The 114,566-nt window shown below is 69.5% G+C and carries 97 protein-coding genes, 1 tRNA gene and 3 pseudogenes (2 of these 101 only partly in view); 54 read left to right on the top strand and 47 right to left on the bottom strand.

Annotation, left to right across the window (positions count from 1 at the left end):
- The 8 genes from tmk to ACYQ78_RS16000 form a co-directional block, all read left to right on the top strand.
- On the top strand, positions 1-705 hold the final stretch of the coding sequence (tmk, locus tag ACYQ78_RS15965) for a dTMP kinase (RefSeq protein ID WP_459801600.1). Its footprint begins 1,320 nt before the window's first position; 705 of the gene's 2,025 nt are visible here — the last part of the coding sequence; its start codon lies beyond the left edge, outside the window; it ends in the stop codon at positions 703-705.
- Positions 706-714: 9 nt separating this feature from the next.
- Entirely contained in the window at positions 715-1,905 is a 1,191-nt protein-coding gene (locus ACYQ78_RS15970; RefSeq protein ID WP_459801601.1) for a DNA polymerase III subunit delta', read from the top strand.
- 53 nt (positions 1,906-1,958) lie between these two features.
- The gene (locus tag ACYQ78_RS15975; protein ID WP_459801602.1) at positions 1,959-2,486 is read left to right on the top strand and encodes a SigE family RNA polymerase sigma factor; all 528 of its coding nucleotides are present in this window, start codon (positions 1,959-1,961) and stop codon (positions 2,484-2,486) included.
- A complete protein-coding gene (locus ACYQ78_RS15980; protein ID WP_459801603.1) occupies positions 2,483-3,790 on the top strand; it encodes a hypothetical protein in 1,308 nt (435 codons plus the stop codon). The genes ACYQ78_RS15975 and ACYQ78_RS15980 overlap by 4 nt, the downstream gene beginning before the upstream one ends.
- A gap of 63 nt (positions 3,791-3,853) precedes the next feature.
- Positions 3,854-4,669 carry a PSP1 domain-containing protein gene (locus ACYQ78_RS15985; protein ID WP_459801783.1) on the top strand — a complete coding sequence of 272 codons (816 nt, stop codon included), beginning with the start codon at positions 3,854-3,856 and terminating at the stop codon, positions 4,667-4,669.
- On the top strand, positions 4,666-6,117 hold the full coding sequence (locus ACYQ78_RS15990; protein ID WP_459801604.1) for an alpha/beta hydrolase: 1,452 nt from the start codon (positions 4,666-4,668) through the stop codon (positions 6,115-6,117). The genes ACYQ78_RS15985 and ACYQ78_RS15990 overlap by 4 nt, the downstream gene beginning before the upstream one ends.
- Positions 6,118-6,175: 58 nt before the next feature.
- Positions 6,176-6,249, top strand: a tRNA-Thr gene (locus ACYQ78_RS15995).
- Between the two features lie 329 nt (positions 6,250-6,578).
- Positions 6,579-7,646 (top strand): hypothetical protein, encoded by a 1,068-nt coding sequence (locus ACYQ78_RS16000; protein ID WP_459801790.1) that lies wholly within the window; start codon positions 6,579-6,581, stop codon positions 7,644-7,646.
- Between the two features lie 136 nt (positions 7,647-7,782).
- Here ACYQ78_RS16000 and ACYQ78_RS16005 read toward each other — a convergent pair.
- The 4 genes and pseudogenes from ACYQ78_RS16005 to ACYQ78_RS16020 all read right to left on the bottom strand — a co-directional run.
- Positions 7,783-8,595 (bottom strand): annotated as a pseudogene (locus tag ACYQ78_RS16005) (tyrosine-type recombinase/integrase); the annotation flags it as partial.
- Positions 8,596-8,618: 23 nt separating this feature from the next.
- Positions 8,619-8,876: an Arm DNA-binding domain-containing protein gene (locus tag ACYQ78_RS16010; RefSeq protein ID WP_459801605.1), complete on the bottom strand. Its 258-nt coding sequence runs from the start codon at positions 8,874-8,876 to the stop codon at positions 8,619-8,621.
- Positions 8,873-9,058, bottom strand: a complete 186-nt coding sequence (locus ACYQ78_RS16015; RefSeq protein WP_459801606.1) for a helix-turn-helix domain-containing protein — start codon at positions 9,056-9,058, stop codon at positions 8,873-8,875. Before ACYQ78_RS16015 ends, ACYQ78_RS16010 begins: the two co-directional genes overlap by 4 nt.
- A gap of 177 nt (positions 9,059-9,235) precedes the next feature.
- Positions 9,236-9,876: pseudogene (locus tag ACYQ78_RS16020) on the bottom strand (replication initiator).
- 1,550 nt (positions 9,877-11,426) lie between these two features.
- On the opposite strand from ACYQ78_RS16020, the gene ACYQ78_RS16025 reads away from it, so the two are divergent.
- Positions 11,427-11,993 (top strand): RNA polymerase sigma factor, encoded by a 567-nt coding sequence (locus ACYQ78_RS16025; protein WP_459801607.1) that lies wholly within the window; start codon positions 11,427-11,429, stop codon positions 11,991-11,993.
- 680 nt (positions 11,994-12,673) lie between these two features.
- Here the strand turns inward: ACYQ78_RS16025 and ACYQ78_RS16030 are convergent.
- Together ACYQ78_RS16030 and ACYQ78_RS16035 are read right to left on the bottom strand one after the other, a co-directional pair.
- Positions 12,674-17,260, bottom strand: a complete 4,587-nt coding sequence (locus tag ACYQ78_RS16030) for a ThuA domain-containing protein (protein WP_459801608.1) — start codon at positions 17,258-17,260, stop codon at positions 12,674-12,676.
- A 302-nt stretch (positions 17,261-17,562) separates the two neighbouring features.
- Positions 17,563-18,207, bottom strand: coding sequence for a TetR/AcrR family transcriptional regulator (locus tag ACYQ78_RS16035; protein ID WP_459801609.1), 645 nt, complete (start codon positions 18,205-18,207; stop codon positions 17,563-17,565).
- Between the two features lie 67 nt (positions 18,208-18,274).
- On the opposite strand from ACYQ78_RS16035, the gene ACYQ78_RS16040 reads away from it, so the two are divergent.
- The 5 genes from ACYQ78_RS16040 to ACYQ78_RS16060 all read left to right on the top strand — a co-directional run bounded on the left by ACYQ78_RS16040 (position 18,275) and on the right by ACYQ78_RS16060 (position 21,513).
- Positions 18,275-18,685: a VOC family protein gene (locus ACYQ78_RS16040; protein ID WP_459801610.1), complete on the top strand. Its 411-nt coding sequence runs from the start codon at positions 18,275-18,277 to the stop codon at positions 18,683-18,685.
- Positions 18,682-19,158, top strand: a complete 477-nt coding sequence (locus ACYQ78_RS16045) for a quercetin 2,3-dioxygenase (RefSeq protein WP_459801611.1) — start codon at positions 18,682-18,684, stop codon at positions 19,156-19,158. Before ACYQ78_RS16040 ends, ACYQ78_RS16045 begins: the two co-directional genes overlap by 4 nt.
- Before the next feature lie 103 nt (positions 19,159-19,261).
- Complete coding sequence (locus ACYQ78_RS16050; protein ID WP_459801612.1) at positions 19,262-19,816, top strand: EF-hand domain-containing protein; 555 nt, start codon at positions 19,262-19,264, stop codon at positions 19,814-19,816.
- 48 nt (positions 19,817-19,864) lie between these two features.
- Positions 19,865-20,239: a cupin domain-containing protein gene (locus ACYQ78_RS16055; protein WP_459801613.1), complete on the top strand. Its 375-nt coding sequence runs from the start codon at positions 19,865-19,867 to the stop codon at positions 20,237-20,239.
- A 140-nt stretch (positions 20,240-20,379) separates the two neighbouring features.
- Positions 20,380-21,513 (top strand): DUF418 domain-containing protein, encoded by a 1,134-nt coding sequence (locus ACYQ78_RS16060; RefSeq protein ID WP_459801614.1) that lies wholly within the window; start codon positions 20,380-20,382, stop codon positions 21,511-21,513.
- On the opposite strand, the gene ACYQ78_RS16065 is transcribed toward ACYQ78_RS16060, so the two are convergent.
- A complete protein-coding gene (locus ACYQ78_RS16065; protein WP_459801615.1) occupies positions 21,504-22,391 on the bottom strand; it encodes an SDR family oxidoreductase in 888 nt (295 codons plus the stop codon). The two genes, ACYQ78_RS16060 and ACYQ78_RS16065, sit on opposite strands and share 10 nt — an antisense overlap.
- A gap of 84 nt (positions 22,392-22,475) precedes the next feature.
- Here ACYQ78_RS16065 and ACYQ78_RS16070 point away from each other — a divergent pair, with 84 nt between their 5' ends.
- The 4 genes from ACYQ78_RS16070 to ACYQ78_RS16085 are packed head-to-tail and all read left to right on the top strand — an operon-like array spanning position 22,476 to position 26,345.
- The gene (locus ACYQ78_RS16070) at positions 22,476-23,318 is read left to right on the top strand and encodes a helix-turn-helix domain-containing protein (RefSeq protein ID WP_459801616.1); all 843 of its coding nucleotides are present in this window, start codon (positions 22,476-22,478) and stop codon (positions 23,316-23,318) included.
- A 35-nt stretch (positions 23,319-23,353) separates the two neighbouring features.
- Positions 23,354-23,869: a PadR family transcriptional regulator gene (locus tag ACYQ78_RS16075; RefSeq protein WP_459801617.1), complete on the top strand. Its 516-nt coding sequence runs from the start codon at positions 23,354-23,356 to the stop codon at positions 23,867-23,869.
- Entirely contained in the window at positions 23,866-24,552 is a 687-nt protein-coding gene (locus ACYQ78_RS16080) for an ABC transporter ATP-binding protein (RefSeq protein ID WP_459801618.1), read from the top strand. Before ACYQ78_RS16075 ends, ACYQ78_RS16080 begins: the two co-directional genes overlap by 4 nt.
- The gene (locus ACYQ78_RS16085) at positions 24,549-26,345 is read left to right on the top strand and encodes an ABC transporter permease (RefSeq protein WP_459801619.1); all 1,797 of its coding nucleotides are present in this window, start codon (positions 24,549-24,551) and stop codon (positions 26,343-26,345) included. Before ACYQ78_RS16080 ends, ACYQ78_RS16085 begins: the two co-directional genes overlap by 4 nt.
- Here the strand turns inward: ACYQ78_RS16085 and ACYQ78_RS16090 are convergent.
- Positions 26,326-27,138: a CPBP family intramembrane glutamic endopeptidase gene (locus ACYQ78_RS16090; protein ID WP_459801620.1), complete on the bottom strand. Its 813-nt coding sequence runs from the start codon at positions 27,136-27,138 to the stop codon at positions 26,326-26,328. The two genes, ACYQ78_RS16085 and ACYQ78_RS16090, sit on opposite strands and share 20 nt — an antisense overlap.
- Positions 27,135-27,983: an alpha/beta hydrolase family protein gene (locus tag ACYQ78_RS16095; RefSeq protein ID WP_459801621.1), complete on the bottom strand. Its 849-nt coding sequence runs from the start codon at positions 27,981-27,983 to the stop codon at positions 27,135-27,137. Before ACYQ78_RS16095 ends, ACYQ78_RS16090 begins: the two co-directional genes overlap by 4 nt.
- 78 nt (positions 27,984-28,061) lie before the next feature.
- Here ACYQ78_RS16095 and ACYQ78_RS16100 point away from each other — a divergent pair, with 78 nt between their 5' ends.
- Positions 28,062-28,586, top strand: a complete 525-nt coding sequence (locus tag ACYQ78_RS16100; RefSeq protein WP_459801622.1) for a helix-turn-helix domain-containing protein — start codon at positions 28,062-28,064, stop codon at positions 28,584-28,586.
- Here the strand turns inward: ACYQ78_RS16100 and ACYQ78_RS16105 are convergent, their stop codons facing one another.
- Positions 28,587-29,450 carry an NmrA family NAD(P)-binding protein gene (locus ACYQ78_RS16105; RefSeq protein ID WP_459801623.1) on the bottom strand — a complete coding sequence of 288 codons (864 nt, stop codon included), beginning with the start codon at positions 29,448-29,450 and terminating at the stop codon, positions 28,587-28,589.
- 103 nt (positions 29,451-29,553) lie between these two features.
- Here ACYQ78_RS16105 and ACYQ78_RS16110 point away from each other — a divergent pair, with 103 nt between their 5' ends.
- The 3 genes from ACYQ78_RS16110 to ACYQ78_RS16120 all read left to right on the top strand — a co-directional run bounded on the left by ACYQ78_RS16110 (position 29,554) and on the right by ACYQ78_RS16120 (position 32,159).
- A complete protein-coding gene (locus tag ACYQ78_RS16110) occupies positions 29,554-31,239 on the top strand; it encodes an acyl-CoA dehydrogenase family protein (RefSeq protein ID WP_459801624.1) in 1,686 nt (561 codons plus the stop codon).
- Positions 31,236-31,859 carry a 2'-5' RNA ligase family protein gene (locus tag ACYQ78_RS16115; RefSeq protein WP_459801625.1) on the top strand — a complete coding sequence of 208 codons (624 nt, stop codon included), beginning with the start codon at positions 31,236-31,238 and terminating at the stop codon, positions 31,857-31,859. Before ACYQ78_RS16110 ends, ACYQ78_RS16115 begins: the two co-directional genes overlap by 4 nt.
- A gap of 66 nt (positions 31,860-31,925) precedes the next feature.
- Entirely contained in the window at positions 31,926-32,159 is a 234-nt protein-coding gene (locus ACYQ78_RS16120; protein ID WP_459801626.1) for a DUF3040 domain-containing protein, read from the top strand.
- On the opposite strand, the gene ACYQ78_RS16125 is transcribed toward ACYQ78_RS16120, so the two are convergent.
- Genes ACYQ78_RS16125 through ACYQ78_RS16160 form a run of 8 tightly spaced genes read right to left on the bottom strand, consistent with a single transcriptional unit; the run spans position 32,156 to position 38,264 of the window.
- On the bottom strand, positions 32,156-32,842 hold the full coding sequence (locus ACYQ78_RS16125; RefSeq protein ID WP_459801627.1) for a siderophore-interacting protein: 687 nt from the start codon (positions 32,840-32,842) through the stop codon (positions 32,156-32,158). The two genes, ACYQ78_RS16120 and ACYQ78_RS16125, sit on opposite strands and share 4 nt — an antisense overlap.
- A 5-nt stretch (positions 32,843-32,847) precedes the next feature.
- Positions 32,848-33,906, bottom strand: coding sequence for a VWA domain-containing protein (locus ACYQ78_RS16130; protein WP_459801628.1), 1,059 nt, complete (start codon positions 33,904-33,906; stop codon positions 32,848-32,850).
- Positions 33,906-34,868, bottom strand: coding sequence for a VWA domain-containing protein (locus tag ACYQ78_RS16135; protein WP_459801629.1), 963 nt, complete (start codon positions 34,866-34,868; stop codon positions 33,906-33,908). The genes ACYQ78_RS16130 and ACYQ78_RS16135 overlap by 1 nt, the downstream gene beginning before the upstream one ends.
- Positions 34,865-35,725: a DUF58 domain-containing protein gene (locus ACYQ78_RS16140; RefSeq protein ID WP_459801630.1), complete on the bottom strand. Its 861-nt coding sequence runs from the start codon at positions 35,723-35,725 to the stop codon at positions 34,865-34,867. Before ACYQ78_RS16140 ends, ACYQ78_RS16135 begins: the two co-directional genes overlap by 4 nt.
- A 3-nt stretch (positions 35,726-35,728) precedes the next feature.
- On the bottom strand, positions 35,729-36,721 hold the full coding sequence (locus ACYQ78_RS16145) for an AAA family ATPase (protein ID WP_459801631.1): 993 nt from the start codon (positions 36,719-36,721) through the stop codon (positions 35,729-35,731).
- A 12-nt stretch (positions 36,722-36,733) separates the two neighbouring features.
- Positions 36,734-37,492 carry a S1C family serine protease gene (locus ACYQ78_RS16150; protein ID WP_459801632.1) on the bottom strand — a complete coding sequence of 253 codons (759 nt, stop codon included), beginning with the start codon at positions 37,490-37,492 and terminating at the stop codon, positions 36,734-36,736.
- 35 nt (positions 37,493-37,527) lie between these two features.
- Positions 37,528-37,854: a winged helix-turn-helix domain-containing protein gene (locus ACYQ78_RS16155; RefSeq protein ID WP_459801633.1), complete on the bottom strand. Its 327-nt coding sequence runs from the start codon at positions 37,852-37,854 to the stop codon at positions 37,528-37,530.
- Complete coding sequence (locus ACYQ78_RS16160) at positions 37,851-38,264, bottom strand: hypothetical protein (RefSeq protein WP_459801634.1); 414 nt, start codon at positions 38,262-38,264, stop codon at positions 37,851-37,853. The genes ACYQ78_RS16155 and ACYQ78_RS16160 overlap by 4 nt, the downstream gene beginning before the upstream one ends.
- 53 nt (positions 38,265-38,317) lie before the next feature.
- Here ACYQ78_RS16160 and ACYQ78_RS16165 point away from each other — a divergent pair, with 53 nt between their 5' ends.
- From ACYQ78_RS16165 to ACYQ78_RS16175, 3 genes are read left to right on the top strand one after another with little or no spacing between them, the layout of a single operon-like run.
- Positions 38,318-38,761, top strand: coding sequence for a helix-turn-helix transcriptional regulator (locus ACYQ78_RS16165; RefSeq protein ID WP_459801635.1), 444 nt, complete (start codon positions 38,318-38,320; stop codon positions 38,759-38,761).
- A 9-nt stretch (positions 38,762-38,770) separates the two neighbouring features.
- The gene (locus ACYQ78_RS16170) at positions 38,771-39,208 is read left to right on the top strand and encodes a VOC family protein (protein ID WP_459801636.1); all 438 of its coding nucleotides are present in this window, start codon (positions 38,771-38,773) and stop codon (positions 39,206-39,208) included.
- A gap of 47 nt (positions 39,209-39,255) precedes the next feature.
- Complete coding sequence (locus ACYQ78_RS16175) at positions 39,256-39,966, top strand: HNH endonuclease family protein (RefSeq protein ID WP_459801637.1); 711 nt, start codon at positions 39,256-39,258, stop codon at positions 39,964-39,966.
- A gap of 263 nt (positions 39,967-40,229) precedes the next feature.
- Here the strand turns inward: ACYQ78_RS16175 and ACYQ78_RS16180 are convergent.
- From ACYQ78_RS16180 to ACYQ78_RS16190, 3 genes and pseudogenes are all read right to left on the bottom strand, one after another.
- Positions 40,230-40,796: pseudogene (locus ACYQ78_RS16180) on the bottom strand (M48 family metalloprotease); the annotation flags it as partial.
- Positions 40,793-41,146 (bottom strand): BlaI/MecI/CopY family transcriptional regulator, encoded by a 354-nt coding sequence (locus ACYQ78_RS16185; protein ID WP_459801638.1) that lies wholly within the window; start codon positions 41,144-41,146, stop codon positions 40,793-40,795. The pseudogene ACYQ78_RS16180 and the gene ACYQ78_RS16185, both read right to left, overlap by 4 nt.
- Before the next feature lie 10 nt (positions 41,147-41,156).
- Positions 41,157-41,744, bottom strand: coding sequence for a dihydrofolate reductase family protein (locus ACYQ78_RS16190; RefSeq protein ID WP_459801639.1), 588 nt, complete (start codon positions 41,742-41,744; stop codon positions 41,157-41,159).
- Positions 41,745-41,873: 129 nt separating this feature from the next.
- On the opposite strand from ACYQ78_RS16190, the gene asnB reads away from it, so the two are divergent.
- Positions 41,874-43,718, top strand: a complete 1,845-nt coding sequence (gene asnB / locus ACYQ78_RS16195; protein ID WP_459801640.1) for an asparagine synthase (glutamine-hydrolyzing) — start codon at positions 41,874-41,876, stop codon at positions 43,716-43,718.
- Here asnB and ACYQ78_RS16200 read toward each other — a convergent pair.
- Positions 43,702-44,145 carry a hypothetical protein gene (locus ACYQ78_RS16200; protein WP_459801641.1) on the bottom strand — a complete coding sequence of 148 codons (444 nt, stop codon included), beginning with the start codon at positions 44,143-44,145 and terminating at the stop codon, positions 43,702-43,704. The two genes, asnB and ACYQ78_RS16200, sit on opposite strands and share 17 nt — an antisense overlap.
- Positions 44,146-44,375: 230 nt before the next feature.
- On the opposite strand from ACYQ78_RS16200, the gene ACYQ78_RS16205 reads away from it, so the two are divergent.
- From ACYQ78_RS16205 to ACYQ78_RS16220, 4 genes are read left to right on the top strand one after another with little or no spacing between them, the layout of a single operon-like run.
- Positions 44,376-45,233 carry a COG1361 family protein gene (locus ACYQ78_RS16205; protein WP_459801642.1) on the top strand — a complete coding sequence of 286 codons (858 nt, stop codon included), beginning with the start codon at positions 44,376-44,378 and terminating at the stop codon, positions 45,231-45,233.
- Positions 45,226-54,000 (top strand): DUF7927 domain-containing protein, encoded by an 8,775-nt coding sequence (locus tag ACYQ78_RS16210; RefSeq protein WP_459801643.1) that lies wholly within the window; start codon positions 45,226-45,228, stop codon positions 53,998-54,000. The genes ACYQ78_RS16205 and ACYQ78_RS16210 overlap by 8 nt, the downstream gene beginning before the upstream one ends.
- Before the next feature lie 39 nt (positions 54,001-54,039).
- Positions 54,040-54,522, top strand: coding sequence for a hypothetical protein (locus tag ACYQ78_RS16215; protein ID WP_459801644.1), 483 nt, complete (start codon positions 54,040-54,042; stop codon positions 54,520-54,522).
- A 51-nt stretch (positions 54,523-54,573) separates the two neighbouring features.
- Positions 54,574-55,128 carry a hypothetical protein gene (locus tag ACYQ78_RS16220; protein WP_459801645.1) on the top strand — a complete coding sequence of 185 codons (555 nt, stop codon included), beginning with the start codon at positions 54,574-54,576 and terminating at the stop codon, positions 55,126-55,128.
- Here the strand turns inward: ACYQ78_RS16220 and ACYQ78_RS16225 are convergent.
- Positions 55,115-56,710, bottom strand: a complete 1,596-nt coding sequence (locus ACYQ78_RS16225) for an AfsR/SARP family transcriptional regulator (RefSeq protein WP_459801646.1) — start codon at positions 56,708-56,710, stop codon at positions 55,115-55,117. The genes ACYQ78_RS16220 and ACYQ78_RS16225 overlap by 14 nt on opposite strands.
- A 349-nt stretch (positions 56,711-57,059) precedes the next feature.
- Between ACYQ78_RS16225 and ACYQ78_RS16230 the strand changes: the two genes are divergently transcribed.
- The gene (locus ACYQ78_RS16230) at positions 57,060-57,827 is read left to right on the top strand and encodes an AfsR/SARP family transcriptional regulator (RefSeq protein ID WP_459801647.1); all 768 of its coding nucleotides are present in this window, start codon (positions 57,060-57,062) and stop codon (positions 57,825-57,827) included.
- On the opposite strand, the gene ACYQ78_RS16235 is transcribed toward ACYQ78_RS16230, so the two are convergent.
- The 11 genes from ACYQ78_RS16235 to ACYQ78_RS16285 all read right to left on the bottom strand — a co-directional run bounded on the left by ACYQ78_RS16235 (position 57,817) and on the right by ACYQ78_RS16285 (position 70,833).
- On the bottom strand, positions 57,817-59,019 hold the full coding sequence (locus ACYQ78_RS16235; RefSeq protein WP_459801648.1) for a hypothetical protein: 1,203 nt from the start codon (positions 59,017-59,019) through the stop codon (positions 57,817-57,819). The genes ACYQ78_RS16230 and ACYQ78_RS16235 overlap by 11 nt on opposite strands.
- The gene (locus ACYQ78_RS16240) at positions 59,016-59,984 is read right to left on the bottom strand and encodes a thiopeptide-type bacteriocin biosynthesis protein (protein WP_459801649.1); all 969 of its coding nucleotides are present in this window, start codon (positions 59,982-59,984) and stop codon (positions 59,016-59,018) included. The genes ACYQ78_RS16235 and ACYQ78_RS16240 overlap by 4 nt, the downstream gene beginning before the upstream one ends.
- Positions 59,981-62,668: a lantibiotic dehydratase gene (locus ACYQ78_RS16245; RefSeq protein WP_459801650.1), complete on the bottom strand. Its 2,688-nt coding sequence runs from the start codon at positions 62,666-62,668 to the stop codon at positions 59,981-59,983. Before ACYQ78_RS16245 ends, ACYQ78_RS16240 begins: the two co-directional genes overlap by 4 nt.
- Positions 62,665-64,248, bottom strand: a complete 1,584-nt coding sequence (locus tag ACYQ78_RS16250) for a SagB/ThcOx family dehydrogenase (RefSeq protein WP_459801651.1) — start codon at positions 64,246-64,248, stop codon at positions 62,665-62,667. The genes ACYQ78_RS16245 and ACYQ78_RS16250 overlap by 4 nt, the downstream gene beginning before the upstream one ends.
- Before the next feature lie 9 nt (positions 64,249-64,257).
- Entirely contained in the window at positions 64,258-66,069 is a 1,812-nt protein-coding gene (locus ACYQ78_RS16255; RefSeq protein ID WP_459801652.1) for a TOMM precursor leader peptide-binding protein, read from the bottom strand.
- An 86-nt stretch (positions 66,070-66,155) separates the two neighbouring features.
- Positions 66,156-66,338 (bottom strand): hypothetical protein, encoded by a 183-nt coding sequence (locus tag ACYQ78_RS16260; RefSeq protein WP_459801653.1) that lies wholly within the window; start codon positions 66,336-66,338, stop codon positions 66,156-66,158.
- Between the two features lie 31 nt (positions 66,339-66,369).
- The gene (locus ACYQ78_RS16265) at positions 66,370-66,549 is read right to left on the bottom strand and encodes a hypothetical protein (RefSeq protein ID WP_459801654.1); all 180 of its coding nucleotides are present in this window, start codon (positions 66,547-66,549) and stop codon (positions 66,370-66,372) included.
- A gap of 43 nt (positions 66,550-66,592) precedes the next feature.
- Positions 66,593-68,428 (bottom strand): hypothetical protein, encoded by a 1,836-nt coding sequence (locus ACYQ78_RS16270; protein ID WP_459801655.1) that lies wholly within the window; start codon positions 68,426-68,428, stop codon positions 66,593-66,595.
- A 13-nt stretch (positions 68,429-68,441) separates the two neighbouring features.
- Positions 68,442-69,281: an ABC transporter permease subunit gene (locus tag ACYQ78_RS16275; protein WP_459801656.1), complete on the bottom strand. Its 840-nt coding sequence runs from the start codon at positions 69,279-69,281 to the stop codon at positions 68,442-68,444.
- Complete coding sequence (locus ACYQ78_RS16280; RefSeq protein WP_459801657.1) at positions 69,278-70,159, bottom strand: ABC transporter ATP-binding protein; 882 nt, start codon at positions 70,157-70,159, stop codon at positions 69,278-69,280. The genes ACYQ78_RS16275 and ACYQ78_RS16280 overlap by 4 nt, the downstream gene beginning before the upstream one ends.
- Before the next feature lie 77 nt (positions 70,160-70,236).
- Positions 70,237-70,833: a TetR family transcriptional regulator gene (locus ACYQ78_RS16285; protein ID WP_459801658.1), complete on the bottom strand. Its 597-nt coding sequence runs from the start codon at positions 70,831-70,833 to the stop codon at positions 70,237-70,239.
- 92 nt (positions 70,834-70,925) lie between these two features.
- Here ACYQ78_RS16285 and ACYQ78_RS16290 point away from each other — a divergent pair, with 92 nt between their 5' ends.
- Together ACYQ78_RS16290 and ACYQ78_RS16295 are read left to right on the top strand one after the other, a co-directional pair.
- On the top strand, positions 70,926-72,953 hold the full coding sequence (locus ACYQ78_RS16290) for an MMPL family transporter (RefSeq protein WP_459801659.1): 2,028 nt from the start codon (positions 70,926-70,928) through the stop codon (positions 72,951-72,953).
- Positions 72,920-73,939 (top strand): LLM class flavin-dependent oxidoreductase, encoded by a 1,020-nt coding sequence (locus ACYQ78_RS16295; protein WP_459801660.1) that lies wholly within the window; start codon positions 72,920-72,922, stop codon positions 73,937-73,939. The genes ACYQ78_RS16290 and ACYQ78_RS16295 overlap by 34 nt, the downstream gene beginning before the upstream one ends.
- Here ACYQ78_RS16295 and ACYQ78_RS16300 read toward each other — a convergent pair.
- Positions 73,936-77,310 (bottom strand): OmpL47-type beta-barrel domain-containing protein, encoded by a 3,375-nt coding sequence (locus ACYQ78_RS16300; protein ID WP_459801661.1) that lies wholly within the window; start codon positions 77,308-77,310, stop codon positions 73,936-73,938. The two genes, ACYQ78_RS16295 and ACYQ78_RS16300, sit on opposite strands and share 4 nt — an antisense overlap.
- Before the next feature lie 271 nt (positions 77,311-77,581).
- Between ACYQ78_RS16300 and ACYQ78_RS16305 the strand changes: the two genes are divergently transcribed.
- The 3 genes from ACYQ78_RS16305 (at position 77,582) to ACYQ78_RS16315 (ending at position 82,812) form a co-directional block, all read left to right on the top strand.
- The gene (locus ACYQ78_RS16305) at positions 77,582-79,798 is read left to right on the top strand and encodes a tetratricopeptide repeat protein (protein WP_459801662.1); all 2,217 of its coding nucleotides are present in this window, start codon (positions 77,582-77,584) and stop codon (positions 79,796-79,798) included.
- Between the two features lie 348 nt (positions 79,799-80,146).
- The gene (locus ACYQ78_RS16310) at positions 80,147-81,436 is read left to right on the top strand and encodes an FAD/NAD(P)-binding protein (RefSeq protein WP_459801663.1); all 1,290 of its coding nucleotides are present in this window, start codon (positions 80,147-80,149) and stop codon (positions 81,434-81,436) included.
- A 284-nt stretch (positions 81,437-81,720) separates the two neighbouring features.
- Positions 81,721-82,812, top strand: a complete 1,092-nt coding sequence (locus ACYQ78_RS16315) for a glycosyltransferase family 4 protein (protein ID WP_459801664.1) — start codon at positions 81,721-81,723, stop codon at positions 82,810-82,812.
- Here the strand turns inward: ACYQ78_RS16315 and ACYQ78_RS16320 are convergent.
- On the bottom strand, positions 82,736-83,620 hold the full coding sequence (locus ACYQ78_RS16320) for an RNA polymerase sigma-70 factor (protein ID WP_459801665.1): 885 nt from the start codon (positions 83,618-83,620) through the stop codon (positions 82,736-82,738). The two genes, ACYQ78_RS16315 and ACYQ78_RS16320, sit on opposite strands and share 77 nt — an antisense overlap.
- An 89-nt stretch (positions 83,621-83,709) precedes the next feature.
- Here ACYQ78_RS16320 and ACYQ78_RS16325 point away from each other — a divergent pair, with 89 nt between their 5' ends.
- Together ACYQ78_RS16325 and ACYQ78_RS16330 are read left to right on the top strand one after the other, a co-directional pair.
- A complete protein-coding gene (locus ACYQ78_RS16325; protein ID WP_459801666.1) occupies positions 83,710-84,765 on the top strand; it encodes an NAD(P)/FAD-dependent oxidoreductase in 1,056 nt (351 codons plus the stop codon).
- Positions 84,766-84,978: 213 nt separating this feature from the next.
- On the top strand, positions 84,979-88,116 hold the full coding sequence (locus tag ACYQ78_RS16330; RefSeq protein WP_459801667.1) for a glycosyl hydrolase family 95 catalytic domain-containing protein: 3,138 nt from the start codon (positions 84,979-84,981) through the stop codon (positions 88,114-88,116).
- A gap of 222 nt (positions 88,117-88,338) precedes the next feature.
- On the opposite strand, the gene ACYQ78_RS16335 is transcribed toward ACYQ78_RS16330, so the two are convergent.
- A complete protein-coding gene (locus ACYQ78_RS16335; RefSeq protein ID WP_459801668.1) occupies positions 88,339-88,944 on the bottom strand; it encodes a hypothetical protein in 606 nt (201 codons plus the stop codon).
- A gap of 208 nt (positions 88,945-89,152) precedes the next feature.
- On the opposite strand from ACYQ78_RS16335, the gene ACYQ78_RS16340 reads away from it, so the two are divergent.
- Together ACYQ78_RS16340 and ACYQ78_RS16345 are read left to right on the top strand one after the other, a co-directional pair.
- Entirely contained in the window at positions 89,153-91,165 is a 2,013-nt protein-coding gene (locus ACYQ78_RS16340; RefSeq protein ID WP_459801669.1) for a sensor histidine kinase, read from the top strand.
- Positions 91,162-91,806 carry a response regulator gene (locus ACYQ78_RS16345; protein ID WP_459801670.1) on the top strand — a complete coding sequence of 215 codons (645 nt, stop codon included), beginning with the start codon at positions 91,162-91,164 and terminating at the stop codon, positions 91,804-91,806. Before ACYQ78_RS16340 ends, ACYQ78_RS16345 begins: the two co-directional genes overlap by 4 nt.
- Here the strand turns inward: ACYQ78_RS16345 and ACYQ78_RS16350 are convergent.
- From ACYQ78_RS16350 to ACYQ78_RS16370, 5 genes are read right to left on the bottom strand one after another with little or no spacing between them, the layout of a single operon-like run.
- Complete coding sequence (locus ACYQ78_RS16350) at positions 91,803-92,231, bottom strand: PIN domain-containing protein (protein WP_459801671.1); 429 nt, start codon at positions 92,229-92,231, stop codon at positions 91,803-91,805. The two genes, ACYQ78_RS16345 and ACYQ78_RS16350, sit on opposite strands and share 4 nt — an antisense overlap.
- Complete coding sequence (locus ACYQ78_RS16355) at positions 92,228-92,500, bottom strand: hypothetical protein (protein WP_459801672.1); 273 nt, start codon at positions 92,498-92,500, stop codon at positions 92,228-92,230. The genes ACYQ78_RS16350 and ACYQ78_RS16355 overlap by 4 nt, the downstream gene beginning before the upstream one ends.
- 22 nt (positions 92,501-92,522) lie before the next feature.
- Complete coding sequence (locus ACYQ78_RS16360) at positions 92,523-92,837, bottom strand: hypothetical protein (RefSeq protein ID WP_459801673.1); 315 nt, start codon at positions 92,835-92,837, stop codon at positions 92,523-92,525.
- Positions 92,838-92,843: 6 nt separating this feature from the next.
- Positions 92,844-93,821, bottom strand: coding sequence for an aldo/keto reductase (locus tag ACYQ78_RS16365; RefSeq protein ID WP_459801674.1), 978 nt, complete (start codon positions 93,819-93,821; stop codon positions 92,844-92,846).
- 36 nt (positions 93,822-93,857) lie between these two features.
- Positions 93,858-94,487 carry an HAD family hydrolase gene (locus tag ACYQ78_RS16370; protein WP_459801675.1) on the bottom strand — a complete coding sequence of 210 codons (630 nt, stop codon included), beginning with the start codon at positions 94,485-94,487 and terminating at the stop codon, positions 93,858-93,860.
- Positions 94,488-94,584: 97 nt separating this feature from the next.
- On the opposite strand from ACYQ78_RS16370, the gene ACYQ78_RS16375 reads away from it, so the two are divergent.
- Positions 94,585-95,166 carry an HNH endonuclease family protein gene (locus ACYQ78_RS16375; protein WP_459801676.1) on the top strand — a complete coding sequence of 194 codons (582 nt, stop codon included), beginning with the start codon at positions 94,585-94,587 and terminating at the stop codon, positions 95,164-95,166.
- A gap of 73 nt (positions 95,167-95,239) precedes the next feature.
- A complete protein-coding gene (locus ACYQ78_RS16380; RefSeq protein WP_459801677.1) occupies positions 95,240-95,668 on the top strand; it encodes an ester cyclase in 429 nt (142 codons plus the stop codon).
- On the opposite strand, the gene ACYQ78_RS16385 is transcribed toward ACYQ78_RS16380, so the two are convergent.
- Complete coding sequence (locus ACYQ78_RS16385) at positions 95,665-96,384, bottom strand: GDSL-type esterase/lipase family protein (RefSeq protein ID WP_459801678.1); 720 nt, start codon at positions 96,382-96,384, stop codon at positions 95,665-95,667. The genes ACYQ78_RS16380 and ACYQ78_RS16385 overlap by 4 nt on opposite strands.
- Positions 96,385-96,448: 64 nt before the next feature.
- Between ACYQ78_RS16385 and ACYQ78_RS16390 the strand changes: the two genes are divergently transcribed.
- Positions 96,449-97,615, top strand: a complete 1,167-nt coding sequence (locus tag ACYQ78_RS16390; protein ID WP_459801679.1) for a cytochrome P450 — start codon at positions 96,449-96,451, stop codon at positions 97,613-97,615.
- A gap of 23 nt (positions 97,616-97,638) precedes the next feature.
- Here the strand turns inward: ACYQ78_RS16390 and ACYQ78_RS16395 are convergent, their stop codons facing one another.
- Positions 97,639-98,616: a polysaccharide deacetylase family protein gene (locus ACYQ78_RS16395; protein WP_459801680.1), complete on the bottom strand. Its 978-nt coding sequence runs from the start codon at positions 98,614-98,616 to the stop codon at positions 97,639-97,641.
- Between the two features lie 178 nt (positions 98,617-98,794).
- Here ACYQ78_RS16395 and ACYQ78_RS16400 point away from each other — a divergent pair, with 178 nt between their 5' ends.
- A complete protein-coding gene (locus ACYQ78_RS16400; RefSeq protein WP_459801681.1) occupies positions 98,795-100,795 on the top strand; it encodes a cellulose binding domain-containing protein in 2,001 nt (666 codons plus the stop codon).
- A gap of 53 nt (positions 100,796-100,848) precedes the next feature.
- On the opposite strand, the gene ACYQ78_RS16405 is transcribed toward ACYQ78_RS16400, so the two are convergent.
- On the bottom strand, positions 100,849-102,447 hold the full coding sequence (locus ACYQ78_RS16405) for an FAD-dependent oxidoreductase (RefSeq protein WP_459801682.1): 1,599 nt from the start codon (positions 102,445-102,447) through the stop codon (positions 100,849-100,851).
- Complete coding sequence (locus ACYQ78_RS16410) at positions 102,444-103,190, bottom strand: SDR family NAD(P)-dependent oxidoreductase (protein WP_459801683.1); 747 nt, start codon at positions 103,188-103,190, stop codon at positions 102,444-102,446. Before ACYQ78_RS16410 ends, ACYQ78_RS16405 begins: the two co-directional genes overlap by 4 nt.
- Positions 103,191-103,246: 56 nt before the next feature.
- Between ACYQ78_RS16410 and ACYQ78_RS16415 the strand changes: the two genes are divergently transcribed.
- Both ACYQ78_RS16415 and ACYQ78_RS16420 read left to right on the top strand, forming a co-directional pair.
- Positions 103,247-103,807 carry a TetR family transcriptional regulator gene (locus tag ACYQ78_RS16415; RefSeq protein ID WP_459801684.1) on the top strand — a complete coding sequence of 187 codons (561 nt, stop codon included), beginning with the start codon at positions 103,247-103,249 and terminating at the stop codon, positions 103,805-103,807.
- Entirely contained in the window at positions 103,804-104,634 is an 831-nt protein-coding gene (locus tag ACYQ78_RS16420; protein ID WP_459801685.1) for a hypothetical protein, read from the top strand. Before ACYQ78_RS16415 ends, ACYQ78_RS16420 begins: the two co-directional genes overlap by 4 nt.
- A gap of 172 nt (positions 104,635-104,806) precedes the next feature.
- Here the strand turns inward: ACYQ78_RS16420 and ACYQ78_RS16425 are convergent, their stop codons facing one another.
- Entirely contained in the window at positions 104,807-105,841 is a 1,035-nt protein-coding gene (locus tag ACYQ78_RS16425) for a LacI family DNA-binding transcriptional regulator (protein WP_459801686.1), read from the bottom strand.
- A gap of 126 nt (positions 105,842-105,967) precedes the next feature.
- Between ACYQ78_RS16425 and ACYQ78_RS16430 the strand changes: the two genes are divergently transcribed.
- The 8 genes from ACYQ78_RS16430 to ACYQ78_RS16465 form a co-directional block, all read left to right on the top strand.
- The gene (locus tag ACYQ78_RS16430) at positions 105,968-107,038 is read left to right on the top strand and encodes a Gfo/Idh/MocA family protein (protein WP_459801687.1); all 1,071 of its coding nucleotides are present in this window, start codon (positions 105,968-105,970) and stop codon (positions 107,036-107,038) included.
- On the top strand, positions 107,038-108,018 hold the full coding sequence (locus tag ACYQ78_RS16435) for a Gfo/Idh/MocA family protein (RefSeq protein ID WP_459801784.1): 981 nt from the start codon (positions 107,038-107,040) through the stop codon (positions 108,016-108,018). Before ACYQ78_RS16430 ends, ACYQ78_RS16435 begins: the two co-directional genes overlap by 1 nt.
- A complete protein-coding gene (locus ACYQ78_RS16440; protein WP_459801688.1) occupies positions 108,018-109,031 on the top strand; it encodes a Gfo/Idh/MocA family protein in 1,014 nt (337 codons plus the stop codon). The genes ACYQ78_RS16435 and ACYQ78_RS16440 overlap by 1 nt, the downstream gene beginning before the upstream one ends.
- Positions 109,028-110,110, top strand: coding sequence for a Gfo/Idh/MocA family protein (locus ACYQ78_RS16445; RefSeq protein WP_459801689.1), 1,083 nt, complete (start codon positions 109,028-109,030; stop codon positions 110,108-110,110). The genes ACYQ78_RS16440 and ACYQ78_RS16445 overlap by 4 nt, the downstream gene beginning before the upstream one ends.
- 11 nt (positions 110,111-110,121) lie before the next feature.
- A complete protein-coding gene (locus tag ACYQ78_RS16450) occupies positions 110,122-111,444 on the top strand; it encodes an ABC transporter substrate-binding protein (protein WP_459801690.1) in 1,323 nt (440 codons plus the stop codon).
- A gap of 62 nt (positions 111,445-111,506) precedes the next feature.
- Positions 111,507-112,367 carry a carbohydrate ABC transporter permease gene (locus ACYQ78_RS16455; RefSeq protein ID WP_459801691.1) on the top strand — a complete coding sequence of 287 codons (861 nt, stop codon included), beginning with the start codon at positions 111,507-111,509 and terminating at the stop codon, positions 112,365-112,367.
- Positions 112,364-113,188 (top strand): carbohydrate ABC transporter permease, encoded by an 825-nt coding sequence (locus tag ACYQ78_RS16460; RefSeq protein ID WP_459801692.1) that lies wholly within the window; start codon positions 112,364-112,366, stop codon positions 113,186-113,188. Before ACYQ78_RS16455 ends, ACYQ78_RS16460 begins: the two co-directional genes overlap by 4 nt.
- A 2-nt stretch (positions 113,189-113,190) precedes the next feature.
- Positions 113,191-114,566, top strand: the 5' portion of a protein-coding gene (locus ACYQ78_RS16465) for a beta-galactosidase (protein WP_459801785.1). Its footprint extends 556 nt past the window's final position; 1,376 of the gene's 1,932 nt are visible here — the first part of the coding sequence; its start codon is at positions 113,191-113,193; its stop codon lies beyond the right edge, outside the window.

Here is a 114,566-nt window from a genome sequence, read left to right on the forward strand (position 1 = left end):
GGCGAGCCGTTCGGGGCCGAGCCCCCGGCCGAGGCGCCGGGCATGTTCATCGCGTTCGAGGGCGGCGAGGGGTCGGGCAAGACCACCCAGTCGCGGCTGCTCGCGATCTGGCTGCGCGACCAGGGGTTCGACGTCGTCCAGACCCGGGAGCCCGGGTCGACCAAGGTCGGCATGCGGCTGCGGGCCATCCTGCTCGACTCGGCCCACCAGGGATTGTCGGCCCACGCCGAGACGCTGCTCTACGCGGCCGACCGGGCCGAACACGTCGAGAAGATCATCCGCCCCGCGCTCGACCGCGGGTCGATGGTCGTGTGCGACCGTTATGTCGACTCGTCGCTGGCCTACCAGGGCGCCGGGCGGGTGCTCGGGACCGACGAGGTCGCCCGGGTCAACACGTGGGCCACGGGCGGGCTGGTGCCCCATCTGACCGTGCTGGTCGACGTGCCGCCGTCGGTGGGCCTGCGGCGCCACGCCCATCCGGCCGACCGGATCGAGTCGGAGCCGCTCGACTTCCACGAGCGGGTGCGCAAGGAGTTCCGCGCGCTGGCCGCCCGCGCCCCCGAGCGCTACTTCGTCGTCGACGGCACCCTCACCCAGTCCGAGGTGTCCCGGTTGATCCAGGATCGGGTCCGCGACGTGCTGCCCGACCCGGTGCCACAGGAGACCGAGGCGAGCACCGGAACGATGCCCGCCATCAGGGACTAGCCTTTCCGGGTGGACGTGTTCGATGACCTCGTCGGCCAGGAGCAGGCCTCGACGGTCCTGCGCCGGGCCGCCGCCGCAGCCGCCGACGTGCTCGCCGGGGGCCGCGGCGCGGGCATGACCCACGCGTGGCTCTTCACCGGGCCGCCCGGTTCCGGCCGGTTCGACGCCGCCAAGGCCTTCGCGGCCGCCCTGCTCTGCCCGGACCGGGGCTGCGGGCACTGCGACTCGTGCCACCAGGTGATGGTCGGGTCGCATCCCGACCTGGAGTCGGTCCGTCCGCAGGGGCTCTCGTACGGCGTCAAGCAGACCCGCGAGCTCATTCTCCGGGCCGCCGGGCGGTCGACGATGGGCACCTGGCGGGTGGTCCTGTTCGACGACGCCGACCGGGCGACCGAGCAGGCGGCCAACGCTCTGCTGAAGGCCATCGAGGAGCCGCCGCCCCGCACGGTCTGGCTGCTCTGCGCGCCGGCCCCCGACGACATGATCATCACCATCCGGTCGCGGTGCCGGGTGGTGACCCTGGTGACGCCGTCGAGCCAGGCGGTCGCCCACTCCCTCATGACCAGGGACAACGTGCCTCCCGGGGTGGCCGAGTCGATGGCGCGGGCGGCTCAGGGCGATCTCGCGCGGGCCCGGAAGCTGGCGCTCGACGCGTCGGCTCGGGGGCGGCGTGAGGCCGTACTGTCGATTCCCAAAAGCCTGACCAACGTCGGCGAGTGCATTTCCGCGGCCGAGAAGCTGGTGAAGACCGCCGACGAAGACGCCGAGGCGGCCACCACCGAGCTCAACGAGAGCGAGATCTCCCAGCTGCGGGCCATCTACGGCGAGGGTTCGACCGGCAAGGGCCTCAACCGGGGGCTGGTCCGAGGCGGCGCGGGCGCGCTGAAGGAGCTGGAGACGGCGCAGAAGTCCCGGGCGACCCGGATCAAGCGCGAGTCGCTCGACACGGCGCTGCTCGATCTGATGGCGTTCTACCGGGATGTCCTGGCGGTGCAGTTCGGGGCGCCGGTCGAACTGGCCAACGACGACCGCCGGGCCGAGCTCGAAGCCGCCGCGCGGGCGTCCCGGCCCGAAGACACGCTGAAGCGCACCGACGCGATCATGCGCTGCCGCGAGCGCCTGGCCGCCAACGTGAACCCGCAGATCGCGGTCGAGGCGCTGACGCTGACCCTGTGGAAGCCGGGCAGCGCTTCGAGGTAGACATTCGTGGGCCGAGGCGAGCAACCTCAAGGGGTTCTGTACGTCTCTGAACCATGCAGGCCGAAACGGTGGACATCGCACTCTCCTCCGGTGATCGTGACGAGGCGATCAGCCGTCTCTACGAGGAGCATGCGCTCGGGCTGACCAGGCTCGCCCTGATCATGGTCGGCGATCGGGAGAGCGCCGAGGACGCCGTCCAGGACGCGTTCCTCGGGCTGCACCGACGGTGGCGTCTGCTGCGTGATCCGGCGGCGGCGGTGCCGTATCTGCGGAGTTCGGTGCTGAACAACGCGCGCAGCGCGCTGCGGCGAAGACGGTTGCCGTCGTGGTTCGCGGGGGCCTACGACCCACCCGTCTGGTCGGCCGAGTCGGCCGCGTTACTCGGCGCGGAACGCCGGGAGGTCCTGGACGCTCTGCACCGGCTGCCCCGGCGGCAGCGGGAGGCGCTCGTGCTGCGCTACTACGCCGAGCTGTCGGAGGAGGAGACCGCCCAGGCGATGGGGGTCACCAGGGGGACCGTCAAATCCACGACCTCCCGGGCGCTGGACGCGCTGGGGCGCATCCTTGGAGAGAACGCATGAACGATCTCATTTCCCGCCTGAAGGACGCGACGACCGCCGCCGGCGAGACGATCTCCGAGGTGCCCGAGCTTCGCCTGGAAAGGGCCAGGAGGGGGTTTCTGGTGCCCGTGGCGGCGGCGGTGGCGGTCGGGCTGGCCATTGTGGGGACGGTGGTCATGACACGGGGTGCGCTCGACCAGACGGTGGCGACCACGGTGCCGCCCCGGTTCATGGTCGAGGCCCGGGAGACCGCCGCGCTGATCGTCCGGGGGGTGACCGACGGGGCCCAGCTCGACCGGGTCGAGGCGGGTGACGGGTGGACGTACAACCAGGTCCAGGCCGCTCCGGACAACCGGACCTTCTACGCCACGATGAACGGGGACCGGTCCTGCTCCGGGAAGATCGTCCAATTCTCCTTGGACGATGACGGCCGGGCCGGGCCACAGACCGAACTGCCAGTTCGGCCGCCGGACGGCAACAGGTTCAGCGCCTTCACCGTGAGCGGCGACGGGACGAAGGTGATCTTCGGATCGGTGCCCTGCGCGGCCAACGCCTACAGCGCGGGCGTGGTCATGGTGGCCGACGCGGAGTCCGGAGCCGGCCAGACGATGTCGGTCGGGCCGTCGGCCGGGTTCGCGTCCATCACCGCCAGCGATGACGGTACGAAGATCGCCTACCTGCCGCTGTCGGAGGGCAACCTCACGGTGCGCGTCTCGGAACCGGCGGTGGTGGTTCCGTCGCCCACCATCGCGCCTGGTGATCTTCCGACCGACGCTGTGATCGCGGAGCCGGCGCCCGGGGAGGTGAGCACGGTCGCGCCCGTCCCGGACGACGTCGTGCCCGGCACGTTGCGGACCATCAGTTCGTGCCGTTTCTACGCCTCGGCGGACATCGTCCAGGTTCCGCAGGGCCAGACGTGGACGCTCGACTGTCCCGACGCCTCCGAGGCCTACCTGATCGACACCACCCGGCCCGGCGCCGCGCCCCGGCGGGTCGACCTGACGACCGAGCTGGACGGGAAGAGGACCGAGGTCTTCGGGGTGCGGATGTCCGCCGACGGCACCCGGCTGATCGCCGGAGTCGGCACCGGGACGGCCGATCTGGGCAATCCGCGGGCCGCGATCATGTCGTTCGACGCGAACGGCGGCGCGCCCGCTCAGATCCTCTATCGGGGCCGCTCCTGGCTGCGGCTGCTCGACGTGGCCGCCGGGGGTACCCAGATGCTCGTCCAGAGCGAACTGGAGATTGGCGTTGTCACCGGAAATGCGTACAGAAAGGTCTTGGACATTCCCGGACGGGTCAGGGACGGAGTGGTTGCCTGGTAAAGAGCGCGTAGGGTGGCGGGAGGCGTAACCGAACGAGGAGGCCGGGCTCCCTTGGGCATGATGATGGCCGTGAGCTTCACCCGATACGGGCGGCTGTACTACCTGGATCCGGGTGGCCACTCCCCGAAGGTGGGCGACCGGGTCCTCGTGCCCACCGACGCCGGCTTCGAGGTCGCCGAGACGATCTGGGCGCCGCAGTGGGTGTCCGAAGACGTCGACGGGCTGCCGGTCTGCGGTGGTCTGGCCGAGGAAGACCACCTGACCCGCGACGAGTCGAACAAGCGTCGCCGCGCCGAGGCCAGGAGCGTGTCCAAGCGCCTGATCAAGCGCCACGAGCTGCCGATGAAGGTGGTCGGCGTCGACTACATCGACGCCGACAACGTCTACACGGTCTACTTCTCGGCCCCCCACCGGGTCGACTTCCGTGCGCTGGTCCGCGACCTCGCCCGCAACCTGCGCGCCCGGGTGGAGCTCCGCCAGATCGGCCCGCGCGACGAGGCCCGGCTCCAGGGCGGGATCGGGCCGTGCGGCCGCGACCTGTGCTGCGCGACGTTCCTGAAAGACTTCGAACCCGTTTCCGTACGTATGGCGAAAGACCAGGACCTCCCGGTCAACCCGTTGCGGATCGCCGGGGCGTGCGGCCGGTTGATGTGCTGCCTGAAGTTCGAGCACCCGCTCTACCAGGAGTTCCGCGCCGGAGCGCCCCGGGTGGGCCTGACGGTCGACACGCCCGAGGGCGCCGGTGTGGTCGTCGGGCACAACGTGCCGTCCGATTCGGTGATCGTGCGGCTCAACGACGGCGGGCGGCGCTGCGCGTGCTCCAAGGCGAGCGTGTGCGGGCCGCGCAAGGCGTACGAAGAAACGCACGAATCGTCGTGAGGCGCCTGCTGCTGGCGTTAGCTCTGGTGGCGACCGCGTGCTCGGCGCCGGAGGCCGCTCCCGCGCCCTCGCCGCCTGCCCAGGATCGGGCGCTGGCGTGGACGCCGTGCCATGAGGGTCTGGAGTGCGCGACGCTGGCCGTGCCGCTCGACTATGACAAGCCCGACGGCGAGAAGATCAAGATCTCGGTCGCGAAGCGGCCCGCTACCGGGGAACGCATCGGGTCACTTCTGGTCAATCCTGGTGGGCCTGGGGGGTCGGGCATTGAATACGTACAGGAAAGTCCTGTTTCCGAGACGCTGCTCGAACGGTTCGATCTGATCGGGTTCGACCCTCGGGGCGTGGGGGAGTCCACGCCGGTGCGGTGCCTGTCCGAGCCTGACCTGGATACCTACCTGTCTTTGGACATGACGCCTGACACGCCCGAGGAGAAGGCGGCGATCGTCACCGGGGCTAAGGAGTTCGCGGCCGGGTGTGAGAAGAACGCGGGCTCGCTGCTGGCCCATGTGGGGACGGCCGACGCGGCCCGCGACATGGACGCCCTGCGTGCGGCTCTGGGGGACGCTCAGCTGACCTATCTCGGGAAGTCCTATGGGACCTACCTTGGGGCGGTTTATGCGCAGCTGTTCCCTGATCGGGTGCGGGCTCTCGTTCTCGACGGGGCGGTCGATCCCCGGGTTTCTGCGCTGGAGTTGAACGAGGTGCAGGCCAAGGGGTTCGAGGTGGCCATGCGGGCCTTTGTGGAGGACTGCTTCAAGGTTGCCGATTGCCCGTTCTCGTCGCGGAGCGTCGATGGGGCGTTGGACGAGATTTCCCGGCTGTTGCAGCGGGCCGACCTGTTGCCGCTGCGGAACCAGGCCGATTCGCGGGTGATCAACGACACGTGGGCTGCGTTTGGGGTGATCACTCCGCTTTATGACCGGGGGGCTTGGGAGATTCTGCGCGGGGCCCTGAAGGAGGCTTTCGCCGGTGACGGGAGCCAGCTGCTGCGGATGGCGGATGTGCTGCTGGGGCGGCGGATGGACGGGTCCTGGACGAACCAGACGGAGGCCAACAAGGCGGTCAACTGCGTTGACCACACCTTTCCTGCTGATGTGGCCGCTTATGAGGCGGCTGCTCAGGGGGCGGCCAAGGTGGCGCCTCGGTTCGGGGAGTTCGTGATGTGGGACAGCTTGGCCTGTGCTTATTGGCCTGCTCGATCTTCTGAGGCCGATTTGAAGATCACTGCGGCTGGGGCGGCGCCGATTCTGGTGGTGGGGACTACGCGGGATCCGGCTACGCCTTATGAGTGGGCTGAGGGGTTGGCGTCTGAGCTGGAGTCGGGGGTTCTGTTGTCGTATGACGGGGATGGGCATACGGCGTACGGGACCGGGTCTACGTGTGTTGATCGGGCTGTGGATGCCTACTTCGTGGATCTGGTGGTGCCGGCCGACGGGACTCGGTGTTGATCGTGGGCGCGGAGTGGGGGGCGGAGGCTGTACAGTAGTGCGTGCTGCTTGTCGGCATGCCGCCTTAGCTCAGTCGGCCAGAGCGACGCACTCGTAATGCGTAGGTCTGGGGTTCGATTCCCCAAGGCGGCTCTTACGAATGAGGCCCTTGACCTGGGATTTCCCGGTCGAGGGCCTTTGTCGTTTCTGGATCTTGCTAACACTGGTGCTAACAGGGCTCGCTGAGGGCTTCGGGCCTGGCGAACCACGTGGGCGTAGACGTGCAAGGTGATCGCGTGGTCGGCATGGCCGAGACGGGCGGCGACCACATGGACGGGAACGTCGGCCAGGAGCAAGGTCGTGGCGTGGATATGGCGAAGACCCTTTAGTTCGGCATGGGGCAGCGAGTTCGGACGTCGCCGGACGCCTTGATCGGCTTGGGCATCAGCGCCGTGATGGTGTGGGGTAGTACGGTTCCCCGCATGCAACCGAGGCGCCTGGACATCATTGACGCCGTTGAGGCGCTTGGTCTCGCGGGTGTGGGGGCCGAGGTATTCAATGCCGGCGGCGCCAAGTTCGCTGTCGGACCAAGCGGCGCAGTGATCATCGCGGAGGTGGTGGACGATCTGGCCGCCAGCGGGGTGTGGAGCAGCGAGACGTTCAGGCTGCTCGGCCCCGCTCCCGAGGCTATCGCTAACCGGTGGTTGGGCCCTGAGGCCCAGCTGATTCATCTGTTCGTCCGGGTGGAGCGGGGCGTGCTCTACCTCGGCGAGGGACACCACGCGCGCAGCAGCTGGACCGACGACGGGCTCAAGGACTGTGACCTATGGATCGATCAGCCGCTGAGTGTTGAGATGCTCGACCGGGTACGTCCGCCGAGCACGCCCACTGCCCTGCCCGGGTTGGAGTGGCTTGAGCACGTCAACGGTGACCGCGCTACAGCGTTGCGGCTGTTCGTTGAGGGCTGGCACCCCGCACCCGCCCCGTCTGCGAAACCGGTCGCGTCAGCGGGCAATGTCCCTGCGGCGCTGGCCGAGTTCTACCGGCTTGCCGAAGACCGTCCGCAGGTCCTCGGTGTCCAGAATTTCATCTGCTCTGCGGCTGAGCTGCGCACCGATGGTGAGGGCCTGCTGCTGTTCGGCCATGAAAATCAAGGTGGCTTTGAATGGTCCCTCGACCCGTCTGAGGACGACCCGATCGTGTGGACGGTTGAAGATCCCAGCGAGCGGCATGCTGAGCGTGAACGTTTGAGCGGCTTCTTGATTCAGTTCTCGTTGTTCGAAGCCGTGATGAGCGCGCCCTACAAGGCTTGGAGCCGCCGCGTACCGGAGCCGATCGCCGACGAACTGACCCGAGGGCTGCGCCGGGTGCCGCTGAAGACCTGGATGTGGCCTCTCTGGCAAACGTCTTTCTACGTCGCGCCGGGTCTGGTCGTCGCCGAGGACAGGAACGAGGACGAGGAGTGTTACGTCTGGGTCGGCGCTGTTCACCGCAGCCTGCTGCGTCCGCTGACCGACTTAGGCATCCAGTGGCAATACTTCGAAGGCTGATGAACCGCCTGGGCCGGAGCCAGCAGGCGTCTGCGAGGGCTATGGCGAAGATGTCGGCGGCGGATGCTTCGGCCTGGCGGACTACGTAGACGCGCAGGGTGATCGCGGGGTCGGCGTGGCCAAGGCGAGCGGCGACGACGTGGACGGGGACGCCGGCCAGGAGCAAGGTCGTGGCATGGATGTGGCGGAGGTCGTGCAAACGGGCGTGGGGTAGCGGGGTTGCCACTTCCTTGGATGCCTTGTTCAGTTTGGACATCAGGGCGGTGACGGTGTCGGGGTAGATCGGTTCGCCCCAGCCGGTCGTGAAGACGTAGTCACCAGTGCCACGCCAGTTCTCTCCGACCTGGAGTTGATCGGTGGCCTGACGCTTGCGGTGCTCGCGCAGGGCCGTAACCGTCGCTGGGTCGATGCTGACTGCTCGGGATCGGCCGCTCTTGGTGGTGCCTTCCACTCGCTCGCCTTTGATCAGCGTCGCGGAGCCGGTGATGGTGATGGTGATCTGCTTTCCTTCAAGGTCGATGTCGACCCCGCGCAGGTTGAGCAACTCACCGCGACGGGTGCCTATGTAGGCGGCGACGTGGAAGAAGGCGGAGAGTCTGTGGCTGGCGGCCACGGCAAGGAAGGCCCGGAGTTGCTGTCTGTTCCAGATCGTTCCTGGTTCGGCGTACTCCGCTCTCGGACGCTTGGCGCGGTCGACGGGACTGCTGTCGAGAAGCTGGTCGACCTCTACGGCGTCCCGGAATGCCTTACGGAGAACGGAGTGGAGATGGGTGACCGTGGCGACAGCCAGGCCGCGACCGGTGCGGCCACCAGTCGTGGACAGGTCCCGGTAGAGCTTCGTCAGGGTGGTCGGGCGAACGGCCTGGAGACGCATGCTTCCGATGCGGGGGGTGACGTACAGCCGGATGCAGTTGCGGTAGGCCTTCAGGGTGCGCGGCTTGATCTCCATGGCGTGCGCGTCCAACCAGTCGGTCAGGAACTCGGTGACGGTGATGGTGTTGCGGTCGACGTATCGCCGCTTCGGGCCTTGACCCGCGCCTCGTCCCGGGCTGCTTTGGCGGCGTCCTCGGTCGCGAAGCCGCCGACCCACTTCGGCTTGCTCTCGCCGGTTTCGTTGTCCCTGACGCGGATGACGTAGGACCAGGTCTTTCCGCGCTTGACCACACCGTCGCGCACCTTCGGGGTGATCCTCTTGCGGGGCTGCTTGTCGCCTGCCGGGGTCCTGGTCATGCTGTGGTCTCCTTGTCGGTCAGGCTGAGGATGTAGAGGTGGAGGGCTGCCAGGGGGATGCGACGGCAGCCGTCGATGCGGATCGAGTCGATCGCTCCGGACGCCATGAGCTGGTAGAGCTTGCTGCGTGAGATGGCCAGGGCTTCGGCTGCCGCAGGCACGGTGAGCAGGAGCGGCGTCATCGGGCATCACACCGAGCACGGGAGCCGACGAGGGACGCGGGCACCAGGGCGTCAGCGGCGGTGAATCCACGGCCGACGTAATGTCAGTCGGCGACTTTGACCACGTCGTCCTCCGGGATGCCCGCCAGGTGCTCACGGGCGAACACCTCGGTGTGAACGAAGCGCTCTCTCGCTGCTCTAATGTCGCCGAGCGTCATGGGAGAAGAGTCGGGATCGAGTTGAGAAGTGACCCCGGTAGCCGAGCATATGGGCCCAGGGACCGAGCCGCAGGTCAGCCAGTCCATCGAGGTTCGCCAGCCGGAGGCACTTGGCGATCAGGCGTCTGGCGTACGCGCTGACGGGGAGGGTGTCGAGGTCGTCTGTGATCTGTATGGGCCGGTCGAGGGTGCCCACGTATTCGGCCGCCCTGGTGGCGTACTTGGCGAGGTAACCGGAGACAGCCTGTTCGGTCAGTTCGCTGGCCAACGTGACGGGTCGGATGTCGAGCTGATCGCCCCAGCCAAGCAGGCGGCTCGTCTGATCGGGCGCCGATGGGGAGGCTACGTGGACGGCTCGCGCCGCAGCTCTGACAGCTTCGGCCAAGGTGTCTGCGGTGGCCCACATCGGGGGAGGGGTCGAAGGACCTTCCGGTCCGTCGAGGCGGATCGCGCGTGGAGATCAATAACACCACGTTGTTGGTACTCGGCGACCTTGACGAAGGAGACGACGAGTTCGTCTCTCATGGTTTTGATCGTTAGGCCATGGCGGTGGGCGAGATGCCAGCGCAGGGAGTCAGTGAAGTGCTTCCACAGCGCTGAGGTGAGCGCGCTGAAGAGCACGGAGCCGGTCTAGTTGTAGCGGCTTGGACAGAGCAGTTCGCCGAGTCGACGTCATCCGACGCTACTTGATCATGCAGGACGTGGCGGTGTCGTGCAGGCAGGCCTCGGCATAACGCCGGGTCTTGCACGGCAGGCGCAGCACGCCGTCAGGTTCGGTACGGGTGGTGTAGCGGTGGAGGAGAGCACCGGTTGTGGAGGGCCCATCCTCTTTGACGAATAGGTCGCGCCCGTACTGAAGCGCCCTGCAGAACCTACTTGGCCCTGTTCAACCGTCTTTACGGAACCTGGCAGGTCGAGCTTGGCTTGGGCAACCGTCTACGGCTCTTCCGCCAAGACCCGGCTGGCGAGGCCATCATCGCGCGAGGACACGCTTGGGCCGCAACGTAGAGGTGACTCAGGATCTGAACTTTGTCCAGTAAATATCGAATTTGCGTTCGAGAAGGTTTAGAGATGCCATGCGGGAGACCTGCGGAGAAGCAAGGGGCCCGCAACCTCAGTCTCTTTGCCCAGAACAAGGTTGCGGACCCCCCCTCAACCTGGAGTCGCCTCCACGTTGAAGAACAATGACCAGTATCCACCATTTCGTGTCGTCGTGGTACGGAATACGCCTTAATGACAGAAGGTCGATAGCTGGTTGCACGAGGTAAGACGAAGCGCCTCGCCTGACCGTGCAAAACATGCAATGTGATTTACGTCACACTAGTCGAATGAAGTGTGATGGCGCGGAGGGGGTCACCGTTGCTGTTTGAGCCGCCGCGAGCTTGAGGGTTTGTTGGGGGATTCCTCCTACCTTGATGTTCCTCGCCACCTTTGGCCTGTATGCAATTAGTGATGAGTTCATGCCGGTGAGTATCGATGAAGGAAGGGGCTTACCGAAATATGGGGTGCGCAGGCAAGTGGGTGAGGGCAGAGTAATGAAAGCGTTATAGGAAACTTCGACGCGCGGTGAGTGCCCGCGATTTTCTCCGTTTCACCTCTACCTCGAGCTATGATCATCTATAATTTCCCGGTCAGGACTTCAGTTAGTGCCGTCTCTTGCCCAGAACACACTGCTGCGGTCTCCTCAACCAGGGGTCGCTGATACGACTCGCTCTGTCGGCGACCCCTCGAATCGATCGAGGGGTCGATGAAAAACGAGAAGAACTCTGATCGTCGTGCTCAAAGGCGTCGCTCGTCAGGCAAAAGCCTTGACGCTAACCGTCGCCTAACTTGGTTCACCACTGCTCTCGAATGGGTCGAAGACCACGCCACTGCTCTGATCGCGAGTCTGGTCACAGTCTGGTTTGGCGCGATCCTTACGTTGCTGCTCTGGAAGACAGCCCAAGTGATCAGTCTGGCCAAGGAATACGGGCCGATTCTCGCCGTAGTGGCAGCAACTACCACTATTGCACTAGGTGTCCTCGGCTTGCTCAAGGACCGGCGCAGGCGTCGCCTGCGGGCCGCGCGGCGATCGAACAGGCTGATGGCGTCCCGGCGTCATCGAGTTAAGCGAGCCCGACTGCTGAGGAAGCAGTCGCAGATTACGGCCAAGATGGAACCTCCAGATAGGCATGCGTAGCCAGTTCCCGCCACAAAACCCTGCCAGGACCAGCCAGTCCTGGCAGGGTTTAGGCATGTCCTCAAGAACAGCTTTCGAGGAGCTCTATCGGGAAACACTGCATCGGGTGTACGCGCTAGCCCATCGCTACGCACGTGCCCTTGACTACCCCGACATGGTCGAGGACAAGGTTCAGGAGGCGTACCTGCGGCTATTACGCCAATGGGAGCGAAATGGACCGCCAACTTACCCGGTCTCATGGCTCTACAAAACTATATGCCATCTAATGATCGACGAGATGCGTCGTGTCAGCGCCCAATCGAGGGTTCTTCATTCTCTTCATTCGGAAGATCTGGATTACGAGCCTTCCCCGGAAGCCCTTCGTCTCTTTGAAGACACCGTCCGCAGTGTCCTCTCAGAATTGCCTCTGAAGCAACGTGAAGCACTGGCTTTGACCTATGACGGCTATGGCATAAAAGAAATTGCTCGGCTTCTTGATACTTCAGAAGTCACTGTTCGGTCTAACTTGCGTCATGGACGAAGGCGCTTGGCGGAAGCGCTTCCAGACTTTGAAAACTAGGATATTTGCATATCGGTGCTGTGTGGGGCGGTCTTGAAGCCGTAAGCAGTTGGCGACGCTCAGCCGCATCTGTGTCCCTGGCTTCGAAGTTGCCCGCCAACATCGGCGCACGGTCCAGCGAGCTTGAAGCGGGACTCCCAGCCCCCGTGAGCTGTAGCACCCGCCCACGTGATTCCCTTCTGTGCAACGTTTCGCCGTTTGCGTGGTCGAGCACTCTGGAACGTCGGGACCAGCCAAGGATCTTGCTAACGCTGTTGCTAACGACGGCCGTGTACACACAGATGTACTGAGGCGCTCCGGCCCTGGCCATGAGACATGCATGGACCTGTCTGGATAGGGTTCGTCTGACTCATATGCGTAGGTACGGGGTTCGATTCCCGAGGCCGCTCCACTCTTGACCAGGGCGTTCTCTATTCGGCGGACGCCCTGTGATCGTCTCTAATGGCAGTTCTCCTGTGCCCGTTCAGAAAGAGTCCGTCAACAAGGTGGCCCCGGGCCTCTACAAAGCCAAGGCCCTTTTGTGCGTACACCCGCTGTCTGGGCAAGCTCGTGCTTGCCGCGGCAGAGATGATCGGTTCCGCGTCACTGCGTCGTCCTCGTGCCTGGCTCAACGTAGTCGTCGCAGGTGTCTCTTTGATCCGGAGGGGACAGACATCGTCCCCTCCGGACGTCCGAGCGACTTACGAGGCGTAGACCTCGAATTCCGAGATCTGGCCCGCAGGCCAGCCGGTGTTCGCGGTGATGGTCAGGCGCAGGTAGCGCCTGCTGGTGGCCGGGAACGTGATGGTGGCCGTATTCCCCGTGGCCGGGTTGAAGGTGTACGCCGCCGAACCCACGACGTTGGTGAAGGTGGATCCGTCGGTGCTGCCGAGGACGGTGAGGGTCTGGGTGCGGGTGGCCCAAGCGGTCGCCGGGGGCAGCTTCAGGACGATGCGGCCGACGCTGACCGCAGAGCCGAGGTCGACGGTGAGCGACTGCGGGAAGGCGTTGTTGACCGACTCCCAGTAGGTGCTGGAGTTGCCGTCCACGGCGTTGCCTGACGCGTAGCTCTGCACGTGGCTGGTTTCGGTCGTCGGGCGGCCCTGCGCCAGGTTGCTGACGGGGACGGCGGTGCCGGTGCCGGTGAGGGCGACGGTCAGGGGGCCGTTCGGGTCGTTGCTGGCGACGCTCAGGGTGCCCGTGCGGGTGCCCGTCGCGGTCGGGGTGAAGGTGACGTTGACCGTGCAGGACGCCCCGGCGGCCAAGGTCGTGCCGCAGGTTCTGGTCTGCGTGAAGTCACCGGTGGTGGCGACAGTGCCGAGCGTCGCCGACCCTGTGCCGGTGTTGGTGATCGTGACGGCCTGTGCTGCGCTGGTGCTGCCGACGGTGCTTGAGCCGAACGACAGGCTGTTCGGGGAGGCCGTCAGGGTCACGGTCGGGGGCTGGTCGCCGCCGCCCGGGAAGATCTGGAACTCCGCGATCTGGGCCGCGGACCAGCCGGTGTTGGCGGTGACGTTCAGCCGGACGTACCGCGTGGCGGTGGTGGTCAGCGGGATCGTGACGGAGTTGCCCGTCGCGGGGTTGAAGACGTAACCGGCGGACGGCTTGAGGGTGGTCCACGTCGTGCCGTCGGTGCTGCCCTGGACGGACAGGGTCTGGGTTCGGGTCGCCCAGGCCGTGGGCGGGGGCAGTTTCAGGGTGATCGAGCCGATGCTCTGGGTGGAGCGCAGGTCGGCCTGCAGCCACTGCGGGAAGGCGTTGTTCGCCGACTCCCAGTAGGTGGCGGTGTTGTCGTCGTTGGCGTTGGTCTGCGGGTAGCCGCCGTTGGAACTGCTTGAAGTCATCACCGCGCCGAGGGCGAGGTTGGTGGTCGAGGTGACGCCGGTGCCGGACAGTGCCACCGACAGCGGGCCGTTCTCGTCGTTGCTCGCCACGGTGAGCGTGCCCGTGCGGGTGCCCGTCGCGGTCGGGGTGAAGGTGACGTTGACCGTGCAGGACGCGCCGGCGGCCAGGGTGGTGCCGCAGGTGGTGGTGCGCGCGTAGTCGCCGGTGACGGTGACGCCGCTCAGGGTCGCCGCGCCGGTGCCGCCATTGGTGATGGTGATCGCCTGGGACGGGCTGGTCGTGCCGGTGGTGCGCGAGCCGAAGGACAGGCTCGTGGGGTTGGCGCTCAGGGTGACGCCGTTGAGGCTCCTGCTGGTGAAGTCGGTCCAGTTGACGTTGATCAGCGCGCCGTTGCCGCCGCCCGTCGGCTTACGGACGACGAAGTACAGCGGGCCGCTCGTCGTGGGCGGGTTCGTCAGCGTGATCGGGAAGTTCTGGTAGGTCTGCCAGCCGCCGGTGCCGGGCACCGTGACCCTGCCGACCAGCGGGCCGCCCACGGCGCCCGACCGGATCTCGATCGTGCCTCCGGCCCCGCCCGAGGCCGCGCGGAAGGTCAGGCGTTCGATCGCCGACAGGTTGACCGGGTCGTGGGTCCAGTAGTCGCCGTCCTCGATGGCGGTGATGTTGCTGAAGCCGCCCTGGGGGTCGGAGGTCGTCTCGACCCGTACGCCGGGGTCGCCGGTGCCGGTGCCGTCGGGGGCGCGTCCGGTCGCCGTGTAGAACTCGGCCTGCTTGTGCTTGGGCTGCAGCAGCACCTGGGTTCTGGTGGTCAGCGGACCGGAGGAACCGGCGCCGCCCCGGTCGGTGTAGCTGGCCTCCAGCACGTAGAAGACGTTGTCGCCCTCGCTGTGCCCGGAGGAAAGGGTGGTCTGGACGGTGCCCGAGCAGCCGGTGTACTGGTCGAGCGGGTGGCCGTGCGAGTCGTGCCCCAGGTAGGCCTGGAGCTTGACGTTCGCGCAGTTGACCGTGCCGTCTTCCGGGTCGGTGACCGTGACGGTGAAGTTCACCCGGTCGCCGAAATTGAAGAAACCGCCGTTGGACGGCACGTTGATCGTCACCGTGGGCGCGGTGTTGCCGGCCACGATCGGCACGTTGGCGGTGGCGGTCGCGCCGCCCTGGTCCCTCACGGTCAGCACGGCGGTGAAGTTGCCCGCCGTGGTGTAGGTGCGCGTGGGGTTCGCCGCGGTGGAGTCGACGCTGCCGTTGCCGTCGAAGTCCCAGGCGTAGGTGAGCGGCCCTCCGTCGGGGTCGGTGGATCCGGCGCTGGAGAACTGCACGGTCAGCGGCACGGGGCCTGCGGTCTTGTCGGCCCTGGCCTGGGCGGTCGGTGCCCGGTCGCCCTTCGTGTAGTCGATGCGGTAGATGCCGGAGTCGGCGTTGTTGCCGCCGAAGCCCGATCCCCACTCGATGACGTACAGCGCGCCGTCGGGGCCGAACTTCATGTCCATCGGCTTCTTGAAGCTCATCGTCCCCAGAAGGGGGTTGATGTCGACCAGCTGCGAGCCGTCGGCGCTGAGCTGGAAGGAGTACAGGCGGTTCTGGTTCCACTCACCGAAGACGGCCTTGCCGTCCCAGTAGGCGGGCCACTTGCGGGCCGAGACCAGCGCCGGGTCGTAGCGGTAGGCGGGACCCGCATGGGGTGCGCCGCCGCCACCGAGTTCGGGGAAGGCGGGGTCGGCGGAGTAGTGGTAGTAGACCGTGGCGGCCTTGGCCGCGGGCAGGTCGGTGATGCCGGTGTTGTTGGGCGAGTCGTTCTTCGGCGCCGCGCAGTTGAACGCCCCCTTGGACGTGTTCGTCGCGAAGTCGAAGTCGACATAGGGCTTGTTGTTGCCGACGCAGTACGGCCAGCCGTAGAACCCCGGGGCGTTGAGGATGTCCCACTCGACGGTGTTCTCCGGGCCACGGGTGGCGCTGGCCTGGCCGGCGTCCGGGCCGTAGTTGCCGACCAGCAGTTTGTGCGTCTTGGGGTCGATGCCGATCCGGAAGGGGTTGCGCAGACCCATCGCGTAGATCTCCGGGCGGGTCTTCGGTGTGCCCGGCGGGAACAGGTTGCCCGAGGGGATCGTGTACGTGCCGTCCGGCTCGGGGTGGATGCGCAGCACCTTGCCGCGCAGGTCGTTGGAGTTGGCCGAGGTGCCCTGGGCGTCCCAGCTGGACCGTCCGGAGCGCTCGTCGATGGGGGCGTAGCCGTCGGAGGCGAAGGGGTTGACGTTGTCGCCGTTGGCGAGCCACAGGTCGCCGGTGGCCTTGTCGAACACCATGCCGCCGCCGTGGTGGCAGCACTCCGCCCGCTGGACCGGCACCTCCAGTACGACCTTCTCGGTGGCCAGGTCGAGCGTCAGGTCGGGCCTGACGGTGAAGCGCGACAGCCGGTCCACGGCAGGGGACTGGGGCGAGTAGTACAGGTACATCCAGCGGTTGGTGGCGAACGCCGGGTCGAGGGCCATGCCCAGCAGGCCGCTCTCGTTGGCGTTGAAGACGTTCAGGTGACCGGAGGTGATCACACCGCCGGCCGGCCTGACCGCCTTCACGTCACCGCTGAGGTCGATGTAGAAGACGGTGCCGTCCGCGGCGACGTCCAGCATCATCGGGTTGGACGTGTTGTCGTCGACGGTGACCTTGGCGAACGACGAGTTCAGGCTCGCCGAGCAGTCGGCCGGCACCACGCCCGCGGCCGTCTGCAGGCCGCCGAGCAGCATCTTCAGGAAGTTGGGCTCGGTGAAGGACTCGTCGCCGTGGCCCAGCCCGGTGTACCACGAGCGGCCGCCGTCGTAGTTCTGGCACCAGCTGGTGGGGTGGTCGGCGCCCATCGTGCCGCCGGTGTAGCTGGTCTCGTCCAGGGAGGTCAGGACGTGGACCGTGCCGCGCGGGTTGGTGCGGAAGTCGTACCACTCGTCGCTGCGCGTCCAGCGGGCGGGCAGTCCGGCGGTGGAGGGGTGCGCGGGGTCCTCGACCTTGACCGTGGCCTGCTGGGGCGCGGGGTGCTGCTTGAAGTAGGCGCCGACCAGACTGCCGTACCAGGCCCAGTCGTATTCGGTGTCGGAGGCGGCGTGCACGCCGGCGTACCCGCCGCCGCCCTTGATGTACTGCTCGAAGGCGGTCTGCTGGGTGGCGTTCAGCACATCGCCCGTGGTGGAGAGGAAGACCACGACCTGGTATCTGGCCAGGTTCGCCGCGGTGAAGGCGGCGGCGTCCTCGGTGGCGTCGACCGTGAAGCCCTGTTCCTGGCCGAGCTGCCTGATGGCGGCGACGCCCGCCGGGATGGAGGTGTGCCGGAAGCCGGCGGTCTTGGAGAAGACCAATGCGGCGAACGGCGGTCCGGCGGCGGCCTGCGCCGGACTCATCTGTGCGGGGATGACGAGAGTGGAGACGAGCAGCACCAGGGCGGTGAGAATTCTTCTCACGCCGCTGCGTGGGCGAACGTCCGTGTGCATGTCGACCTGACCTCACGACTAAGGCAGGCAAGGCGCGCGCCGCCACGCTGATTGCCCGGGGGGTGTACGAGGGTCGGAGTGTGCCGACTCCGTCGTGCCGTCGAACGGTTGTAGGGCGTGCCAGAAACAGCACATTTACGCGGCGGACGCTAGCCAATGAGGTTTTAACACGGTCGTGCCGGGCGTGTACAGACACTTGCCATTCGCCGCAGCGGACGCAGAATGAGGCCTGAGGCTCATCCATTGGAAGTTCGTGTTCGCGAAAAAGGCGTTCAGCGGAGGATCGCGGTGGTGAGGGTGTCTTTGATCCAGCGTTCCCACTGGGCGGGTGTCCAGCCTCGTTCGACGGTGAACAGCTGATAGACCTCGACGCTGACGAGACAGAAGACGATGTCCGCCGCGCGGTCGACGGTCAGCCCCGGCCGCAGCGCGTTCTTGTCGGCCAGCTGCTGTACGACCGTGCGCTGCGCGAGGTAACGCTGCCCGAGGTTGGTCTGCCACTGCGCGGCCATCTCCGGGTCGGCGCCGACGGCGTCACGCACGATCTTCATGATCGGGGCCACCCGGCCGAAGACCGCGCGGGCGTTGCGCACCCAGATCGCCAGCGCGCGCGGGCCGTCGGGCTCGTCGCGGACACGCTGGGCCCACGTTCGATCCAGCAGGGGGACCGGCTTGTCGTCGCCGACGGCGAGCACGTCGACGACCTCCTTGAGCACGGTCGCCTTGTTCCCAAAGTGGAAGTAGAGCGTCTGGACCGCCACGCCGGCGCCCTTGGCGATCTGGGTGAGCGTCGTGGTGGCGTAGCCGTGCTCGATGAACAGGCGGGCGGCCTCGTCGATGATCCGGCGGCGGGTGGCGCGCGCCTGCTCGTCGCGGCGGGTGCCAGGTTGGCCCTCCGTCTTGACACGTTCGCTCATTCGCTAGATCGTACTCTAGTGACTGGCTAGAGCTCACTCTAGCCAAATCTGCCGGAGGGGGTACCTCTTGGATACCGCGGTCAACGGCTTCCACCACGTCAAGCTGCCCGTCGCCGATCTGCCGCGCAGCCGCGACTGGTATGCGCGCGTGCTGGGTCTGCACACCCACATCGAGTTCGTGGAGGAGGGCGTGTTGATGGGGGTGGCGATGCGCGATCCCGGCGGCGGCGTCGAGCTCGCCCTTCGTCACGACCCGGCGCGCGCGGCCGCGCTGGCCGGGTTCGATCCGATCGCCCTGCACGTCCCCACGCCGGCCGCGCTCGACGCGTGGCAGCAGCGTCTTGACGACCTCGGCCAGCCCTACGGCGAGATCGTCTCCGGCCACATGGGTCGGGTGCTCATCGGCCTGCGTGACCCCGACGGCATCGAGGTGCGCCTCTATCTCCCGGCCGAGACGCAGGCCGGAGGCGAATTATGAGCTTCGACCCCGGCGGATACCGGCTGACCCCGGACGACGGGCCACAGGTGTGGTTCCTGAACACCCGGATGAACGTCAAGGCCGGCGGCGCCCAGACCGGCGGGGCGTTCACGCTCATCGAATGGTCCGCGCCGCTCGGCTTCGGCCCGCCTCTGCACGTCCACGACGTCGAGGACGAGGGCTTCTACATCCTGGACGGCGAGATCAGCGTCGAGTGCGGCGACCGGCACTTCACCGCCGGGCCCGGCGACTTCACGTTCCTGCCGCGCGGCATTCCGCACAGCTTCCTCGTCACGAACGGTCCGGTACGCGGCCTGCAGATCACCGCGCCGTCGGGGTTCGAGGACTTCATCACCGAGATCGGCCACCCGGCGACCGGTCCGGGCCTGCCCGAACCCACCGCACCCGACATCCCCCGCCTGATCGAGGCCGCCCAACGCCACCACCAGCGGATCCTCGGCCCGCCACCATGATCGAACCGCCTCCGCGGGAGGTGCCGGAGCGTAATTGACCGTTTGCTTTACGTGATGTTACGGTGCGGATGCCGCTGAGACACCCCCCACTTCAGGAGGTGCCATGACTTTCGCCGTGCCTGATGCTCTCGCCCGGAAGTTCGACAAGCGATTCGCCCTCTTCGACGCCGACGGCGACGGAGTGCTGACCAAAGACGACTTCGAGGCCGCCGCCGCCCGGTTCCTGGCCGTGTTCGAGGTTCCCGCCGACTCCGCGAAAGGGCGGGATGTGCTGGCCGCGTACGCCGGCATGTGGAACGCCCTGATCCACAGCGCCGACGACGACAGCGACGGGCAACTGACGCGCGACGAGTTCGTCGCCTATCTCGCCGGTGAGGAGTTCCGGTCACACGGCTACGACGCGACGGCGGGGCGGGTGGCCGAGTCGGTGCTCGCGGTCTGCGACACCGACGGCGACGGGCGGATCTCCTACGACGAGTTCGCCGCGATCCCCGGGATCTCCACGCTGCCCGACGACGAGCGTCGCGAGGTGTTCGGGCTGCTCGACACCGATGGCAGCGGGCATCTCGACATCGGGGAGATCCACGCCGCGCAGCGCGAGTTCTACCACAGCACCGATCCCGGGTCCCCCGGCAACCTGATCTTCGGCAAGCTCTGAGGAGACCACGTGGACGCTTCGCACTGCCGTGTCGTTCGGTCCGCTGTGATGTACGAAGGCAAGCAGCACCTCCAGTTCTTCGCCGGGATCGCCGCCGAGACCGTGGGGGCGCGCAACATCTGCATGCACCTGCAGACCATTCCCCCCGCCGGTAGCGGCCGGGCCCACAAACACGACCACCACGAGACGGCGATCTATGTCATCAAGGGCGCCGTGGGCGCCTGGTACGGCGAGGACCTGCAGCACTACCTCGAAGCCCGTCAGGGCGAGTTCATCTACATCCCGGCCAGCACTCCCCACATGCCGGTGAACCTCAGCGACAGCGAACCGGCCGAGGTCGTGCTGGCCCGCACCGACCCGCGCGAGCAGGAGAGCACGGTGCTGCTGCCCGACCTGGAAGACCAGAGGTCCGCGCAGGCCTAGGGCGACGATCGAGGGCGCTTCCCCGGAAGGGGAGGCGCCCTTCGTGGTTGTCACGGGTGGGTCGCAGGGTCAGAATCGGATCTTGTACGGCCCGAGATCGTTTTCGGACGGTCACACCCGGCGCGGTAGGAGGACCATCGGTGTCCACTTCGGGGTTACGGCCGGTCGCGGAGACCGAACGCCGGCTCGCCCCTGACCTCGCCCGGGGGATCATGTTGCTGCTGATCGCCGTGGCCAACTCCGCGATCTATCTGTACGACCGGCCCTACGGCCTCCGCCAGCACGTCGTCGAAGACGGGCCGGTCGATCGGGTGGCGGGGCTGCTGGCGTTGACGTTCGTCGACGGGCGGGCCTATCCGATGTTCGCGGCCCTGTTCGGCTACGGCATGGTGCTGATCTGGAACCGGCGGCGGGACGACCGCGAGGGGCGGCGGGTGCTGCGGCGGCGGAGCCTGTGGCTGATCGCCTTCGGGGCGGTGCACGCGCTGCTTCTGTTCTCCGGCGACATCCTCGGGACGTACGGGCTGGTGGGGCTGCTGCTCGCAGTGATGATGGGGGTGGGCGACCGGGCGCTGCTGATCTTCGCGGGGGTCTGGCTGGTGCCGGTGGCGGTGGTGTCGGCGGGGGCGTACACGATGCCGCATGCCGTGGACGAGCGGTCGCTGTTCTGGTCGTTGGAGCTCACCGATCCCGTGGCCGCGCTGCTGGCGCGGCCGGTCGAGTGGGTGATGACGCCCGCGGGGATGACGGGGGTGCTGACCGCGGCTCTTCTTGGGGTCTGGGCCGGGCGGCGGGGGTTGCTGGCCGAGCCCGATGCGCTGGTGCGGCGGGTGGCTCTGTGGGGGCCGGTCGTCGGGGTGCTCGGCGGGCTGCCGGTGGGGCTGGCCGCGAGTGGGTTCGTGGAGCTCGACGGGGTGTGGCTGGTGACCTCGCTCGTCGCGTTGCACACCGTTTCGGGGATCGCCGCCGGGTTGGGGTACGCCGCGGTGATCGCGCTGGTCGCCCGGCGGATCGGGGAGAGGCGCGGGCCGGTGGTGACGGCGCTGGCGGCCTGCGGGCAGCGATCTCTGACGTGTTATCTACTGCAGTCGGTGGTGTTCGTGGCGTTGCTGCCGCCGTACACGCTGGGGCTCGGTGGTTCCCTGGGCAGTGCCGCCACGGTCGCGGTGGCCGCCGCCACCTGGGCCGCGACGGTGGTCGCGGCCGAGGTGATGCGACGACGAGGGGTGCGCGGGCCGGCCGAGACGCTGTTGCGGCGGCTGACCTACTCCTGACGTGGCGGCGCGGTGATCGCGGCCTCGGGGTCGCGTGGCTCCCAGCCCAAAATCTTTCGGGCCTTCTCGCTGGAGACCTTCTTGGCGTGGCCGGGGTCGCCCGGGTTCTCGAAGGGGACGTCCAGGATGGCGGCGATCTCCCGCACCTCTTTGGCGGGGCCGCTGGAGAGGAGGAACCGCTCGCCCGCCGCGTCGGCCGTGGTCATGGCCAGGACGTGGGCGGTCGCGACGTCGCGGACGTCGACGATCGGGATCCACATGTTCGGGACGGGCAGACCGTCCCGGAGGCGCTGGAGGATGCGGTTGGCGCCGGAGACCTCCGAGCCCAGCATCGGGCCCATCACCGCCACCGGCAGGAGGGTGACCAGCTCCATCGAGCCACCCTCGGTGGCCATGAAGTCCCAGGCGACGCGCTCGGCGAGGGTCTTGCTCTTGCCGTAGGCGTCGATGCCGGGGCCGTCGAGGTCCGACCAGTCGTCCTCGGTGAAGGTGTGGTCGGTCGGGGGGTGGCCCCAGCCGACGGCGTGGAAGGCCGAGGTGAGCACGACCCGCTTGACCCCGGCGTCACGGGCGGCGCGCAGCACACGGAGGGTGCCGTCGACGGCGGGGGCGATGAGGTCGTTCTCGTCGGTGATCTCGCCGAGGTGAACGGGGGAGGCGACGTGGAGCACGTAGTCGCAGCCGCTCACGGCTTCGGGCCAGCCCTCGTCGCTCAGGAGGTCGGCGGTCACGAAGGTCAGATCTTCGGAGTCGGAGCTCGTGCGGGTCGGTGAGCGCACGGTCGTGCGGACGAGGTAGCCCTGGTCGAGGAGCCGGAGGATGCAGTGTCCGGCGATGAAGCCGGATCCACCGGTCACGAGTACACGCTGCTTGGTCATGACCCTCACGCTCGTCGCCCGGGTTCAGGCGAGCCAGGTCCCTCCCGACACTGGTAGTGACAGGGACAGGTTTAGCGTGGAGGCATGACCGACGAGCCGAATCTGCTGGGCGAATATCTGCGCGCCCGCCGTGAACTCGTGACCCCCGAGCAGGTGGGGATTCCGGTGCTGGGCACCCGGCGGGTGCCGGGGCTGCGGCGCGAGGAGGTGGCGATGCTCGCGGGGATCAGCGCCGAATACTACCTGCGGCTGGAGCAGGGACGTGATCGCCGCCCCTCGGTGCAGGTGCTGGTGTCGATCGGCCGGGTGCTGCGGCTCGACGACGACGCTTACCTGCTCAGTCTCGCCGAGGACAGGCCCAAGCGGCCCCGGCGGCGGGCCCGCAAGGAGGTCGTGCCGCCGAGTACGGCGCGGCTGGTGGCGGCGCTGCCCTACCCCGCGTTCGTCGAGGGGCGCTATCTCGATGTGCTCGCGGCCAACGGGCTCGCGTCCGCGCTGTCGCCCCGGCTGAGGGTGGGTGGGAACCGCTTGCGGGACGTCTTCCTCGACCCCGCCGAGCAGGCGCTGTTCCCCGATTGGGAGCGGGCCTCGGCCGCCCTGGTGGCGGGGTTCCGGCAGTCGGTCGGCAGTGACATCGACGATCCCCGGTTCATCGAGCTCGTCGGCGAACTCTCCCTGGCCAGCGACGACTTCCGCCGGCTGTGGGCCCGCCACGACGTCGCGGGGCGGCTCGGCGCCACTCTCACGTTCAACCATCCGCAGGTGGGGGAGGTCCGGCTCGACCGCGAGAAGCTCGCCATCAGCGGCACCGACGGGATCATGCTCGTCCTCTACCACCCCGAGCCCGGCACCGACAGCGCCGAGAAGCTCGCCCTGCTCGCCTCCGCCGCGGTCACCCCGAGATCGTTTGACGTTCCCATTACCTAACCGCTATCTATTACCCCTAGCGGTTAGGGGTGATGATGCAGGACGCGATATTGGCGATGCTCGCCAAGGAGCCGTCACACGGCTATGACCTGGGGCTTCGGTTGCGGCGGGCGCTCGGTCCGCTGGGCGGCGCGATGAACGCCGGGCAGGTCTACGTCACCCTCGCGCGGCTGGAGAAGGCGGGTCTGGTCGTCCACGAGCAGGGGGAGAGGGCCGATCGCAAGGTCTACGCGCTCACCCAGGCCGGTCAGGAGCGGGTGGCCGCCTGGCTGACCGAGGTCGCCTGGCCCAAGCCCGACCTGGTGGACTTCCATCTCAAGCTCGCCGCGGCGAGCGCGTCCAGGCTCGCCGATCCGGCCGAACTGGTGGGCGCGCAGCGGCGGGAGCTGATGCGGCGGCTGCATGAGACGCAGCGGGCGATCCTCGCCGAGCCCGACGACTCGACGAGCGGGCTGCTGCTCGAAGGGGTCGCGCTGCGGTTGCAGGCGGATCTGCGCTGGTTGGAGGCCTGTGAGCGGGTCTGGTCGAAGGTCGAGAAGGACGCAGGGTGAACGTGCTGCAGGTGCGTGGGCTGGCCAAGCGGCACGGCCAGAAGCAGAGTCTGGTGCGCGCGGTCGACGGGGTCGACCTCGACGTCCCGGCGGGGCAGACGCTGGCGGTGATGGGGCCGAGCGGGTGTGGGAAATCGACGCTGCTGCATCTGCTGGGAGGGCTCGAACGGCCGAGCGACGGGGAGGTGTGGCTGGCCGGTGAGCGCATCGACACCGCGAGCGAGCGGGCCCTGGCCCGGCTGCGGCGCAGGTCGGTGGGGTTCGTCTTCCAGGCGTTCCACCTGGTCGAGGAGCTGTCGGCGGCCGAGAACGTCGAACTGCCGGTGCTGCTGGCGGGGAGCTCGCCGCGTACGGCCAGGAAGCGGGCGCGGCTGCTGCTGGAGCAGGTCGGGCTGGCCGACCGGGCCCGGCATCTGCCCTGGAAGCTGTCGGGGGGCGAGCGGCAGCGGGTGGCCGTGGCCCGCGCGCTGGCCAACGAGCCGCTGGTGGTGCTGGCCGACGAGCCGACCGGGAACCTCGACACCGCCGCGACCAACGAGGTGCTGCGGCTGTTCTCCCGGCTGCGGACCGAGGGGCAGACGCTCGTGATGGTCACCCACGACGGCAGGGTCGCGGCCACCGCCGACCGGCTGATCTCGATGCGCGACGGGATGTTCGTCGAGGACACCTGGCTCGCGTCGTGACGGGCCGTCTCCTGCTCGTGTTCCGGCTCGTCGTCGGGGACGTCCGCCGTCATCCCGGCCCGGCCGTGATGCTCGTGCTGTCGGTGGCGGTCGCGAGCGCGGTGCTCAGCCTGGGCATGTCGCTGCCGGGGTCGACCGAGCGGCTCTACCTGCACACCCGGGCCGCGACGGCCGGGCCCGACGTGGTGGCGTTCGCGCCCGACGACGGCGCGGTCGCGACCTCGGCGCTCACGTCGTTGAAGGACGCTCCGGGGGTGGCGTCGACCAGCAGGCCCTACCGGCAGTTCTGGGCGACGCTCACTCCTGAAGGGCGGCCCGAGGTGCGGGTGGTCGTGCTCGGGGCCGACCGGGAGCCGGGGCCGATCGACCGTCCGCTGGTGGTCTCGGGTGGCTGGGTGCGGCCCGGGGGCGTGGTGGTCGAGAAGGGGTTCGCCGCCGCGGTGGGCCTGAACGTGGGTGATCGGGTGGCGATCGCGGGGCGGTCGTATCCGGTCGAGGGGATCGCGGTGACCGCCGCCCGCAACGTCTATCCGGGGGCGATGATGGGCGGGCCGGGCAACGGGCCGAGCGATCGGGCCGGGCTGGTCTGGATGGACGACCCCGACACCCGGGCGCTGGTCGCCGCCGATCTGCCGAGAACGAAGATCATCTATCTGCGGATGCACGACCCCGCCGCCACCGCGAAGTACATGATCTCCTACCACGAGACCCGCAACCTGACCGGCGGGTTCGTCGGCGACTCCCGGATCAACTCCTTCACCTGGCAGTTCATCGCGAGGCATGATGCCAGGTATCTCCGGGACAGCCAGCCGATCATGATCATCGGTGGCTGGCTGCTCGGTTTCGTGGCCATCGGCGGGATGACCACACTCGCCGCCGGGCGGGCGGCCGGGCAGGTGCGCCGGGTCGGGCTGCTCAAGGTCGTCGGGGCCGGTCCGGGGATCGTCGTCGCGGTCCTGCTCACCGAGTACCTCGTCCTGGCGCTGCTGGCCGACGTGCTGGGGCTGGCCGTCGCCCACGTGGTGGCGCCCTCGATCGTCAATCCCAGCGGCAGCCTGCTCGCCGACGGCGCGGGGCTGAGCGGCCCGGTCATCCTGATGACGACGATCGTGGCGGTCGGAGTGGTGCTGCTGACCGTGCTCGGTCCGGCCATCCGGGCGCTGAACGGTGACGGCGTCGTGCGCAGGCCCGAATATCTCGTGCTGCTGACCAGGGTGGCGGCGCTGCTGCCGACCTCGCTGCTGCTCGGGCTGCGCCTGGTCGCCCGGCGGCCCGGCCGGGCGCTCCTGCACGCCTGCGGCACCGCGGCCACCTGCGTCGGGATCACCGTCATGCTCCTCGTCTACGCCCAGCCCGAACAGGGCTGGGACTTCGGTGGGGTCGTCATGACCGATCTGCAGGACGACAAGGCGCGCGAGCTGCTCGTGGGGGTCACCCTCGCGTTGATCGCGCTGTCGGTGATGAACACCGTCACGATGGTCTGGACGACGGCGAAGGAGTCACGCGCCACGATGGCCATCGCCCGGACGCTGGGGGCGACCCCCGGGCAGATCACGGCGGGTCTGTCGTTCGCGCAACTGCTGCCGACCCTGCCCGGCGCCCTCGCGGGCATCCCCTTCGGCCTGTTCCTGCAGTGGCTCTTCGGCCCGGACGAGCCGTTCGCGCTGTCTCTCGGATGGCTGCTGCTCATCCCGATCCCGATCATGCTGGTCACGGCGGGCCTGACCGCACTGCCCGCCCGTCTTTCCGCCCGCCGGTCGGTGGCGGAGACGCTCAACGCGGAGACGGCGTAAGGACCCGGGCCTTGGGCGTGGCGGCGAGCAGCACGGTGACGACGACCATCTGGACCGCCAGGACGGTCGCCTGCGTCACCGGGGAACTCACGGTGAGCAGCGCCATCGTCGCGTTGACCCCGAAGTGCACTGCGATCGCGGCGATGGTGCCGGCCCGCTCGTAGGCCCAGCCGGTCAGCAGCGCCATCGGGATGACGCTGAGGCTGAACAGCAGGCCGCTCCAGCTGAACAGGCCGAGCTCGTTCTGGACGGTGCCCGTGATGAAGAACAGCGGCAGGTGCCAGATCGCCCAGGCCACGCCGAGGACGAGGCTCGCGCCGACCCGGCCCATCGAGGCGCGCAGCCGGGGGTGGGCGGTGCCACGCCACCCGGGCTCCTCCGCCAGTGGGCCGGTGACGATCATGCTCATCAGGAACGGCACGAGCCCGCCGACCGACGCGATCAGCTCCTGGCCCTCGGTCAGGCTCAGCTCGGGACCGCCGAGCAGGTTCGCGAGCAGCGCGCCGCCCACCACGGTCGCGGGCGCCAGCACCAGCAGCGGCAGGATCCACAGCAGCCGCGCCCCGAACCGGGTCCGAACGGTGTGGGCCGGGACGGGCTCACCACGCCGGGCCCGGCGTGCCCGGATCACGATCGCCCCGATCACCGGGCCGAACCCGCCGAGGAGGAAGGGGATCGCGGTGGGGAAGCTCGTCGGCGCTCCCCCGAGCCCGATCGCGGTTAACCAGAACGCGTAGGTCGTCGTGAACGCGACGGTGAAGAAGATGGCCAGGTCGCTCTTGTGGGGGTTCATGCGTCTTCCTTCTCAAGGGTGTGGGTGAGCCAGGTGGCGACCTGCGTGAGCAGGTCGTGGTCGACCGGCTGCCGCAGCTGCCGGGGGTAGGAGCGGACCGAGGCGGGGCCCGGGTCGCGGCGGAGCAGGTGGGTGAGATCGGGGACGAGCTGGGTGTCGACGTCGGCGGGGACCAACCGGCGGATCACGTCGAGGTCGCCGGGGTCGACCTGGACGTCCTTCTCCCCGGTGATCGCCAGGACGGGCACCTTGATGTCGGCCAGGTCGGGGCGCGGGTCGTGGGCGAGCAGCCCCCGCATCGCGGCCGGGGCGGTGCGGAGCACGAAGGCGCGCACCAGCGGTCGCAGCGGCGCAGGGAGACCGCGGGCCAGCATGTCCGCCTGCCACGCCAGGGCGTCGGCGCCGGGACGGGCGAACCCGGCCAGCAGCACCACGGCGGCGACGTCGGGGCGGGTGCCGAGTGACATGGCGTGGATCGCGCCCTCGCTGTGGCCGACCACGGCGACCGCATCGGGCCGGATGCCGGGCAGGGCGGCCAGGGCGCGGAGGGCGGCGATGGCGTCGCGGCGGTGGCCGTCGAACCCGGTGGCCCGGAAGTCGCCGCCCGTGGCGCCGACGCCGCGCCGGTCGTAGCGCAGGGTGGCGATCCCCCGCCCCGCGAGCGCGGCGGCCATCGGTGCGCCGAGCGCCATGCGGAGCCGCTTGGTGCCGCCGTCGCGGTCGAGCCTTCCCGACCCGTGGAGCAGCAGGACGGCCGGGTGGGGGCCGGGCCCGGGCGGCAGGGTCAGCGTGCCGGCCAGGGGTAATCCGTCGTCCGCGACGACCGTCATGTCGACGTCCCGCATGTCCCGCTCACCATCTCTCTCGTTTTTGGTGACGTTCTCAATATTGAGAACATTATCGTATGTGAGAGAATCACGTCCATGGCAACCGCAGACCTTCTCCTGCACCCCGTCCGGATGCGCATCCTGCAAGCCCTGTTCGACGGCGACCCCCTGACCACCAACCAGCTCCGTGACCGCCTGCCCGACGTCGCGCCCGCGACGATGTACCGGCACATCGGCGTGCTGGCCGACGCCGGGGTGCTGGAGGTGGCGGGCGAGACGCGGGTGCGCGGCATCGTGGTGCGCAGTTACCGGGTCCGCTCGGAGAAGGCGACGGTCGACCCGGCCGCGCGCGCGACCATGACGCCCGAGGAGCACCGGCGGGCGTTCACCACGTTCGTGGTGTCGTTGCTGAGCGATTTCGAGCGCTACCTCAACACGGGCGACGTCGATCCGGCCGCCGACGGCGTGGTCTACCGCCAGGCGATCGTCCATCTGACCGACGAGGAGTTCGCGGCGATGGTCGGGGAGATCGAGAGCGCGGTCGTCGGCCGGACCGGGAAGGGCGAGGGCGACGGTCGCACGCGTCGCATCGTGAGCCTCGTGGTCGTTCCGGACAAATGATCAGGCCGGGAACAGGTTCCTGTTCGCCGTGACGTACTGCTCGACGGTCTGCGGCGGCTTTCCGGTGATCCGCTCGATGGTGTCGTCGGTTCCGGCGAACACGCCGTCGCGGTAGTCGATCGCCACCGCGCTGAGATGCTGGATCAGGTGTTCCGACCGGCCCTGCTCCCGCAGGATCTCGGCGTAGTCGTCGATGCTGATCGGCTCGTAGCGGACCGGGACGCCGAGGACCTTCGCCATCGCGTCGGCGATCTCGTAGTGGTTCATCTCGACCGGGCCGTGGAGCGGGTAGGTGTGGCCGATGTGGTCGTCGGGGTCGGCCAGGATGGCGGCGATCACGCGGGCCTGGTCGGTGGCGGCGATCGGGGCGTGCCGGCCCTCGCCGAAGGGAAGCCGCAGCACGCCGGGCCTCCAGTTGGTCGGCAGCCATTCGGCGAAGAACGTGGGCCGCAGGTGCACGGCGCCCACCGGCGACCAGTCGAGCACCCGCTCCGACAGCCAGTGCTGGCGGGCGGCGTCGCTGTGGGAGGTCCGGCGGGCGGAGATCTGCGACATGTTGACCACCACGCCGAGCCCGGTCTCCGCACCGGCCTGGGCGAACGTCGTCGTCGCTTCGAGAAGGCCCGGCCTGATCGGATAGACGAAGTAGGCGCGGTCGACGCCGTCGAGGGCGCGGGCCACGGCCTCGATGTCGAGCAGGTCGCCGGTGACGATCTCCGCGCCCAGCGTGGCCAGCCGGGTCGACCGGTCGTCTTCGTTGTGGACGAGGGCGCGGACCGGCAGCCCCAGCTCCAGCAGGTCGCGGACCACTTCTCCGCCGGTCTTCCCGGTCGCGCCGGTCACCAGGATCGGATGCACACTCATCCTCCCACTCTAGGAAGGCCGCTGACCTGCCCATTCATGGGGGGCGTGATGGGACGTCCTTGATCATCAGGCGTGTTTACTGTCCGCGGAGGTGGTCATGGTGATGGCTGCGACGTTGTCAGAGGCACTGTCCGAGGCGTTGTTCGGGTTCCGTTACGCGGATGAGCACGCCCCCTGGCGAGAGCTGTTCGCCCGTTTCGACCCGGCCGAGTTCGCCGGTCTCGGCTATGAAGACCGGATCGCGGCCACTTATGACCGGCTGAGGGTGGTCGACCGGCACGTACAGGACGTGGAAAAGCTCGTCTGTGACCCGGCGGCGCTGGCCGCGCTGCACGAATGGGCCGCCCCCATCGACGGCGGCCTGGCCACGGTCGCGGGCATCCACTACAACCTGTTCCTGGGCAGCCTCCTCGACCACGATCGGGAGGTCGGGCATCTGGGCCGCGTCGGGACCTTCCTGTGCACGGAGATCGGCCACGGCAACAACGCCGCCCGCATGGGCACCACGGCGACCCGCGACGGCGCCGGTTTCACGCTGCACACCCCCGACGTCGCGGCGGCCAAGTACATGCCGAACACCAGCGCCATCGGCGGGCAGAAGACGGCGGTGGTGGCGGCCCGGCTGATCGACGGCGCGACCGACCAGGGGGTGTTCCTGTTCGTCGTCCCCCTCGACGCCCCCGGCGTGCGGACCGAACTGCTCCAGCCCAAACTGGGCCCGGCGGTCGACCACTGTCTCACCACGTTCGACCAGGTCAAGCTGGGAATGGACGCCCTCCTCCAAGGCCCGCACGGTGAGATCGGCGCCGACGGCGTGTTCACCAGCCCGATGGGCAACCGGCGGCGGCGCATGCTGCACTCCATCGGACGGGTCACCATCGGGAAGCTGTGCATGAGCGCCTGCGCGGTCGGCGCGCTCCGCCACGTCCTCGCGCTGGCGGTGCGGTACGCCCACGTCAGGCAGGTCGCGGCGCTGACCGGCGGTGCGAGCGTGCCGGTCTGGGCCTACCGCAGCCACCACGCACCACTGCTCGACGGCCTGGCCACCGCCTACGCCGCCACCCTGCTGCACCGCGCGACCGTCGCCGCCCCCGCCGACGAGACGCGGGTCGCCCTCACCAAGGCCTGGGTGACCTGGCAGGGCCGCCAGGCCGTCATCGAGGCGCGGGAACGCTGCGGGGCGCACGGCCTGTTCGACGCCAACGGCATCGCTCCCATCCAGACCGCCTTCGAGGGGCTCATCACCGCCGAGGGTGACAACCTCGCCATCATGGTGAAGGCGGCGGGCGCACTCCTGCTGAACGGCGAGGACCCCGGGCCCGACGCCGACCCGCTGCAGAACCTGCTCGTCCGGGCCGAGGGGATCTGGCGCGACCGCGCGCGGGCGGCGCTGCGGGCCAAGGGGCGGCGCGGCCCGCTCGACCGCTGGAACCACACGTCGACGGCGGCCCTCCGCTACGCCGACGCCATGGCCGGCCGGACCGCCGCCGGAGAACTGCTGGCCGCCGCCAGGACGACCGGCTCGGACCTGCTGTACGCCCTCCACCGGCTGCTCGCGCTGCGCCTGCTCGCCCCGGTCACGGGTGACCTGCTGGCCGCCGGGCACCTCACGGCGGCCCGGGTCGAGGCGCTGCCGACCCTGAGGGACGACACCTACGAGGAGCTCGCCCCGCACGCGCTCACCCTGGTCGACGCGTTCATGATCCACGAGGACGTCCTGGCCAGGTACCCCATCGCGGCCCCCGACGCCGCGGCCCACGCCCGCCGCACGCGGGCGGAGACGACGTGACCGAGGACAAGCAGATGGCCGACCACTGGTGGTGGCGGCCCGGCTGGCGGGTCGGGCGCCGGGGCTACGCCTGGCACCTGACCTTCCGGGACGCGCCCGACGTCCACCGCATCGCCGAGGTCTACCGGCAGGGGCTCGCCCAGATCGAGGCGCTCGTGCCGGTGCCGGACCTGTCGCTCCACCTGACCATGCAGCACATCGGCTTCACCGACGAGGTCACCGAGGACGACGCGCGGGCCATCGTTAGCGCCGCCACCCGGCAGCTGGCGCTGCTGCCCCCGTTCGAGCTCACCCTCGACAAGCCGGTGATCACCCGGGAGGCCGTGCGGTGGGACGTCGTCCCGCCGGAACCCGTGGTGGAGGTGCGGCTGGCCATCCGGAAGGCGATCGCCGAGGTGTGGCCGCAGGTGCCGGGGCGCGACGAGGGGTTCGTGCCGCACATCTCGATCGCCTACAGCGCCGCGGCCATTCCGTACCCGACGGTGGCGGCCGTCCTGGAGACGATCGTCGCGGCACCGGCCACCGTGCGGGTCGAGAACGCCGACCTGATCGAGCAGCACCGCGACCGCCGGATGTACGAATGGGAGAAGTCCACCCCCGTCTGGCTCTCCACCGGCTGACACGTTCCCGATCGCTCTCACGGGGTAGCGGCCCTACCGGTTGCCCCCACGAGAAGGATCACGCCCATGGGAATGTCGGCCGCCGAACAGCGCATCCTGACCGAGATCGAGCAGACGCTCCGCACGCACGACCATCGCTTCGCCCGACGGATCGACCAGATGAACGCCGCCCACACGCGGGCGGCGACCGGCCGTGCGGGGCGGCCGGGCCGGGCGAGGAAGGCCGGCTTACTGGTGGTGGCCGCCGTCGTCACGGGACTGATGGTGGCCATCGTGGTGCTGGCCGCGATGAGTGCCTAGTCGAGGCCGGTGCGGCCCTCGGCCCAGTAGGCCTTGCCGAGGATCTTCGCCGGGCGGGGTGTCCAGTCACGGGCGGCTCGGCGGATCGGGCCGACGGTCGCGGCGTCGCCGGTGACGACCAGGTCGTAGGTGCCCGATCGGGTGACGTTCAGCAGGTCGTGGCGCTTCTTCGCGACGACCGTCGCAGTGACGCCGAGACCGGCCAGGACCTCGGTGTATTCGGCCGGGTCTTCGGCCTCCAGGACGTAGGTGACCCCTTCGGCCCTGGTCTCCCGGAGCACGGCGGCCAGGCCGACGCTCGACTCGTCGCCCACGAAGACCACCTCGGGTGCCGCACCGTTCAGGTCGAGGGAGCGGCGGGGGCCCATCAGCTCGCAGGTGTCACCGGGCTTGACCTGGTCGAACCAGCGCCCGGCCGGGCCGGTGCCGTGGAGGTAGGCGACGAGGGAGACGGTGCCCTCGCCGGTGTTCCAGGCGAACGGCGTGTAGGTGCGCAGGCCGAGTGTGGTGCGTTCGGGGCGCATCTGGACCTTGCAGCCGGGCGCCCACGACGCCGTGCGGAAGGCGTCCGCCTGGAGGTCGATGCGGACGAAGTGGGGCGACAGGGCCGTCTTCGCGGTGACCGTCGACTGCGTGAGGAAGGCGGTCGTGAGGTCGGCCAGCCGTTCGGTGATCCATGCCATGGGCGTCAGCGTATCCGGGCCCGATTCCACCACAAGGACAGGCCGACTCCGCCGAACGTCAGCAACGTGCCGAACAGGACGAACCAGACGGTCGTCTCGCGCTGGGCCTCGTGCAGGCCGATCTGGCTGGGCAGGTCGGTGAGCACGTCGGTGAGCTGGCCGGCGTCCTCGGCGCGGAAGTACTTGCCGCCGGTGGCGTCGGCCACCTGGGTCAGCGCCTCCTCGTCGATCTGCATGACCCGGCGGCGCATGTTGCCGTCGCCGAATCCGCCGAAACCGCCACCGCCGCCGCGCCAGCTGTCACCGCTGACCTGGTCGGGGCTGCACACCATCGAGGCGGGCTCGGTCGTGCCGAAACCGATCGTGAAGATCCGCAGGCGGCGGGCGGCGGCCTGCTCGGCGGCGGTCACCGGGTCGACGCCGTCGGTGTTGGAGCCGTCGGTCAGCACCACGATCGTGTCGGGCTCGAAGTCGCCCAAAGCGGCCGGCGCGCTGAGGTCGACGCCGCTCTCGGTGACGTTGGGGTTGTACTCGGCGATGGTGTCGATCGAGGTCAGGATCGCCTGGCCGATCGCGGTGCCGCGCGAGGTCCGCAGCGTGGTGATGGCCTCGATGAGCTGGTCTTTGTCGGTGGTCGGCGGGACCAGCAGCCCGGCGATCCCGGCGAAGGCGACCAGGCCGATCCTGGTGCCCTCGTCGCTCTCCTCGATGAACTCGCGGGCCGCCTCGATCGCCGCCGTCAGGCGGTTGGGGTCGACGTCGGTCGCGCACATCGAGCCCGAGGCGTCCATGGCGAGGATGATCGAGGTGTCGTCGCTCGGCACCGAGACCGTGGCCTCGGGGCGGGCGACGCTGAAGGCGATCAGCAGCAGGCCCACCAGGAACAGGGCGATCGGGACCCGCCGCCGCCACGCGGTGCGGCCCGGCAGCGCGGCCCGGATCAGGCCGATGCTGGAGACGGTGATCGCGGTGCGTTTGCGGCGGCGGTTGAACCACCATCGGGCCAGCAGGAGTAAGGGCACCACCAGCAGCGCGAGCAGGGCCAGGGGCCAGCTGAGCGACATCAGACGATCCTTCCGTGCCAGCGGGTGCCGAGCAGGCCGCCGAGGGTGAGCAGCAGCAGCGCGGCCCCGGCGAACGGAGCGGTCAGTTCCAGGGGCTCTTTCTTCACGGTGAGGCGCAGGTCGATGGCGTCGGCGGCGGAGGCCAGCGCCGCCGCGTCGGTCGCCTCCAGGTACTTCCCGCCGGTCATCTGCGCGACCGCGGTGAGCAGGTCGGCGTCGAGCGCGGTGGCCAGCCGGAAGCCCTCGACCTCGACGGTCGATCCCCGCGCGGTGCCGACCCCGACGGTCTGCACCCGCACGCCCGCGGCCGCCGCGAGCCCGGCCGCCGCCGCGACGTCGGGGCCGCCGGTCTCCTGCCCGTCGGAGAACACGACGATCGTCGCCGACGGGAAGTAGCCGAGGCTCGGCGGCGTCTGTCCCTCTTCGGGCAGGCTGACCTGCTTGCCGGTGATCGTGCCCAGGCCGACGAGGATCGCCCGGCCGAGCGAGGTGCCGCCGCTCGCCGACGCCCGGCCGATGGCGGCCAGCGTCGCGCCCCGGTCGTCGGTCGGCGGCTGGGTGAGCAGGGCCTGGTCACCGAAGATGATCACGCCGATGTCGACCGTGCCCGGCTGCTTGTCGACGAACTCCTTCGCGGCGGCCTGTGCGGCGGCCAGCCGGGTCGGCCGCACGTCGTCGGCCTTCATGCTGTTGGAGATGTCGAAGGCCAGCAGGACCGTCCCGGCCACGCGCGGCACGCTGACCTCGGCCTGCGGCCGGGCCAGCCCGGTCAGCAGGATCGGCATCGCGGCGAGCAGGAGGGCGTAGGGCAGATGGCGGCGGATGCCGCCCCCGGCCAGGCCGCCGAACCCCGCCGCCGCGAGCGCGGCGCTGCGCCGTTTCTGCAGGATCGTGTACGCCGCCACCGCGCCACCCGTGAGCAACACCGCCAAGACCAGCACGAACGGTTGGTCGAAGGTCACTTGGCCCTCCGTCCGCGGACCAGCCCGAGCAGTGTCGCCACCAGATCGTGGTCGGTGGTGATGTGGTGGGCGTCGACGCCCGCGCGGCGCATGCTCGCGGCCAGTTCGTCCTCGCGGGCGGAGACCTGGGCGGCCAGGCGGCTGCGGAGCAGCGGGTCGCTGGAGTCGACGAGCAGCTGCTCGCCGGTCTCGGCGTCCTCGACCACGATGAGGCCGAGGTCGGGCAGGTCGAGCTCGGCCGGGTCGGCGACGCGGACCACCACGACCTCGTGGCGGTGGGTGAGCATGCCGAGCGGCTTCTCCCAGCCCGGCTCGCCGATGAAGTCGGACATGACGACGATCAGGCTGCGCTGCCGGGCGCTGGAGGCGACCAGCCGCAGCATCGCGGCCAGGTCGGTGGTGGTCTTCGAACGGGTGGGCTCGCGCATCAGGTCTTTGGCGATGCGCAGCACCTGGTCTCTCCCGCTGCGGGGCGGGATGAGGCGGTGGTCGGTGGTGTCGTACAGGATGGCACCGATCTTGTTGCCGCCACGGGAGACGATCCGGGCGATGCTGACCGCCAGTTCGGTGGCGGCCCGCGTCTTCCCGGCTCGCATCGAGGCCGACCGGTCGACCACGAGCCAGGCGGTCATCTCGCGGTCTTCGGTGTAGAGCCGCACGAACGGCTCGTCGAGCCGCGCGGTGACGTTCCAGTCGATGTGGCGCACGTCGTCTTCGGGCAGGTAGCCGCGCAGGTCGGTGAAGTCGAGGCCGGCGCCCCGCCACACCGTGCGGTAGGCGCCCTGCAACCGGCCGTCGAGCCGTTTGCCGAGCCGCCACTCCAGGCGGCGCAGCAGCCGGTCGGGCGGGGTGACCATCGGTCAGCGCCCCCGCCCCGCGGGCCTCGGCACCGGCAGGTTCGCCAGGATCTTCGCCAGGATCAGGTCGGCCGTCACGTCGTCGGACAGCGCCTCGTAGGAGAGGACCAGCCGGTGGCGCATCACGTCGAGGGCCAGGTCGATGAGGTCCTCGGGGACGACGTACTCCCGGCCCCGGATGTAGGCCAGCGCCCGACCGGCCAGCACCAGGCTGATCGACGAGCGGGGGCTCGCGCCGTAGGTGACGTATCTGGCCAGGTCGCTCTGGCCGACGCGGGCGGGGTCGCGGCTGGCGTGGGCGAGCTGGACGGCGTATTCGATCAGCGACGGGTCGACGTAGACCTGGTCGGCCTCCTGCTGGAGGGCCGCCAGGGCCGCCGGTTCGAGGATCTTCTGGATGACCGCCGTCGGGGTGAGGGCGCGTTCGACGACGACGAACTCCTCGGTCACGCTCGGGTAGCCGACCAGGACCTTCATCATGAACCGGTCGACCTGCGCCTCCGGCAGCGGATAGACGCCCTCGTTCTCGATCGGGTTCTGGGTGGCCATGACCAGGAACGGGTTGGGCACCTTGTGGGTCTCGCGGCCGATGGTGACCTGGCGTTCCTGCATCACCTCCAGCAGCGCGCTCTGCACCTTCGCGGGGGCGCGGTTGATCTCGTCCGCCAAGAGCAGGTTGGTGAAGACCGGCCCGAGCTGGACCTGGAACTCGCCGGTCGGCTGGTGGTAGACGCGGGTGCCGACGATGTCGGCGGGCACCAGGTCGGGGGTGAACTGCACCCGCCGGAAGTCCCCGCCCATCGCCTCGGCCAGCGACTTCACCGCCAGCGTCTTGGCCAGGCCCGGCACGCCCTCGACGAGGATGTGCCCCCGCGCCAGCAGCGCCACCAGCATCCGCTCCAGGAGGGCGTCCTGGCCGACGATGGTCTTCTTGACCTCGTACAGCAGCTTCTCGACGGGACCCGAAGGGGCGTTCTCGGGGTCGTTCCAGCTCACGGGGGATCCTTCCTAGAGCGGCAGCGTTTCGTCACCTTCACCGTCGCCGCCGAGCGCGGCGCCGATGGGCATGGCGAAACCGATGCCGATGAACGTGCCGGCGTCGGTGGGGTTGGCGAGGGACACGACGATGCCGATGACCTGGCCCCGGTCGTTGATGAGCGGCCCGCCGGAACTGCCCGGGTTGACCGTGGCGTCGAACTGGATGTGCCCCTCGGTACCCGCGACCTCGCGGTTCAGTCCCGAGACGACCCCGCTGCTGGTGCTCAGGGTCAGCCCGAGCGGGTTGCCGATCGCGACGATGTCGTCGCCGACCTGCGCGCCGCCGCCGAGCGTGGCCGGGACGACGGTCTCGGGCAGTTTCGCCGGTACGAGCGTGGCGATGTCCTTCTTGGCGTCACTGCTGGCGACCCTGGCGGTCGTCGTGCTGCCGTCGGTGTAGGCGACCTCGATGGTCGCGGCCTTCGCGACGACGTGGGCGGCGGTCAGGATGGTGCCGTCGGCGTTGGCGATGACCCCGGTGCCGATGGCCGAGGTGGTCATGCTCTCCTGGCTGGAGGAGTCGCGCTTGGTCTCGATGCGCACCACCGACGGCAGGAGCGTCTGGTAGACCTCGGCGGTGGTCAGCGGGGTGTCCGACGGCGATGGGGATGGACTCGGAGCGGCCGCTTCCGGTAAGTCGCCGCCGCGGAACAGCACCACGCCGGTGATCACCACGGCCCAGACCACGGCCGCCCCGACGAGCAACCATGCCTTCGGCCCTTTGGTCATAGATTTGACGGTACGTGGAGGTCCTGAAAATTGCCTTAAAGGTTGCTCTGATCCTTTTGGGCCGTTCCCGGACCCTCGGCGATGGCCCGGAGAGCGGCCAGGTGACGGGTGAACGCCTCGCGCCCCTCGGCGGTGATCTTGAGCCAGGTGCGCGGCCGCTTGCCGGCGTAGCCCTTGATGACCTCGACGTATCCGGCCTTCTCCAGCGTGGTGACCTGCTTCGACAGGGTGGGGTCGGTGATCTCGACGGCGTCGCGGACGAACGCGAACTCGACCTGCTCGGCCGCCGCCAGCACGGCGACGATGGACATCCGCACCGGAGAGTGGATGACCTCGTCGAGATCGTGACGCGGATGGTTCACTCGGCCCGGCTCTCCACATAGGCCCCGACGAACAGGGGTGCCGCCACGATCGCCGGCCCGATGAGCGCGGTGAGCGGGTCGCCGTGCAGGTCGGCCCAGAGGATGACGAACATGTAGGCGACATGCAACACCATCGAGCCTCCCAGTGAGAACAGGTAGCGCTTGATGTAGCCGCGTGGCCTGACCCGCTGCCGGTGGGCGTACCACCCGGCCCACAGCCCGCAGACGGCGGTCCAGGCGGCCGGGACGAACGTCCACGGGCCCTTGATGAAGGTGACCGCGATCTCGGTGGCGAAGATCGCGCCACCCAGCGCGACCAGGATGAGCACGGGCCACCTGCTCGCCGCCCGCACCGCCTCTTTGTGCGTCTGCGCCGCTCTTAAGGCCGCGGCGGCCTCTTCTCTATCCATGGTTCGATGATGGCAATTACTTTCCATGTTGGCAAGTAATTGCCGCGAGTGAAATGTGGCAGGATCGAGGGGTGCTGGTCTCGCAGTTGCGGCAGGTCCGCCTGGCCAAAGACGCCATCGATCGCGAGTGGGCCACTCCGATCGACCTCGACGCCATCGCCGCCCACGCCGGCTATTCGCGCTACCACTTCGTGCGCCTCTTCAGGGCCGTGTACGGCATCACCCCCGGCCAGTACCTCAGCCACCGCCGCATCGAGCGGGCCGAGAACCTGCTGAAGACGGCCGACCTCTCGGTGACCGAGATCTGCACCCTGGTCGGATTCACCAGCCTCGGCTCCTTCTCCTCGACCTTCAAGAAGCAGACCGGCCTGACCCCGAGCGACTACCGCGCCCGCCACGCGGGGGCGGCGATGGTGCCCGGGTGTTACGCGCTGCTGTGGCAGGGCGCCTTCAAGACCGCAATCCAGGAGAAGCCCGGCCCGCAGGCCGCTGACTAGCCTGAAGACATGATCAGAGGACTTTCCATCGCCAACGTCTGGGTGCTCGACCACGAGCGGGCGAAGGCGTTCTACACCGAGAAACTGGGCCTCGAGGTCCGATCGGACGTCGTCATGGGCGAGGGCGGCATGCGCTGGCTCACCGTCGGCGCCAAGAACCAGCCGGACGTCGAGATCACGCTCACGGTCCCCGGCCCGCCCGCCCTCGACCCCGAATCGGCCGAGGCGCTGAAGAAGCTGATCGCCAAGGGCGTGCTGGGCGCCGGGGTGTTCACCACCGACGACATCCGGGGCGACTACGAGACCCTGAAGGCGCGCGGCGTGGAGTTCCTCCAGGAACCGGTCGACCGCCCCTACGGGATCGAGGCCATCTTCCGCGACGACTCGGGGACGTGGTTCTCCTTCACCCAGCGCAAGATCAACGAGTCGGCGGAGTGGCCGCGCTGACGAACGGCCACGACTACTCTATGTAGTCATTGGGTATCGCCCCGGTCATGACCGCCCTCTGGCCGCGTGCGGCTCTCGTGAGCGTGTTCCTCGTCCTCCTCCCGGCGCCCGCCGAAGCCTCCTCCTTCTCGGCGCTGGCGCAGCTCCAGGTCAGACCCGCCAGTGCGCGCATCCTCGCCCGCTACGACCGGGCGAAGTTCATGACCACCTGGCGGCGGCCGGGCACCGGGGGCTGCGACACCCGTCAGGTCGTGCTGATGCGCGACGACCGCTCGCCCATCGAAGGCCCCTGTGGCACCTCGAAGGGGCGTTGGTTCAGCTCCTACGACGGGCGCACTCTCACCGACACCGGGCAGATCGACGTCGACCACGTCGTGCCGCTGGCCAACGCGTGGATCTCGGGGGCGTGGCGGTGGAGCCCGGCGCGGCGCCACGCCTTCGCGCACGACGTGACCCGGCCCGAGCTGATCGCGGTGAGCGAGCAGGTCAACCTCGCCAAGGGCGGTCAGAGCCCGGCCAACTGGCGGCCACCCGTGCGGGCCTACTGGTGTGAGTACGCCCGCGACTGGATCACCGTCAAACGCCACTATCGGCTGTCGGTGACCGTCAGGGAGAAGGCGGCCCTCGCGAACATGCTCGCCACCTGCTCGTCGGGTACGCAGCTCAGCAGGTCGGCCGACGGGTGGCAGTCCCACCACAGCCACGGCGCGACCAGGACGACCACCGGGCCGCTCAGCACCGCCAGCGCCGACGAGTAGACCAGCACCGACACCCACCACACCGCCCGGCGGCCACGGGCGAGCAGGCGGCGCACCCGCTCGACCACCCCGGCGTCGGCCGCGCCCAGCCCTCCGGCCGGGGCCGGGGAGGCCATCGTGACCAGGGCGTGGGCCAGCGGGATCGGGTCGCGGGCGTGGTCGTCGGCGATCATTTCGAGCAGCACGGCCACGGCCTGGCGGGCGGTGCGGGCGAACGGCACCCAGCCGAACGCCCCGCTCAGCGCCACGAACGGGAGCAGCACCAGGTCGTGGCGGCCGCGCGCGTGGGCGCGTTCGTGTCTCAGGACGGCCTGAAGCTCGGCGGGGGACAGCGAGTCGATGGCCCCCTGGCTGAGCACCACCCTGCCGCCCGCGCCGGGGACGCAGTAGGCGAGGCGGCGGGCGCTCGGGAGGACGTACACGTCGACGTCGGGGAGGTGTTCGGCGGCCACGTCGATGAGCAGGCGCTGCCGGCGCCGCTCGGCCAGTGCGGTGTAGGCCGCCTTCAGCGTGTGGGCGACCAGCCAGACCAGCACCCCGGCCGACCAGGTCAGCGCGGCGAACTCGGCCGGGCCCAGGCCGTGGAGACCGTGGCCGGAGGCCAGGCCGCGTACGAAGGTGTGCATGCCGTGGGGGAAGACGGCGTCGAGCGGGGCGACCGCGGCGACCAGCCCGGCGGTGATCGCGCCCAGCCCGGCCGACAGGGCGATGGCCTGCCACAACGCCAGCGCGGCGCGGGGGTGGCGCCAGGTCCATTCGGCCTTGGCCAGGTGGGCGGACAGGCTCATCGGCAGCAGGGCGACCAGGGCCGACAGTAACCAGGGGGTCATCGGGAGTCCCTCGCGTCGAGCGCTTCCCGCAGGGCGGCGGCGACCTCGGGGGAGACCGTGCCGACGAATCGCTGCACGGCCCCCTCGATGTCACCGGCCTGGTCGAGCGCGGCCCGCATGGCCTCGGCGGCGACGGCGTCCTTGTCGACGGCGGCCCGGTAGAGGTGGGCCCTGCCCACCCGCTCGCGGGAGACCAGGCCCTTGTGGGTCAGCCGGACCAGCACCGTCAGGACCGTGGTGATCGCCGGTTGGGACGGCAGCATCGCCGCCAGATCATGGGCGAAGATCCCGTCGGGATGCCGCCACAGGGCATCCATGATCGACCGCTCGAGCGTGCCCATCCGCGCCATGCCCCTCAGGTTAACGCCGCACGCGGTAGCGCAGGTGGGTCACGCCGGTGCCCTCGACCATCCTGACCGGTCCGTCGAACTGGACCGGCGCGATTCCCAGGTCCGCGAACAGCGGGGTGCCGCTCCCGAGCAGCACCGGGACGAGCTCCACGCCGACCTCGTCGATCAGCCCGGCCTCGAGGGCCTGCCGGGCCATCTGGCCGCCGTTGACCACGACGTCCTTCTCTCCCGCGATCTCGCGGGCCCTGGCCACGGCCGCCTCGATGCCCTCGTCGACGAAGACGAAGTTGGGCCGCTCCTCCGGGAGCCGGTGGGTCAGCACGACCACCGGGACGCCCATCGGGTGCATGCCGCCCCACGCGTTGGTCAGGTCGTAGAGGTGGCGGCCGACGACCAGGGCGCCGACGTCGCCCCACTCCTCCTGGAGCAGGTCGGCGCTGGCCTTCGACAGGCGCAGCGGCGGGACGTTGGGGCTGGCGCCGGGGACCTCGACGTCGCCGTTGCCGTACCACTGGAACAGCAGGTCGAAGCCGCTGTCGCCGGGGCCGGCGATGAAGCCGTCGAGGGACATCGTGCCGCCGGTCAGAACCTTGCCCATTGTGCTGTCTCCTTCGGTTTCTCTGGTCTTTGTCTACGCGTCGTCCGGGCGGGCGCGGTTTCGACATCGGGGTTCTAAAGATTTTTTTATCCGGGCATATCGAGCCCTCAATGGGAGGTTTGGGCAGATATGTGTGGAATTACCGGGTGGGTGGATTACGAACGAGACCTGACAGGGGCCAGGCCCGCGGAGATCGCACGGGCCATGACCGAGACGATGAGCTGCCGGGGGCCCGACGACGAGGGGCTCTGGCTCTCGCCGCACGCCGCGATCGGGCATCGCCGCCTCGCCATCATCGACCTCGAAGGCGGCCGTCAGCCGATGCTCGCCGAGGACGACGGGCGCGAGATCGCGGTGCTCACCTACAGCGGTGAGGTCTACAACTTCCAGGAACTCCGCGCCGAGCTGGAGGCCAAGGGGCACGCGTTCCGGACGTACAGCGACACCGAGGTGCTGCTCCACGCCTACCTGGAGTGGGGCGAGGACCTCGCCGGGCACCTGAACGGGATGTTCGCGTTCGCCGTCTGGGACACCCGGGAGGAGAAGCTGATCCTGGTCCGCGACCGGATGGGGATCAAGCCGCTCTACTACTACCCGACGCCGGGCGGGGTGCTGTTCGGTTCGGAGCCGAAGGCGATCCTGGCCAACCCCATGGCCGAGCGGGTGGTCGACGCCGACGGGCTGCGCGAGATGCTCGCGTTCGTCAAGACGCCGGAGAACGCGATCTTCAAGGGCATGTACGAGGTCCGCCCCGGCCAGATCGTCAGGGTGACCCGGCAAGGGCTCTCGAAGAGGCGCTACTGGGAACTCACCGCCTACGAGCACACCGACGACGTGCCGACCACGGTGCTGAACGTGCGCTCGCTGCTGGACGACATCATCGCCCGCCAGCTCATCAGCGACGTGCCCCTGTGCACACTGCTGTCGGGCGGCCTCGACTCCAGCGCCGTCACCGCGCTCGCCGCCATGGACCTCCAGGAACAGGGGCTCGGCACGGTCAGGTCGTTCTCCGTCGACTTCGCCGGATACACCAAGAACTTCAAGCCGGACGCCGCCCGCTCGACCCCCGACGGCCCCTACGCCCACGACCTGGTCAGGCACGTCGGCTCCGACCACACCGACATCGTGCTCGACTCGGCCGACCTGATCGACCCCGCGGTGCGCGCGGCGGTGCTGCGCGCCCGCGACCTGCCGGTCGGCATGGGCGACATGGACACCTCGCTCTACCTGCTGTTCCGGGCGATCAGGGAGCACTCGACGGTGGCGCTGTCGGGTGAGTCGGCCGACGAGGTGTTCGGCGGCTACCAGTGGTTCCACGACCCGGTCGCCGTCAACGCCGACACCTTCCCGTGGCTGGCCGTCGGCGACATCGTCGGCCACGTGAACCTCGACCTGCTCGACCGGGACCTGCTGCGGCTGCTCGACATCCCGGCCTACCAGCACGACAGCTATCACGACTCGATGGCCGAGGTGCCCCGGCTCCCCGGCGAGACCGGGCTCCAGGCGCGGATGCGGGAGATCAGCTACTTCAACCTGACCCGGTTCGTGCAGATGCTGCTCGACCGCAAGGACCGGATGAGCATGGCCGTCGGGCTGGAGGTCCGGGTGCCCTTCTGCGACCACCGGCTCGTCAACTACGTGTTCAACGCGCCGTGGGCGATGAAGACCTTCGACGGCCGGGAGAAGAGCCTGCTGCGCGCGGCCTGCGCGGACGTCCTGCCCGACTCGATCCTGCGCCGGGTCAAGTCGCCCTACCCGTCGACCCAGGACCCGTCGTACGGAGTGGCGCTCCGCGACGCCGTCCGTGACCTGCTGCGCGGCGACTACCTGCCGAGTCAGGAGGTCATGGACCTGGTCGACGCCCGGAAGATGGTGGACAGGACCGACGGCGTACCCCTGCCGAGGGCGCCGCTGGAGCGGCTGCTCCAGCTCGACGCCTGGCTGAAGGACTACGACGTCAAGGTGCACGTCTGAATCGGCGGCGGGTGAGCACGATCAGCGCGACGCCCTCGATCGAGGCGACCGCGCCCGCCAGGGCGAGGACCGTGAGGGCCTCGCCGTCGATCCCGGTGAAGGGCAGCTCCCCGGTGATCTTCTCGGCGGCGGGTGCGGGAGCGGTGACGTCGATCTCCTTCCGGATGCCGTCGATCCCACCGCTGTCGCGAGGGACGTCGGCGCCGCTTTCGACGTGATACCCGGCGGGCTCCCGCCGATCGGGCGGCGACACGTCCCGGTCTTCCGGCGGTGTCCCGGCCGGATCTTCCGGCGGTGTCCCGGCCGGATCTTCTGGTGGCAGCACGCGGATCGATACGCCCGTGCCCGGATCGTCGGCCGCCAGCGCCGCCGCCGGTGCGCAGACCGCGAGCAAGAGTCCCGCCAGCGCGGGAACACTTTTTCTCATTTCTCCCCCGTATATCCCAGCCCTCCCGCCCATATACCCAATTGACGGAAGTAGGGCGCATCTGGGGAAGCTTTACGGAATATGACCCTCCCGAAAACACTGGGAAACCACGGGTGATCTTTAGCAGCCCTCTTGGCGATCGGGTGACTACTTTCTCGAATTGATCGCTATGGGGGGCATTACGGATGGTCAATTCGGTTCGGGGTTTCCTCGTCGTGTTGTGTCTCTTCTTGACCCAGAGCCCGCCCGTCCGGGCGGCCGAACCGGAACCGGCGTTCTCCATGCAGGTCACCCCGACCAGGCTGGTCGTCCCGCCGGGGACCTCCGAGCACCGGTTCGACGTGACCAACAAGGGGAGTGAGCCCTTCCAGGTCACCCTGGAGAAATCCGACTTCGTCACCGTCGAGTCGGGGGCGATGCGTTTCCAGCCGGGCGCGCCCTACGCCGCGGCGGCCTGGGCGGAGGTGACGCCCGCGCGACTGACCGTCCCGCCGGGTGAGACCCGGCCGGTGACGCTGAAAGTGGTCGTGCCGGAGAATCCGGAACCCGGTGACCATCAGTTCGCCGTCATTTTCAAAGTCCCGGCGGAGAAGAGTTCCGCAAATATCCGTATTAATCGGGGCATTGCGGCGCCGGTGTTCGTCACCGTGCCGGGGGCGATCGACAATTCGGCCGAGATCGCCGATCTCCGGGCACCGGGGTTCGTGATGAGCGGGCCGGTGCCGATCACCACGCGGGTGCGCAGCACCGGGACCGTGCACCGGGACTTCCGGGGGCTGACCCGGCTCAAGGTGGCGGCCGGTGGGTCGGAGCTGATGTTCCCCGACTTCACGGTGGTGAGAGGGGCGGCCAGGGAGGTGACGGTCACCTGGGAGCCGCCGTTCGTCTGCTACTGCGACGTGACCGTGGCGCTGCCGGGCGGGAACGCGCGGACCGTCCAGGTGGTGGTCTTCCCGCTGCACCTGTTCGTCGTGCTGGTGGCGCTGGTCATGGGCGGGTTCCTGGTCGGGATCGTCGTGCGGCACCGGTATCGGCGCCGGGTCGAGTCGGCCGCGCGGGAGCTGGCGGGGAGCGGCGTCCATGCTTAAGCGGGTTCTCGCCGTCGCGCTGGTCGCGACGGCCGTGCACGTGCCCTCGTCGGTGTCGCACGCCGCCGGGTCGACCCTGTTCGTGCAGTCGTTCAAGAACAACACGATCGATCCCGCCTACCCCGTCGCGATCCCGGCGCTGCCCTCGGGGGCGAGCGGGACCAACGTCGTGTGCCTGTCGGCCGCCGGGAACACCACCGGGACCGGGCTCAAGAGCTGCACCACCTCGACCGACGCCAACGGCTCGGGCGTGCTGCGGCTGACCAGCGCGGCCACCACGCTGGAGGGTGGCCTGTTCGGCGCCACGTCGGTGCCGACCTCGCAGGGCCTCGACGTCACATTCAACATGTACCAGTACGGCGGCAACGGGGCCGACGGCATCGCGTTCGTCGCCGCCGCGGTCGACCCGGCCAGCCCGCTCTCCCCGGCCAACATCGGGCGGCCGGGCGGTTCGCTGGGCTACTCGCCGTTCTCGTCGGGGGCCGGGCTGGCCAACGCCTACCTGGGGTTCGGGTTCGATGCGTACGGCAACTTCAGCAACAGCTCCTACCAGGGCAGCGGGTGTACGAATCCGCCGTACATCAACACCTCCGGCGGCACCGTGCCCGGACAGGTCGTGGTGCGCGGACCGGGGGCGGGCACGGTCGGCTACTGCGCGCTCAACAGCACCGCCACCTCGACGACCTCGACGGCGCTGAAGCTGCGCGGCACCACGCGGGCGGCCTCGGTGGTGCCGGTCGCGATCGCGATCAACCCGACGTCGAGCACGCTGACCACCGCCGCCGGGCTGACCGTCGCGGCGGGCACCTACCTGGTCCAGTTCACGCCGGTCGGCGGCACCGCCCGCACCCTGACGGGCAATCTGCCCACGGTCTCCTCGGCCCTCTATCCGTCGACGACCTGGACGACCTCGGCGGGCATCCCGAGGCAGCTCGCGTTCGGCTGGGTCGCCTCGACCGGCGGCTCGACCGACTTCCACGAGATCGACGGCGTCGTGGTCAACAGCCTCAACCCGGTGCCCGACCTCGACGTCACCCAGACGAGCTACAACGGCGCGGCGCCGAAGCCCGGCGATCCGGTGACGTACACGGTGACGCCGTCGGTGTCGTCGGCGGGCGCGAACGAGCCGGGCGCGATCTCGGTGACCGAGACGGTGCCGGCCGGGGTGGTGCCCGTCGGGGCGTTCGGCAACGGCTGGGTGTGCGCGGCGCCTTCGGGACAGAAGATCACCTGCACCAACTCCAGCAGCCCCTTCCCCAGCGGGACGACCCTGCCACCCGTGACCGTCGTCGGCATCGTCACCGGGAGCGCGGTGACCCCTACGACGGTCCAGAACGGGTCGACGGTGACGGCGTCGTCCAATGACGGCAACCCCGGCATCGCGACGACCACCACGGCGGGCACGATCCCGGCGGCGCCGTCGAGCCTGGCGGCGTCGTCGAGCAGCGGGACCATCGCGGGCGGCGGCAGCGTCACGATCACCGGGTCGAACCTGGCCAACGCGAGCGCCATCGAGATCGGCACCACGGCCGAGCAGCAGGCGGGCACGCCCGTCGTCCTGCTGCCGTGCTCCAGCGTGATCACCACGAACTGCTTCACCGTCAACGCCAACGGGTCGCTGACCATCGCGTCGATGCCCACGCGCGCTTCGGCCGCCTCGGTGAACATCACCGTGGTCACGCAGGGCGTGGCCGGGGTGGTGCCCTACACGTACACCTCGGCGCCCGCCACACCCACCGCGCCGGCCGCGACCGCCGGGGTGACCAGCGCGACCGTGACGTGGACGGCGCCCGCCGCCAACGGCAGCCCGATCACCGGGTATATCGTCACGCCCTACCTGAACGGGGTGGCGCAGGCACCGGTCACCTACATGTCCACCGCCACGACCCAGACGCTCACCGGGCTCACGGCCGGGGGGTCGTACACGTTCACGGTCGCGGCGGTGAACGCCGTCGGGACCGGGTCGGCGAGCCCGTCGTCGAACGCCGTCGTGCCCTACACAGTGCCGGGTGCGCCCGCCATCACGGCGGCGACCGCCGGAGACCAGGCGGCCACGCTGACCTGGACGGCGCCGTCGTCGACCGGCTTCAGCCCGATCACCGGCTATGTCGTCACGCCCTATCTGAACGGGGTGGCGCAGACGCCGGTCACCTACACGTCCACCGCCACGACCCAGACGCTCACCGGCCTCCAGTCCGGGGCCTCCTACACGTTCACCGTGGCGGCCACCAACGCGGCGGGCACCGGGCCGCCCTCGGCGACCTCGGCCACCGTCACCCCCAACGCCAACCCCCAGCTCACCTTCGGTCCGCCACCGGCCGGTGAGGTGAACGTCGCCTACAGCGACCCCCTCACGATGACGGGCGGAACCGCGCCGATCACCTGGTCGATCAGCGCCGGTGCGCTGCCGCCGGGGGTGACGCTCAACGCCTCGACGGGGCTGCTGTCGGGGACGCCGACCACGGCGGGCACCTACTCGTTCACCGTCAAGATCACCGACGCCACCGGGCAGACCGACACCCGCGCGGCGACGCTGACGATCGTCCCGCCGCCGGTGCTGACCATCCCGGCGCCACCGGCGGCGCAGGTCGCGGTGGCCTACACCCTCGCGACCTCGGTGAACGGCGGAACCGGGCCCTACACCTACGCGCTCGCGGCGGGGTCGCTCCCGCCGGGGCTGACGCTGAACACCTCGACCGGCGCCATCTCGGGCACGCCGACCACGCAGGGCACCTACGGTTTCTCGATCAAGGTGACCGACGCGAAGGGCCAGAGCGACACCGAGGCGTCGACCATCACGGTCGGCGTGGGGCCGCTGGTCATCACCAAGACCGCCAACACGTCGGCGGCGGCGCCGGGGTCGGCCGTCTCGTACACGATCACCGTGGCGAACACCGGCCCGGCCGCCTTCACCGGAGTCACCCTGAGCGATCCGCTGGCCGACGTGCTCGACGACGCCACCTACAACGGCGACGCCGCCGCGACGACCGGCGCCGCCTCCTTCGCCGGGCAGACCGTGGGCTGGACCGGCAACCTGGCCGCCGGGGCGACCGCGACGATCACCTACTCGGTCACCGTGAAGACCGGCGGCAACGGCGTGCTGACCGACCAGGTGAGCTCACCGACCTCGGGCACCAACTGCGCCGCGTCCAGCACCGACACCCGATGCCGGTCGACGGTCACGCTGCAACTGCTGACCATCTCGAAGACCTCCGACGCGGCGAGCACCACGCCGGGCGCGACCGTGAACTACACGATCACGGTGACCAACTCGGGCAAGACGGCCTACAGCCCGGCGGTGTTCGCCGACTCGCTCGCGGGGGTGCTCGACGACGCCACCTACAACGGCGACGCCTCGGCCACCTCGGGCTCGGTGACCTACAACGCCCCGACCCTGTCGTGGTCGGGGGCGCTCTCACCTGGGGCTTCGGCCACGATCACCTACTCGGTGAAGGTGAACTCGCCCGACACCGGCGACCGGGCGCTGACCAACACGGTCACCTCGGCGAGCCCCGGCAACACCTGCCCGTGCACGGCCTCCGTCACGACCCTGGTGCCGCAGCTCACCGTGACCACCGCCACCGACGTGTCGAGCGTGACGCCGACCGGGGTCGTCCACTACACGGTGACGGCCACCAACACCGGGCAGACGTCCTACCCGGCGGCCAACTTCACGCTGGCCCTGGCCGGGAACGCCGTCTACGACAACGACGCGTCCGCCACCTCGGGCGGCCTGACCCTGAACCCCAACGGCACGATCACCTGGACCGGCCCGCTGGCCCCCGGCCAGTCGGTCACCGCCACCGCCTCGGTCACCGTGAACAACCCCGCCTCGGGCACGCTGACCAGCACGGTCACCTCGACGTCGGCCGGCCTCAACTGCGTGTCGTGTACGACCTCGACACCCATCGTCCAGCCCCAGCTCACCCTCACGAAGACGGCGAGCTCGCCGACCACCACACCCGGCGGCACGGTCACCTACACGATCACCGCCGCCAACACCGGCCAGGCCCCCTACCGGGGCGCGACGTTCGCCGACTCGCTGACCGGTGTGCTCACCGACGCCGTCTACAACGCCGACGCCGTCGCCACCTCGGGAACGGTCACGTACACCGCGCCCACGCTGTCGTGGACGGGCGACCTCGCGGTGGGGGCGTCGGCGACGATCACGTACACGGTGACCGTGAAGAACCCCGACCCCGGCGGCCGCCGGATGACCAACACGCTCACCTCCTCGACCCTGGGCAGCACCTGCCCGCAGGGGTGCACCGCCGTGGTGAACGTGCTGCTCCCCGGCCTGACCATCACCCGGCAGGCCGACAAGAGCAGCGCCGCGCAGGGCGAGGTCGTCCACTACACGATCACCGCCAGGAACACCGGACAGACGCCCTACACGGGCGCCACCCTGACCGACCAGCTCGCCCAGATCCTCGACGACGCCGTCTACAACGGCGACGCCGCCGCCTCGACGGGCTCGGTCACCTACACCGCGCCCAACCTGGCCTGGACCGGCGACCTCGCCGTCGGCGCGACGACGACGATCACCTATTCGGTGACGGTACGCACCCCCGACCCCGGCGACGGCCTGCTGACCGGCACGGTCGTCTCCACGGTGGCCGGTTCGACCTGCCCGACCGGCTGCTCGTCGACGGTGCGGCTGAACCGCCTGGCCCTCAGCCAGAACTACGCCGAGACGACCACGACACCCGGCTCGGTCGTCCACCTGAGCGCGACGTTCGCCAACACCGGCCAGACGCCCTACACGGGCATCACCGTGACGGCCCCGACCGCCGACGTCTTCGACGACGCCACCCCGAACGGCGACCAGACCGCCGGTTCCGGCACCCTCTCGCTGGGCGCCACCACGATCACCTGGACGGGCGACATCCCCGTCGGCGGCACGGTCACCGTCACCGGCACGCTCACCGTGCAGAACCCCGACACCGGCAACAAGGTCATCACCGGCACCCTGGCGTCGGCCGCGCCCGGCGCGACCTGCGTGGCGTGCACGGCGACGGTGAACGTGCTGATCCCGGCCCTGACCATCACCACCACGCCCGACACGACCACGCAGGTCCCCGGAGGCGTGGTCCACTACACGACGACGATCACCAACAGCGGCCAGACGCCCTACACCGGGATCACCGTCCGCGACGACCTCACGGGCGTGATCGACAACGCTGCTTATAACAACGACGCGGCGGCGACCACGGGCTCGGTGACCTACTCCACGCCGAACGTGACCTGGACCGGAAACCTGGCCGTCGGTGCCAGCGCGACCGTCACCTACAGCGTCACCGTGAACGATCCCGACACGGGCGACAAGCAGCTCATCAACGCGGTCACCTCGGCCGCGCCCGGGAGCACCTGCGTCTCGGCCTGCTCGTCGCGGGTCGTCGTGCTCACCCCGGCGCTCACGATCGTGACCTCGGCGAACAAGCCGACCGCCGTCGCCGGCGACACCGTCACGTTCACCACGACGATCACCAACAGCGGCCAGACGCCCTACACGGGCACGACGGTCACCACCGACCTGACGGCCCTGCTCGACGACGCGACCTACAACAACGACGCGACCGCCACCGGTGGAACCCTCTCGGGCCTGCTGACCTGGACGGGGAACCTCGCCGTCGGCGCCTCGGCGACCGTCACCTTCACGGCGACCGTCGACAACCCCGACCTGGGCGACAAGCGGATGACCGTGACGAACGCGTCGGCCGCGAAGGGCGCCAACTGCCCGGCCGGCGCGACCGACCCGCGCTGCTCGGTCACCGTGACGGTCCACGACGTCACCGACCTGATGTTCACCAAGACGGCCACGCCGTCGTCGCAGGTGCGGGGCGGGGTCGTGCACTACACGATCACCGTCGAGAACACGGCGGCGACGCCCTACCTGGGGGCGACCTTCACCGACGCGATGGCGGGGGTGCTCGACGACGCGACGTACAACGACGACGCCACCGCCACCGGCGGGACCCTCTCGGGCACGCTGACCTGGACGGGAGACGTGCCCGCCGGAGGCACCGTGACGATCACCTACTCGGTCACGGTGAACCCCGCCAAGGGCTCCGGCGACGACCTGCTCGGCAACGTCATCACCTCGACGTCCCCGGACAGCAACTGTCCGGCCGGGAGCACCGACCCGCGCTGCTCGGCCACGGTCACCGTGTCGGAACTGCACCTCGCCCTGTCGTCCAGCGCCGCCACGGTCAAGCCGGGGCAGACGTTCCAGCTCACGGCCGTGTTCACCAACATCGGGCAGACGCCGTATCACGGGATCAGTGTGTCGGTCCCGGGCGCCGATCTGGTCGACGACGTCACGCCGAGCGGTGACCAGTCGGCCACCTCGGGCACCCTGTCGATCAGCGGCAACGATCTCATCTGGACGGGTGACATCCCCGTCGGCGGCAGCGTCACGGTGTCGGGGTCGTTCACGGTGAACGCGCCACCGACCGGGAACCGGCGGATCGTGACCCAGCTGGTCACGGCCGCGCCCGGCTCGAACTGCCCGTCGGCGGCGTGCTCGATCGACGTGCCCGTGCTGGTGCCGCAGCTGACCGTCACCAAGACGGCGGACAGGACGTCGGCCGCGCCGGGTGACGTGGTGGCGTACACGATCACCATCGCCAACACCGGCCAGACGCCCTATACCGGGATCACCGTCACCGACGCGCTGACCGGCGCGCTCGACGACGCGACGTACAACAACGATGCGATCGCCACCAGTGGGACCGTCTCCGGGACGCTGACCTGGACCGGGAACCTGGCCGTCGGCGCCTCGGCGACGGTGACCTACTCGATGACCGTGCGGTCACCCGACCCGGGCGACAAGGTGATGGCCAACACGGTGACCTCGACCGCCGAGGGCCTATCGTGCGGCGCGTGCTCGGTCATGGTGCGGGTGCTCACCCCGGCGCTGACGATCGTGAAGACGGCGAGCCCGACGACGACGGTGCCGGGCGGGATCGTGCACTACACGGTCACCGTGACCAACTCGGGGCAGACGGACTACCCGGCGGCCACGTTCACCGACGCGATGGCGGGGGTGCTCGACGACGCGACGTACAACGACGACGCGAGCGCCACCAGCGGGACCGTCTCGGGCACGCTGACCTGGACCGGCGCGCTGGCCGTCGGCGCCTCGGCGACCGTCACCTACTCGGTCACCGTGCGGAACCCCGACCCCGGCGACAAGGTTCTCAGCAGCCGGATCACCTCGACGTCGATGGGGAGCAACTGCGGCACCGACCCGCGCTGCGAGACCGACGTGCCGGTGGCGGTGTTCACCGTCGCCTCGGCCGCCGACCGGACGGTCGCGATGCCGGGAGACGTCGTCCACTACACGGTGACCGCGACCAACGACGGCCAGACCGTCTTCAGCCCGGCGAACTTCACGTTCTCGCTGGCGGGAGCGCTGGAGGACGCCGAATACAACAACGACGCCATGGTGAGCTCAGGCGGCCTGGCCACCAATCCCGACGGCTCGATCACCTGGACCGGCACCCTGGCCCCCGGCCAGTCGGTCACCGCGACCGCCTCGATCACCGTCGTCGACCCCACCCGGGACGGCGGCACGCTGACCAGCCAGGTCACCTCGACGACACCCGGCCTCACCTGCGTGTCGTGTACGACCACCGTCACCGTCCTCATCCCGGAACTCGACCTGTCGATCGCCGCCGACCGCACCACCGCCACACCCGGCGACGTCGTCCACTACACCGTCACCGCCCGCAACTCCGGCGAGGCCGCCTACCAGGCCGCGACCTGGACGACCTCGCTCACCGGCCTGCTCGACGACGCCGTGTACAACAACGACGCCACCGCCACCAGCGGGACCGTCTCCGGGTTGCTGACCTGGACGGGCGACCTGGCCATCGGCGCCACCGCCACGGTCACCTTCTCGGCCACGGTCAAGGACGTCGCCCCCGGCGACAACCACCTGGTGGCCCAGGTCGCCTCGACGACCAGGGGCGCGACCTGCTCTGGCGGAGCGTGCACGTCGACCGTGCAGGTGCTCACGCCCCAGCTCACCATCACCAAACAGGCCGACGTGGCGAGCATCGTGGCCGGTGGCACCGTCCACTACACCGTGACGGTGGCCAACACGGGGCAGACGCCGTACACGGGGGCGACCTTCACCGACCCGGTCAGCGGCTACGACGGTGACGCCTCGGCAACCTCGGGTTCCGTGGTGTTCGCCGCCGGTCAGATCGTCTGGACCAGTGACCTGCCGGTGGGTGCGAGTGCGACGATCACCTACTCGGCCACGGTCCCGCCGGACGCCGGTGACGGCACGATCGCGGCCACGGTCGTCTCGCCCACCCGGGCGAACAACTGCCCGGCGGGCTCCACCGACCAGCGCTGTTCGACGAGTATCACCGTGATCGCGCAGAGCATCGAGATCGCCGATCTGACCAGGAGCTTCACCCTGACCGGGCCGCCGGACACCACGCGGCAGGGCGACGGCGTCGTGACCATGAACGTGATCACCAACAGCCCGACCGGCTACACGGTGACCGTCAGGGCGGCGGCGCCCGCGCTGACCTCGCCGGTGACCGGCGCCTCGATTCCGATCTCCGCGCTGAAGGTGCGGTCGACGGGGGCCTTCACGCCGTTGTCGGCGACGACTCCGGTCGTCGTGCACCAGCAATCGGGGCCTTCGGCGCAAATCGGAGATTCGTTCTCCAATGATTATGCGGTGGATATTCCCTTTGTCCCGACCGGCAGTTATTCGGTGAGCCTCGACTACATCGCCAGCACGTCGTGAGTTAATCGGGAAATGCCTGACATTCGAATTGCGTGTGCGATGTTCGCCTGCCTGGGCTCTGTGGCCGGAGCCCTGCCCGCCGCCGCCGACACCGCCTCGGGGAACACCGAGGCGATCGTCGTGGTCACCGACGAGATCACGCTCACCCAGCTGACGCCGTCGTTCACGCTGACCGGCACGCCGGGCGCGACCGTGACCACCTCGACCCCGGTGACCATGCGCGTGACCACGAACAACTTCGCCGGATACACCGTGACGGTGCAGCCGACGACGCCCAACCTGCTGCCGTCGATCGCGGGCAGCACCGACGTGATCCCGGCCTCGCTGCTCGAGGTCTCGGGCCCCGCCCAGGCGGGCACGTTCACCGCGCTGACGCCCGGTGGCCCGCTCGTGGTGGACACGAAGGCGTCGGCGTCGGCGCCCGCCGGTGACGTCATCGCGAACAACTACCGCATCACCATTCCGTTCGTCCGCCCCGACACCTACACCGGCACACTGAATTACATCGCCACCACCTTGTAATGCCGGAGAATGGCCGGCGGAATATCCGTCCGCCGGCCTCTGGGGGAAACCGTGGCGTTCTGGGGAAATACCGCCGGAATGGCGGCCGCATTGCTGGTGGCGGTGGCGCCCGCCGCTCATGCCGAACCGAAAGCGCAGCTGAGCATCGTGGTCAACGACGGCCACGACGCGGTCAGGCCGGGCGACCGCCTGACCTACACGACGACCGTCACCAACATCGGCGGCGGCGCCGCCCCACCGCTCGACATCAGCCAGACCCTCGGCCCGGGGCTCTCCCTGGTGGCCTCCACCCCGGCCGGCACGTCCGCCGGCGGGCGGGTGGGCTGGACCCGCCCGATGAAGGCGGGCGAGAGCGCCAAGTTCACCGTGACCGTCGACGTCGGGCGCCAGGCCCCCGGCACCGAGCGCCTGGCCGTCGTGTCGTGCGCGGCCAAGGCCGGCACCGGGCGGCCCCTGGTCTGCGCGACCGATTCGGCCCCGCTGACCCCGGCACCGGTGGCGATGAAGACGCAGAAGACCCCGGCCTCGGTGGCGTGGGGCGCGGCCGCCGCGCTCGTGGCCGTGCTGGGCGTGCTGGTCTGGCGGCGCAGGGTCAGGGGCCGCTGAGGGCGTACAGGCGGATCAGGGTCGGCATGCGGTAGTGGTCGGGGGCGACCGTCTCCAGCAGTTGCGCCTGCACCAGCGCGTCGAGCACCGCCTGCACGTCGACCGCGGGCCCGTCGGTGAGGGTCATCTCGGGCAGGTCGAGCAGGCCCAGGAGATGGAAGAGTTCCCCCGCCCCCGGGTGGCGGCCGAGTTCGTGCCCGGCCCGCAGCCGCTCCCGTACGCACAGGTCGCCGTGGCGGAGTTCGGCCAGGCGGGTCTCCGGCGGGGTGAGCCTCGCGGCGAGGCGGGCCAGCGGCCAGTGGGGGTTGTCAGCCAGCCGGGCCCCGGCGACCCTGATCGCCAGCGGGAGCCGGTCGCAGAAGGCCACGATGCGCGCCGCCGCCTGGTGTTCGGCCCGCACGCGTTCGGGCCCGGCGAACGCGGCCAGCAGCTCCAGGCCCTCGCGTCGCGACAGGGTGTCGAGGTGGAGGCGGGCGGTCGCGTCGAGGGTGGTCAGCCGGGGACGGCTCGTGATCAGCACGGCCGAGGCGGAGCCGCCGGGGAGCAGCGGGCGGACCTGCGCGGCGTCCACGGCGTTGTCGAGGACGACCAGCATGCGGAGCCCGGCCGTCCGGGTGCGGAACAGGGCGGCGGCCTCGTCGAGGTCGCGCGGGGCGTCGGGGACCTTCAGCGCGCGCAGGAAACGGGCGAGCACCTCGCCGGGGGTGAGCGGGTCGTGGCCCGAGGTGGTGCCGTGGAGGTCGACGTAGAGCTGGCCGTCGGGGTAGGCGGCGCTGACCGCGTGGGCCACGTGCACGGCCAGCCGCGACTTGCCGACGCCGCAGGGGCCGTCGACCGCCACCACGCCGGGTCGGGACAGCAGGCCCGTCAGGCGGGCGACCTCGTTCCTGCGGCCGACGAAGGGGCCCGCGTCCGAGGGGAGCTGGGCGGGGGTCTCGGCCAGGGTGACCGCGGGGCGGGGGCCGTCGAGGTCGGGGTCGGCGGCGAGGATCCGCTGGTGGAGGGTGCGGACGGCGGGGCCGGGCTCGGTGCCGATCTCGGTGATCAGGTGGAGCCGGAGATCCTGGTAGGCCAGGAGGGCGTCACTACTGCGGCCGTCCTTGTAGAGGGCTAACATGAGCTGGGCCCACAATCGCTCCCGTAGAGGGTTCTCATGCAGCGCGCGTCTCAGAGGGATGATCGTCTCGGCGTGACGGCCGAGTTTGATCCGTACCTCCACGAGCTCTTCGAGGATGCGCAGCCGGTCTTCCGACAGGATCCGCGCGGTCGCGTGCAGGGGCTCCGAGAGCGTCTGGCCCTGAAGCACCTCACCTCGCCACAGGCCGAGCGCCTGGCTGAAGGCGGCCTCGGCCCTGGCACACTCGCCGCGCCGCAGCGCCAGGTCACCCTGCTCGGTGAGGTGCTGATAGGTGAGGGTGTCGAGCTCCTCGGGGCCGACGTTGATCTGGTAGCCGCTCTCCGTGGTCTCGATGCGGGCCTGGAGCAGGCCCCTGAGCTGCCAGATGTACGTTTTCAGGTTCCCCCGCGCCGATTTGGGCGCCCGCTCGCCCCACAGATAGTCGATCAGCAGGCCCGAGTGCACGGCGGTGTTGGGCCGGAGCAGCAGAGCGGCCAGCAGCGCGCGGTGTTTCGGACGCTTCAGACAGAGGGGCCATCCATTGGCTGACTTGACTAAGAGGGGTCCAAGCAAGCCGAAGTGCATGAAGATCCTGCTCAGGTCGGGATGTGATCAATCGTCCCTTATGGTCAGCGACCTTGGAGCTCACGTCCAGGGATGACGCGTAGAAATCAGAATGAATACTGACAGTCTTCCTGACGGCCGCTGATCAGGAGTTGCCAAGGAGACCGCCGGTGGACCGGCGGTGGACCGGCCGTGGATCACGGTCTGGTCGGGTATTGGACGATCCTCAAGAACGCAGCGTGGAGGTCCGGTGCCGGAAATCGAGTTTTGCGTCCTTGGGCCTCTCCAGCTCGGGAGCGAGGGGCACCGCGTCCAGCTCAAGAGCCCCCGGCAGCAGGTCGTGCTGGCCGCGCTGCTGCTCAACGCCAACCGGATGGTCCCGGTCGAGTCGCTCATCCAGGCCGTGTGGGACGACCATCCGCCCGAGGGCTCGCGGCACCAGATCCACAACTGCGTGTGGCTGCTGCGGCGCCGGCTGAAAACCGTCGGCGTGACCGATGCCGAGATCGTCGGCCATCCGGCGGGCTACACGATCCGGCTGCGCGCCTCCCAGCTCGACGTGTCGCTGTTCGACGGGAAGGTCGCCGTGGCCCGCGAGCTGGCCGCCGTCGGGCAGGTCGCGATGGCGGCCGACCGGCTGCGCACCGCGCTCGCGCTCTGGCAGGGGCCGCCGCTGTCGGGCGTGCCCGGCCGGGTCATGCAGCGCGAGGCCGTGCAACTGGCCGAGCGGAGGCTGTCGGCGCAGGAGGAGTGGATGGAGCTGGAGATCGCGCTCGGCCGCAGCGCCGAGGTGACCTCGGAACTCCACCGGCTGGCCGCCGAGCAGCCGTTCCGCGAGAGGCTGCGGGCCCAGCTCATGCTGGCCCTGCACCGCTCGGGACGCACCGCCGAGGCGCTGCTGGTCTACCGGCAAACCCGCCGCATGTACGTCGACGAGCTCGGCCTCGAACCGAGCCCGATCCTGCGCGACCTCGAAGAGGCGATCCTGCGCGGCGACCGGAGCCTGGTCAGCCCCTGACCACCCGCCGCCTGCGCACCGCCCAGGTCAGGAAGGCCGCCACCACGACCGCCTCGGCGACGAGCACGAGCGTGGCGGCCACCGGTCCCCACAGCCCTTCGAGGGTGTCGAACCAGATGCTCCCGAGCAGCCACGCCACGGGGAGCAGGATGGCGAGGGTGACCAGTACGTACAGCGAATAGAGCCACTTCGCGCGTGTGGGGTAACCAGCCGCCTTCCCCTGCACCGCCAAAACAGCGAACGTGAACGATTCCGACTGGAGGCCGATGGTCGAGGTCGCGTGTTCGAGCATGTGGTAGCCGTCGAGCTGGAGCACCGGCAGCAGGTTGACCAGCACGGTGACGGTCCCGAACAGCAGCAGCGTGGTGGCCAGGTCGTGGGCCCACGGCGGACCCCACAGCCAGAGCGCGCCGAACGGCAGGATGGCGACCAGGTTGACGTAGATCCCGGCGAACGATGTCATCACCCGGTGCCTGGCGGGGCCGAACGTCACCACGTCGTCGACCTTGCAGTAGGGCGCGATGAGCGGGAACCGCCACATGAACCCGATCTGGGTGGCCTTGCCGCCGTAGCGGTGGCAGGCTATGGCGTGGCCGAACTCGTGCAGGCCGATCATGAGCCAGGAGATCACCAGGCCCAGCGCGGTCAGCCACCAGGGGACGCGCCCGAGGGAGTCGTACAGGGAGACCCAGTTCAGCGCCACCAGCACACAGACGGACAGGCCCGCGAGCCCCAGCACCATGGCGAGCACGGGGTTGAGCAGCCACCCCAGCGCCCGGGTCACCGGCGACACCAGAGCCAGCGCGCCCGGGATCGGCAGCCGCCAGAGCAGCGCGGTGCGCCCCTCGGCGTGACGCGTCGTCTCGGCCCTCTCCCGTAGCGTCGCCACGAGTGAGGGGTCGGCCGGTTCGAGCAGCCCGCGCGACCCGAGCAGGGTGAACAGCTGCTGCCAGTTCTCCGGCCCCAGCCGCTTGCCGAACTCCGCGGCGTAGTCGAGCCCGATCTCGTGGGGGGTGCGAGTGCCGTCGAGCCGGGCCATCAGGAACGCCTCACGCGGCCCGACCTGGAGATACGCCGTCGTCTCCGGGTCGGCGACGTAGTGCACGCTCGTCGCGCCCTTGAGCAGCGGCGGCCCGATGCGGACCGAGGCCCGCAACCTCGGCCGGGTCTGCTCCAGCCAGTCGACGGTCACGTCAGCACCCGCTCGATCAGGTACGACAGGTAGATCTCGTCGAGGATGGCCGCCCCGAGCCGGTTGTTGGTCATGTGGATGTACGAGCTGAGCAGCACCGCCGCCAGCTCCTCGTCGGTCATCGGGGCGGGGAAGTCGAAGTCGGTCTTGGCGACCCGATCCCGCAGCTCCCGGCAGTGGGTCAGCCAGGTGCGCTCGATCCCGGACGCCTCCAGCGGCCCGTCCTGATCGGTCAGCGAGCGGATGCGGGCCACCCGGCCCTCGAAGCTCTCCCGGTTGAGGTCGAGGCTCTTGTCGAACGACTCGTGCTGGCTCTCCGACGACTCCTGGTAGGCGGTCTCCCAGAACGAGCGGTAGCGCCGGAAGAAGTTCGCCACCTTCTCGTCGGTCCGCAGGAAGGTGTAGGCCGTCATCAGGCTGAGCTGGGTCGCGAGCCCGAGCAGGACGGGGCGCACGTGCGTGTTCGACGTCGTCAGCAGACCGGCGACCATGTCGCTCGACCGCTCGAAGTGCCATTCGGCCAGCTCGACCCCGGCCACGCCGCCGTAGCGGCCGTATTCGGGCTCGTACGGCATGAGCGCGATGCTGTTGTTGGGCCGGAAGGGCATCGCGCCCTCCTCGCCGTACTCCTCGTTCCAGCTGTCCTCGCCGTATTCGGCCAGGTACATGCGCTTGTAGAGGTCGGCCAAGCCCTCGGAGTCGGTCTCGTAGAGGGCGGGGCGGCGCTTGAGGAACTCCTCGATCGCGACGACCGCACGGGTGGTGACCGTCTCGCGGTTGCCGGGGAGAGTGGGCTTCAGGCGGACCCGGATATGCGGGCCCTCCTGCCAGTACTTGATGAAGAACCAGCCGGTGATCAGGCCCTCTTCGCGGAGCGAGGCGACCAGCGGGCGCACCGCCTCGACGATGATCGGATTGGCATCGCTGTGGTAGAAGACGTGCAGCGCCACCCAGTCGTTGCTCATGCTCGGCCCTCGTCGTAGATCTCGATCAGGAACTCGCCGACGTGCGCCCTGCCGTGCTCGTCGCGTAACCACAGGTCGTCCAGGTCGGGGCTGCACTCGGTGAGCACGATCCGGGCGCTCGCGGCCAGGGCCAGCTGTTCGAGGAGCTGGAGCGACATCCAGCTCCCGAAGTCGACCGGCAGCGGCTTGCGGGTGGCCTTGCGGCCGTCCTCCCGGAGCCCTCCGCCGGTGTTGTCGATCTGCGCGAACACCCTCGGCGGCAGGCTGTGTTCGCGGCGCCAGCGCTGGACCTTCAGCAGGTGCTCGGCGTCGGTGTGCCGGGGGTCGCGGAACGGGAAGACGTTCGTGTGCATCTTCCACATGCGGCGCTGGAGCACGAGGTCGCCGAGCACCAGCCGGGGGTACTGCTGCATGCCCTCGGTGGGGATCGGCCGGCCGGTCCCGGCCCACAGGTCGATGTTGGCCATGCCGCTCGGGGTGAAGCACATGAGCACCTGCTGGAGCTCCGGCAGCGCCATCGGCAGCAGGAAGCCCAGATAGAGCGGGACGACCTCCTTGCCGAGCCGCCGCGACATCAGTTTCACCCGGTCGGCGGGTACGTCGTGGACCATGATCAGGTCATCGAGGTGGATCTGCTCGTCGAGCGGGCGGGTGCTCACGTCGCCGGGGCAGACGATCTCGTAGTCGGTGACGCCGGGGTGGATGTTGAGGTTCGTGGTCTCGTATCCACCGCGCAGCTCGGCGAGGACCGCGCCGTCCGGAGTCGCCTCTCGGATGGTGTTCGTGAGGATTTCCTGGGCGCCGTCGAGATTGTGGGCGAAGCGGGAGAACATCAGGGTCAGTCCCGTGTACGCCTGGTTCAGCACCAGCCGCCCGGTCTTCTCCGACCGCTGCACGAAGAACGACCACGGCTGGGCGAACCGGCCGTCGTCCGGTAGGTGCCGCCCGATCGCCTGGAGGAAGTCGTCACCCAGGACGATCTCCTCGCCGTCGTCCGGCAGGTCGCGCAGGTGCAGCGAGGCCGCCTCGCGGGCCCGGTCGAGCGCGGCCAGCTCGGGCATCTTGAACCAGTTCTCCTGCGGGACGTACGCGTTGTCCTCGTCGAACTGCTTCCTGCGCATCGACCGCTGGGAGTAGGGGGAGAAGAAGTCGCGCTGGAACTCGTGGCAGAAGCGCTCGATGTCGTCGCAGGTGCCGCCGGAGCCGTACCGGGCCTTGAAGAAGCCCAGCGCGGTCAGGCGGCGCGGCAGGCTCAGGTCGAACGCGGGCAGGATGCCGGCCAGGGCGGCCAGCGACGGCAGCGCGGCGACCTCCCACTCGGCGCGGCCGGTGTCCATGCCCTCGCTCGTGATCGTGGTGTCCTCGTAGACGAGGGTGCGCGGGATGTGCTGCTCGGGCGCCCCGGCCAGCTCGTAGGCCTCGGTGATCCGGGTGCGGATCTCGGCGAGCACCAGCGCCCGGCCGCGTGCCGGGGTCAGCGGATAGCGGGCGACCAGGTCACCGGCCTGGGCCAGCGCGTGGGCGACCCGGCGCAGGATCGGGTGGGTCTGCGCGGCCATCCCGGCGGTGAACACGGCGGCCGGGTCGGGGGCGCCGAGGTCGATCTGGAGGTCGGGGGCGAGCAGCAGGCCGAGCCGCAGCAGGTGGCCGAGCAGCCGGTCGGTGGCCTCGGGGGTGCGGTCGTCGGTCCTGCCGCAGACGCGTTCGGACAGCTCGCGCAGCGTCAGCCGATCCTGGGCGATGGTCACGACGTCGCGCAGCGCGGGGCCGCTGGGCAGGAAGAACAGGTCCTCGTGGACGCCGTCGATCGCCACCACCGCGTCGGGGTCGAGCGTGGCGGTGGTCCGCCTGCGGACGTAGCGGGCGGTGTCGCCGTCGACGGTCACACCGGGGGCGACCGTGACCACGACGTCCGCGCGCAGCGCGGGATCGGCGAGGATCGCCGCCGACAACCGGGCCAGCACCGCGACGTTGAGCCGGACCGTCGACCGCTGCGCGAGCGAGACCGGCGCCGGGGCCGGGTTGGTGGCCTCGGTGGTGAAGCGGCCCAGGCCGACCGAGGTCAGGGTGCTGAACGGGCTGGTCTTGAGCGCGGCGCGGTGGAGGAGTTCGAGGAGGGTGAGCTCGACCTTGCGGCCCGACTTGTCGAGTTTCCTCGCCGGGTCGAGGTAGCGGTCCATGCTCCGCTCCAGGACCTCCGACTGGAGCAGCACCGCCGACCGCAGCGCGTCGTCGGCCAGCACCGCGCGGGCCCTGTTCCGCGCTTCCGCGATGTCGTCGGCGAGAACGCCGGGCCCCTCGGCCATCAGATCGTCGAGGGCGGCGGTGGCGCCGCGCCAGGCGTCGAGCAGTTCGGTCGCCGCCGGGGTGAGCAGCAGGGCCGACCTGGCCAGGGTGCTCTCGCGGGGCCTTCTGGCGTTGAAGACGTCGCGGCGCAGGTTGATCAGCGGCACCCGGTCGGGCTCGGCGAGCCGGGCGATGATGAGCTCGATCTCGTCGCGGAGCAGGGCGCCCGCGATGTCCCTGGCGGCCTCCTGGTCGAAGACCCGTTCGGCCCAGGCGATCGCGTTCGGCGTCCGGATCGCGGCGACCGCCTCGGCGGGCTGGCCCCCGGCCCGCAGGAGGAACGCCTCCCCGAGCCGCCAGGTGGCCACGCCCGCAGGAGCGTCGAGTACGTCGGTCATCGCGGACTCCTGTCGTAGCGGTGGAGGCTGTGGTCGTAGCCGAGCCGGACGGCGCGTTCGCGGCCGAGGAGCAGGAAGAGCATGCTCCGCTCGCCGGTGCCCTCGATGCCGAGCAGCCGGTCGACGGCGAGGTTGTCCAGGCCCAGCACCGCGCCGATGCCCAGGCCCCTGGCCGTGGCGGCCAGGTAGGCGGTCTGACCGGCCTGACCTGTTTCGACGCTGAGCATGCGGTAGCCGCGGGCGCCGTAGGCGTCGAGCATCGCGTCGAACCTGCCGGTCAGCACGACGACGGCGGCGACCTCGGGGATGCTGTAGTTCGTCAGGGCGTAGAGGTGCTGGAGGCCGCCGTCGATCGGGGCTCCGGCGATCAGGCCGTGGGTGACCGGGTCGTAGCGGTAGGCGCGGCGCTCCAGCCCGGCGACACTGCTCGCCAGCACGTGCTGGCCGATCCAGGCGCTTTCGCGGGGGGCCGACGCGATGTCCGTACCGGAGAGAGCGGTTTGCGCGGTGGCCTTCAGGACCCAGGAGAGGTCTTCCCGGCTCAGCTGGGGGCGGGCGGTCAGGAGGCCGAAGCTCGACCGGCGGTGGCGGAGACTGTCCCTGACGTCGAGATCCTTGGTCTCCGGGTCGGGGGAGGGGAGGGGGATCGGCTCCCCGTTGACGGCCGTCTCGGGCAGTTCGGTCGAGGGCCTGGGGCGATCACCCACCAGCGTCGCCGCGTGCACCTGGCTGACCAGCTCGAACGACCGCACCCGCCGTGATTTCTCCCAGACGTCGTGCTGGTTTTCTGCCGCGATGGAAGGTGTCTCATCCGGAACGGCCCCCGCGCCGAAGGGGACCACCAGGAACGGGGCCTCGTCGTGGCCGTCGACGCCGATCGCCGCCGCGACCGCCGCCTCGTCGAACCACAGCACGGGCTCGATCGGGATCTCGTACGCCGCCAGCACCAGCCGCCAGGAGGCCAGCAGCGCGCCGGCGTCCTGGGTGACCACGTGATAGCTGAACGAGTTGTACTTGAAGGCGTTCTTCCAGAACCGCAGCGTCACCACCGCGTAGAGGTCGGCCTCGACCCCGGTGGCCGCCTTCAGCGCGGCGCGCCGGTCGGTCGTGGCCAGCCGGTCGAGGCCGTGGTGCGCGGTGTCGTAGTGGTAGACACCCTTGGGCAACCCCACCGAAGGCCCGGTGACCAGGTAACTCTCCGCCGGGTACATCCCGCCGCCCGACGCCGTCGGCCGGGCCCACACGGCCTGGTCGGAGCGCAGCTTGCCGTGGCTGTCGTCGTTCCAGTTCGGTTCGGTACGCCGCCCGCTCAGCCCATAGCTCCCGAGCATGGCCGCGAGGACGTCGAGCTGTGGAACCCCGGGAGCGGGCCGGGCCGCGGCGATTTTGGCCGCGGAACCGATCCCGACCGGCGGCATCGTGCGGAACGGCTCCGGCAGCGGCACCTTCACCGTGTCGGTGTAGAGCTTGTGCCGGGACGGCTGGTCGGCCCAGTCGACGTGGAACCCCAGCGGCGGCAGCGGCACGTGCTGCCGCTCGAACATACGACGCGCGTAGTCCCGCGCGATCTCGGCGGTCACCTGGATCTCCTACGGGAAGGGGTGCGGGACGAGGTGCAACTGACCAGGCTGGAGCGGCTGCGCCACCTTGCCCGCCCGGTAGGGCGCCCACCGGGTGCGCGGCATCCGGAGCACCCGCTGGCGGCGCCAGCCGAAGTCGATGGGGATCAGGCCGGGCACCACCATCGCCACGGTGTGCAGGCCGAGCGCCTTCTGCTCGGGCGTGGTCTGGTCGACCGCGACCGTGTCGAACCCGATGCCCTTCAGCAGGCCGACGATCTCGGTGGCCGCCGCGCCGAGGTCGGTGACCGGGTCGCGGTCGCGCGTCCAGTCGGCGAAGACCTCGTCGAGCGACGCCTTGCGGTCCTGGCGGAGCCAGTGCTCGGCGTGTTCCGCCATCTCGGGCATGCCGAACAGCTGGGCGTGGTGTTCCAGTTCGCTCACGTGGTCGTAGTCGGCGACCATGCCGGTGATGTGGTCGAGGTTGGTCTCGACGCGGTCGGCGAAGCCGGTCACGTACGACGCCGTCTCGCACACCGCGGCCCGCACCGCGTCGGCCGGGTCGAGCGAGGCCCCGGCGGCGAAGCAGAGCTTCCCGAGGCCGTCGTCCCTGCGCACCGCCACCGCCGCGACCGCCGGGACCGGCAGGTCGACGCGGATGTCGAAGCAGCGCAGGTCGTAGCCCTGGAGGTCGACGTGGGCGCGCATCTGCCGGACCAAGGGGTGGTCGACGGTGTCGAGGTCGATCTCAGGCGGGGTGAGCCCGGCGTACCAGTTGATCAGGAAGGCGTCGCGCTCGACGAGTTCGAGCAGGCCGTGCAGCACCGCCTCGGTCGGCGAGCCACCCGACGCGCAGCCGTTGGAGCACTCCTGGATCGTGTTCCGGTGGTCGGTGCGGTGGTCGAGGTAGTACACGAGCTGTTCCGGTACGAGCACCGCCCGGTCGTCGCGGAGCGACCAGCCCCACACCCACGGGATCGAGGGGTTCTCCTCCCACCTCACGTACTTGTCGGCGTGGCTCTCGTAGAAGGCCGGGTCGTAGAACCCGCACTCCTCCATCGGCACGTACGGCGCGTCGAGCTCGGTCACGCGGGCCCAGCGGGCGATCTCCGTCCGGCGGATCCGCTGGCCGGCGGCGCGTTCGAGACCTTCGAGCACGCCGAGGAGCTCGCTGCGGCCGTAGCTCTCGGCGTGGCCGCTCCAGTACATCTCGTGCAGGCCGTATTTGCTGCGCGAGAGGAACCTGCCGGTCACGGGCGCGGTCGCGGTCGCGTGGTAGACGCGCAGCGGGGGGCGGCCGAGCATGCCGCAGACGGGGTTGGCCAGGGCGTCCATCGGCAGCGCGAGGTCCTCGGGGCGCTTGGCGCGGGTGGCGCCGGGCCGGGCGGCGGGGGTTGCGACGAGACGGACGCGGGCGTTCTCCGCGGTGTCGGGCTCGGGGGTGGCGCAGGTCGTACATGAGGAGTCTTTGAGCAGGCTGTGGCGGTCGACGCGCGCGGAGATCGTGTCGACCTCCCAGACCGGCATGACCGGGGCGCTCTCCTCGCGGGCGGCCGTCGCGGCCAGCTCGGCGACGATCGCCTCGACGTGCGGGGCGAGCCCGGCCACCGGTGAGCGCAGCGCGCGCGGCGACTCGTCGAGGGCCTGCCGCTCCACCATGGGCCGGACGCCGGTCCAGCGCCGGTCGAGGCAGTGGGGGCACGGACCCGTCCCGCCGGGGGTGGCGGCCACGATGACGACGGTGTCCTGACGCCGGACGCTGACCTTCGGCTCGGCGTCCGCGGGCACCGTGACGTGACCGGTCTCACCGGGCACTCCGAGGGTGCCGAAGGAGATGTTCATGCGGACCTTCCCGTACGTGCGTTGCGGGGGATGACTGGTGCTGCGGGCCAGGGCCCTTGGCCCGCAGGTCTTCAGTTATCGAGCGGTCAGCCGCAGCTGGAGCAGCTCGTGCTGGTCGAGCAGCAGGACGAGGTGCTGCAGGAGCAGCAGCTGGAGGTGCTGCACGACGAGCTGGTGGCGGCCATGTCCATGGCCGGGTCGACGGTCTCGACCACTTCGAAGGTCGCCGCCTCGAGCTCCATCAGCTCAAGGCCAAGGGTCTTGCTCATGCCAGTGCCTTTCAGTTACGAGGAGTGATCATCAACCACCACAACCGGTGCTGGTGCTGGTGGAGCAGCAGGAGGACGTGCTGCAGGAGCAGCAGCTGGAGCAGCTGCACGAGGAGCTGGTCCAACCGGCCGCGTCCATGCCGACGTCGCTGATGTCGGCGATCTCGAAGGTCGCGGTCTCGAGGGCGAGGAGTTCGTCCCGGAGAGCCATGTATTCACCTCCTTTCTCGTGGAGTCCGTCGCAGGGTCGCCGCCTAACGGAAGAGCAGGACCCTGGTGACGCTCGTGACCCCGGCCAGATCGGCGGGGGTGAGGTCGACGACCGCGGCGCGGAGCCCGGCGGCCCGCAACCGGTCGTCGAGGGGGGAGGTGTCGTCGTCTTCGGCGACGGCCCCGAGGGAGAAGCCGTCGATCACCGGGGCGGCGGGCAGGCACCAGTCGCCCTCGGGAAGCTGGCGCACGCCGACCAGGGCGAGCAGCGCCGACTCCGCCGCCTCCGCCCAGCTGAGGCCCGCCCGCGCGGTCAGCTCCCCGGCCGTCCGCGCGACCGCGACCGGGACGATCCCGGCGGCCCGGTAGAGCTCGACCGGCTCACCCGCCGCGTCGAGCAGCATGGCCAGCCGGGTGTCCTCGGTGGTCACCGGCATGGCGACCAGGCCGTCATTGATCGTGTACGCACCCAGCGCCGCGATCAGCGCCTTCTCCACCGTGGTGGCCACCCCGACCAGGTCGGGCTCGAACCGGGCGTTCTTCCGATCCCACGGCCCGGCCAGCACCGCCGCCCTCGGGACGGCCAGCGGGGCACCGTTCAGGTCGACGGCCCGGACGAACACGTCGTCGGCGCGGGCACCGAGCCAGGTCGTGAGCCGGTCGGCCGTGACGACCTCGGCGTCCTCCCCGGGCGCGGGCAGGCCGCCGCAGCGGCGGGCGGTGGTGAGGGCGTACCGCAAAGAGGCTTCTTCGAGCGCCGCGACCCGCGCCTCCAGCAGCGTCTCCGAGCCGAACGCGACGACCGGCGCCGGGTCGGCGGCCGGGGCGAGCACGGCGGAGACCTTGACCGGGATCTGCGAGAGCGCGTCGTCGTCGAAGGCCCGCATGATGCCGACCGTCCGGGCCATCACCGGCTCGAAGCGCTGGTAGACCCGCTCGGAGGGCGTCGCGTCGGGGTCGTCGGCCTTGACGGGAGGTGCGATCACGGCGTGCGGCGAGGCGGGGTGCGCGACGAGGCGCTCGATGCCGACGGTCAGCCGGTCGGGGTCGACGACCACCACCGCGTCGTCGATGTCGCCCGCGATGACCCCGGTCAGCATCTTGAAGATCTCGAACCCGGCGATGCTGATCGCGATGGAGACGGCCGCGTTCGGGAGTTCGGCGCTCTTCGGAGGCAGGCTGGAGAGCGCCTGCCAGAGGTCCTGCGTGCCGGGGATCGCGTTGTCGGTCATCCGCAGCACGGCCGAGTGCACGTCGGCCCGGTCGCCCTGCTGCCACGGCCCGAGCACGAGCCGGTCACCGACCCTGATCAGCGGCACGAACGCCGCCCCGGCCACGCGGGCGCGTTCGGCCAGGTCGAACAGGGCGGGCGAGGGCCGGTCGGCCGCGACGAGACAGATCAGGTCGGCCTCTTCGTCGCTCGCGGTCCTGACCCATCCGGCGCTACCGACCCCGTTGGCGGTGAGCGCGTCGGCGAGCCTGTCCGCGTGGTCGGGCTCGTCGGAGACGACGAGCACCTTGGCGGTGGCGGCCCTCTGGAAGCCGGAACCGTCGTCGCCATATTGGGCGAGCAGCCCGATCTGACCGGCGAACCGCTCGTCGCCGGCGGTGCTCCGCTCGGGCGCGTCGGTGATCACGCCCTTGGCCGCCAGCATCATGATCAGCGATCGGACGCTGGTGGCGTGCGCCGGAGGCAGCCCGTCGAGCAGGTCGTCGAGCGGGGTCGACCCGTCGAGGTGCGGCAGCAGCGCCGACAGGTAGCGGTAGGCCCCCGCGCCCTTGATGACGAAGCCGTCGCCGTGCCCTCTCACGTACACGCCGTCGGGGGTTTCGAGGAACGCCATGTCGGTCCGCATCCGGGGCCGAATCTGGGTGGTCAACGCAGTCTCCCTGTCACGTGATGTCGCGGCTGCGGATGAGGTGGACGGCGACCGCGACCCCGGCGATCGCATAGGCGGCCAGCACCAGGCAGGCGACCGGCGCGCTCATGTACGCCTCCACGCCCGGCGAGCCACCTTCGCTCAGCGTCGGCACCCCCAGTGAGGCCACCAGAGATCCGCTGGCCGGCCCGAGGAGCACGTACCGGATCGGCTCCAGCCAGGGCACGAACCCGGCGATCCCGGACAGGGCGTTCTCCAGGCCCAGAGTCCAGACCAGCCCGACGGCCAGAGCCGTGGCGGCCCCCTTGAAGACCACCCCAAGTGCCGCGCCGACGCTCAGCCAGGCGACCGAGATGAGGATCGTGCCCGCCAGGCTGACGACGATCGTCAGCGGACCGGCGAAGGCGATCGGCTGCCCTTCGACCAGGGCGATGACCACCGAGGTCAGCAGCGCCGCGACCAGCGCGACCGCCGCGATGACCACCACCACGACCGAACCGGCCAGCACCTTGGCGATCATGACCTGTGCCCGGCCGGGGCCCTGGGACAGGCGCGTCGGCCAGGTCCCCCAGCGATACTCCGAGGCGGTCACCAGCACCCCGAGGATCAGCATGATCGCCCCGCCGAAGAGCGGGTAACTCCCGGCGGCGGTGGTGTGGAAGGCCGAGGGGATCAGGATCTCCAGCAGCGCCGCCCGGTCGGCCGCCTGGGTGGCGGGGTCGAAGGTGGCGTACACGATGTAGGGCACGCCGAAGCCGAACAGGACCACCAGCGCGACCCAGACCGCGCCGACCACGGCCGGGGCCATCCGCTTGCGGATCAGCAGCGACTCGGCGGCGAACGCGTGTCTCATGAGTGGCCCCCGGTCAGCGTGAAGAAGACGTCTTCGAGCGACCGGCGCTCCCGCCGGACCTCGTGAACCTCGGCCCCGGCCTCGACCAGCGCCCTGACCAGCGCGGGCACCTCGTCGTCCGCGACCGTGAGCCGGTAGACGCCGTTGACCGGGGCGGTCTTGAGGACCTTCTCGGCGATGTCGTCGGGCCGGGCGTCGATGACGACCGACGTCGACCCGGCGTTCGTGAGCAGCGCCTCGACGGTGTCCTCGGCGACGATGCCGCCCTTGTCGAGCACGACGACCCGTTCGCAGATCTGCTGGATCTCGCTGAGCAGGTGGGAGGAGATGAGCACGGTGGCGTGCCCGGAGATCTCGCGGATGAGCGTGCGCATCGACGCGGTGCCCTCGGGGTCGAGCCCGTTGGTCGGCTCGTCGAGGATGAGCAGATCGGGGTTGCCGAGCAGGGCGCCCGCGACCCCGAGCCGCTGGCGCATGCCGAGCGAGTAGCCGGTGACGCGCCTGTCCTTGGCCCCTTCGAGATCCACGATCTTCAGGACCCGGTCGACCTCGTCGTCCGTGAGCCCCCGCGCCTTGGCGAGGACCTGGAGGTTGACCCGGCCGGACAGGTGCGGGACGAAGTGGGGCGACTCGATGATGGCGCCGATCCGGCGTAACTCCTCGCCCGGCTTCCTCCCCAGGACCCTGACGGTCCCGGCGTCGTGCCGGACGAGCCCGAGCAGGATCCGCATCAGCGTCGTCTTGCCCGCACCGTTCGGCCCCAGCAGCCCGTAGATCTGCCCGGGTTCGATCCGCAACGTGACGTCCTGAACCGCCTTCACGGCCCCGAACGCCTTGCTCACACCGTCCAGCTCAACGACCGGCGATCCTGCCGTCATGTGAGAACCACTCCCTCAACCGGGTTGAGGGCATGATTCGTCGGCCTGCTCCTTCCCTGCTCCTCGCTGACTCCTCGCTACGTCAGTGAGGTCAGGTAGCCGCGGAGCACGCGCTTGAGCTCGGCGATCTCGGCCGGGCGTTCGTCTTCCGGCGCGGCCACCACCAGGGGCGTCATGGCCTGAAAAATCCGGACCAGGACCCGGGCGCTCCTCTCCCGGTCGGGCTTTGCGAGGCCGGGCGCCCTGGCCAGCAGGATCTGTTCGACCTGGCCGAGCATCGCGGCCTGGATCGGCTGGGACGACTCGGCCAGGGCCGAGGGCATGTCGGGCCGGGCGAACAGCGCTTTGAAGCCCGGGTTGGCCAGGTTGAAGGCGACCAGCGGGTCGACCACGCGGTCGAGCAGGTCGTCGAGGTCGATCCCGGCCACGTCGACCCCGCCGAAGGCCGCGCCCTGGGCGGTTCTCATGTCGGTGACGAAGCGGTCGGCCAGCGCTTTCGCCACGGCTTCCTTGCTCGGGAAGAACTGGTAGAGCGAGCCGGGGGAGATCCCCGCCCGTGCGGCGATCGCATTGGTGGACGCCTTCTCGTAGCCCAGTTCGGCGAAGGCGTCGGCCGCCGCGTCGAGGATCTCGGTCATCCGCCGTTCGCCGCGGGCCTGCCGGCGTCGCTCCATCACGATCTCCCTTGAAAATGCGAGCGACCGCTCGTATTGTTCAAAACGCGAGCGATTGCTCGCAAAAATCCTACCAAGGGGATCGATGCGTCGTGCGCGGAGCCAGATGGGTGCTCTTACTGGGGGTTCTGATCACGCTCGCCGCCGGGGCCGTCGCCGCCGGCACGCTCAACGCCCTCTCGCTCAACCGTTTTGAGGCCCCCGGCTCGGAGTCCATGCGGGCCAAGGAACTGCTCGCCGAACGGTTCGGCACCGGCAGCCCCAATGTCGCCCTGCTCGTCACGGCTCACCAGGGGTCCGTCGACGATCCGGCGGTCGCGGAGGCGGGGCGCGCACTCACCCGGGAGCTTTCCGGGCGGACCGGGGACGCCTGGTCGTACTGGACCCGGGGCTCCGAGACGCTGCGCAGCTCGGATGCCCGGCAGGCGCTCGTGCTCGCCTGGATTCCCGGCGACGCCGACGCGGTCAGACGGACCGTGCTGCCGTCGCTCACCCCCGCCTTCACCCGTGACGGGCCTCTCATCAAGGTCGAGGTCGGTGGAGGTGACGAGGTGTTCCGGCAGGTCATGGAGCAGGCCAGGGCCGACTTCCTGCGGGCCGAACTCGTCGTGCTGCCGCTGGTCCTGCTGCTGCTCTGGCTCGTCTACCGCCGGTTCGCCGCCGCGCTCGTCACGCTCGGGGTCGGCATCGCGGCCGTGGCCGGGGCGCTGGCGCTGATCCGCGGGGTGACCCTGTTCACCGAGGTCTCCACGTTCGCGGCCAACCTCGCGCTCGTCATGGGCATCGGGCTCGGCATCGACTACGGGCTGTTCGTCGTCTACCGCTTCCGCGAGGAACTCGCCCACGGGACCGTTCCCGAAGCGGTCGCCCGGACCGTGCGGACCGCCGGGCGGACCGTCCTGTTCAGCGGGGTCACCGTCGCCGCCGCGCTCGCGGTGCTGCTGGTCTTCCCGTTCCCGTTCCTGCAGTCGTTCGGGTACGCCGGCCTCGCGGTCGTCCTGGCCGCCGTGCCGAGCGCGACGATCCTGCTTCCCGCCGCCCTGGCGCTGCTCGGGCATCGGGTCGCGCGGAAGACCCCCGCGCGGGAGGGCGTCTTCTGGCGGGAGGTCGCGACCAGGGTCATGCGGCGGCCGGTCCTGCTCGGCGGGGCCGCGCTCGCGGTGGTCCTGCTGCTCGGCTCGCCGTTCCTCGGCATCAGGTTCGGGGTCCCCGACGACCGTGTCCTGCCGTCGTCGGCTCCGGCCCGGGTTCTGTACGACCAGGTCAGAGCCGGATTCCCGGTCGAGGAGGCGGATGCGGTCCAGGTCGTCGCGGCGAAGGGCGCGCCCTCGGCCGACTACGCCGCGCGGCTCTCCCTGATCGAGGGCGTCGTGCGCGTCGACTCGGCCGCCGGGTCGTTCACCGACGGCCGATCGACGGAGGCTCCGGCGGGGACCCGGTTCGCGGCGGGTGGGGGCACCTGGCTGTCGGTGGTGGCGTCCACCCAGCGGCTCGATCTGGTCGCCGACGTCAGGGACACTCCGGCACCTTTCGAGGTCGTCGTCGGTGGTTCTCCCGCCGAGCTGACCGACTACCGCGACGGTGTCGTGGGGCGGCTTCCGCTGGTCGCGGGGTTGATCGTGCTGATCACGTGTGTGGTGCTGTTCGCGATGACCGGGAGCGTCGTCGCGCCGTTGAAGGCGTCGGTGCTCAACCTGCTCAGCCTGTCGGTCATGTTCGGCGCGCTCGTCTTCCTCTTCCAAGATCGGACCGGCACGATCGAGCCGAGCATCCCGATCCTGATGTTCTGCGTCGCCTACGCCCTGTCGATGGACTACGAGGTCTTCCTCCTCTCCCGGATCAAGGAGGAGTACGACCGCACCGGGGATGTGACGGGCTCCGTACCGGAGGGAATCGCGCGGAGCGCGCCGCTGGTCACCGCGGCGGCCGCGATCCTGGCGGCCTCCTTCTCCGTGTACGCCACCTCCGGCGTCGTCTTCCTCCAGATGCTGGGCGTGGGGATGGCCTTGGCGGTGCTCGTCGACGCGACGATCATCAGGGGAGTACTCCTGCCCGCCGCGATGGCCCTGGCCGGGCCGGCGAACTGGTGGGCCCCACGACTACTCAGGAGACGCCGCTGATCCGCATAGGGATCTTCCTGGTCGGCGCGCGGTTCCCCGGCCGGACCGCCGCCGAGGTGCTGCGCGACACCGTCGAGACGATCGTCGCGGCCGAACGGGCGGGCTTCGACGACGCCTGGATCGCCGAACACCACTTCATGTCCTACGGCGTGATCCCCTCGGCCGTCACCCTCGCCGGGGTCGCCTTGGGCCGCACCACCCGGATCCACGTCGGCACGGCGGTGAGCGTCCTGTCGACGAGACACCCCGTCGCCCTCGCCGAGGAGGCCGCGATCCTGCACCACGCGTCGGGCGGCCGCTTCGAACTCGGCGTGGGCCGCGGCGGACCATGGGTCGACCTGGAGGTCTTCGGAACAGGGCTTTCCCGGTACGAAAGCGGCTTCGCCGAATCCCTCGACCTGCTCTGCGCGGCCCTCACCCGGCGGCGGATCTCGGCCGACGGGGAGTTCTTCCGCTTCCGCGAGGTGCCGATGACACCCGACCCGCCCGGCCTGCGCCCGGTCGTCGCCTGCACCTCACCGGAGACCGCCGACCTGGCGGCCAGGCGCGGCCTGCCGATGCTGCTGGGCATGCACATCGGCGACGCGGAGAAGGCGGCGATGCTCGCCGGTCGTCCTTCGGGCGACCACATCGGCGCCGCCGTCGGCTTCGTGGCCGACTCGACCGGCCAGGCCGTCGCCGAGCTCAGGCACGCCATGCCCCGGTGGCTGCGCCCCGGTCTGGCTGGATACGTCCCCGTCGACGACCGCCCCCGGCCCGCCCGGGACGTCGACGCCTATGTCGACCTGCTCTGCCGCATCCATCCGGTCGGTTCGGCCGAACACTGCGCGCGGGTGATGCGCGAGACGGTCGTCCACACCGGCTTGAAGCGGTTGATCCTTTTCGTGGAGGGCGCGGGCGACCACCGCCGCACGCTGGAGAACGTCGCCCGGCTGGGCCGGGAGGTCCTGCCGCTGGTGAGAGCGGCAGGACCCACGGCCGGTTAGCCGATCAGCCAGCCGGCGTCACGCAGGAACAGCGCCTTGATCTCGGCGTCCGCGACGTTCTTCGGGTCCTCGACCGCCTCGACGAAGCGTTCGAGCTTCTTGACGATCTTGGCCTTGTCGCGCTCGCGCCCCCGGTCCTCCGAGACCATCACCTTGGAGATGCGGTCCTGGAGCTTGAAGGCACCGGCCTCGGTCAGCCGCCCGGCCGCCTCGAAGCGGGCGATCAGCGCCGAGATGTCGTCGGTCGAGGTCGTGACGGTGAACGTCACGGTCCGCACGGTCGAACCGGCGGTCACGACCAGCGTGTGCTCGCCCAGCGCCAGTTTGTGCAGCGGCTGCACCGAACCGGACACGAACGGCTGCCCGTCGAGCGCGCCGGTGACCTGCGGAATCGAGGCCTCCCACGCGATCGTCAGGTCGAGACCGTCGCCGTAGACGGTCCCGTCGGCGACACCGGTGATGACGACGGTCGGCGCCTGCTCCTCGATCTCGATCGTGGCGGCCTTGATCTCCTCGACGTTCCCCGCCCGGTCGGTCGAGCGGTAGCGCAGTTCGTGCGCCCCCGCCCCGGTGACCAGAACCGCGGTCGTGTACGGAGTCCACGCGCCGCCGTCGAGCGAGTACTCGGTGGCCGCCACACCCGAGGTGAGGTCGGTCGCCGCGAGGGACACCGACACCCCTTCACCGACGGAAGCCGTGTCCGCCGAGGTCACGGGGGCGGTCGCGTCCACCTTGGCGTCCAGGGCCCTGGCGGCCTCGACGTTCCCGGCCTTGTCGACCGAACGGAAGGACAGCGTGTGCGGCCCGTCCCCGGCGACGGCGACCGGCTCGGTGTACGTCGTCCACGCACCGCCATCGAGCCGGAACTCGGTCTTCTCGACCCCCGAACCGGCGTCGGTGGCCGACAGGTGGACCAGCACCGCACCGGTGAACCAGCCGCTGGGGTTCGCGGGCGGCGTGGTCGTCGCGGTGGTGACCGGCGCGACGGTGTCGGGCGCCTGGCCGTTCAGGGTCAGCACGGCCGGGTTGTGGTCGGCGACCTTGTGACCATTGGTGAACCGGTCGGCGTAGTCGGTGTTGATCGGCGCGTACCGGAAGTCCGCCACCTTGCCGTCGAGCCCGTCGGTGACCAGCACGTGGTCGAGCGTCTGCAGCACACCCTGGTACTGCGAGCTGTAGCGGAACTCAGCCGGAGCGCTGCCCCACAGGTTGGTCAGGCTCGACCCGGACGCCAGCGCGGCCAGCGGCGGCTCGAACTCGAACTGGTTGAGGTCACCCAGCACGACCACCTGACGCCCCGCCGTCTCCAGTGTCTTCACCTGAGCGGCGAGGCGCTGCGCCTGCTGGAGCTGGCAGGCGCCGGACGCCCCGGAGCCGCCCTTCGACTTGAAGTGGTTGGAGACGACCGTGAAGTCGAGCCCCTTGACCGTGACGTCGATCGCCAGCGGCGGCCGGTCATAGGCCCGCCCGGAGTCGTCACACCCGGCGGTGTTCTTGTCGAACTGCCGCACGTTCGCCACCTGCACGCCGTCCTTCACCAGGAACCCGACGTCGATGCTGCGCGAGTCGTTCCCCTCCTGGAGGTAGGCGGTGTAACCACCCAGCGTGGCGGCCAGATCCTGGAGCACGGCGAGGTTGTAGACCTCCTGCACGGCCACGATGTCGGGCCGCTTCAGCAGCGTGTCGACCGCGTCGGCCAGCCGCGCCTTCTTCTCGGCGTACTCGGCCGGCGAGACCGGCGACAGGTCGAGCTCGACCCCGACCGGGAAGTAGTTCAGCACGTTGAACGAGGCGACCCGGACTTGGTTCGCGCCGGCGTCGGCGATCCCCGTGTACGGGTAGGCCACCGGCCCGTCCACCACAGTGGGCAGCGCACCCGGCTGCGGCATCAGCTTGTAGTGACTGAACGAGAACGCGAGCGGCCCGACGGCGTCCCGCACCTCGTCGAACAGATCGGCCGTCACATAGGTGGTCGAAGGCGCCGCCGGCTTGTACGGGTTGGCGGGGTTGCCCGCCCCCGCGTCGGCGTCCAGGGCGAGGAGGGAGACCGGCAGGGTCTCACCCTCGTAGATCCGGTCACGGTTGGTGCCCGGCGTGACGAACAGCTCACCGAACTTGTTGGTGCCACCCGAGTTGGCCGTGGCCACGGGCAGCTTGACCAGCATGTTCTCAAGCGACTCGTAGTAGGCCTTGTCGGCCGTCTGCGCCTGCGCCTTGACCTGGTCGATCACGACGGGAGCGGGGACGGCCGCGGTTCCCGTCTTGGTGGGCTCCTGCCCGATCGACTCGGCGATCTCGGTGAGGCCGAACTTCTCCTTGACCTGTCCCGTCACGCGAACGACGTCACCGGGCCTGAAGGAGGAGGCGGTGTCGACGTACCCGACGAAAACGCCTTCCGACGTGGCCGGGTCGCCGTCGTCGTCGGCGGGAAGCGACTGGATGAAGATGCCCCGGTCCTCGGGGTAGGCCCGGTCGTAGTCGGCACCGATCTCGTCGTCGATCCCGGTCACGACCCCGGTGACGGTGACCGTCTGCCCCGAGCACGGCGAGGCCGCTCCGGTCCCCTGAATCCCGTTGATCTTCGAGCAGCCCCCGCCGCCACCGGGCGGCGGGCCCTCGTTCACGCCGCCCTTGGTCAGTTCGACGTCGTCCCAGTACATGGTCATGTTCGGGAACGGCGAGGTGGCCTTACGATCCTGGAGGTTGCCGACCCGTACCGAGGTGACCGTGAAGGTGGTCACCCCGAACTTGGCCTGGATGTCGGCGTCGAGGTCGCGCGAGGCGGCGACCCAGTCACCGTTCCCGGTGAACTTCTCGCCGATGATGTATTTGGTCGTCGCCGAGTCGGCGGGGGAACCGGTGTAGTCGTCACGCGAGGCGGAGTGGTAGTACCGCAGCGCGTTGGTCTGCCCACCCGAGGCGAACTGCACCTCGGCGTAGGCCCCCGCCCAGTTGACCGACCGGGAGTCCGGGTAGAAGGTCTGCGCGGCGTCGTAGCTGAAGTGCAGGTCGGTCGTGCCTGGGACGTTCACGTTCTGCTGGGCCGCGATGCCCTGAACACCCATAGCGCTGCCGACCTGCCAGAACATCTCCAACGCGAACTGCCCGTCGGGGACGGGCGAGGGCGGCGGGAACTGCCCTGAGGCATTGAAGGTCTGCACGACGGTCCGGAACGGCGCCGTCTCGTTTCCGACCAGCACCTGCTGCCAGCCGGTGGGGGCGGCGGCGTTGGCACCGGGGAGCTCGAAACTCGGGTTCTGCAGATACTCGGTCGCCGCCTGCGCGGGCGCGGCCACACCCATCAGGGGGACGGCTACCAATGCGGCGGTGATGAGGGCGGTAGCTCGCCGGGATAACTGGAGGGATCTCATGCTTGGCGTCCTCCTCGACTGACCACGGATGCATGATCCACACGGCGTAGCCAAACCAGCGGGGGTGGCCCATTGCTGAACCCTGGAGGGCTGTGGGGGGTCGATTCGGAACGATCTGGGCTTAGGTCCGGATTTTGTACCAGTGGTGTCTTGGCTGGGTTTCTCGGTACTTGGGCGGGTGATTGATTGGCGGGTTAGATTCGGCGTGGCGGGGTGCGGGAGGGCGTACCGCTCGGGGATTGCCGCGGATCTGTGCGGAGCGGGTGAACTTGTGGATGAAGTACACGCTTCGGCGTGGGGTAAAGCCCAACAAGCGGTCCAGGGCCACGGGCTCCAGATCAACAACTACGGGCAATCGATGTCGGAGCCGGTCGCGGTGTCGATCGACTTACCGTTGGGACGTCGTGATGAACGCTATGAACTACGCGGCCGTGAGTCCCTGCTGGCAACCCTTGACCGGCACTGGCAGTCCGCCGGGGGTTCGCGGGTGCACGTGCTTTGCGGGCTTGGCGGAATAGGGAAGAGCAGAGCCGCGCTGGAGTTCGCACACATGATTCGTTCGCATGGCGTCGATGTCTGGTGGTTGACCGCTACTGACAGCGGGCAGTTGAGCGCAGGCATGCAGGCATTGGCCTACCGCATGGGAGTGCCCACACAGGATCTGAAACGTGGAGACCTGGCCGACCTGCTGTGGCAACGCCTTTCCGCGCGAGAACAGCCGTGGCTGTTGGTGGTGGATAACGCCGACGACCTTGATGTCCTTGGCGTGGCCGGGCGGAGTGTGGCCGAGGGCGTCGGGTGGATCCGGCCTGTCGATGGTGCGTCGGGCATGGTGGTGGTCACTAGCAGAGACGGTCGGCGAGCCCGTTGGGGATCGTGGAGCTCGCTGTATCCAATTGAACGCCTCAGCGAAGAAGCTGCTGTTCAGGTTCTCGTCGACTACGTCGGCCCTGATGCCGGTACCCCGGCCGAAGCCCTGGAGTTGGCGAAGCGAATGGGCTGCCTACCTTTGGGATTGCGCCTCGTCGGTTCCTACCTGGCCCGCATCCGTGACATTCCTGCCGCCTTCGCTATCGACGACGACGCGGGAGCATTGCGTTCTTTCGGCGAATACTTGGCCGCCTTGCAGGCTGGCCGAACCCGGATCGAATCCGCGGCGGCCGAAGGAGACCTGTCGCAAGAAGACGCCCAGAAGATCATCCGCTGGCCCTGGCAGCATTCCCTAACTCACCTGGAGTCGACGGGCGTGCCCTACGCCGGATCGCTGCTGACTCTGCTGGCAGTTCTGGAGGATGCCCCTATCCCCCATGAGTTGCTGCTCGTCCCCTCCCAGCTCGCTGAGATCGAGCCTTTCACCGGAATCACCGGCCCGCAGATCTGGCAAGTCCTCACCGCGCTGGCCGATTTTGGCCTAATCGAGATAGACGTCTCACGCCGTCCGCCTACAGTCCTGGTGCATCCGCTTGTGCGCGCAACGACCGGCAGCGGCGACCAGAGTCACCACGACCAATACAGGTATGTCGCCGCCGAATTGCTTTGTGCTGCGGCCCAAAGTGACGCAACCGGGAAACCTGAAGAGCCTGCCCGTTGGCCGTTGTGGCAGGCCCTCACCCCACACACCTCTCACCTCCTGCTAGTTTCGACCGCCCAGTCGCACACCGCTGACAAACCAGTCATCAAGATGACAAGAGCCGCCGATCTAGTCGCTCGGGCGCTGAGCGCTCAAGGCTTCTACCAGCAGGCCGAACGCCTTCACCACACCATTGGGCAGATCCGCGCCGCTCTCTTGGGGGCCGAGCACCCCGACATGCTGATAACCCGCCATTTGATGGCGTTTGCGGTGGCGGGGCAGGGGCGGTACCGCGAGGCGGAAGCTGAGTATCGCGCGGTATTGGAAGCCGAGGTACGACTGCTGGGGCCGGAGCACCTTGACACGTTGGCTACCCGTCATGCGGTGGCGCATGCGGTGGCGGGGCAGGGGCGGTACCGCGAGGCGGAGGCTGAGTATCGCGCGGTATTGGAAGCCGAGGTACGACTGCTGGGGGCGGAGCACCCCGAGACGCTGGCCGCACGCCATGAGGTGGCGCGCATGGTAGCGGGGCAGGGGCGGCATGGTGAGGCGGAGACTGAGTATCGTGCGGTGCTGGAGGCCAGTATTCGGGTGCTGGGGGCGGAGCACCCCGACACGCTGACCACCCGCCACGAGGTGGCGCGGCTAGTGGCGGAGCAGGGGCGGCATGGTGAGGCGGAGGCCGAGTACCGCGGGGTGCTGGAGGCCAAGGTGCGGGTGCTGGGGGCGGAGCACCCCGACACATTAGCCACCCGCCATTTGATGGCGCATACGGCGGCGGGGCAGGGGCGGTACCGCGAGGCGGTGGCTGAATATCGCGGGGTGCTGGAGGCCAAGGTGCGGGTCCTGGGGACAGAGCACCCCTCCACGGAGATTACCCGAGCGAGTCTTGCGGCATTGCTGCTCGAGCTGGGCTGACTTTTAGAAACTGAATCTTTTGACGATGGCTCGTGATCGGCGTAAGCACCCGATCTGGTCTGGTTTTGTGTCTGCGAGCGGGCTCATCTCGTGGGAATTGGCCGCTGTGTTGCGCCGAAGTTCTCGGCGATCTTCGCTGGCGCCTCCCGAGCATCCGACCGACGCTACTGGCCCGGGGCTTGCGCCAACTGCGATGCGGCCCGGGTACCTTGCCCCAGATTCGGCGTGGATGTGCGCGCCCAGGCGATCATCCAGGGGGCCCGACCCGTCTGACAGGCCGTGGATGATCTGCTGAACTCCTAGGAGTTACCTATAAAACTTGTAGGTAAAGTTCTTTATTCTGGAGCCATGACTCCCGTCATCGTGGTCGTCGGCGGCGGTGCCAGTGGGACCCTGGCCGCCGTCCACCTTCTGCACACCGCACGAACCCGCAACCTCCCCCTGCACGTCGTGCTGATCGACCGTTACGCCCGTCACGGCCTCGGTCAGGCCTACTCCACCACCGATCCCGAGCACCTCCTCAACGCCCCCGCGGCGAAGATGAGCGCCCTCAATCACGATCCGGCCGACTTCGTCAGGTGGGCCAGGGTCACGGGCTGCGAGTTCCTGCCCAGAAGGACCTACGGCCACTATCTGCGGGATGTCCTGGAGCGCGCCCAGGACGACGAACGAACGCTCCTCAAGGTCACCGGCAACGTCGTGGACGTGTCGCGGCGACGGGTGCGACTGTCCGACGGGCGCACCTACGACGCCGACGCCATCGTCCTCGCCACGGGAAACGCGGCACCCGGCCTGAAGCTGCCGGAGAAGCGATGTACCAACGACCCGTGGGCGGTGGGTGCGCTCAACGAGGTCGACAAAGGCGACGTGCTCGTCGTCGGGACCGGGCTGACCATGGTCGACATGGCGGTCACGCTCAGCCGGACGCCGGGTCGCACGGTCTACGCGGTGTCGCGGCATGGGCTGCTGCCTCGCGTACACGCGGAGAACCCTGTCACTCCCCGGCAGGTCACGCTTCCCGAAGGGCCGCTGACCCTGCGGACACTCTTCCGGGCCGTGCACGAGGAGGCCGCGCGCGGGGACTGGCGCGGGGTGGTCGACGGGCTGCGGCCGAGGGTGCCGGAGTTGTGGGCGCGGTTGCCGCTCCGGGAGCAGCGGCGGTTCCTCCTCCTGGCGGCGCGCTATTGGGAGATCCACCGGCACCGGATCCCGCCCACCACCGCCGCGAAGATCGAGAAGCTGAAGGCCGACGGGCGGCTGAAGGTGCTGAACGGGTGTGTCGACGCAGTCACCCCAGGGCCCGAAGGTGTGATGGTCCACCTCAAAGACCGCGATCTGCCCGTCTCCTGGGTGATCAACGCGACCGGCCCCGCTTCGGTCTGCGCCCGTGATCCGCTGCTGACGCGGCTCATGGGGGACGGGCTGGTGCGGGCCGACCGGCTCGGGCTCGGGCTCGACGCCGACGCGCGCGGGTGCGTCATCGACGTCACCGGGCAGGCCGACGACCGGATCGTCACCCTCGGGCCGGTGCTCAGAGGCAGCCGGTACGAGACCACGGCCATCCCCGAGATCCGAGGCCAAGCCGCGATCCTCGCTCCCCACGTCATCGACGAGGTCTGCGGCCGCCTGGTGCGGTGAGCGGCATCCGTAATGTGACGCAGATCACACCAGCTTATTGGAGGTTCACAGCGTCTTAATACTGGGGAAATCACACAATTCCAAAGGGGAAACAGTTGCCCATTTCGGGAGCTTTGCGACGAGGGGCCGTCCGATTACTCGAAAGACGTGATCGGCGGCGCGCAAGAAAAGCCCCACCGGCGGACACCCGGGAGATCCGCATTCTCCTGTTGCACGCCTACGGCATGGGCGGCACTATTCGGACCGTCTTCAACCTGGCAAGTCACCTGGCCAAAAACCATGACGTGGAGATCGTCAGTGTCGTACGGGAACTTCCCGAGCTCTTCTTCGAACCGCCACCAGGAGTAAGGATTCGTTTTCTGGACGACCGCGTCGACGGAAGAAAAGGACTGCTCAACAGATTCCGCAGCCGCCTGACGCCACCCGACGAGGCCGCCGCCCACTGGTTCACCCTGAAAACCGACATCGCGCTCGCGCGTTACATCCGAGGTCGTCGCGGGGGCGTCCTCATCGGCACCCGGCCCGCCCTGAACCTCCTGATCGCCCGATTCGCCGGGCCCGAGGTGATCACCATCGGGCAGGAGCACGCCAACCTCCCGTCCCACGGCGAGGAGACGAGTAAGCAGATCGCCCGCCGCTACGGCCGTCTCACCGCCGTGGCCACGTTGACCGAAACCGATCTGCGGTCGTACCGGAAGGCCCTGAAGAAGAAGCCGCCGGTGCACCTGGTGCGCATCCCCAACGCCGTTCCGGAGCTGAACGCCCCGCCCGCGCCGCGCACCGCGCCGGTCGCCGTGGCGATCGGGCGGCTCGCCCACGTCAAGGGCTATGACCTGCTGATCCGCGCCTGGGCCCACGTGCACAAGATCTACCCCGAGTGGGAGCTGCGCATCTACGGCAACGGCGCCCGGCACGACAAACTCGTCGAGTCGATCGAGAAGCGCGAGCTGACCGGCTGCGTGAAGCTCATGGGACCGGCCACCGACGTCGGCGCGGTGCTCGCGGAGGCCTCGATCAACGTGCTGAGCAGCCGCCGCGAGGGCATGCCGATGACCATCCTGGAGGCCATGAGCGTGGGCGTCCCGGTGGTCGCCTACGACTGCCCGACCGGGCCGGCCGAGATCATCACCGACGGTCACAACGGGCTGCTCGTCCCGGCGGGCAAGATCCACGCCATGGCCGACGCCATCGGCCGCCTCATCGCCGACCCCGGCCTGCGCACCCGACTCGCCGAGAACGGGCTGGTCACGGTCAAGGAATACGACATGAGCGCCGTCGGGCCCCAGTGGGACGACCTGCTCACCGCGTGCGCAGCGGGGTCTCCTCGGTCAGGCGGGACAGCTTCTCCGGGTTCCGAACGTAGTACATCTCCGTGATCAGGCCGTTCTCGGCGCGCATCGACAGGATGCCGTCGAGTTCGCCGTCCAGGAAGCAGCGGAAGGCCGGGGCGCCGTTGGCCTCGATCACCTCCACCGTCATGATCGGGCCGAAGGCGCGCAGGACCGCACCGTAGAAGCGGACCAGCTTCCCGGCTCCCACCAGGGGCCGGGGCATGGCCTGGATGACGCCGCCGCCGTCGGCCAGCAGGACCACGTCGGGGGCCAGCACGTCGAGCAGGCCCTGGACGTCGCCCTCGTCGATCGCGCGCTGGAAGGCCGCCATCGCGCCCTTCGTCTGCTCCCGGGTGGGCGCTCCCCGGGGGCGGCGGGCGGCGACGTGCTCGCGGGCGCGGTGGGCGATCTGCCGGACGGCCGCCGGGGTCTTGCCGACGGCCTCGGCGACCTCGGCGTAGTCGAACGCGAAGACCTCGCGGAGCACGAACACGGCCCGTTCCGTGGGGGTGAGGGTCTCCAGCACCAGCAGCATCGCGGTCGACACGCTGTCGGCCAGCTCGACGTCCTCCGCGATGTCGGGGGAGGTCAGCAGGGGTTCCGGCAGCCAGGGGCCGACATAGGTCTCCTTGCGGCGGCCGACGACGCGGAGCCTCCCGAGGGCCTGGCGGGTGGCGATCGTGACCAGGTAGGCGCGCTGGTCGCGGACCTCCGAGAGGTCCACGCCGGTCCACTTCAGCCAGGTCTCCTGCACGACGTCCTCGGCGTCGGCGGCCGAGCCGAGCAGCTCGTAGGCGACGGTGAAGAGCAGGGTGCGGTGCGCGAGGAAGGTCTCCGTAGCGGGATCGGTCATGTCCATCAGACGCCGGAAACCGCTCATTCGTGACATGTCACAGAACGCCGGTCAGAAACATCTCCTGTTCAAAACGGAAGGAGATGGCCATGAAGATCGTGGTGGTGGGGGCCGGTTACGCGGGCACGAACGCGGCGAACCTGCTCTCCAAGAAGACTCAGGCCGAGATCACGGTGGTCAACCCGCGCGGCGACTTCGTCGAGCGGATCCGGCTGCACCAGCGGGTGTCGGGCACCTCCTCGGCGCGGGCCCCGCTCACGTCGATGCTGCGCGAGGGGATCACGACCAGGATCGGCAGCGTCGAGAAGATCGGCGACGGGACCGTCACCCTCGACGACGGCACCTCGCTCGACTTCGACCACGTCGTGCTCGCCGTCGGCAGCGCCGCCGAGCCGATGCCGGGCACCCTCTCGATCGGGACCTGGGAGGGCGCGGAACAGGCCCGCACCGCCCTCGCCGACCTGCCGCCGCAGGCCGTCGTCACCGTCATCGGCGGCGGCCCGACCGGCATCGAGACCGCGGCCGAGGTGGCCGCCGCCCGGCCCGACCTGCGGGTGCGTCTCCTGGGGGCGCGCCTCGGCGCCACCCTCGGCGACGGCGCCCGCCGCCGGGTGCGCGCGGGGCTCGACCGGCTGAAGGTCGAGGTGGTGGAGAGGTCCGTCACCGCCGTGACCGGCGGAGAACTGCACTTCGGTGACGGTACGTCACTCGCCACCGACCTCACCCTCTGGGCGATCGTGGCCGGTGCCCCCGCCCTCGCCGCGAACAGCGGCTTCACCGTCAACGAAGAAGGGCGCGTCGTGGTCGACGAGTTCCTCCGCAGCGTCGACGACCCCCGGATCTTCGCGGCCGGTGACTGCGCGGCCGTCCCGGGGGCGCGGTTGTCGTGCCAGGCCTCGCAGCCTCAGGCCGCCACGGCCGCCGCCAACGTGGTGCGCGCCATCGAGGGCCGTCCGCTGGAGCCCCACGTCGTGCGGTTCGTCGCGGTCTGCATGAGCCTCGGCCGGGCCGACGCGGTGGCGCAGTTCACCCACCCCGACGACTCCCCGCGCCGGGCCTACCTGGCCGGGCGGCCGGGGGCCGTGCTCAAGGAGGGCATCTCGCGAGGCGTCAAATGGGCGGCGCGGGTGGGCGTCACGCTCTGATTCCGACTACTCGAATACATCCGACCTGTAGGCGCAGTCTTCGGGATCAACCGGTCAGAAATCCACATTGAGTCGAGGAAACATCGGATGCCAAGCCTTGTTTCCGGGGTGTTTCGATGCTATTTCCTTGACTGACCCCTCACCTGACCGGAGGATCCCGTGCGCCGAAGATTAGGCATTGCCGGATTGACCGCATTGGTCATGCTCACGGGCATGACCGCGATCATCCCGACCCAGGCGGCAGCGCTGGCGCTCCCCCCGACCGACGACCTGACGTTGTGGTACAACTCGCCGGCGACGAACTGGGAGACCCAGGCGCTGCCGATCGGCAACGGCCCGCTGGGCGCCAAACTGTTCGGCGGCGTGGCCTCCGAGCAGATCCAGTTCAACGAGAAGACCCTGTGGACCGGCGGGCCCGGCGCCTCCGGCGGCTACAACCACGGCAACTGGACCTCCCCCCGGCCGGGGGCCATCGACAACATCCAGGCCCAGATCGACCAGAGCCAGCGGATCGCGCCGCAGACCATCGCGAACGCCCTCGGCCAGGGCAAGACCAACTTCGGCTCCTACCAGACCTTCGGCGACCTGTTCCTCGACTTCGCGGGCGCCCCGACGAGCACCTCGGAGTATCGCCGCGAGCTCAGCCTGCGCGAGGCGGTCGCCCGGGTCGGCTACACGGCCGGCGGCGTCGAGTACACCCGTGAGTACTTCGCCAGCAACCCCGGCAACGTCATCGTCGCCCGCATCGCGGCCAACCAGACCGGCCGCGTCTCCTTCACGCTGCGGCACACCTCGCCGCGCAGCGACAAGACGATCACCGCCTCGAACGGCCGGTTGACCATCAAGGGCGCGCTGGCCAACAACGGCCTGAAGTTCGAGGCGCAGGTCCAGGTCGTCAACCAGGGCGGCACCCGCACCGACTCGGGCGACCGGATCACCGTCACCGGCGCCAACAGCGTGATGCTCGTGCTGTCGGCCGGGACGAACTACTCCGACGTCTACCCGACCTACCGGGGCGCCGACCCGGCGGCGGGCGTCACCTCGCGGGTCACCGCCGCCGCGGCCCAGACCTACGACGCGCTGAAGGCCGCCCACCTGGCCGACTACAAGAACCTGTTCGACCGGGTGAAGCTGAACATCGGCCAGACCAACCCGACCGTGCCGACCAACACGCTGCGGTCCAACTACACGGGCGGCTCGTCGACGGCCGACCGGGCGCTGGAGGCGATGTTCTTCGCCTACGGCCGCTACCTGCTGATCTCCTCCTCGCGGGAGAACGACATCCTCCCGGCCAACCTGCAGGGCGTGTGGAACAACGTGGTGAACCCACCCTGGGACGCCGACTACCACGTCAACATCAACCTGCAGATGAACTACTGGCCCGCCGAGCAGACCAACCTCCGCGAGACGACGAGACCCTACGACCGCTATGTGAACTCGATGGTCGCGCCGGGCCGGGTCACCGCCACGAACATGTACGGCGCCCGGGGCTGGGTCGTCAACAACGAGACCAACCCCTACGGCTTCACCGGCGTGCACAACTACCCGCAGTCGTTCTGGTTCCCCGAGGCCGCCGCCTGGACGACCCAGCACCTCTACGACAGCTACCGCTTCAACGGCGACATCAACTACCTGCGCAACACCGCCTACCCGGCGATCAAGGGCGCGGCCGAGTTCTGGCTCGACTTCCTGCACACCGACCCGCGCGACAACCGCCTCGTGGTCTCCCCGTCGTACTCCCCGGAGAACGGCGACTTCTCGGCCGGTGCGTCGATGTCGCAGCAGATCGTGCGTGAGGTCTTCACCAACGCCCTGGCCTCGGCCCGCGCGCTGAACGTCGACACCTCGCTCCAGGCCGAGCTCACCACCGCGCTGTCCCGCCTCGACCCGGGCCTGCGCATCGGCCGCTGGGGCCAGCTCCAGGAGTGGAAGACCGACTGGGACTCCCAGACCGACACCCACCGCCACGTCTCCCACCTGTTCGCCCTGCACCCGAGCAACCAGATCCTCCCGGGTACGGCCGAGGCCAATGCGGCCCGCGTCTCGCTGAACGCGCGCGGCGACGGCGGCACCGGCTGGTCGAAGGCGTGGAAGATCAACTTCTGGGCACGTCTCCTCGACGGCAACCGGGCGCACAAGCTGCTGTCGGAGCAGCTGAAGACGTCCACGCTCGACAACCTGTGGGACACCCACCCGCCGTTCCAGATCGACGGCAACTTCGGCGCGACCTCCGGTGTCGCCGAGATGCTCGTGCAGAGCCAGCACGACACCGTGCACGTGCTGCCCGCCCTGCCCTCCACCTGGGCCAACGGCTCGGTCACGGGCCTGAAGGCGCGTGGCGACATCACCGTCGACACGACCTGGAAGTCGGGCGCGGCCGAGACGATCGTGCTGAAGACCGCGCGGACCGCCCCGATCAAGGTCCGCACCGCGGCCGCCACGGGCACCTACTCGGTCAAGGACGAGACCGGCGCGACCGTCACCGCCACCCGGACCGGCGACACGCTGGCCTGGTCGGCGACCGCAGGCAAGACGTACACGATCAGTTTCACCACCACCGGCGGCGGCACCACGCAGACCGTCGAGGGTGAGGCGTTCACCTCGCAGTCGGGTGTCCAGCCCGCCGGTCACACCACCGCCAGCGGCGGCCAGACCGTCGGCTACATCGACAACGGCGACTGGGCGGCCTACTCGCAGATCAGCTCGGCGGGCCTGCGCACCTTCAGCGCCCGCGTCTCCTCGGGCGGCCCCGGTGGGACGATCACCATCAGGGCGGGTTCCCAGACCGGAACCGTGCTCGGCACGGTGGCGGTCGCGCCCACCGGAAGCTGGGACACCTTCACCACGGTGTCCACGACCCTGACCGGAACCGGTTCCGGGCCTTTGTATCTGGTCTTCAGCGGCGGCTCGGGCAGCCTGCTCGACGTCGACACCATCACCGTCGGCACCACCGGCGGCACCGGCCCGCAACCGCAGACCGTGCAGGGTGAGGCCTGGACCTCGATGAGCGGCGTGCAGCAGGCCGACCACCCGAGCGCCCAGGGCGGCTTCTCGGTCGGCTACATCGACAACGGCGACTGGACGGCCTACTCGGGCGTCAACACCTCGGGCCTGCGCACCTTCAGCGCCCGCGTGAGTTCGGCCGGAGCAGGCGGCACCATCCAGGTGCGGTCGGGATCCCAGACGGGGACGCTGCTGGGCTCGGTCGCGGTCGCCCCGACGGGAGGCTGGGACACCCACGTGACGGTCTCCACGACGTTGACGGGTTCGGCCTCCGGCCCGCTCTTCCTAGTGTTCACCGGGGGTAGTGGCTCACTCTTTGATGTCGACTCGTTCACCGTGTCGGCATAAAGCGCTCGAAGGGGACGCGGACTCGTTCCGCGGTGTCGACTCAGCGCGCTCGAAGGAGATGCGTATTCGTTCACCGCGTCGGCCCGGCGCTCCTGAAAAGCGTGTGTGGCTGATCCGGCGCCGGGGCGGCGAGTGGCTTCCCCGGCGTGATCGGCGCAGGTGAGCGGTGCATAACGTGAAAGGGCGTCCTTCCCCGTGGGAAGGACGCCCTTTCCTTTGAAATCAGCTTTCGGTACGGACCAGCTCGGGCTTGAAGGCGATGATCAGGCCGAGCGTCGTGTAGCCGATGAGCAGGTGGCTCGCGGCGACGAGGTTGCCGACCTCCGGGCCGAGGATGCCCATGCTGGGGATCGAGACGACGGCCCAGCTCTCGGCGACCATGGGCCAGAAGCGGGCCAGGCCGCGCCAGCGACCGGCGAAGGCGACCTTGACGCCGATCACGAACATGCCGAGCATCGACAGCGGCCAGAAGACGTCGAGGATCGCCAGCCAGGCGGCGTCCCGCTGGTCGGGCAGGACGGCGTGCAGCAGGCTCCACGTCATGGCCGGGACCAGCAGCACCCGCTCGACCTGAAGCATGATCCGGGCGGTCCGGGAGGTGCCGGTCGCCTGGGTGCGGATCATGATCGCCAGCAGGCACAGCAGCCCGGCCTGGAAGATCAGGGAGCTCAGGTCGGTGAGCATCCACGCGAGGTCGGTGGTCGGCTGGAAGCCGTAGACGAAGCTGAACGCCGACCAGATCAGCGCACCGGACGACATGCCCAGGGCGAGCCGGCGGATCGTGGTGTCGGACATGGTGGTGGGAGCGGGGGTGGCGGTGAGGGTCATCGTCAGGTCCTTCGGGTCTTGGGGGGCGGATCCACTTCGCGGGCCACAGCGGGCCTTCAGCGCTCCGGGGGAACGATGAGAATCCTGCGGACCGAACGGCCTGGGCCGTCAGGGCGTGGTGTCCCGTTTCGGGGGCCCAGGCGGGGCCGGGTACAAACAGGACACGAGTCCTAGGGACTTCTCTGACCTGCTGCGGCAGACTTTGCAGGTGCGTAAGCCGACACCGGGGCCGGTGCTTCTGGCGGTCGCGGTGACGGCGCTGCCTCCCGCGGCCCTCATCGACATGCGGGTGCCCGCGGACCACCGCGCCGTGCTGCTCCTCCAGCCGGGCGCCTTCGACTCGCTGGCCGGGATCGCGCTCGCGGCGGCCGGGATGATCGTGCTGTCCCGGTTCCCGCGGCACGCCCTCGGGCTGCTGCTGTCGTTCTTCGGCGCCTGGTGGTCGATCGACGGGCTGGCGTCGTCGTGGCTGGCGTACTCGACGCTCGAAGGGCTGCCCGGCGGTTCGGCCGCCTTCTTGGTCTACCAGCGGTTCGGCGCGGGCCTGCTGCTCATGTTGCCGCTGCTCCTGCTGCTGTTCCCCGACGGCAGGCTGCCGTCGGGCCGGTGGCGGGTGGTCTCGCTCGCCAGCCTGGCCCTGACCGCGCTGCTGCCGCTGGCCCTGGTCTCCGCACCGTCGCAGATCGCCCAGGCCACCTCGGAGCCGGGCCCCATCCCGGCGCCGTTGCGGGGTCTCAACCTCGACCTGCTCTACCTCCCGTTCCCCGACGAGGTCTGGACCGTCGTGCTGCGGGTGGCCCAGTTCGGCGTGCCGCTCAGCCTGGTCGCGCCGTTCGTGGTGGTCGTCCGGCGCTATCGCGGGTCGGCCGGGATCGACCGGATGCGGCTGCGCTGGCTGGTGTGGGCGGGCGTGGTCGACCTCATGAGCGTGCTGACGTTCCGGCTGCTCCCGCACTCGTGGACGGCCCTGGGCCTGACCGTCGGGGTGGTCCTCACGGCCGCCGCTGTGGCGATCGGCATCGTCCGGCCCGACCTGGTCGACGTCGACCGGCTGCTCGGCGGGACCGTCGTGTACGCCCTGCTGCTCGCGGTGACGTTCGTGCTCGACCTGGTCGTGCTGGGGAGCGTCGGGCAGTATCTCGGCTCGCGCCTGAACGACGGAGAACGCCTGGTCATCGCGGTGTTCGCGGTCGCGATCGCCTACGCGCAACTCCGCGGCAGGTTGTGGCGGCTGGTCCGCCGCTGGGTGATGGGCGACCGCGACGACCCTTATCACGTGGTCTCCGGCCTGGCCGAACGGCTCGAAGCGACCGACGACACCGAGGCGCAGCTCCTCACGCTGGCCCGTACGGTCAGGAAGGCGTTCCGGTCCTCGTACGTCGGCGTCGAGATCACCGACGCGCTGCTCGTCGAAGACGGCGAACGCCCCGCCGAGACCCGGGCGCTCCCCATCGCCTACCGGGGCGAACGCATCGGCCGGCTGGTGCTGCCCGCGAGGGTCACCCGCCCGACCTCCGGCGACGAACGCCTGCTGGCCGACGTGATCCGGCAGGCCGCGGCGGCGGCGAGGGCCGTCCACCTGGCCGAGGAACTGCAACGCGGCCGGGAGAGAATCGTCTCGGCCGTCGAGGACGAACGGCGCCGCCTGCGCCGCGAACTCCACGACGGCCTCGGGCCGACCCTGGCCGCGGTGGCCGCCCGCATCGACATGGCCAGGATCACCGCCCGCCGCTCCGGCGACGACGCCGACCAGATCCTCGGCCAGGCCAGACAGGAGCTCACCGGCCTGCTCGCCGAGGTCAGACGCCTGGTCCACGGCCTGCGCCCACCCGCCCTCGACGACGTCGGCCTGGTAGGCGCCATCCGCCAGCTCGGCCCCGGCCTGACCATGCGGGTGGAGGAACACGGCGACCTGACCGGGCTCCCCGCAGCGGTCGAGGTGGCCGCCTACCGGATCGCCGCCGAGGCGATCACCAACGTCCGCCGCCACGCCCAGGCCACCACCTGCGTGGTCACCCTGACCCGCGCGAACGGCGTCCTGGACGTCGAGATCACCGACGACGGCGTGGGCCTCACCCCCGGCGCGGCGACCGGCGTGGGCCTGGTCTCCATGCGCGAACGCGCCGCCGAACTGGGCGGCACCTGCGTGATCGCCCCCGCCGAACCGAGTGGCACCCGGGTCCTGACCCGCCTGCCCGCCCGAGACGAGGTGACCGTATGACCATCAAAGTCCTGGTCGTGGACGACCACCCGGTCTTCCGCGAGGGCTTCGCCGCCCTGCTCGGCAGCATCGACGACATCGACGTCACCGGCACTGCCTCCAACGGCGTCGAAGCCGTGGCGAAGGTCCTCGACCTCCGCCCCGACGTCGTCGTCATGGACGTCTCGATGCCAGAAATGGACGGCATCGAGGCCACCCGCCGCGTCCTGGCCGAACGCCCCGAGACCGGCGTGGTCGTCCTGACCATGTCGGAGGAGGACGGCACCATCTTCGACGCCCTCAGAGCGGGCGCACGCGGCTACCTGCTGAAGGGCGCCGAACCCGACGAGGTCGTCCGCGCCATCACCACCGTGGCCGGAGGCGGAGTGGTCTTCGGCGCGGTGTTGGCCACCCGCATCGCCGACTTCCTCGGCCCCCGCCCCGTGGAGACGTCCGGCGAGACCTTCCCGACCCTGACGGCCAGAGAACGCGAGGTCCTGGACCTGGTCGCAGGCGGCCTGTCGAACACCCAGATCGCCACCCGCCTCTTCCTGTCGCAGAAGACGGTCAGAAACCACGTGTACGCCGTCATGACCAAACTCCAGGCGGCCGACCGAGCCGAGGCCATCATCCGAGCAAGGGACGCCGGCCTCGGCCGTTAGTCCCGCTCCTCCCACGGGTTCTCCACGCGGGCACCCGTTCGGGCCAGATGCCGGATGTTCCGGGTGGCGAGCGTCCAGTCGTTGGCCAGCGCGGTCGCACCGATCAGGGCGTCGGGCGGGTCGATGCTCGTACCGGCGCTCTTGAGCGTCTTGTGGACGGTCAGATATGCCGCTGCCTCCCGTTCGCCGATCGAGGCGATCCGGTCCTGGTAGTCGACCCGGATCTGGGCCAATGCCTGGCCGTACCGGGCCGCCCGCAGGGGATCGGTGACGGCGGCGACACCCGCTTCGATTTCGGCGATGGTGAGGACGCTCAGGTAGAGATTCGGCCGGGGGATCGCCCGGAACCAGGCGACGACGTTCGGGTCAGGCTTCGGTCTCGTCGTGAGCTCGGCCACCACATTGGTGTCGAGGAGGTAGATCACTCGGCCTCCGGCCGCTCGTCGTAGGAGCGACCCCCGAAGTCCAGGTCCTCGAACGGAGTCGAGAGGAGGAACTCCTCGAAGCCGTCGTTGGCGAGCGCAGCCCAACGCGTGAGCATCGATTCCAGTTCGGAAATGTCGGTTTCGGCCAGCTCGGTGTCGAAGTGGGCAAGCTGGTCGTCGGGCAAGGCGGCGCGGATCTCCCGGATGGTCCGCAGGGGATGCGTGTCATCTGGACGAGCCGGAAATGGGAACATCTCCTTTGCGGTCATGGTCCCTCCTTCCTCCTGAAGTTTACGTGGCAGGGCCGACGCGGAGCTCGGGGAACCGTTCGAGCCACAGGGTTCGGACCCTCGGTGGCAGGACCAGGTCGGGCCAGACCTCGCGCAGGATCGTGGCGTTCAGGTGCCGCCGAAGGTCGTCGGGGGTGGCGCTCTCTCGGATCACCCGTGTGTACAGCAGTCGTACATCGGAGATCTGGTCGAGGTGGTAGAGGCGCTCCGGGCCCCAGTCGAGGTGCCGGGGGAGCTCGATGGTGCCGGTCGGCGGTCCGTCGAGCTCCTCCAGCGTCGCGGGGACGACGTAGGGCCGGAGCACTCCGTATCCCACCCGGTTTCACCAGCGGTTGGCGACCTGGGGGGCGATCAGTTCGTCGTAGATCTCGTTGATCGCGGCCAGGGTCTCGCTTCTCAGGGGCGCGAGATCCGCGGCGGCGGAGTTCGAACGGGCCTGGCCCGGGTTGCTGGCGCCCGGAATGATAGCGCTCACACCCGGCTGGTCGATGATCCAGCGCAGCGCGAACTGGGCCATCGTGGCGCCGTCGGGGATGAGCGGGTTCAGGCGGCGGACGGCCTCCAGGCCCGTCTCGTAGTCGACGCCCGAGAAGGTCTCGCCGACGTCGAAGGCGGCGCCGTGGCGGTTGTAGTTGCGGTGGTCGTTCTCCGGGAAGGTGGTGCCCGAGTCGTACCGGCCGGAAAGAAGACCGCTGGCGAGCGGGACCCGGGCGATGATGCCGACGCCGGCCTTCTGGGCGGCGGGGAGCACTTCGGCGAGCGGGCCGAGGCGGAGCATGTTCAGGATGATCTGGACGCTGGCCACCCCCGGACGCGCGATCGCGGCCAGCGCCTCTTCGCGGGTCTCGACGCTGACCGCGTAGTTCTTCATGCGGCCCTCGGCGACCAGGGTGTCGAGGGCGTCGAAGACCTCGTCGGTCGAGTAGACCGGCGTGGGCGGGCAGTGGAGCTGGACCAGGTCGAGGGTGTCGACGCCCAGGTTCTGGCGCGAACGGTCGTTCCAGGCGCGGAAGTTGTCGATGTTGTAGTGCTCGGGGAGCTGCTCGACCCGGCGGCCCATCTTGGTGGCGACCAGGATGCCGGGGTGGTCCTTGATGAAGCGGCCGATGATCTGCTCGCTGCGGCCGTCGCCGTAGACGTCGGCCGTGTCGAAGAAGTCGACGCCGGTCTCGACGGCGGCCTCCAGGACGGCGAAAGCGGTCTCCTCGCTGACGTCGCCCCAGTCGGCGCCGAGCTGCCAGGTGCCGAGGCCGACGACCGATACGTCGCGACCGGTGCGGCCCAGTGTGCGGTGTTCCACGGATGTCCTTCCATAACGGAATCTGCAGCACTGAGACTAGTCACCCGAGATCAGGGCCTCGGCCTCCAGGACGTCCCTGACCACGTGATCCGCCGGAGAGTCACGGGGTTCCGGGGTGACCCAGATCGTGCGGAGCCCGGCGGCGCGGCCTCCGTCGACGTCGGCGACCGGGTTGTCGCCCACCATCCAGCCGCCCCCGGCCAGTGTCGCCCCGCATCGGGTGGCGGCGATCTCGAACAGGGCGGCGTCGGGTTTCCTGATGCCCTCGACGCCGGAGAGGGCGTATCCGTCGACCGCCTCCGCCAGGCCGGTGGCCCTGAGCTTTCCGAGCTGGTTGTCGGCGGTGCCGTTGGTCACGATGCCGACCTTCCAGCCCTGGGCTCTCAGGCGGGCCAGCATGGCGAGCACCTCGGGGCGGCACTCGACCAGGTGGGGCATCCGGGCGCGGTAGGCGGCCCACAGGTCGTCGGAGGATTCGCCGAGGTCGAAGTGGTATTTGATCCAGCGGAACATCAGGTCGCGGTGGGGGATGTCCAGGTCCATGATCCACCGCAGGCCCTCATCCCCGAGGTCGTGGGTCGCGGTGAACTCGGCGGCCCAGGTGCCGAAGGCCCCGTCGAGGTCGATGAGCGTGTTGTCCAAGTCGAAAAGGACGAGCCGTTGCACGCGGCTGACTCTATAGAGGCGACACGGCACGGCGCGCGGCCAAAGATGATCACGTTCGCCGGACCACGGGGCCCGGCGTGGACGTGAGGAATGATCGATGAGCTGGGTTCTCGCCGCTTTGCTACCGATGATCGTGCCCGGGATGCCGACCCTCGCCGAGGCGGCCAATCAGCTCGGCGCGCTGGAGGTGGCCGAGGAGCGCAACGCGTCCACCTATGACCGGGTGCTGTTCCCGCATTGGGCGACGGTGGAGGGCACGTGCAACGCCAGGGAGACCGTGCTCAAGCGCGACGGCGTGAACGTCGTCACCGACGCGGGGTGCCGGGCGACCTCCGGCTCGTGGCACAGCCCCTACGACGGCGGCATCTGGACGCTTCAGTCGGACGTCGACATCGACCACATGGTCCCGCTCAAGGAGGCCTGGCGGTCGGGCGCCTGGGCCTGGACGACCGAACGCCGCAAGCAGTTCGCCAACGATCTCACGGGGCCGCAGCTCTGGGCGGTGACCGACAACGTCAACCAGGCCAAGGGCGACAAGGACCCGTCGGTCTGGCGGCCGCCGCTGCGGGAGTTCTGGTGTGAGTACGCCAAGTCGTGGATCGCCGTGAAGCACGCGTACTCGCTCTCGATCCAGCCCGCGGAGAAGGCGGCGCTCCTGGACATGCTGCTCACCTGCTGAGGCAACGACTCGGAAAAATGGCTTCAAACCACCACGAAACGGTTGTTAGTTTCGCAAGAAGGAGGTGGTGGTCATGGCCAGCGCCCGGGACATCAAGAACGAGTGTTTCGCGGCCTACAACCGGCACGATGTCGACGAGATCGTGCATCGCTACTCACCCGACGGGGTGTTGCTCACTCCCACGGGACTCCAGGAGGGGCGCGAGCAGATCGGCTGGTACTACTCGCACTGGTTCGAGGCCTTCTCCGACCTGCACGTCACCCCGTGGAACATGCCCACGCTCGACGATCCGGCCGTCACCGAGTTCACGATCACCGGCACCCATGACGGGCCGTTCCTGCTCAACGAGGGGGAACTGCCCGCCACGGGGCGGCGGATCGCGCTGCGCGGGGCGTCGATCTGCACGATCGAGGACGGCAAGGTCGTCACCGACCGCGACTACTACGACCAGCTGGAGCTCTACAGCCAGCTCGGTCTGTCCGTCGGCGTCTCGGTCGCCTAGGCGGTGGGCACCGCGGGCTTGCGCGCCTCGACGACCAGGGGGAACGGGCGAGGGTAGGGCGCGCCCACGCCGAACTGACCGGCCAGGGTGTCGGCGAACGCCGCGGCGATGCGCAGTTCGCCCTGGCCGTTGGGGTGGGTGCCGTCCCAGGTGTGGGCCGAGGCGACGAACTCGGCGTGGGTGGCGGCGATGACGATCGGGGAGCGCTCGGTCGTCATGTCGACCGTCGTCAGGATCAACCGGCGGTTGAACTCCGACACGCGGGCGTTGAACTCGGGGTCGACGGACGCCTTGTGGGTGTCGAGGACCGTCCCGAGGACGATCTTCACGTCGTGGTTGCCGGTTCTGGCGTTGGAGATGAAGGCGCGCAGGTTGGCCTCGTTCTGGTCGGCGGAGTGGCCGTACCAGAACAGGTCGTTGATCCCCAGCAGGACCAGCAGGTATTGGGGGCGGTGCGCCGCCACCTTCTGGGCGATCTCCGCCATCTCCAGGCAGTAGGGGCGGCCCCACTGGGCGTTGTGGTCGGGGTCGAAATCGGGGTCGGCGTAGGTGTCGTCGCCGTCGCCGGCCTCGGGGGTGGCGATGGCGTCGAGGTCGTTGCGGGGGCCGACGAAGTCGAGGGTGACGTCGTGGTGCTTGAGGTGTTTGAAGAGCCGGTAGCGCCAGGTCCAGTCGCCGCTGCTGCCGTGGCTGATCGAGTCTCCGACGATCATCATGGTGACAACACTCATAATGACTGAATGTAGTCGTGTGAACACGATTCGTCATTCGGGAGTTGTGATGCTGCCACTGCACATGCGCCGCGAAGAGTTCGACCCGCACCCCGACCTGGCCGGGCTGCTCGGGCGGGAGGGGCTCGTGAAGGTGCCCCTGCCCTACGGCGGGCCCGAAGCGTGGCTGGTCACGCGCTACGACGAGGTCCGCGACGTGCTGCGCGACACCGAGACCTTCAGCAACGCCGAGGGCATGCACATCCGCCTGCCCGAACTGCCGGAGGTCACCCCGGAGGAGCTCGCCCAGATGCGCTCGGGCGCGATGCTCATGATGGACCCGCCCGAGCACACCCGGCTGAGGCGGATGCTGACCCCCGAGTTCACGATGCGCCGGATCCGGCGGCTGGAGCCCCGCATCACCGAGATCGTCGACGACCACCTCGACGCGATGGAGGTCAAGGGGCCGCCGGCCGACCTGGTGACCGATTTCGCCACGCCGATCCCGTCGCTGGTCATCTGCGAACTGCTGGGCGTCCCCTATGCCGACCGGGAGGCGTTCCAGGCCCGTACCGCCACGCTCATGGACCTGTCGCGGACGCACGAGGAGCGGACCGTCGCGCAGAAGGAGGCCCGCGCCTACATGGCCGACCTGGTCGCCCGGCACCTGGCGACCCCCGGCGACGACCTGCTGGGCATGCTCATCAGGGAACACGACGTCGAGGTCGACGAGCTCATCGGGATCGGCGGGCTGCTGCTGATCGCCGGGCACGAGACGACCGCCAACATGCTGGCCCTGGGCACCCTCGCGCTGCTGCGCAACCCCGGCCAGCTCGCCCGCCTGCGCGACCACGTCGACGGCGCCGTCGAGGAGCTCCTGCGCTACCTCAGCATCATCCACTCGGGCGTCGTGAAGGTCGCCACCCGCGACGTCGTGCTGTCGGGCACGCCGATCGCCGCGGGCGAGGTCGTGATGGTCTCGCTCCCGGCGGCCAACCGCGACCCCGCGCTCGTCGCCGACCCCGATCGCCTGGACATCGGCCGCGACCATCCCGCGCACGTCGCCTTCGGCTACGGCGCGCACCACTGCCTCGGGGCGCCGCTGGCCCGGCTGGAGCTGCAGATCGCCTTCCCCGCCCTGTTCGCCCGGTTCCCGGGCCTGCGCGAGGCGGGCCCGGCCGGGTTCCGTTCCCACCATTTCGTGTACGGCCTCACGACGCTCCCCGTGGCTTGGTAGGGAGCGCCGCGAGCCCGAAACTTTCAGCCCACCCGGCAGGAAACGGTCGGCCAGGTGCTGTTGCCGTTGCGCATGATCGTCACGCCCCAGTTGTTGCCGCTGCCGTTCGGGCGCGCGGTCAGCGTCTGGGCGTTGGGGTAGGACGCGGAGATGTTCCACGTGGAACTGATCTTCGCGGGCGACGGGACGTTCATGGTGACCGTCCAGTTGCTCGAGCCGCTCACCGAGACGTTCAGGTTGTAGCGGTCACTCCACGACTGGCCCGCCGACAGGGTCGCCGTGCACGAGCCGCCGCCACCCGGGGGAGGCGTGACGGTCGGGGTGGGCTGGGGGTTGTTCCCGCCGGTCGGGGCCACCGCGCGGCCCGTGCTGGTGGAGATCATGCCGGCGCACAGGTTGCGGCTGGCCAGGTTCTGGGCGATCTGCGGGATGGCGTTCACGGTGGTGGCGTACTGGTCGTGCATCAGGATGACCTGGCCGTTCTGCAACCGGCCGGCCGCCTGGACGATGGCCGAGGTGCTGGCGCCGTTCCAGTCCTGCGAGTCGACGTCCCACAGGACCTCGGTCAGGCCGAGCTGCTGTTCGATCGACCTGAGGGTGGAGTTGGTCTCGCCGTACGGCGGGCGGAACAGGCGCGGGGCGGTGCCGGTGGCCGACTGGATGGCGGTCTGGGTGCGGGACAGTTCCGACTGGATCGCCGAGCTGCTCATCTGGGTCAGGTGCGGATGAGTGTAGCTGTGGTTGCCGACCCACATACCGGCGCTGACCTGGGCTCTGACCAGCGCGGGGTTGGCGGCGGCGTTCTGGCCGGTGTTGAACATGGTGGCCCGCAGGCCGGCGTTGCGCAGCGCGTTGAGCAGGGTGTTGGTGTTGCCGCCTGGGCCGTCGTCGTAGGTCAGGCCGACGTACCCGGCGCTGCAGTCGGCGGCCTTCGCGGGCAGGGAGACGAATGCTCCAGCCAGGGCGACGGCCGCGGTGAGTAAGACCGTTCTGAGACGCATGGGGGAACCTCCGGAGGGGCGAGCGGCTACCGACGCATTCTGGGAACGTGTTACGAAAATTGTCAATCAGTAACAGAAACTTTCGGTACTTGACGGGGGCGTAGGGCACGACGCACGATCATGGTGCCTTCTGGTCAGGAGGAGGCTTCCGTTCACCGCTCCCGAGCCAGGTGTTGTGATGCCGAAAATCCTCCTGCGTGCCGCGTCGCTGTTACTGCTGACGCCGCTCCTCACTCCGACCGCCGCCCATGCCGACCCGCCCGCGCCCGTTCCGGTCACCGTGAACGTCAGGGCCGGGCTCGCCGTCGTCCCCGACACCGGAATCGGTGCCAACCACGCCGTCTGGGACACGACCCTGGGCCGCAACGACACCGCCGACCTGCTGAAGGACGCCGGGGTGCAGATGGTGCGCTACCCCGGCGGCTCCTACTCCGACATCTACCACTGGGAGACCCACACCGCCCCCGGCGGCTACGTCGCGCCCAACACCGACTTCGACACGTTCATCGCCGGGGCCCGCCGGACCGGCGCGCAGCCGATCGTGACCGCCAACTATGGCACCGGCACCGCGGAGGAGGCGGCGGGCTGGGTCGAGTACGCCAACGTCACCAAGGGCTACGGCGTCAAATACTGGGAGATCGGCAACGAGAACTACGGCAACGGCCGCTACGGCACCCCCTGGGAGGCCGACGAACGCGCCGACAAGAGCCCGGCCGAATACGCCCGCCAGGTGGTCGCCTACGCCGACGCGATGAAGGCCGTCGACCCGACCATCAAGATCGGCGCCGTGCTGACCACGCCGGGCGAGTGGCCCGACGCCATCACCGCCGGTGGAGACGCCGGGCCGTGGAACCAGGTCGTCCTCACCAACGCCGCCGCCAAGATCGACTTCGTGATCCTGCACTGGTATCCGGGCGCGACCAACCGCACCGACCGGATCGCCGACATGGTCCAGCTCGCCAAGGACCAGGTCGCCAAGTACACCGGCCGTACGAACATCGGCATCGCGATGACCGAGTTCAACACCGGCAGCAGCGCCAACGGCGCCACCACCCAGCCGGGCGCGGTCGCCGCCGCCGACTCCTACGCGCAGTTGCTCGCGGGCGGGGTGTTCTCGGTCGACTGGTGGAACGTCCACAACGGCATCGGCGCGGTCAGCCAGGTCGCCGGGCACACCGACTACGGCGACTTCGGCCTGCTGTCGAGCGCCGGGTGCACCAGTGACGGCACGGTCTGCGAACCGGCGTTCAACACCCCGTTCGCGCCCTACTACGCGCTGCAGATGATGAGCAAGTTCGTGAGACCCGGTGACCAGTTCGTCAAGGCCACCACGGGCAACCCGGCCGTGGTCGCGCACGCCGCCCGCCGCCCCAACGGCGACCTGGCGGTCCTGCTGCTGAACACCTCCCACGACACCACCCACACGGTCGGCCTCGGCTACCAGGGCTTCACCCCGTCGGCCGCCGCCCCCACCGGCTGGCTGCACACCAACGGCGCCTCCGCGCTGTCGACCTCCCCTTCGACCACTCTCGCGCCGCTCTCCATGACGACGCTCGTGATCAAGGCCGCGTCCAACCCGGCCGGACTGCCGGGCGCCGCCGGCCAGCCGTCCGTCTCGAACGTCACCGGCACGACCGCGACGATCACGTGGCCGGTCGCGACCGCCGGTAGCCGTCCGATCAGCAAGTACGAGGTCCACAACCAGGCCGGCGGTCAGTTCGGCGAGACCCCCGGCACCAGCCTCAACCTGAACAACCTGATCCCGAACACCCGCTACACCGTGAACGTCATCACCCGCGACGCCGGGGGCGGCACCTCCCGCCCGTCGGTCCCGCTGACCTTCACCACCGGCAACCCCGCGCCGGGCGGCTGCAAGGTGGTGCTGACCGACGCGTCCAACTGGGGCAACGGCTACGTCGGCTCGATCGACATCACCAACCTGGGCGACCCGATCGACGGCTGGACCCTGACCTTCAAGTGGCCCCGGACCTGGCAGACCCTCGGCAGCGGCTGGAACGGCACCTGGACCGAGAGCGGCCAGACCGTGACGGTCACCAACGCCGACTTCAACAAGACGGTGGCCACCGACTCCACGATCAACATCGGCTACGTCGGCAACTACGCCGGCCCGAACATCTACCCGACCGGCTTCAAACTCAACGGCCGCGTCTGCGGCTAGGACACCGTCGCGGCCCGGCGCTCCCTCGCGGTGCCGGGCCGCTCATGGTCTGATCAGTTTTGCTGTGTGATGTGCCGGACCGCCCGATACCCGAAGACCACTGCCGGGCCGATGGTCGAACCGGGGCCTGGATAAGTTCGGCCCATCACCGAGGCGGTGGTGTTGCCGGCCGCGTACAGGCCCTCGATGGCCGTGCCGTCGTCGCGGAGGACTCGGGCGTCGGCGTCGGTGAGGAGGCCGCCCTTGGTGCCGAGGTCCCCGGGGACCAGGCGCAGCGCGCGGAACGGGCCCTTCTCGACCGGGCCCAGATTCGGGTTGGGCTTGACCCGGGGGTCGCCGTAGTAGTTGTCGTAGACGGTGCGGCCCCGGCCGAAGTCCTTGTCGACGCCGTCGTGGGCGAACCCGTTGAAGCGTTCGACGGTCGCGGCCAGTCTCTCCGGCGGTACGCCGATCTTCCAGGCCAGCGCGTCGAGGGTGTCGGCCTCGACGAGTTCCCCGGCCTGCTGGAACGCCTTCTTGCGTCCGAGGATCGCCGTCGACAGATACCGCCGCGCCTGCCGCACATCGCTGACCAGCCAGAACGGGCCCTCGTGCGCCAGCATGGCGTGCCCGAAGTCGATGTACGACACCGACTCGTTCACGAACCGGTCGCCCGCGCCGTTCACGACCAGCGAGAACGGAAAAGACCGCTCCGACAGCACGAACCCGTTCCCGCCGCCGGGGTTGACGGTCCCGGCGCCCCACCAGGCGTCGTCCATCAGCTCGAGACGGGCGCCCACCTTGGCGCCGAGGTCGATCGCCTGGCCGAGGTCGCCCTCGGGAGCGGCCGAGTAGCCGGGGATGCCGTGGTGCCGCTGCCGCCACTCGGTGTTGTGCGCGAACCCGCCCGCGGCCAGCACGACCCCCCGCGACGCGCGGATCTCCTTCTCACCCACGCGGGCGCCCACGACCCGGCCGTCTTCGACCAGAAGATCGTCCACGGGAGAGGAGAGCCACACCGGCGTCTGCTGCCTGAGCACGATGTGCATGAGTGAGCAGGCCAGCGCTCCACCCATGCCTACCAGCCGCTTCCCGCTCGCGATCCCGCCGAGCGTGCGGAACACGAACCGCGCTCCCCGCACGAAGCCGCGCGGCGTCGACCAGGCCCGGGTCAGCAGCCAGACGTCGTTGGTCATCACGGGAGCGGGCAGGCCGTCGCGGGCGCGCGAGGTGGCGTACCAGGAACCGAGCCTTTTCGTGTCGAACGGGGCGACCTCGATGGCGCGGCCGGTCTTCCCGCCGGGCCGGTCGGGATAGTAGTCGGGGTAGTCGGGCGACCGCCGCCACCGCACGCCGAGCCGCCCGAGCATCCTGACCACGTCGGGCCCGCTGTCGAGGAAGGCCCGGCGGCGTTCGGGCGAGGAGGCGGGCCCGGCGTCGCCGATGGCCTCCTCCAGGTATTCGAGCGCCTCCTCCTTCGAGTCCCGCACGCCGTCGCGCACCATCAGCGGGTTCATCGGCATCCACAGCCCACCCCCGGAGATGGACGTGGTCCCGCCCCACTTGGCCGTGCTCTCGACGACCAGCACCGTCAACCCGGCCTCGGCGGCGGTGATCGCCGCGGTCAGCCCCGCCGCCCCCGACCCGACGACGAGCACATCGACCTCGGTCACGCCGCCGACCACCCTCCGTCGACCGGCACGAGGGCGCCGTTGACGAACGAGGCGGCGTCGGAGGCCAGGAAGACGGCCACGTCGGCCATGTTCTCGGGCTGCGCCATCAGCTCGCCCAGCGCGATCACCGGCATGAGCCGGGCGGCGCCGGTGGCGTCGAAGTCACCGGCGGAACCGGCGATCCCCGTCATGGTCGGCCCCGGCAGGATCGCGTTGCAGCGGATCCCCTCTTTGGCGTAGGCCCAGGCGACGTTGCGCGTGATCCCGATGACTCCGTGCTTGGACGCCGTGTACGCCACTCCCGCCGCCCCGCCCCTGATGCCCGCCTCCGAAGCGGTGTTCACGATCGCGCCCCGGCCCTGGCGCAGCATGTGGGGGAGCACGGCGTGGGTGACCAGGAACGCCCCGGTCAGGTTGACGCCGATCACCCGGTGCCACATGGCGACGGACACGTCCGCGGGCAGCGCCATGTTGTCCATGATCCCGGCGTTGTTGCAGAGCACGTCGATCCTGCCGTACGCCCCGACGACGGTCTCGACCAGTTGCGCGACCGAGTTCTCGTCGGAGATGTCGGCGGCGACGGCGAGCCCGTTCACGTCTTTGGCGGTCTCCTCTGCGGAGTCCCGGTTGACGTCACAGGCCACGACCGTGGCCCCGGCCTGGGCGAACGCGTGGGCCATCGCCCGCCCGATGCCGGACCCGGCGCCGGTGATCAGAGCGACTCTGTCCGTGAAGGAGGACATGTGGTGCCTTTCGGAGGGGGAACCGGACAACATTGTCCGGTTGTTAACGTACTCCCATGGCTCATGCGCGTCGAGGGGAGAACCGAGGCCCCGGAGCGGCCGCCGAGAACCGGGCGGCCCTGATCGCGGCGGCCCGCGAGGTCTTCGCGGCCGACGGTTACCGGGCGCCGCTGGCGTCCATCACGAAGGCGGCGCGAGTGGGGCAGGGCAGCCTCTACCGCCACTTCCCCGACCGGGTGTCCCTGGCGCTGGCGGTCTTCGCCGACAACATGACCGAGCTGGAAGCCCTGGCCGAACGGCCCGATGTGACCCTCGACGAGGTCCTCGCCATGCTCACCGACCACACGATCGCCTCGACGGCCTTCGTCGACATGGTCGCCGACGCGGGCCTCGACGAACGCGTCGTCGTCATCCGCGACCGGGTGACCCACATCCTGGAAGCTCCGCTGGCCCGAGCCCAGGCCGAGGGCCTGGTCAGAGCCGAGATCGGCGCGGGGGATCTGATGCTGGCGATCGAGATGCTGGCAGGCGCGCTGAGGCACACCCCCGAAGAACATCGGGTACGAGCAGCGGCCCAGGCCTGGAAGCTGATGCGCAACGGCTTCGCCGCCGGATGAGGCGACTACTGGCCCTTTCGGTGCTGCTGGCGGGCACCCAGTGCGCGGCCGTTCCCGACGCCGTCTACCTGGTGAAGAACCGCGACCAGACCGTGCGCGTGTACGAAACCGACGGCGACCCCGTCACCGGAGACATCACGCTGCCGGGAACCAGCAGGGTGCTCCGCGTCCTCGCGGCCGACGACGGCTTCCACGTGGTGACCGAGGCGCAGGAGTGGGGCAGGGACACCTACTACCGATTACGCCCACCCCGCTACACCCCCGAACCCACCGGCGACGTGGCCGGACACGCCCTGGCCATCACCCGCGACAACACCAGGGCCGCCTACGTTACCGGCACCCCTGAAGACGCCACCCTCGTCGTCCGCGACCTGGCGACGGGCGTCGAGACGACCACGAAGACCGACCCCCTCGCCTGGATGACCTGGTCGCCCGACGGACGGCGCCTGCTCCGCTCGACCTCTCCGATCTGCGACGACACGAGCGACTGCGTCTTCCCGGAAACGCTCGGCTTCCTCGGCGCCGCCCGCCCGGTGAAGACCTTCCGGACCATCACGGCCGCCGCCGTGATCGCCGGAGACCGGATCCTCGTCCCCAAACGAGGCGGGACCATCGAGCACTATTCGACCGATGGCAGGCTCCTCGCCCGGATCCGGACGCCAGGCGAGATCGCCCAGCTCTCCGTCAAGGACGACCACCTGCTCGTCGTCATCGCCGGCGGCCCGGAAAGCGGCGGCGGCACCCGCCTCGTCACCGGCCCCCTGACCGGCGGCGACTGGTACGACCTGCCCTGGAACGAGGCCACCATGGAAACAGCCGCCTGGTGACCACGTGTTCACCGAACCGTAGGCGACCACCGATCACCTGAAGCGGGTCACCGTCACCGTGGATCGCGCCCTTCACGACTTCGCCGTGCGCATGATCGAAACCGGACGCGCCGCGTCGATCAACGCGGTCGTCTCCGAAGCACTGGCAGCGGTGCACGCCCGGGACCTGTGATCAAGCCTCCCGGGCCGGGGTGGAGCCGCGGAGGATGATCTCTGTGGGGAGGATGACCTTGCGGGGGGACTGGGTGCCGCCGATCATGGCGAAGAGCATCTGGGCGGCGGTTCTGCCGATGTCGTCCAGGGGCATGCGGACCGTGGTCAGCGTCGGGGTGGTGCGGGCGGCGAAGGAGCGGTCGTCGAAGCCCGTGACCGCCACGTCGTCGGGGACGCGCAGGCCCAGGCTGTGGGCGGCGTCCATGACTCCGGCCGCTATCGTGTCCGAGCCGCAGACCACGCCGGTCGGGCGGCCCGGTTCGCTCAGGAGCTTCAGGGCTTCGGCGGTCGCCGCGTCGGTGTCGAAGGGGACGCGGATCTCGCGGGCCGAGTCGACCGCGTCGCCGGCCGCGTTGACGCACTTCCAGAAGCCCGCCGATCTCAGTTTGCAGGCCGACACGTGGGCCGGGCCGTTGAGCATCACCAGGTCGCGGCGGCCCGTGTCGAGCATGAGGCGGGTCAGGTCGTGGGCGGCGGTGTCGTGGCTGGAGTCGACCCAGCCGACGCCCTCGCGGTTGGTGCGGTGGCCGATCAGAACGGTCGGGGCGCCGATGCCGGTGAGCTGTTTGATCAACGGGTCGCGGGAGCCCGCCGCGGGCAGGACCACGCCGTCGACCCGGCGGCGGACGACCGTGTCGACCACGTGGGCGGCCTTCTCGGCCGACTGGGTCAGCAGCAGGATGTCGTAGCCCGCGCGTTCGGCCGCGTCGCCCAGCGCTCCCAGCAGAGCGGGATAGACCGGATGCATGACGACCTCGGACGCGTGCAGCGGAAACACCACGGCCAGCGTCTGGCTGCGGCCGGTCGACAGCATGCGGGCCGTCGGGTCGACCTGGAACTGGTGCTCTTCGATGATCTGCTGAATGCGCAGCCGGGTCTCCGGGCCCACTCCGGCCTGGCCGTTCATCGCGCGGGAGACGGTCCCTGCGGAGACTCCCGCTAGGGCCGCGATGTCCCTGATTGTCAGCTTTCCTTCCTTTTTGACGTTGATCATCCCCTTGTAAGAAACGTGGACGTAACCTCTTGTGCTCCATCCCGGTAAGAGTCACTATACAACGCAACCGGTTGAGTAAACCGGTTGCGTAACCAGAGGCACGAGATGGTTCGGAGGGATCCCGCCTTGACTGACCTGGGGATCGGCATCGTCGGTCTGCACAACCACTACCACGCGTATCCGTTCGCCGACTATTTGAAGCGGGGCGTCGACGGGCTCCGCCTGGTGGGGGTCGCGGACGAACGGGCCGACTTGGCGAAGGAGTTCGCGGCACAATACACCGACGGCGACTGGACGACCGACTACGCCGAACTGATCCGGCGCGACGACGTCGACGCGGTGATCATCACGTCGTACACGTCGGCCCACGCCGACCACGTGGAGCTCGCGGCGGCGGCGGGCAAGCACGTGCTGCTCGACAAGCCGATCGCGACCACCATGGCCGACGCGCAGCGCATCGTGACGGCGAGCGGCCAGGTCAAGGTCATGATGGCCTACCTGCTGCGCTACCTGCCCGCCTACCGGAAGGTGCTCGACTCGGTCCGCGCCGGGGCGGTCGGCGACCTGGTGTCGGGGTTCTACTCGATCCGGTTCCCCGTCGGGGCGATCACCGACAGCCCCAACACCGACACCCAGGGCTGGTACGCCGACCCGGTGCGCGGTGGCGGCGGCGGGTTCCTCGACCACGGGGTGCACTTCACCGACTTCTTCCGCTGGTTCTTCGGCCAGGACGCCGTCTCCGTGACCGCGCACATGGGCTCGCTGACCTACAAGGACCTGGGCGTCGAGGACTACGGCATCGCCACGTACACGATGGACAGCGGCGCGATCGTGACGGTGGAGAGCACCTGGCACGCGCCCGACTACTTCGGCCCCCTGTCGAGTCCCGACCACGCGTCGCTGAGCGGCACCCGCGGCGAGATCGAACTCCACTACCAGAAGAGCCCCCAGGTCGAGATCCAGGGGATCGACGACCCGTGGAAGGGCCGGCAGTACTTCGACCTGGTCGGCGAGGAACGCTACGAGGCCTGCTACCGCGACCTCTTGGTCGCCTTCCGCGACTGGGTCAACGGCGCGGACCTCGACGGCGTCCCCACGGCCGAAGACGGCCTGAAGGCCCTCGAAATGATCATCGGCGCCTACGAGTCCCACGAGACCGGCCGACGTGTCTCCCTGCCGCTGACGGAGGAATCGTGATGGTCAACGTCGCCTTGATCGGCGCGGGCCGCATCGCTCGCGTCCACGCCAATGCCTATCAAGGTGTCGCCGGAGGCCGACTTGTGGCCTGCACCGACCCGGTCGAGGCCGCGGCCCAAAGCCTGGCCAAGGACTATGGCCTAACGGTCGCCCCGTCCATGGAGGCGATTCTCGACGATCCCGATATCGATGCCGTGCTCATCGCCTCGCCCAATGCGTTGCACCCCGAGCAGGCCATCGCGGCGGTCAAGGCCGGGAAGCACGTCTTCTGTCAGAAGCCCATCGCGCTCACTCTCGAAGAGGCCGACCGGGTCGTCGCCGAGACGGCGGGCATCGACCGCATCCTCCAATACGGCTTCATGCTCCGCTTCACCCCGCCGATGCCGCAGCTCAAGAAGCAGATCGTCGACGACGAGCTCGGCACCCTGATCGCCTCCAGGGCCGCCGTCTTCGGGTGGGAGCCCACCAACGACTGGTTCTACGACCCGGCGCAGGGCGGCGGCGTCATCCTCGACACGCTCGTCCACTTCGCCGACCTGGTGCTCTGGCTGTACGGCCCGGCCGAGAAGGTCTACACCGACGGCGGCGCCTACGTGCTCGACGGCGCCAAGCGCTTCAACAGCCCGGACAACGCCACCATCCAGGTCCGCCACACCACGGGCGTGGTCTCCAGCATGTACGTGACCTGGACCGCCGGCCACGGCAACTTCACCATCGAGACCTACGGCTCCAAGGGCAGCAACTCGATCGACCTGGTGACGAACCAGATCACCAGGACCTTCGACAAGGCCAAGGGCTTCGGCTACCCCGACCTCGTCTGGGACTACGGCTACCGGGGCGAGCAGCAGCACTTCGTCGACCGGATCAACGGCAGAGCGGACAACGTTATCGGCGTCGGTGCCCAGGAGGCCCGCGACGCCCTCGCCCTCTGCCTCGCCGCCCAGCAGTCCCTGGACGAAGCCAGGGTGGTGACCTTCTGATGACCATCAGGATCGTGGTGGTCGGCGCCGGTTTCTGGGCCACCCAGATGCATCTGCCGGCCCTCGCCCAGATCCCCGGCGTGGAGATCACCGGTGTGGTCGCCACCAGCCTCGAATCCGCCGAGAAGGCGGCGGCCCCCTACGGAGCCCGCGCCTACACCGACCTCGAAGAGGCCGTCCAGGACGCCGATGTCGTCGACGTGGTCGCCCCGCCCGACGTCCACCTCCCGGCCGTGAAAACCGCCGCCGAGCACGGCAAGCACGCCATCTGCATCAAGCCCCTGGCCAGAAGCCTCGACGAGGCCGACGAGATGCTCGCAGCGGTGAAAGCGGCCGGAACCCGGCTGTTCTACGCCGAGAACGTCCCTTTCATCCCGGCCGTCCAGGAGGCGAAGAAGCTCGTCGACGCCGGGCAGATCGGGGAGGTCTTCCGGGTCAAGGCCTGTGAGGGCATCGGCGAGCCCCACTCTGACTGGTTCTTCGACCCGGTACGCAGTGGCGGCGGGGCGATGCTCGACATGGCCGTACACAGCCTGGAATTTTGCCGATTCTTCGCCAACGCCCCGATCACCAGTGTCTACGCGGATGCGGACACCTTCGTGTGGGGCGACCGCACCTCGGCCGAGGACACCGCGGTTCTCACCGTTCGCTTCGGTAACGGGGTTCTCGGTCAGTGCGAGGACAGCTGGAGCCTGGCGGGCGCGATGGATTCCCGTTTTGAGGTTTTCGGCACCGAGGGTCGTATCCTCATCGACAACCTGCACAGACAGCCGATGCAGGTGGTCGGCACGACAGGGTGGTCGTTCCCCCTGCCGGTTCCGGGGCTGCTCGCCGACGGGCACCTCACGATGCTGACCCATTTCACCAACTGCATCCGGACGGGCGAGCCCTCGTTCTCCGAGGGTTCCGTGGGACGCGATGTCCTGGCGGTCGTCGACGCGGCGACCCGCTCCCTGGCCAGCGGGCGCCGGGAGAACATACACCACCAATCATCAGAAGGGCAGTCGTCATGATCCGGGTCGGGATGGTCAGCTGGGCGCACGTGCACGCCGAGTTCCGGGCCAAAGCGCTGAGCGAGATCCCCGGCGTCGAGGTCGTGGCGATCTCCGACGACAACGTGGAGAGGGGCCAAGCCGCCGCTGAGAGATGGAATGCGGAATTCATCCCCAATTACAAAGATCTCGTCGCCCGCGATGACGTCGATATCGTCATGGTCCACTCCGAGAACTCCCGCCACCGCGACCAGGTGATCGCGGCGGCCGAGGCCGGCAAGCACGTCTTCTGCGAGAAGCCCGTGGCGACCACGGTGGAAGACGCCAAGGCCATGGCCGAGGCCGTCGCCAAAGCAGGGGTGGACGGCACCGCCGCCTTCGTCAGCCGCTTCAGCAAGGAGGCCGACCGGGCGAAGAAGATCGTCGAGTCGGGCGTCCTGGGGAAGATCCTGCTGACCCGCAGCTTCATCGGCCTGGCCGGGATCGCCGAGATCGGCTGCCCGCCCGACATGGTCGAGTGGATGAACGACCCGGTGCTCGGCGGCGGCGGCGCCTGGATCGACGAGGGATCGCACGGCGTCGACCTGCTGCGCTGGCTCGTCGGTGACATCACCGAGGTCACCGCGATGACCGCCAACCGCGACAAGCCCGGTCTCGACGGCGAGGACATCGCCGTCGCGCTGGCCCGCTACGCCGACGGAGGCCTCGCCGAGATCGGCACGGTGTGGAGTCTGTCGGCCGACATCGGGATGCGGAACTCGCTGGAGATCTACGGCACCGGCGGCTCGCTCGTCATGCGCGCCACCGATCCCTTCCCTCGGGTGGAGGTCTACCGGTCGGGCGACGACCCGCTCTACCGGGGCTGGACCACCCCCCACATCGAACCCGACGTCAGCGAGCCGCACGACTACGGCTCCTGGCCTCCTCACGTGCACCACTACAAGAGGGAAGTCGCCTCCTACATCCATCGCGTTCAGCAGGGCCTGCGGCCGTTCGGCCCCACGCTCGACGACGGCCTGGCGTGCCTGGCCGTCATCGAGGCCGGCTACACCTCCGCCGCCTCGGGGGGCACGGCGGTGCCAGTCACACCCCTTCAGTAAGGAGATGCCCGATGTCTCGACGATCCCCCCGGTGGCCGATAGCGCTCTTCACCGCACTGACCCTGACGGCCTGTGGTTCCACCGGCGGCACGACCGCCACCGGTGACCCCAACGCCGCACCCGCCACCGCCGGTGGCCCGATGGGCAAGTTCACCGGCGAGAAGCTCGTGCTCTCCCGGTGGGCGGGCGACCCGTGGACCAGCGGCCAGAAGGAGGCCGCCGCCGAATGGTCGAAGGACACCGGCGGCACCCTCGACCTCGACGCCGTCCCCTACGAGAACCTGCACGACAAGCAGGCCCTGACCCTTTCGGGGGCCGGTGGCTACGACATCCTCTACGTCCACCCGAGCTGGTTCGGCGAGTTCGCCAAGGCGGGGCATCTCGCCCCGATCGGTGACTACCTGGCCGACGCCAAGCGCAACCCGAGCGGCTTCTCGGCCGATTCGTACCTGCCGAACGTGCTGTCGCAGGGCGCCTATGACGGCAAGCAGTACTGCGTGCCCGACTTCGTGTCGACCACGCTGCTGGCCTACCGGAAAGACGTCTTCGAGGCGGCAGGGATCCCTGCGCCGACCACCCTCGACGAGGTCGCCGCCGCGGCGGCGCAGCTCAACGGCAAGGACGGGATGGCCGGCATCGCCATCCCGGGCAAGCGCGCCGGGGCGGTCGCCGACATCATGGGCTCCCTGCTGACCGCGCAGGACAACTGGTGGTACGGCCCCGACCAGAAGACCAATCTCGACAGGGCGAAGGCCGCCAAGGCCGTCGACTTCTACGTCAAGGCCGCCAAGGCGGCGCCGAGCGGCGTGCTCAACTTCCACGTGGACGAGGCCGCGACGGCCGCCGCCCAGGGCAAGGCCGCGATGATCATCTCGACGACCCCCTCACTCCAGGCGCTGGAGGACCCGGCGAAGTCGGCCACCGCAGGCAAGTGGGGCTACGCACCGCTGCAGTTCACCGCGGGCAAGCCTGCCGGTGAGCTCATCTACTGGAACTGGTGCATCGCGGCCAACTCGCAGCACAAGGACGCGGCCTACTCGTTCCTCCAGTGGTACACCAGCGGCGCCCAGCAGGCGAAGGTGGCGCTCGCCGCCGCCACCGCCGGCGCGACCAAGGACTTCTACACCAACGCCGACGTTCAGGCGAAGCTGCCGTTCCTGACGGCGATGAACGACGCCCTGACCACGTCGAACCCGCAGCCCAGCCTGCCCTCGTGGCCGAAGGCGCAGGACCAGATCGAGCTCGCCGTCCAGGAGGCCATCCAGGGCAAGCTCACGCCCGACCAGGCGGCCGACGCGATGGTCCAGGCCGTCCAGACGACCCTGGGCGGTTGACCGAGCAGCGGGCCCGGAGGGTTGGTTGGCGACCTCCGGGCCCGCTAACCACGGGAGAAGTCATGCGAAAGAAGGCATTGGGCCATTCGATGATGGCCCCGGCGCTGATCCTGCTGGTCGCGCTGATCATCGTGCCGCTGGTCTACTCGGCCGGGCTGTCGGCGTTCAGCTGGAGCCTCACCGACCTCGACCTGCCCAAACAGTTCGTCGGCCTGTCCAACTACACGAAGCTGCTGTCCGACCCGACGGTCGGGACGGCGGTGCTCAACACGGTCGTCTACGTGGTGTTCGCGGTGGGGATCGAGCTCGTGCTCGGGTTCGTCATCGCGGCGGCGCTGTTCGAGATGACCAAGGGGCGCAAGCTCGCCAACGCCCTCATCCTGCTGCCGATGATCATCGCCCCGGTCATCACCGCGCTGCTGTGGCGGTATCTGCTCGACCCCCAGTTCGGGCTGGTCGCCCAGCTCACCGGCACGTCGATCGGCTGGTTCGGGGAGGCTCAGCTCGCCCTGCCCGCGCTGATCGCCGTCGACATCTGGCAGTGGACGCCGTTCGTCATCCTGATCCTGCACGCCGGGATGCTCTCGATCGGCACCGAGCAGTTCGAGGCCGCCTCGATCGACGGCGCGGGCAGGCCCACCATCTACCGGCGGATCGTGATCCCGGCGATCGTGCCGCAGGTCATGATCGTGCTGCTGTTCCGCACGATGGACACCTATCGGATCTTCGACACGGTGTTCGTGCTGACCAAGGGCGGTCCGGGGCTCTCGACCGAGACGATCGGGCTCTATACGTACCGGACCGGGTTCTCCTATTTCGACATGGGCTACGCCATGGCGCTGAGCATCTTCATCCTCGTCACGGTCGTGATCATTTCGAGCGTCTACATCAGGCTGCTGCGCAAGCGGGAGGTGCTCACGTGAAACGCCGCGACTGGTGGATCATCGGTAGCTACGTCGTCGTCGGGCTGTTCCTGCTCTGGGTGCTGGTGCCGATCCTGACGGTGGCGGTGAACTCCTTCAAATCGCCGCAGGACATCTTCTCCTCGACCCCCTCACTGGCATTCACCCCGACCGGCGACAACTTCGGGAAGGTGCTCGGGGAGCTGAGCTTCCAGACCTTCCTGGTCAACAGCACGATCGTGGCGCTCGGCAGCACCCTGCTGTCGATCGTCGTCGGGGTGCCGGCCGCCTACGCCCTCGCCCGCCTCCCTGTGCGCGGGCGCGAGGGCCTGGCCTGGCTGATCCTGTTCACGCGCATGGTGCCCGCCGTCGCGCTCGTGGTCCCGATGTTCGTGATCTTCCAGAAACTCCAGTTGCTCGGTACGTACGCCGCTCTCGTCGCCGCGCACACCACCTTCAACCTCCCGATCGTCATCTGGATGATGCGGTCGTTCTTCGAGGAGCTGCCACGTGACCTCGAAGAGGCGGCGCAGGTCGACGGCACCGGCCGGTTCGGCGCGTTCATGCGTGTCGCGCTGCCGCTGACCTCCCCGGGCCTGGCCGCGACCGGGGTGCTCTGCCTGCTGTTCTCGTGGAACGAGTTCCTGTTCGCGCTCGTCCTGTCGGGCCGCGAGACGCAGACGGTGCCGATCGGCGTGGCGTCGTTCATCGGGACCGTGTCGGTCGACTGGGGCGGCAGTTCGGCCGCCGCCGTGCTGGCGATGATCCCCGTCTTCGTGCTGGGGCTGGCGGCCCAGCGGTTCCTCGTACGTGGCCTGACCTTCGGAGCAGTGAAAGGGTGACGATGATCATCGGCGCGCAGTACTACCGGCCCCCCAACCCGCCGCGCCACGACTGGGACCGCGACCTCGGCCGGATGCGCGAGGCCGGGCTGAACACGGTGAAGTTCTGGGCCTGCTGGAGCTGGATGAACCCCTCGCCAGGGGAGTTCGACTTCGCCGACCTGGACGAACTCATGGACCTGGCAGCGAAGCATCAGCTCGGCGTGGTGATCAACACGATCCTGGAGAACGCGCCCTACTGGCTGGAGGAGCGCCTTCCCCACGCGCGCTACGTCGACCACGAGGGCCGTGCGATCCAGCTGACCGCCGCCATGAACACGCCCGGAGGCGGCTGGCCGGGGCTGTGCTTCGACAATGAGGAGGTGTGGACGGCGGTCACGGCCTTCCTGGAAGCGCTGGTCAGCCGCTACCGGAACCATCCCGCACTGCGGTTCTGGGACGTCTGGAACGAACCCCACCTCGAACCGGCGTCCTACTTCCCCGACCGCATCTACTGCTACTGCCCCGCCTCGCTTGAGCGGTTCGGGACCTGGCTTCAGGAGCGCTATTCGCTTTCCGAGCTGAATGAGACCTGGTCACGGCGCTATTCGTCGTGGGACGAGGTCGCGCCGCCCCGGATCTTCGAGGCGGTGCCCGACATGATCGACTGGCGGGAGCACTGGTTCGGCAACCTCTCCGGCTGGCTCGACCGGCGGTGCGGGATCGTGCGCGGGGCCGATCCGGACACGCCGGTCATGACCCACGTGGCCCTGAGCGGCTTCACCGGCCAGCTGGCCACGCACACGCTCGACGAGTTCGACCTCACGGGTCCGGTCGATCTCTTCGGTACGTCCAGCTTCCCGACCTGGCTGATGGGCGACGACCCGGTCGAGCACCTGTTCAACCTCGACGCGGCCCGGGGCGCGTCGGCCGGGAAGCCCTTCTGGCAGGCCGAACTCCAGGGCGGCCGGGGGCGACGCGACGGCTACAGGAGCACCGGCCACCCGACGGCCGACACGGTCGGCCTGTGGATGTGGAACTCGATCGCGTCGGGCGCCTCCGGGGTCGTCTTCTGGCAGTGGCGCCCCGAGCTGCTGGGCCCGGAAAGCCCCGGCTACGGCCTGTGCGCTCCGGACGGGTCGCTCACCGACCGGGTCCACGCGGTGACCTCCTTCGCCGAGGCGGTGCGGGACCTGGGCGAGATCGTCCCCGAACCGGGGAAGACCGGCCTGCTCGTCTCCCGCCGCTCCGCCCTGCACGCCTTCGCGACCGACCGGACCATGGACCTCTACCGGGATGCCGTGATGGGGGCGTACCGGCTGCTGTCGGACGCCGGCGAACCGGTCGAGATCCTCCACGACACCCGGGCCATCCCCGACCACATCGAGGCGATCTACTG

This window comes from Herbidospora sp. RD11066, assembly GCF_054661255.1.

What these genes read in the sequence shown, in the direction of transcription:
- ACYQ78_RS15975 (WP_459801602.1), top strand. Translation starts at nt 1,959, where the DNA reads ATGCAGGCCGAAACGGTGGACATCGCACTCTCCTCCGGTGATCGTGAC.
- ACYQ78_RS15980 (WP_459801603.1), top strand. Translation starts at nt 2,483, where the DNA reads ATGAACGATCTCATTTCCCGCCTGAAGGACGCGACGACCGCCGCCGGC.
- ACYQ78_RS15985 (WP_459801783.1), top strand. Translation starts at nt 3,854, where the DNA reads ATGGCCGTGAGCTTCACCCGATACGGGCGGCTGTACTACCTGGATCCG.
- ACYQ78_RS16000 (WP_459801790.1), top strand. Translation starts at nt 6,579, where the DNA reads ATGCAACCGAGGCGCCTGGACATCATTGACGCCGTTGAGGCGCTTGGT.
- ACYQ78_RS16010 (WP_459801605.1), bottom strand. Translation starts at nt 8,876, where the DNA reads ATGACCAGGACCCCGGCAGGCGACAAGCAGCCCCGCAAGAGGATCACC.
- ACYQ78_RS16015 (WP_459801606.1), bottom strand. Translation starts at nt 9,058, where the DNA reads ATGACGCCGCTCCTGCTCACCGTGCCTGCGGCAGCCGAAGCCCTGGCC.
- ACYQ78_RS16025 (WP_459801607.1), top strand. Translation starts at nt 11,427, where the DNA reads ATGCGTAGCCAGTTCCCGCCACAAAACCCTGCCAGGACCAGCCAGTCC.
- ACYQ78_RS16035 (WP_459801609.1), bottom strand. Translation starts at nt 18,207, where the DNA reads ATGAGCGAACGTGTCAAGACGGAGGGCCAACCTGGCACCCGCCGCGAC.
- ACYQ78_RS16045 (WP_459801611.1), top strand. Translation starts at nt 18,682, where the DNA reads ATGAGCTTCGACCCCGGCGGATACCGGCTGACCCCGGACGACGGGCCA.
- ACYQ78_RS16050 (WP_459801612.1), top strand. Translation starts at nt 19,262, where the DNA reads ATGACTTTCGCCGTGCCTGATGCTCTCGCCCGGAAGTTCGACAAGCGA.
- ACYQ78_RS16055 (WP_459801613.1), top strand. Translation starts at nt 19,865, where the DNA reads ATGTACGAAGGCAAGCAGCACCTCCAGTTCTTCGCCGGGATCGCCGCC.
- ACYQ78_RS16065 (WP_459801615.1), bottom strand. Translation starts at nt 22,391, where the DNA reads ATGACCAAGCAGCGTGTACTCGTGACCGGTGGATCCGGCTTCATCGCC.
- ACYQ78_RS16070 (WP_459801616.1), top strand. Translation starts at nt 22,476, where the DNA reads ATGACCGACGAGCCGAATCTGCTGGGCGAATATCTGCGCGCCCGCCGT.
- ACYQ78_RS16075 (WP_459801617.1), top strand. Translation starts at nt 23,354, where the DNA reads ATGCAGGACGCGATATTGGCGATGCTCGCCAAGGAGCCGTCACACGGC.
- ACYQ78_RS16090 (WP_459801620.1), bottom strand. Translation starts at nt 27,138, where the DNA reads ATGAACCCCCACAAGAGCGACCTGGCCATCTTCTTCACCGTCGCGTTC.
- ACYQ78_RS16095 (WP_459801621.1), bottom strand. Translation starts at nt 27,983, where the DNA reads ATGCGGGACGTCGACATGACGGTCGTCGCGGACGACGGATTACCCCTG.
- ACYQ78_RS16100 (WP_459801622.1), top strand. Translation starts at nt 28,062, where the DNA reads ATGGCAACCGCAGACCTTCTCCTGCACCCCGTCCGGATGCGCATCCTG.
- ACYQ78_RS16105 (WP_459801623.1), bottom strand. Translation starts at nt 29,450, where the DNA reads ATGAGTGTGCATCCGATCCTGGTGACCGGCGCGACCGGGAAGACCGGC.
- ACYQ78_RS16110 (WP_459801624.1), top strand. Translation starts at nt 29,554, where the DNA reads ATGGCTGCGACGTTGTCAGAGGCACTGTCCGAGGCGTTGTTCGGGTTC.
- ACYQ78_RS16120 (WP_459801626.1), top strand. Translation starts at nt 31,926, where the DNA reads ATGGGAATGTCGGCCGCCGAACAGCGCATCCTGACCGAGATCGAGCAG.
- ACYQ78_RS16125 (WP_459801627.1), bottom strand. Translation starts at nt 32,842, where the DNA reads ATGGCATGGATCACCGAACGGCTGGCCGACCTCACGACCGCCTTCCTC.
- ACYQ78_RS16130 (WP_459801628.1), bottom strand. Translation starts at nt 33,906, where the DNA reads ATGTCGCTCAGCTGGCCCCTGGCCCTGCTCGCGCTGCTGGTGGTGCCC.
- ACYQ78_RS16140 (WP_459801630.1), bottom strand. Translation starts at nt 35,725, where the DNA reads ATGGTCACCCCGCCCGACCGGCTGCTGCGCCGCCTGGAGTGGCGGCTC.
- ACYQ78_RS16150 (WP_459801632.1), bottom strand. Translation starts at nt 37,492, where the DNA reads ATGACCAAAGGGCCGAAGGCATGGTTGCTCGTCGGGGCGGCCGTGGTC.
- ACYQ78_RS16160 (WP_459801634.1), bottom strand. Translation starts at nt 38,264, where the DNA reads ATGGATAGAGAAGAGGCCGCCGCGGCCTTAAGAGCGGCGCAGACGCAC.
- ACYQ78_RS16165 (WP_459801635.1), top strand. Translation starts at nt 38,318, where the DNA reads ATGTGGCAGGATCGAGGGGTGCTGGTCTCGCAGTTGCGGCAGGTCCGC.
- ACYQ78_RS16170 (WP_459801636.1), top strand. Translation starts at nt 38,771, where the DNA reads ATGATCAGAGGACTTTCCATCGCCAACGTCTGGGTGCTCGACCACGAG.
- ACYQ78_RS16175 (WP_459801637.1), top strand. Translation starts at nt 39,256, where the DNA reads ATGACCGCCCTCTGGCCGCGTGCGGCTCTCGTGAGCGTGTTCCTCGTC.
- ACYQ78_RS16185 (WP_459801638.1), bottom strand. Translation starts at nt 41,146, where the DNA reads ATGGCGCGGATGGGCACGCTCGAGCGGTCGATCATGGATGCCCTGTGG.
- ACYQ78_RS16190 (WP_459801639.1), bottom strand. Translation starts at nt 41,744, where the DNA reads ATGGGCAAGGTTCTGACCGGCGGCACGATGTCCCTCGACGGCTTCATC.
- asnB (WP_459801640.1), top strand. Translation starts at nt 41,874, where the DNA reads ATGTGTGGAATTACCGGGTGGGTGGATTACGAACGAGACCTGACAGGG.
- ACYQ78_RS16200 (WP_459801641.1), bottom strand. Translation starts at nt 44,145, where the DNA reads ATGAGAAAAAGTGTTCCCGCGCTGGCGGGACTCTTGCTCGCGGTCTGC.
- ACYQ78_RS16210 (WP_459801643.1), top strand. Translation starts at nt 45,226, where the DNA reads ATGCTTAAGCGGGTTCTCGCCGTCGCGCTGGTCGCGACGGCCGTGCAC.
- ACYQ78_RS16215 (WP_459801644.1), top strand. Translation starts at nt 54,040, where the DNA reads ATGTTCGCCTGCCTGGGCTCTGTGGCCGGAGCCCTGCCCGCCGCCGCC.
- ACYQ78_RS16240 (WP_459801649.1), bottom strand. Translation starts at nt 59,984, where the DNA reads ATGAGCAACGACTGGGTGGCGCTGCACGTCTTCTACCACAGCGATGCC.
- ACYQ78_RS16245 (WP_459801650.1), bottom strand. Translation starts at nt 62,668, where the DNA reads ATGACCGACGTACTCGACGCTCCTGCGGGCGTGGCCACCTGGCGGCTC.
- ACYQ78_RS16255 (WP_459801652.1), bottom strand. Translation starts at nt 66,069, where the DNA reads ATGAACATCTCCTTCGGCACCCTCGGAGTGCCCGGTGAGACCGGTCAC.
- ACYQ78_RS16260 (WP_459801653.1), bottom strand. Translation starts at nt 66,338, where the DNA reads ATGAGCAAGACCCTTGGCCTTGAGCTGATGGAGCTCGAGGCGGCGACC.
- ACYQ78_RS16265 (WP_459801654.1), bottom strand. Translation starts at nt 66,549, where the DNA reads ATGGCTCTCCGGGACGAACTCCTCGCCCTCGAGACCGCGACCTTCGAG.
- ACYQ78_RS16275 (WP_459801656.1), bottom strand. Translation starts at nt 69,281, where the DNA reads ATGAGACACGCGTTCGCCGCCGAGTCGCTGCTGATCCGCAAGCGGATG.
- ACYQ78_RS16280 (WP_459801657.1), bottom strand. Translation starts at nt 70,159, where the DNA reads ATGACGGCAGGATCGCCGGTCGTTGAGCTGGACGGTGTGAGCAAGGCG.
- ACYQ78_RS16285 (WP_459801658.1), bottom strand. Translation starts at nt 70,833, where the DNA reads ATGGAGCGACGCCGGCAGGCCCGCGGCGAACGGCGGATGACCGAGATC.
- ACYQ78_RS16300 (WP_459801661.1), bottom strand. Translation starts at nt 77,310, where the DNA reads ATGAGATCCCTCCAGTTATCCCGGCGAGCTACCGCCCTCATCACCGCC.
- ACYQ78_RS16310 (WP_459801663.1), top strand. Translation starts at nt 80,147, where the DNA reads ATGACTCCCGTCATCGTGGTCGTCGGCGGCGGTGCCAGTGGGACCCTG.
- ACYQ78_RS16320 (WP_459801665.1), bottom strand. Translation starts at nt 83,620, where the DNA reads ATGACCGATCCCGCTACGGAGACCTTCCTCGCGCACCGCACCCTGCTC.
- ACYQ78_RS16325 (WP_459801666.1), top strand. Translation starts at nt 83,710, where the DNA reads ATGAAGATCGTGGTGGTGGGGGCCGGTTACGCGGGCACGAACGCGGCG.
- ACYQ78_RS16330 (WP_459801667.1), top strand. Translation starts at nt 84,979, where the DNA reads ATGACCGCGATCATCCCGACCCAGGCGGCAGCGCTGGCGCTCCCCCCG.
- ACYQ78_RS16335 (WP_459801668.1), bottom strand. Translation starts at nt 88,944, where the DNA reads ATGACCCTCACCGCCACCCCCGCTCCCACCACCATGTCCGACACCACG.
- ACYQ78_RS16345 (WP_459801670.1), top strand. Translation starts at nt 91,162, where the DNA reads ATGACCATCAAAGTCCTGGTCGTGGACGACCACCCGGTCTTCCGCGAG.
- ACYQ78_RS16355 (WP_459801672.1), bottom strand. Translation starts at nt 92,500, where the DNA reads ATGACCGCAAAGGAGATGTTCCCATTTCCGGCTCGTCCAGATGACACG.
- ACYQ78_RS16375 (WP_459801676.1), top strand. Translation starts at nt 94,585, where the DNA reads ATGAGCTGGGTTCTCGCCGCTTTGCTACCGATGATCGTGCCCGGGATG.
- ACYQ78_RS16380 (WP_459801677.1), top strand. Translation starts at nt 95,240, where the DNA reads ATGGCCAGCGCCCGGGACATCAAGAACGAGTGTTTCGCGGCCTACAAC.
- ACYQ78_RS16385 (WP_459801678.1), bottom strand. Translation starts at nt 96,384, where the DNA reads ATGATGATCGTCGGAGACTCGATCAGCCACGGCAGCAGCGGCGACTGG.
- ACYQ78_RS16390 (WP_459801679.1), top strand. Translation starts at nt 96,449, where the DNA reads ATGCTGCCACTGCACATGCGCCGCGAAGAGTTCGACCCGCACCCCGAC.
- ACYQ78_RS16395 (WP_459801680.1), bottom strand. Translation starts at nt 98,616, where the DNA reads ATGCGTCTCAGAACGGTCTTACTCACCGCGGCCGTCGCCCTGGCTGGA.
- ACYQ78_RS16400 (WP_459801681.1), top strand. Translation starts at nt 98,795, where the DNA reads ATGCCGAAAATCCTCCTGCGTGCCGCGTCGCTGTTACTGCTGACGCCG.
- ACYQ78_RS16410 (WP_459801683.1), bottom strand. Translation starts at nt 103,190, where the DNA reads ATGTCCTCCTTCACGGACAGAGTCGCTCTGATCACCGGCGCCGGGTCC.
- ACYQ78_RS16415 (WP_459801684.1), top strand. Translation starts at nt 103,247, where the DNA reads ATGGCTCATGCGCGTCGAGGGGAGAACCGAGGCCCCGGAGCGGCCGCC.
- ACYQ78_RS16420 (WP_459801685.1), top strand. Translation starts at nt 103,804, where the DNA reads ATGAGGCGACTACTGGCCCTTTCGGTGCTGCTGGCGGGCACCCAGTGC.
- ACYQ78_RS16425 (WP_459801686.1), bottom strand. Translation starts at nt 105,841, where the DNA reads ATGATCAACGTCAAAAAGGAAGGAAAGCTGACAATCAGGGACATCGCG.
- ACYQ78_RS16435 (WP_459801784.1), top strand. Translation starts at nt 107,038, where the DNA reads ATGGTCAACGTCGCCTTGATCGGCGCGGGCCGCATCGCTCGCGTCCAC.
- ACYQ78_RS16440 (WP_459801688.1), top strand. Translation starts at nt 108,018, where the DNA reads ATGACCATCAGGATCGTGGTGGTCGGCGCCGGTTTCTGGGCCACCCAG.
- ACYQ78_RS16445 (WP_459801689.1), top strand. Translation starts at nt 109,028, where the DNA reads ATGATCCGGGTCGGGATGGTCAGCTGGGCGCACGTGCACGCCGAGTTC.
- ACYQ78_RS16450 (WP_459801690.1), top strand. Translation starts at nt 110,122, where the DNA reads ATGTCTCGACGATCCCCCCGGTGGCCGATAGCGCTCTTCACCGCACTG.
- ACYQ78_RS16455 (WP_459801691.1), top strand. Translation starts at nt 111,507, where the DNA reads ATGCGAAAGAAGGCATTGGGCCATTCGATGATGGCCCCGGCGCTGATC.